General features: G+C 73.6%; 59 protein-coding genes and 3 pseudogenes. 28 read left to right on the top strand and 34 right to left on the bottom strand.

The window, feature by feature from the left end:
* Nucleotides 1-357: 357 nt before the first annotated feature.
* Both ABZ457_RS18690 and ABZ457_RS18685 read left to right on the top strand, forming a co-directional pair.
* A complete protein-coding gene (locus ABZ457_RS18690) occupies nt 358-1,020 on the top strand; it encodes a class I SAM-dependent methyltransferase (RefSeq protein WP_359158672.1) in 663 nt (220 codons plus the stop codon).
* An 11-nt stretch (nt 1,021-1,031) separates the two neighbouring features.
* A complete protein-coding gene (locus ABZ457_RS18685; RefSeq protein ID WP_359158671.1) occupies nt 1,032-1,604 on the top strand; it encodes a class IV adenylate cyclase in 573 nt (190 codons plus the stop codon).
* Nucleotides 1,605-1,840: 236 nt separating this feature from the next.
* Here the strand turns inward: ABZ457_RS18685 and ABZ457_RS18680 are convergent, their stop codons facing one another.
* The 6 genes from ABZ457_RS18680 to ABZ457_RS18655 all read right to left on the bottom strand — a co-directional run bounded on the left by ABZ457_RS18680 (nt 1,841) and on the right by ABZ457_RS18655 (nt 9,888).
* Nucleotides 1,841-3,631 (bottom strand): acyltransferase domain-containing protein, encoded by a 1,791-nt coding sequence (locus ABZ457_RS18680; RefSeq protein ID WP_359158670.1) that lies wholly within the window; start codon nt 3,629-3,631, stop codon nt 1,841-1,843.
* A 142-nt stretch (nt 3,632-3,773) separates the two neighbouring features.
* A complete protein-coding gene (locus ABZ457_RS18675) occupies nt 3,774-4,055 on the bottom strand; it encodes an acyl carrier protein (protein ID WP_359158669.1) in 282 nt (93 codons plus the stop codon).
* A gap of 107 nt (nt 4,056-4,162) precedes the next feature.
* Nucleotides 4,163-5,431 (bottom strand): ketosynthase chain-length factor, encoded by a 1,269-nt coding sequence (locus tag ABZ457_RS18670; RefSeq protein WP_359158668.1) that lies wholly within the window; start codon nt 5,429-5,431, stop codon nt 4,163-4,165.
* Nucleotides 5,428-6,696, bottom strand: coding sequence for a beta-ketoacyl-[acyl-carrier-protein] synthase family protein (locus tag ABZ457_RS18665; protein ID WP_359158667.1), 1,269 nt, complete (start codon nt 6,694-6,696; stop codon nt 5,428-5,430). Before ABZ457_RS18665 ends, ABZ457_RS18670 begins: the two co-directional genes overlap by 4 nt.
* A gap of 263 nt (nt 6,697-6,959) precedes the next feature.
* Complete coding sequence (locus ABZ457_RS18660) at nt 6,960-8,612, bottom strand: acyl-CoA carboxylase subunit beta (RefSeq protein ID WP_359158666.1); 1,653 nt, start codon at nt 8,610-8,612, stop codon at nt 6,960-6,962.
* A gap of 472 nt (nt 8,613-9,084) precedes the next feature.
* Entirely contained in the window at nt 9,085-9,888 is an 804-nt protein-coding gene (locus ABZ457_RS18655) for an AfsR/SARP family transcriptional regulator (protein ID WP_359158665.1), read from the bottom strand.
* A 241-nt stretch (nt 9,889-10,129) separates the two neighbouring features.
* On the opposite strand from ABZ457_RS18655, the gene ABZ457_RS18650 reads away from it, so the two are divergent.
* The 5 genes from ABZ457_RS18650 (at nt 10,130) to ABZ457_RS18630 (ending at nt 15,084) form a co-directional block, all read left to right on the top strand.
* A complete protein-coding gene (locus ABZ457_RS18650) occupies nt 10,130-10,618 on the top strand; it encodes a hypothetical protein (RefSeq protein ID WP_359158664.1) in 489 nt (162 codons plus the stop codon).
* Entirely contained in the window at nt 10,615-12,876 is a 2,262-nt protein-coding gene (locus tag ABZ457_RS18645; protein WP_359158663.1) for a TOMM precursor leader peptide-binding protein, read from the top strand. Before ABZ457_RS18650 ends, ABZ457_RS18645 begins: the two co-directional genes overlap by 4 nt.
* An 89-nt stretch (nt 12,877-12,965) precedes the next feature.
* Entirely contained in the window at nt 12,966-14,285 is a 1,320-nt protein-coding gene (locus ABZ457_RS18640) for a histidine kinase (RefSeq protein ID WP_359158662.1), read from the top strand.
* Complete coding sequence (locus ABZ457_RS18635) at nt 14,282-14,482, top strand: hypothetical protein (protein ID WP_359158661.1); 201 nt, start codon at nt 14,282-14,284, stop codon at nt 14,480-14,482. The genes ABZ457_RS18640 and ABZ457_RS18635 overlap by 4 nt, the downstream gene beginning before the upstream one ends.
* The gene (locus ABZ457_RS18630) at nt 14,470-15,084 is read left to right on the top strand and encodes a response regulator transcription factor (RefSeq protein ID WP_359158660.1); all 615 of its coding nucleotides are present in this window, start codon (nt 14,470-14,472) and stop codon (nt 15,082-15,084) included. Before ABZ457_RS18635 ends, ABZ457_RS18630 begins: the two co-directional genes overlap by 13 nt.
* A 195-nt stretch (nt 15,085-15,279) precedes the next feature.
* On the opposite strand, the pseudogene ABZ457_RS18625 reads toward ABZ457_RS18630, so the two are convergent.
* From ABZ457_RS18625 to cimA, 9 genes and pseudogenes are all read right to left on the bottom strand, one after another.
* Nucleotides 15,280-15,573: pseudogene (locus tag ABZ457_RS18625) on the bottom strand (4'-phosphopantetheinyl transferase superfamily protein); the annotation flags it as partial.
* A gap of 366 nt (nt 15,574-15,939) precedes the next feature.
* Nucleotides 15,940-17,172: an acyltransferase domain-containing protein gene (locus ABZ457_RS18620; protein ID WP_359158659.1), complete on the bottom strand. Its 1,233-nt coding sequence runs from the start codon at nt 17,170-17,172 to the stop codon at nt 15,940-15,942.
* Nucleotides 17,173-17,289: 117 nt separating this feature from the next.
* The gene (locus ABZ457_RS18615; RefSeq protein WP_359158658.1) at nt 17,290-19,191 is read right to left on the bottom strand and encodes an acyl-CoA dehydrogenase; all 1,902 of its coding nucleotides are present in this window, start codon (nt 19,189-19,191) and stop codon (nt 17,290-17,292) included.
* Nucleotides 19,188-20,993 (bottom strand): fatty acyl-AMP ligase, encoded by a 1,806-nt coding sequence (locus ABZ457_RS18610; RefSeq protein WP_359158657.1) that lies wholly within the window; start codon nt 20,991-20,993, stop codon nt 19,188-19,190. Before ABZ457_RS18610 ends, ABZ457_RS18615 begins: the two co-directional genes overlap by 4 nt.
* Nucleotides 20,990-21,202, bottom strand: a complete 213-nt coding sequence (locus tag ABZ457_RS18605) for an acyl-CoA carboxylase epsilon subunit (protein WP_359158656.1) — start codon at nt 21,200-21,202, stop codon at nt 20,990-20,992. Before ABZ457_RS18605 ends, ABZ457_RS18610 begins: the two co-directional genes overlap by 4 nt.
* Nucleotides 21,203-21,644: 442 nt before the next feature.
* Nucleotides 21,645-22,280: a hypothetical protein gene (locus tag ABZ457_RS18600; RefSeq protein ID WP_359158655.1), complete on the bottom strand. Its 636-nt coding sequence runs from the start codon at nt 22,278-22,280 to the stop codon at nt 21,645-21,647.
* A complete protein-coding gene (locus ABZ457_RS18595) occupies nt 22,267-23,253 on the bottom strand; it encodes an aromatase/cyclase (protein ID WP_359158654.1) in 987 nt (328 codons plus the stop codon). Before ABZ457_RS18595 ends, ABZ457_RS18600 begins: the two co-directional genes overlap by 14 nt.
* A 127-nt stretch (nt 23,254-23,380) precedes the next feature.
* Nucleotides 23,381-24,451, bottom strand: a complete 1,071-nt coding sequence (locus ABZ457_RS18590; RefSeq protein WP_359158653.1) for a ketoacyl-ACP synthase III family protein — start codon at nt 24,449-24,451, stop codon at nt 23,381-23,383.
* Nucleotides 24,452-24,600: 149 nt separating this feature from the next.
* Entirely contained in the window at nt 24,601-26,244 is a 1,644-nt protein-coding gene (gene cimA / locus ABZ457_RS18585) for a citramalate synthase (protein ID WP_359158652.1), read from the bottom strand.
* 329 nt (nt 26,245-26,573) lie between these two features.
* On the opposite strand from cimA, the gene ABZ457_RS18580 reads away from it, so the two are divergent.
* The 6 genes and pseudogenes from ABZ457_RS18580 to ABZ457_RS18555 all read left to right on the top strand — a co-directional run.
* Complete coding sequence (locus tag ABZ457_RS18580; protein ID WP_359158651.1) at nt 26,574-27,596, top strand: NADP-dependent oxidoreductase; 1,023 nt, start codon at nt 26,574-26,576, stop codon at nt 27,594-27,596.
* Nucleotides 27,593-28,807: a macrolide family glycosyltransferase gene (locus tag ABZ457_RS18575; protein ID WP_359158650.1), complete on the top strand. Its 1,215-nt coding sequence runs from the start codon at nt 27,593-27,595 to the stop codon at nt 28,805-28,807. The genes ABZ457_RS18580 and ABZ457_RS18575 overlap by 4 nt, the downstream gene beginning before the upstream one ends.
* A 129-nt stretch (nt 28,808-28,936) precedes the next feature.
* Nucleotides 28,937-30,588 (top strand): annotated as a pseudogene (locus ABZ457_RS18570) (IS1182 family transposase).
* 590 nt (nt 30,589-31,178) lie between these two features.
* On the top strand, nt 31,179-31,565 hold the full coding sequence (locus ABZ457_RS18565; RefSeq protein WP_359158649.1) for a hypothetical protein: 387 nt from the start codon (nt 31,179-31,181) through the stop codon (nt 31,563-31,565).
* A gap of 79 nt (nt 31,566-31,644) precedes the next feature.
* On the top strand, nt 31,645-33,054 hold the full coding sequence (locus ABZ457_RS18560; protein ID WP_359158648.1) for a VanZ family protein: 1,410 nt from the start codon (nt 31,645-31,647) through the stop codon (nt 33,052-33,054).
* Between the two features lie 306 nt (nt 33,055-33,360).
* Nucleotides 33,361-33,651 (top strand): annotated as a pseudogene (locus tag ABZ457_RS18555) (low temperature requirement protein A); the annotation flags it as partial.
* 221 nt (nt 33,652-33,872) lie between these two features.
* Here ABZ457_RS18555 and ABZ457_RS18550 read toward each other — a convergent pair.
* Complete coding sequence (locus ABZ457_RS18550) at nt 33,873-34,586, bottom strand: class I SAM-dependent methyltransferase (protein ID WP_359158647.1); 714 nt, start codon at nt 34,584-34,586, stop codon at nt 33,873-33,875.
* Nucleotides 34,587-34,765: 179 nt separating this feature from the next.
* Between ABZ457_RS18550 and ABZ457_RS18545 the strand changes: the two genes are divergently transcribed.
* Nucleotides 34,766-35,956 carry a winged helix DNA-binding domain-containing protein gene (locus ABZ457_RS18545; protein WP_359158646.1) on the top strand — a complete coding sequence of 397 codons (1,191 nt, stop codon included), beginning with the start codon at nt 34,766-34,768 and terminating at the stop codon, nt 35,954-35,956.
* A 99-nt stretch (nt 35,957-36,055) separates the two neighbouring features.
* Nucleotides 36,056-37,168 carry a DegT/DnrJ/EryC1/StrS family aminotransferase gene (locus tag ABZ457_RS18540; RefSeq protein WP_359158645.1) on the top strand — a complete coding sequence of 371 codons (1,113 nt, stop codon included), beginning with the start codon at nt 36,056-36,058 and terminating at the stop codon, nt 37,166-37,168.
* A gap of 96 nt (nt 37,169-37,264) precedes the next feature.
* On the opposite strand, the gene ABZ457_RS18535 is transcribed toward ABZ457_RS18540, so the two are convergent.
* Entirely contained in the window at nt 37,265-38,296 is a 1,032-nt protein-coding gene (locus ABZ457_RS18535) for an NAD(P)-dependent oxidoreductase (RefSeq protein ID WP_359158644.1), read from the bottom strand.
* Nucleotides 38,293-39,351, bottom strand: a complete 1,059-nt coding sequence (locus tag ABZ457_RS18530; RefSeq protein ID WP_359158643.1) for a glucose-1-phosphate thymidylyltransferase — start codon at nt 39,349-39,351, stop codon at nt 38,293-38,295. Before ABZ457_RS18530 ends, ABZ457_RS18535 begins: the two co-directional genes overlap by 4 nt.
* Before the next feature lie 178 nt (nt 39,352-39,529).
* Between ABZ457_RS18530 and ABZ457_RS18525 the strand changes: the two genes are divergently transcribed.
* From ABZ457_RS18525 to ABZ457_RS18515, 3 genes are all read left to right on the top strand, one after another.
* Entirely contained in the window at nt 39,530-41,113 is a 1,584-nt protein-coding gene (locus ABZ457_RS18525) for an alpha/beta fold hydrolase (protein ID WP_359158642.1), read from the top strand.
* Nucleotides 41,114-41,307: 194 nt separating this feature from the next.
* Nucleotides 41,308-42,345 (top strand): ketoacyl-ACP synthase III family protein, encoded by a 1,038-nt coding sequence (locus ABZ457_RS18520; RefSeq protein ID WP_359158641.1) that lies wholly within the window; start codon nt 41,308-41,310, stop codon nt 42,343-42,345.
* A 38-nt stretch (nt 42,346-42,383) separates the two neighbouring features.
* Nucleotides 42,384-43,241 (top strand): alpha/beta hydrolase, encoded by an 858-nt coding sequence (locus tag ABZ457_RS18515; RefSeq protein WP_359158640.1) that lies wholly within the window; start codon nt 42,384-42,386, stop codon nt 43,239-43,241.
* 108 nt (nt 43,242-43,349) lie between these two features.
* On the opposite strand, the gene ABZ457_RS18510 is transcribed toward ABZ457_RS18515, so the two are convergent.
* The 3 genes from ABZ457_RS18510 to ABZ457_RS18500 all read right to left on the bottom strand — a co-directional run bounded on the left by ABZ457_RS18510 (nt 43,350) and on the right by ABZ457_RS18500 (nt 47,562).
* Entirely contained in the window at nt 43,350-45,473 is a 2,124-nt protein-coding gene (locus tag ABZ457_RS18510) for an amino acid adenylation domain-containing protein (RefSeq protein WP_359158639.1), read from the bottom strand.
* 311 nt (nt 45,474-45,784) lie between these two features.
* On the bottom strand, nt 45,785-46,288 hold the full coding sequence (locus tag ABZ457_RS18505) for a hypothetical protein (protein ID WP_359158638.1): 504 nt from the start codon (nt 46,286-46,288) through the stop codon (nt 45,785-45,787).
* Between the two features lie 128 nt (nt 46,289-46,416).
* A complete protein-coding gene (locus ABZ457_RS18500) occupies nt 46,417-47,562 on the bottom strand; it encodes an epoxide hydrolase family protein (protein ID WP_359158637.1) in 1,146 nt (381 codons plus the stop codon).
* 136 nt (nt 47,563-47,698) lie between these two features.
* Here ABZ457_RS18500 and ABZ457_RS18495 point away from each other — a divergent pair, with 136 nt between their 5' ends.
* Nucleotides 47,699-48,247 (top strand): hypothetical protein, encoded by a 549-nt coding sequence (locus tag ABZ457_RS18495; protein WP_359158636.1) that lies wholly within the window; start codon nt 47,699-47,701, stop codon nt 48,245-48,247.
* Nucleotides 48,248-48,421: 174 nt separating this feature from the next.
* Here ABZ457_RS18495 and ABZ457_RS18490 read toward each other — a convergent pair whose 3' ends face one another.
* The 3 genes from ABZ457_RS18490 to ABZ457_RS18480 form a co-directional block, all read right to left on the bottom strand.
* Nucleotides 48,422-54,490 (bottom strand): toxin TcdB middle/N-terminal domain-containing protein, encoded by a 6,069-nt coding sequence (locus ABZ457_RS18490; RefSeq protein WP_359158635.1) that lies wholly within the window; start codon nt 54,488-54,490, stop codon nt 48,422-48,424.
* A 33-nt stretch (nt 54,491-54,523) separates the two neighbouring features.
* Nucleotides 54,524-58,471: a hypothetical protein gene (locus ABZ457_RS18485; RefSeq protein WP_359158634.1), complete on the bottom strand. Its 3,948-nt coding sequence runs from the start codon at nt 58,469-58,471 to the stop codon at nt 54,524-54,526.
* 189 nt (nt 58,472-58,660) lie between these two features.
* On the bottom strand, nt 58,661-59,854 hold the full coding sequence (locus ABZ457_RS18480) for a CaiB/BaiF CoA-transferase family protein (RefSeq protein ID WP_359158633.1): 1,194 nt from the start codon (nt 59,852-59,854) through the stop codon (nt 58,661-58,663).
* A 122-nt stretch (nt 59,855-59,976) separates the two neighbouring features.
* On the opposite strand from ABZ457_RS18480, the gene ABZ457_RS18475 reads away from it, so the two are divergent.
* The 4 genes from ABZ457_RS18475 (at nt 59,977) to ABZ457_RS18460 (ending at nt 63,532) form a co-directional block, all read left to right on the top strand.
* The gene (locus ABZ457_RS18475) at nt 59,977-61,206 is read left to right on the top strand and encodes a cytochrome P450 (protein ID WP_359158632.1); all 1,230 of its coding nucleotides are present in this window, start codon (nt 59,977-59,979) and stop codon (nt 61,204-61,206) included.
* Nucleotides 61,207-61,341: 135 nt separating this feature from the next.
* Nucleotides 61,342-61,665: a 2Fe-2S iron-sulfur cluster-binding protein gene (locus ABZ457_RS18470; RefSeq protein ID WP_359158631.1), complete on the top strand. Its 324-nt coding sequence runs from the start codon at nt 61,342-61,344 to the stop codon at nt 61,663-61,665.
* Nucleotides 61,665-62,927, top strand: a complete 1,263-nt coding sequence (locus ABZ457_RS18465) for an FAD-dependent oxidoreductase (RefSeq protein WP_359158630.1) — start codon at nt 61,665-61,667, stop codon at nt 62,925-62,927. Before ABZ457_RS18470 ends, ABZ457_RS18465 begins: the two co-directional genes overlap by 1 nt.
* Nucleotides 62,928-63,109: 182 nt before the next feature.
* Nucleotides 63,110-63,532 carry a hypothetical protein gene (locus tag ABZ457_RS18460; protein ID WP_359158629.1) on the top strand — a complete coding sequence of 141 codons (423 nt, stop codon included), beginning with the start codon at nt 63,110-63,112 and terminating at the stop codon, nt 63,530-63,532.
* A 391-nt stretch (nt 63,533-63,923) separates the two neighbouring features.
* On the opposite strand, the gene ABZ457_RS18455 is transcribed toward ABZ457_RS18460, so the two are convergent.
* The 4 genes from ABZ457_RS18455 to ABZ457_RS18440 form a co-directional block, all read right to left on the bottom strand.
* Nucleotides 63,924-65,609 carry an MFS transporter gene (locus tag ABZ457_RS18455; protein WP_359158628.1) on the bottom strand — a complete coding sequence of 562 codons (1,686 nt, stop codon included), beginning with the start codon at nt 65,607-65,609 and terminating at the stop codon, nt 63,924-63,926.
* Nucleotides 65,606-67,129, bottom strand: coding sequence for an NDP-hexose 2,3-dehydratase family protein (locus ABZ457_RS18450; RefSeq protein ID WP_359158627.1), 1,524 nt, complete (start codon nt 67,127-67,129; stop codon nt 65,606-65,608). The genes ABZ457_RS18455 and ABZ457_RS18450 overlap by 4 nt, the downstream gene beginning before the upstream one ends.
* A gap of 244 nt (nt 67,130-67,373) precedes the next feature.
* On the bottom strand, nt 67,374-68,507 hold the full coding sequence (locus ABZ457_RS18445; protein ID WP_359158626.1) for an acyl-CoA dehydrogenase family protein: 1,134 nt from the start codon (nt 68,505-68,507) through the stop codon (nt 67,374-67,376).
* A 281-nt stretch (nt 68,508-68,788) separates the two neighbouring features.
* Nucleotides 68,789-69,259 carry an SRPBCC family protein gene (locus ABZ457_RS18440; RefSeq protein WP_026277424.1) on the bottom strand — a complete coding sequence of 157 codons (471 nt, stop codon included), beginning with the start codon at nt 69,257-69,259 and terminating at the stop codon, nt 68,789-68,791.
* Between the two features lie 222 nt (nt 69,260-69,481).
* Here ABZ457_RS18440 and ABZ457_RS18435 point away from each other — a divergent pair, with 222 nt between their 5' ends.
* The 4 genes from ABZ457_RS18435 (at nt 69,482) to ABZ457_RS18420 (ending at nt 72,235) form a co-directional block, all read left to right on the top strand.
* Entirely contained in the window at nt 69,482-70,315 is an 834-nt protein-coding gene (locus ABZ457_RS18435; protein ID WP_359158625.1) for an SDR family NAD(P)-dependent oxidoreductase, read from the top strand.
* 55 nt (nt 70,316-70,370) lie between these two features.
* The gene (locus ABZ457_RS18430) at nt 70,371-71,045 is read left to right on the top strand and encodes a flavin reductase family protein (RefSeq protein WP_359158624.1); all 675 of its coding nucleotides are present in this window, start codon (nt 70,371-70,373) and stop codon (nt 71,043-71,045) included.
* Complete coding sequence (locus tag ABZ457_RS18425) at nt 71,042-71,992, top strand: MBL fold metallo-hydrolase (RefSeq protein WP_359158623.1); 951 nt, start codon at nt 71,042-71,044, stop codon at nt 71,990-71,992. Before ABZ457_RS18430 ends, ABZ457_RS18425 begins: the two co-directional genes overlap by 4 nt.
* An 81-nt stretch (nt 71,993-72,073) precedes the next feature.
* Nucleotides 72,074-72,235 (top strand): hypothetical protein, encoded by a 162-nt coding sequence (locus tag ABZ457_RS18420; protein WP_359158622.1) that lies wholly within the window; start codon nt 72,074-72,076, stop codon nt 72,233-72,235.
* A 136-nt stretch (nt 72,236-72,371) separates the two neighbouring features.
* Here ABZ457_RS18420 and ABZ457_RS18415 read toward each other — a convergent pair whose 3' ends face one another.
* From ABZ457_RS18415 to ABZ457_RS18395, 5 genes are all read right to left on the bottom strand, one after another.
* Nucleotides 72,372-72,881 (bottom strand): nuclear transport factor 2 family protein, encoded by a 510-nt coding sequence (locus ABZ457_RS18415; protein WP_359158621.1) that lies wholly within the window; start codon nt 72,879-72,881, stop codon nt 72,372-72,374.
* Nucleotides 72,882-72,996: 115 nt separating this feature from the next.
* Nucleotides 72,997-73,470 (bottom strand): DUF1772 domain-containing protein, encoded by a 474-nt coding sequence (locus ABZ457_RS18410; RefSeq protein WP_359158620.1) that lies wholly within the window; start codon nt 73,468-73,470, stop codon nt 72,997-72,999.
* A gap of 94 nt (nt 73,471-73,564) precedes the next feature.
* The gene (locus ABZ457_RS18405; protein WP_359158619.1) at nt 73,565-75,160 is read right to left on the bottom strand and encodes a von Willebrand factor type A domain-containing protein; all 1,596 of its coding nucleotides are present in this window, start codon (nt 75,158-75,160) and stop codon (nt 73,565-73,567) included.
* Nucleotides 75,161-75,767: 607 nt separating this feature from the next.
* Entirely contained in the window at nt 75,768-76,682 is a 915-nt protein-coding gene (locus ABZ457_RS18400) for an ABC transporter permease (protein ID WP_359158618.1), read from the bottom strand.
* Nucleotides 76,679-79,711 (bottom strand): alpha/beta fold hydrolase, encoded by a 3,033-nt coding sequence (locus ABZ457_RS18395; RefSeq protein WP_359158617.1) that lies wholly within the window; start codon nt 79,709-79,711, stop codon nt 76,679-76,681. The genes ABZ457_RS18400 and ABZ457_RS18395 overlap by 4 nt, the downstream gene beginning before the upstream one ends.
* Nucleotides 79,712-80,059: 348 nt before the next feature.
* Between ABZ457_RS18395 and ABZ457_RS18390 the strand changes: the two genes are divergently transcribed.
* Nucleotides 80,060-81,250: a S8 family peptidase gene (locus ABZ457_RS18390; RefSeq protein WP_359158616.1), complete on the top strand. Its 1,191-nt coding sequence runs from the start codon at nt 80,060-80,062 to the stop codon at nt 81,248-81,250.
* A gap of 7 nt (nt 81,251-81,257) precedes the next feature.
* Here the strand turns inward: ABZ457_RS18390 and ABZ457_RS18385 are convergent, their stop codons facing one another.
* Entirely contained in the window at nt 81,258-81,857 is a 600-nt protein-coding gene (locus tag ABZ457_RS18385) for a DUF4291 domain-containing protein (RefSeq protein WP_359158615.1), read from the bottom strand.
* Nucleotides 81,858-81,996: the final 139 nt, after the last annotated feature.

The raw sequence follows: 81,996 nt of genomic DNA, 5'->3' as shown, positions 1-81,996 counted from the left end.
CCACGATCTGGCACAACCGCAACACAGGCCGAACCATCACACGGTCACTCATCGCCTACGACCACTGACCCAGCCTTCGGACTTACTCATCTAGGGGCGCAACTCGGTATCACCCTGCCGAGCCGACTGCCGACACCCGTCACGTACCACCTCGTCTGCGACGACGACGAACGACAGCGCCGCCTCGCTGGACGGAACAAGCCGGCATCGCGATGGGACGCACTGATCGAGACCGTTACAGACCGAGTGACGGACGCCTACGCCTCGTTCCCGATGCACCGCGTCGACACCACGGGGCTCAGCCCGACGAGGTCCTCCGAGTGATCACAGACACCGATAGGCAAGGAGCGCACTCCCATGCAGACACAGAGCCTGTGGGAGCACACCCTCACCTTCTTCCCCCAGTTTCTCGCCACGCTGCGGGAACGTGTCGCCCCTGACGCCACCATCGCGGTCGTCGGTGCGAGCGATGGCAAGTTCGTCCTGCCCCTCGCCGCCGCCGGCTACCACGTCGTCGCCGTCGAACGCGACGCGGTTGCCCTCCACGGGGGCGACGTCCACCTCCCGGGTGACAGCCAGGCACACGCGCTGGGCCTGATCGACCGGCTGAAGCTCGAGGAACTCCACTACCGCGTAGAGGTCGTGGAGGACGACTTCCTCGACGGCCAACCCCTGGACCTGCGGTGCGAGGCGGTCTGGACGAGCTGCTCGTGGCACTACAGTGCCAATCACCATCGCCCGCTCGCCGAGTTCGTCGAGCGCATGCAGCGTCTGGTCGGTCCGGGCGGGTTGTTCGGCGCGGAGTTCATGATGCCCGTCGAAAGACGCCACCACATGACCGAGCACTACACCTCCCCCGAGCGTCTGCTCCCTCACTTCCTCGGCGGCTGGGAAGTCCTGCTCACCCTGCGCACGAACGAGTTCACCGAGCGGCCCCACGTCGGCCAGCCGCACGACCACACCCACCGCATGGGCCTGCTCATTGCGGCCCGGACGTCCACCCTCACCGACCACTTCTGAGAGAAGGCCCCATGAAGCACGAGTACGAGGCGAAGTTCCTGGCCGTTGACGCTCCCGGTCTCCAGGCCAGGCTGACCGCCCTCGGTGCCGTCCAGGCGTTCCCCCGCACGCTCCTCACCCGCAAGATCTTCGAGAACGACTCCCTGGACGGCGGGGCTTGGCTCCGACTGCGCGACGAGGGAACGCGCTCGACGCTCACGCTCAAGCAGGTCACCGACGCCACGACGATCGACGGCACCAAGGAGATCGAGACAGAGGTCGCCGACCTGCACGCCATGGCCGACATCCTGCGCCGGGTCGGCCTCAGCGAGGTCCGCTACCAGGAGAACTACCGCGAGGAGTGGCGGCTGGGCGAGGTCGCCTTCGACTTCGACACCTGGCCCGGCCTGCCCACCTTCCTGGAGATCGAGGGGCCCGACGAGGCGTCGGTCCGTCAGGCCGCCGCGTTGCTGGAACTCGACTACTCCGAGGCCCGGTTCGGCAGCGTGGACGAGATCTACAAGAACGAGTCCGGCCGGGACATCCTCACCGAACCCGCCCTCCTGTTCTCGGACGCCGAGAAGGCTCCCATGTGCAGCAACTGAGTCGGCCCGTGAGCCGGCCGGCGTCGGCTGCTGCAGGGTGCGGGTGACGTCCGCGAGGGTGGCCGTCGTCAGGACCCACCCGCAGGCGATCAGCAGATACGCCAGCCACTGGAGGGCGTCGTCCGGGGAGCGGGCAGGGTGGGGCGGCGGTGGCGCGGACCGTGCGTTCGGGTCCCCGCTCCGGCGCCCCGGCGCCGGAGCGGAGGCGTCCCGGCGCCGGAGCGGGCCCCGGGTGGTCAGGACGCCGTTGTCGCGAGGGCCCGGGCCGGGGCGGGGGACGGCGTCGGGGACGGGTCCGCGGACCAGGTCCAGAGGCGGGAGAGGGCTTCCGGGTTCGGGGCGTGGCCCTCGGTCCAGAGGCGGGCGGCCGCGTTGAGGACGGACTGGCGGTCGGCCTCGCGGGTGCCCGGGCGGGCCGGGAGGAGGGCGAGGGCCGCGCTCGCGCCCAGGCGGACCGCGCGGTGGCGGCGGGCGAAGGCCGTCAGGGTCTGGCGGGGGCCCGCCTCGACCAGGAGGACGTCGTCGGCCGCGAGGAGTTCGTCCAGGGCGGGCAGGAAGTGGACGGTGTCCGTGACCTGCCGGGCCCAGAAGCGGGGGCTGCGGGCGTCCTCCGCGCGCATCAGGCCGCCCGTGTAGCCCGAGTACAGCGGCAGGGACGGCTCGCGGAACGGGATGCCCGCGTACTCCGCCTCCAGCGCGTCGGAGGCGGGCGCCATCGCCGGGGAGTGGAAGGGGCTGGTCGCCGGGACGGTGACCACGGTGAAGCCGTCCGCCCGCAGGGCCGCCTCCACGCCGGTCAGCGGTTCGGCCGAACCGGCCAGCATCACCTGCTGGTTGGCGTTGACGGCGGCCACGGCCACGTCTGCGGTCAGATACGGCCGCACGGCCTCCGCGCTCGCCGCGACCGCGAGCATCCCGCCCGGCGGGATCTTCACGGCCTCGCGGACACGGGCCATGACCATCCGGACCGCGTCCGGCAGGGGCATCACCCCGGCGAGGGCGGCGGCGACGAGTTCGCCGGCGCTGTGGCCGAGCAGGGCGACCGGGCGGACGCCCCAGCTCAGGACCATCCGGCCGAGGGCGTAGTCCACGGCGAACAGCAGCGGCTGGGCGCGGCGGACGTCGTCGATGTCGATCGCGGGAGCCGCGTCGGTCAGCCAGTCGGCGGTGATCGCGGGACCCTCGGGGCCCATGTGGGAGACCACCGCGTCGACGGCCGCGGTGAAGACCGGCTCGCGGCCGTACAGTCCGGCCGCCATCGCGTGGTGCTGGGAGCCCTGGCCCGGGAAGAGGAGGGCGACCGGGCGGGGCCGGGGGGAGGTGACCGCCTTGGCCTTGTGGACGGTGCCCTCGGCGAGGCGGGCGACGGCGACGGCCGCCCCCCGGACCGGCCCGGGGGCCGTGCCGCACGGGACGGCCGTCGGCAGGGAGGGGAACGCCTCGCAGTGCAGGCTGCCGAGGAGCGGGAGGAGTTCGCCGCGCACCCGGGTCTCGTCCGCCGCGTCCCGGCCCGACCACAGCAGGAGCCGGTGGCGGTCGGGGTCGGTGTCCCGCCGGCCGTGGCGCAGGGGCCGCAGCGGGGGCGTGGCGTCCTGGTCGCCGGAGTCGGCGAGGTCGACGACGCCGAGGACCGGGTCGCCGTCCGCGACGGCCTCGGCGGCGCGCTTGACCGCGTACACGGTGATGGTGTCCGGGGCGGGCTCGCCGAACCCGGCGACCAGGGCGAAGTCGGCTGTGCCGTCGAGGAGTTCGCGGTGGGCCAGGCGCAGGGCGCGGCCCGGTGTGGCGGCGGAGCGGACCGGGAAGGACTCGTGCTCGGCGGGGAGCGGCGGGTCCTGGCGGGTCGCGCCGATGTAGACGACGGTGCGGACGGGGAGTTCGCGGGGCGGGCGGCCGAAGGCGCGCAGCACCGCCGAGACCGCGGCGGGTGAGGCGGCGGTGTGCGGGCCCTGCGGTCGGTCCGGGGACGCGGGGCCGGGGCTGACGACCAGCCTGCGGACCACCGCGCTGTGTTCCGTGAGCGGCATGGTTCCCTCCTCGGCGGTACGGAAGAAGACGAGCTGTGGAGCGGTGGGTGTGGGGGGTGGGCAAGGCTGCGGGGATGTGGGGGGGGCGGACGCCCCGGCTGACGGGGGGACGGCAGACGGGGCGCCCGCGTCGGGGACCGGCTCAGGCGGCGGCCGGGGCGTCGCCCGCGTTGATCAGGGCGAGCAGCGCGCCGGGCGTCTCGGCGTCGACCACCGCGTCGTCCGGGATCTCGATGCCGTACTCGCGCTGTATCTGGCCGATGACCTGGAGCAGGGCGAGGGAGTCGTAACCCAGCTCGATGAACGGCGTGTCGATGACGTCGCCGTCCAGGTCGACGCCCTCCTCCTCGCCGGCGCTCTCGCGGAGCATCCGGGTGAGGTCGGCGAGGGTGACGGTGGTGGTGGTCTCGGTGGTGGTGCTCATGATGGGCGTCCTCTCGGTCGGAACGTCGGAAGGGTCGGAAGGGTCAGCAGGGTCGGGACGTGCACTCGGTTCATGGGGGGTGGGCTGCGGGGGGGGGTGACGCGTGGTCAGGACGGGCGGCGCACGACCAGGGCCGCGTTGAAGCCGCCGTGCCCCCGCGCCACGACCAGCGCGTTGCGCAGCCGCGCCTCCCGCGCCTCGGTGACCAGGTCGATCGCGTGGCCCGGGTCGGCCGCGCCGACGTTGACCGTCGGCGGGACGACGCCGTCCCGCAGCGACAGCAGGGCGGTGGCCACGTCCAGGGCCGCGCCCCCGGCGAGCAGCCGGCCGGTCATGGTCTTCGGCGCGGTCACCGGCACCGCGCGGGGGCCGAAGATCGCGGCCAGGGCCTGGGCCTCGGCCCGGTCCGCCTCGGGCACACCGGCCGCGTCCGCGAAGACCACGTCGATGTCGCCCGGGGTGAGGCCCGCGTCCGCGAGGGCGTTGTCGACGGCCCGGCGCAGGGCCGTGGGGCGTCCGCCGCCGGGGGCCGGGTCCAGGGTCGCCGCGTAGCCCGCGATCTCGCCGTAGACCTGGGCGACGCCCCGCTTCCGGGCGGAGTCCGCGTCCTCGGTGACCAGGATCGCGCCCCCCTCGCCGGGCACGTACCCGTTCGCCTCGGCCGAGAACGGCAGATAGGCGCGGGCCGGGTCGTCGACCGTGCTCATCAGGCCGGACGCGAGCTGCGGGACCCAGCCCCAGGGGCAGATCGCCGCGTCCACGCCGCCGGTGATGACGACCGGGAAGCCCTTGCGGATGTGCCGGCGGGCCTGGCCGACGGAGTCGATGCCGCCCGCCTGCTCGGTGAGCAGCACCCCGCTGGGGCCGCGCAGCTTGTGCCGGATGGAGATCTGGCCGGTGTTGACGGCGTAGAACCAGGCGAAGGACTGGTACGCGCTGACGTACTCCTTGCCCTTGCTCCACAGGTTCTGCAGCTCGCGCTGGCCGAACTCGACGGCGCCGCCGGAGGCGGAGGTGACCACCCCGATCCCGTACTCGGGAAGTTCCTCGGTGTCGATCCCGGCGTCCTTCAGGGCCCAGTCTGCCGCGGTGAGGGCGAGACGGGTCATATGGTCGGTCTGGGGCATCAGCCGGCTGGGGATGTGCTCCTCGGCCACGTAGTCGCGCACCTCCCCCGCGAGCCGGGAGGGGTACTGCGTGGCGTCGAAGCGGGTGACCGGGCCGATCGCGGACTCGCCGGCCAGGGTGGCCTTCCAGTACGCCTCGGTGCCCAGGCCGTTGGGCGCGGTGACGCCCAGGCCGGTCACGACGGTCGTCGCGGTGCGCGACCCGGCGGCCGGGCCGGCGGACGCGGCGGGGGCTGCGGTGCTGCTCATGCGGCGGTGCTCCTCTCCGGTCGGGCGAGCACCATGGCGCTCTGGAAGCCGCCGAAGCCGCTGCCGACGCTCAGCACCACGTCGGTCTGCTTCTCGCGGGCGGTCAACGGGATGTAGTCCAGGTCGAGTTCGGGGTCCGGCTCGTGGAGGTTGGCGGTCGGCGGCAGGACGCCGTGCTCCATGGCGAGGGCGCAGGCCGCGATCTCCAGGGAGCCGATCGCGCCGAGCGAGTGCCCGATCATCGACTTGATGGAGCTGACCGGCGTCCGGTACGCGTGGTCGCCGAGGCTCCGCTTGAACGCGCCGGTCTCGTGGCGGTCGTTCATCTTGGTGCCGGAGCCGTGGGCGTTGATGTAGCCGACGGTGTCCGGGGCGAGGCGGGCCTCGTCCAGGGCGGCGTCGATCGCCTCGGCCATCTCCCGGCCGTCCGGCTTGAGGCCGGTCATGTGGAAGGCGTTGCAGCGGGAGGCGAAACCGGCGATCTCGGCGTAGATGTGCGCGCCGCGCCGGCGGGCGCTCTCCAGCTCCTCCAGGACCAGGATCGCCGCGCCCTCCCCGAGGACCAGTCCGCTGCGGGTCCGGTCGAAGGGGCGGCAGGCGCTCTCCGGGGTGTCGTTGCGCGGGGTGGTGGCGTGGATGGCGTCGAAGCAGGCCGAGGTGATCGGCGAGATCGGGGCCTCGGTGGCGCCGGCGATCATCACGTCGGCGGTGCCCTCGCGGATCAGGTCCACGGCGTGGCCGAGGGAGTCCAGGCCGGAGGTGCAGCCGGTGGAGACGACCGCGGCCGGTCCCTCGGCGCCCGCCGCCTGCCCGACCTCGGCGGCCATGGAGCTGGGCACGAAGTGCCGGTACAGCTCGGGGACCGCGTAGGCGTGGTCGACGTTCCAGAGGCGGCCGCCGTCGCTGACGACCGCGTACTCGCGCTCCAGGCTGGTGGTGCAGCCGACCGCGCTGCCCAGCGAGGTGCCGACGCGGCCCGGGTCGAGGGCGGAGACGTCGAGGCCGCTGTCGGCGAGGGCCTCGCGGGTGGAGACCACGGCGAACTGGGCGGCCCGGTCGAGCCGGCGGATCTCCTGCTGGCTCAGTCCCGCGGCGGCCGGGTCGAAGTCGCACTCGGCGGCGACCCGGGAACGGAACGGCGAGGGGTCGTAGAAGCTGATCGTGCGGGTGGCGGTCCGGCCCGCGGTGAGCAGGTCCCAGTACTCCTTGACCCCGACCCCGCCGGGGGCCACGACTCCCAGTCCGGTGATGGCGACTCTGCGCATGACCTACCTGACCTTCGACGGGGCCGGGTGCCGCGAGGTGCACCAGCCGGATGGAACTGTGGGGGTCACTGTCGATCCCTTCGTCCGTGTCACTCCTGAATCGGTACGGCGGCCGGGGCGGTTCAGGGTCGCGTCCTCCGCGCCCCGGCCGGCCGGACCGGTCGGCCGCCCGCTCGTGACGGGCCGCCGTTTCCGGTTCCGCCATGGAACGTGTGCGCCCTCGATCTGCGCTCGCGCGGCCGTGGACCTGCCCCGACGCCGTCTCACGTGGGCAGGTTGCCGTGCTTGCGGGCGGGCACCTCGGCCCGCTTGGTGCGCAGGACGGCGAGGGACTCGCACAGCACGCGGCGGGTGTCGGCGGGGTCGATGACGTCGTCCACGAGGCCGCGTTCGGCCGCGTAGTACGGGTGCATCAGCTCGGTCCGGTACTCCTTGATCCGCTGCTCGCGCAGGGCCTCGGGGTCGTCGGCGGCGGCGATCTCGCGGCGGAAGATGACGTTCGCCGCGCCCTCCGCGCCCATCACGGCGATCTCGTTGGTGGGCCAGGCGAAGGAGAGGTCGGCGCCGATGGAACGGGAGTCCATGACGATGTACGCGCCGCCGTACGCCTTCCTGAGGACCAGGGAGATGCGGGGGACGGTGGCGTTGCAGTACGCGTAGAGCAGCTTGGCGCCGTGCCGGATGATGCCGTCGTGCTCCTGGTCGACGCCGGGCAGGAAGCCGGGCACGTCGACCAGGGTGATCAGCGGGATGTTGAAGGCGTCGCAGGTGGAGACGTGGCGGGCGGCCTTCTCGGACGCCTGGATGTCGAGCACCCCGGCGAGGGCGGCCGGCTGGTTGGCGACGATGCCGACGGTGTGGCCGTCGAGCCGGGCGAAGGCGCAGACCACGTTGGGCGCCCAGCCCTCGTGGATCTCGAACAGCTCGCCGTCGTCGACGATCTCCTCGATCACGGCGCGGATGTCGTAGGAGCGGCCCGGTTCGGCGGGGACCAGCTCCAGCAGGGCGTCGGTGCGGCGGTCCGGCGGGTCGGCGGTGGGGGCGGCCGGGGGCAGCTCCCGGTTGTTGGACGGCAGCAGGGAGATCAGGTACCGGACGTCCTCCAGGCAGGTCTCCTCGTCGTCGTAGGCGAAGTGGCAGACGCCGGAGGTGGTGGCGTGGACGTCGGCGCCGCCGAGGCCGTTGTGGGTGATGCGCTCGCCGGTGACGGCCTGGACGACGTCGGGGCCGGTGATGAACATCTGCGCGGTGTCGCGGACCATGAAGACGTAGTCGGTGAGGGCGGGCGAGTAGGCCGCTCCGCCCGCGCAGGGGCCGAGCATCACGCTGATCTGCGGGATGACGCCGGAGGCGGCGACGTTGCGGCGGAAGATGCCGCCGTAGCCGGCGAGGGCGGTGACGCCCTCCTGGATGCGGGCGCCCGCGCCGTCGTTGAGGCTGACGAGGGGGGCGCCGGCGGACTCGGCGAGGTCCATCACCTTGTGCACCTTGGCGGCGTGGGCCTCGCCGAGGGCGCCCGCGAAGACCCGGAAGTCGTGCGCGTAGGCGAAGACGGTCCGGCCGTGGACCAGGCCCCAGCCGATGACGACGCCGTCGCCGTGCGGCTTGCGGTCCTCCAGGCCGAAGCCGGTGGCGCGGTGCCGGCGCAGGGGCTCGATCTCGGTGAACGTGCCCTCGTCGAAGAGGAGGTGCAGGCGCTCGTGGGCGGTCAGCTTGTTCTTCTCGTGCTGCCGCCGGGTGGCGGCGGGGTCGGGACCCCGGCCCACCTCCTCCTTGAGTCGGCGCAACTCCTCGGTGGCGCGCCGCAGATCGGGCGGGACGGGGGCGACGGGCGGGGCGGGAACCGGCGGGGCCGGGGCGACCGGCGGGGCGGGCAGGGGCTGGGTGGTGACCGTGCGGTCGTCGAGGATCGTCATCGGCCGAACGTAGGAACGCGGGCTAGAGACCCACTGGACCGGGCCCGGCGAGTGAGGCGCGGGTCCGGCGCCGCCCGCCCCGCCTGGGGCCGGCGCCCGCCCCGTGAACGGCTGGCACCCGAGCGCTCGCGCTGGGGGCGCTTCCGCCCCGGCCCCGGCCCGGCGTCCGCCCGGGGGAGGGCCTTGGTCGGGTGCTCGCGCATGGGAGCGGGCCTTGTGGGGCCGGCTTCGGCGCCCGCCCCGTCCCGGGACCGGCGTCCGCCCGGGGGCCGTGACCGGGTGCTCGCGCATGGGAGCGGGCCTTGTGGGGCCGGGCCCGGCGTTCGCCCCGTTCCGGGTCGGCGAGTGAGCCGAAGGGCGCGCGGGTGTCGAAAGGGAGGCCGCGCGCAGGACCCGAGGAACGAGGGTCCGAGCACGACCGACCGTCGGCACCCGCTGAAAGCGCCCGGAGGCGAACCGAGCCCCAAAAAATTCAGCCCGCGCGGACGCCGCGTTCCGCGGCCAGGTCCAGTTCCGGGTCCGCGTTGAGGACGGCCTGGTGGAGGCGCTGGAGGCGGGGGGAGGGCTCCAGGCCCAGTTCCTCGATGAGGGTGGTGCGCAGGCGCTGGTACGCCTCCAGGGCGCGCCAGGCGCTGCCCGAGCGGTGCAGCGCGGTCATCAGCTGGGCGCAGAAGTTCTCGTGCATGGGGTGCTTGGCGACCAGGACCCGCAGTTCGGGCACGATCTCCGCGTGCCGGCCGAGTTGCAGGTCCGCGCCGATGCGCCGCTCCAGCGCGGCCATCCGGTCCTCCTCCAGCCGCAGGACCTCCAGCTCCAGCACCCCGCCGACGCGTACGTCCACCAGGGCGGGCCCGCGCCACATGTTCAGGGCGCGGCCGAGGAGTTCGGAGGCCGCGCGGTGGTCGCCGGCCTCGTGGGCGGCGCGTCCGGCGGCGGCGAGGCGGTCGAACTCCTGCACGTCGACCTGGCCCGGCCGGACCTGGAGGAGGTAGCCGCCGTGCTGGGTGACCAACACGTCCTTGGCCTGCTGGAGCGGGTCCCCGTCGAGGGCCGCCGCGATCTTGCGCCGGAGCTGGAGGATGTACGTCTGGAGGGTGGTCGCCGCGCTGCGCGGGATGTCCTCGCCCCAGATCTCCTCCATCAGCGCGGGCACCGTCACGACCCGGTCGGCCTGCAGGGCGAGCAGAGCGAGGATCTGGCGCGGCTTCGCCGCCGTGGGCACGACGGAGACGCCGTGCTTCCGGGCGGTGAGCGGGCCTAGCACTTGGATGTCCATGGTGTTCGCTCTCCCTTTCCCACGTTCCCCGTCTCAGGCCCGCCGGGCGGCCGGCCTGCGCGTGGTCCGAGCCTGGCACCGGGAGGCTCCGCGCCCCAGTGAACGGGTCATGAAGGCGGACGTGAAAATGTCATGGTGCGTTGATGATGCCGGCACTGTGCGTCATCACGCGGGCCACGCAGAATCCTCACCACAGGACGTCGGACGCCACCTCGTGCGACCGCCTCAGGAGGGGAACACCATGATCGTCTCGACCGTGATGAGAACCGGCACGACCCCCAACGTCTCCGCGCAGGACCACCGCTTCGCCCTGCTGACCGCCCGTGCGGGGCTCGAACCCGACCTGGCCCAGCGCTACCTGAACGATCCCGTGTCCGTACTGGCCGAGTTCGGCCTGCCCGCCGCCGAGCCGGTGTACCTGTTCGGGGAGCAGGCGCCCGCCGGGGAGAAGGGCGGCGCGTACGGGATGGTCCGGGAGGACCTGGACTCCGTGGAAGCCTCGGTGACCCGCGGCTGCTACTCGAACTTCACCCACTCCCCGGCGGTCGTCCGCGAGGACCTGGACGCCGTCGACGCCTCGGTCACCCGCGGCTGCTACTCCAACTTCACGCACTCCCCGGGGATCGTCCGCGAGGACCTGGACTCCGTGGAAGCCTCGGTGACCCGGGGCTGCTACTCCAACTTCACCCACTCCCCCGCCGCTTCGGCCGCAACGGCCGACGTGCGGTGACGGTCGCGGAGCCGGCTCCGACCGGTCTTCCCGTGGGGTTCAAGCGGCATCTGAGGGTGGAGACGGTGGCCGGTGAGGCCGTCTACCTCCTCTCCGAGCGCGGTACGACCGTGCTCCAGGGCGAGCACGTCCAGGCCCTGGCCCCGCTGCTGGACGGCACCCGCACCCTGGACGCCCTGCTGGCGGAGGCCCCGCCGGCGCTGCCCGCCGCGGAGGCGGGCCGGGTGATCGCCGAGCTGGCGCGGGCCGATCTGATCGGGTACTGCGACCCGGAGGCGGACGCGGCGGCCGAGGCGTACTGGGAGCTGGCCGGTGTGGGCGGCCCCGGGGTGCAGTCCGCGCTGCGGGCCGGGCCGGTGGACGTGGTCCCGCTCGGCCGGACGGACGGCGAGGCGGCCCGGGCGGAGTGCCGGGCCGCCGGCCTCACCCTGGCGGGGCCGGACGCGCCCGCCGCCTTCTCGCTGGTGCTCTGCGACGACTACCTCGACCCGGAGCTGGGCGGGGTGGACGCGGCGCACCGGGCGGCCCGGCGGCCGTGGCTGCTGGCCCGGCCCGGGGGCTCGGCGGTGTGGGTGGGGCCGGTGTTCGGGCCGGACGGGGCCTGCTGGTCGTGTCTGGCGCACCGGCTGCGCGGGCACCGCTCCTCGCAGTCGCCGGTGCGCCACGCCCTGGGGCTGGCGGGGCCGGTGCCGCTGCCGGAGGCGTCGCTGGCGGCCGGGCGGATGCTGGGGCTGCACACGACGGTGCTGGAGGCCCTCAAGTGGCTGGCCGGGATGCGGTATCCGGGCCAGGACGCGGTGTGCGCCCTGGACACCCGGACGCTCTCCACCCGGCACCATCCGGTGGCCCGCCGGCCGCAGTGCCCCGCCTGCGGGGACCCGGGGCTGGTCGGCTCGCTGGTGCGGGCGCCGTACACGCCGGTGTCCCGGCCGAAGGCCGAGGGGGCGGGGAGCAACCACCGGGCGATGACCCCGGGCGCGGTGCTGGCCCGCTACCGGCATCTGATCGACCCGGTGACCGGCATCGTGGCGGAGGTGCGCCGGGCCGAGGGGACACCGGACGGGCTCAACCGCTATGTCTCCGGCCGCAATCTGGCGCTGCGGAGCAGTTCGCTGAACGGACTGCGCAACCACAGCGGTGGCAAGGGGGTCACCGCGGAGGAGGCGGAGGCCGGGGCGCTCTGTGAGGCGGTGGAACGTTACTGCGGAACGCGTCAGGGGGACGAGCCGGTCGTCCGGGAGTCCCTCAACGGGCTCGGCGCGGCGGCCCTGCACCCCAACGACTGCCAGCTCTTCGCGGAGCGGCAGTTCGAGGAGCGCCGGGCGTGGAACGCCGCCCACCAGCCGATGCAGTGGGTGCCCCCGCGCTTCGACGCGGACGCGCCCACCGAGTGGACCCCGGTCTGGTCGCTGACGGCGGGCGAGCACCGCCTGCTGCCCACCTCCCTGCTGTACTTCGGGCCCGGCCCGGACGGGGTGGAGCGGGCGCCGTGGGCGGACTCCAACGGGAACGCGGCGGGCAGCAGCACCGAGGACGCGGTCGTCCAGGGCTTCCTGGAGGTCGTGGAGCGGGACGCGGTGGCCCTGTGGTGGTACAACCGGCTGCGCCGGCCCGCCGTGGACCTGGACGCCTTCGACGAGCCCTGGCTCGCCCGCGCCCGCGCCGCGTACGCGAAGGCCGGGCGCCGGGTCTGGGTCCTGGACCTCACCTCGGACTTCGGCGTCCCGGTCATGGCGGCGGTCTCCCGCCGGGCCCAAGGGGCCGGGCAGGGCATCTCGTTCGGCTTCGGGGCGCACTTCGACCCGCGGCTCGCCCTGCGCCGGGCGCTCACCGAGATGTGCCAGCTCCTGCCCCCGGAGGGGTACTTCGACCGTCCGACGGCGCAGACCGCGCTCGGCTGCCCCGATCTGAACGCCTGGTGGTCCTCCGCGACCACGGAGGAACTGGCCTATCTGACACCGGATTCCGGCCAAACGGCATATACGCCGGGCATGTACAGCTACGTGCCGCGGGAGGATCTGCGGGCCGATGTCGAGGCCGCGGAGTCCCTGGTGCGTGCACGCGGCATGGAGTTGCTGGTGCTCCGGCAGACCCGCCCCGACGTGGGACTACCCGTGGTGAAGGTGATCGTCCCGGGGATGCGGCACTTCTGGGCGCGCTACGCCCCGGGCCGACTCTTCGACGTCCCGGTGGAGTTGGGCTGGCAGGACCGGGCGACGGAGTACGGCGCAATCAACCCCGTTCCACTGTTCGTCTGATGCACGCCTATTGATCGGCTTGAGTAGCCTTTACCAATTGCTGGTCATTAGCATGCGGTTCTGCCACAGTCCCTGCCGAGGAGGCTGCGATGCCGAACCGTTTCCGTCACGTCCCCGCCGAGGGCCCGGAGAGACCACCGGGCGCGGGTCGTGACGAGGACGCCGGTCAGGACGGTTCGACACCGGAATCCGGCCATCCGCTCACCGGGATGGCCGGCCGGCTGCGACCGTCCCCGGAGCTGCCCGCGCCCCGGATCGCCCGCGCCATCACCGTCGTCGCCCTGTGCTGCTACGCGAGCGTCACGATCCTCAACGTGCTGCGTGCCGGGGACTCGAACACGGTGCGGCTGGTGGTGTGCCTGGCGCTCGTCGTGCTGGTGTTCGGCGTACAGTTCGTGGTCTCCGCGCCCTGGGCGCGGACCTGGAGCATGCGGCGCAAGCTGTCGGTGCTCGGCTTCCAGACCGTGCTCACCTATCTGCCGATCACCTGGTTCGGCCTCTCCTGGGGCAGCATGGAGGGCCCGCTCGCCGCGACCGTGCTGCTGAGCCTGCCGGCCCGGTTCGCCTGGCCGCTGTACGCGGTGGTGGTCAGCAGCATCCCGGTGTACGCGGCGAGCATCGGGGTGCCGCTGGTGGAGGTCGGGTACTTCCTGATCGCGGGGATGCTCGCCGGTCTGGTCATCTACGGGCTCAGCCGGCTCACCGACCTGGTCCACGAGGTGCACGCCACCCGCGAGGAGCTGGCCCGGATGGCCGTCAACCAGGAGCGGCTGCGCTTCGCCCGGGACCTGCACGACCTGCTCGGCTACAGCCTCTCCGCGGTCACCCTCAAGGGCGAGCTGATCCACCGGCTGATCGCCGCCCGCCCCGAGCAGGCCCGCGAGGAGACCACCGAGCTGCTGAAGGTCGCGCGCCAGGCGCTGGCCGACGTCCGCCTCGTCTCCAGCGGCTACCGGGACATGTCCCTGCGGGACGAGGCCGCCTCCGCCGCCTCGATCCTGGCCGCCGCCGACATACGGGCCGTGGTCGACATCGACTGCGGGCGGCTGCACCCGGTCGCGGACACGGTCCTGGCGACGGCGCTGCGGGAGGGGGTCACCAACATCCTGCGGCACAGCAAGGTGCAGAGCTGCACCATCAAGGCCGTGCGCAAGGAGGGGACGGTGCTGCTGACCCTGGTCAACGACGGGGCGCACACCTCGGGCAAGGGGTCCGGGGGGCCGTCCGGCAGCGGTCTGGGCAATCTGCGCGACCGCTTCTCGGCGATCGGCGGGCAGCTCACCGCGGGGCTGCAGGACGACGGGCGCTTCCATCTGGAGGCCCTGGCGCCGGCCGTGCCCCAGGCTCCCGACGGGCCGGCGGAGGGAGGCGGTGTGCGGCACACCGGCAGTGCCGCCGTACCCGCATGACCCGTGGTCGCCGCCGCGACGACCACGACGGCCGCGACCGCAACCGTGACCGCGGCCACCGCCGTCCTCACGTCCACGACCGGCTCCACGACCACGACGGCGTCCACGGCCATCTCCACGACCGGCTCCATGACCACCACGACCACCTCCACCACCACGACGACATCGACCGACGGGGGAACCGATGCTGTCCTTGAAGATCCTGCTCGCCGAGGACATGCACATGATCCGCGGAGCACTGGTCGCCCTGCTCGAACTCGAACCGGACCTGGAGGTCGTCGCCTCCGTCGACCGGGGCGACACCATAGTGAAGGCCGCCCTGGAGACCCGTCCGGACGTCGCGATCATCGACATCGACCTGCCGGGGACGGACGGACTGACGGCGGCGGCCGAACTCCATGAGCAACTGCCGGGCTGCCGCACGCTGATCCTGACCAACCTCGGCAGACCCGGCACCCTGCGCCGGGCGCTCAGCGCGCACGTCGCCGGGTTCCTGCTGAAGGACTCCCCGCCGGACCAACTGGCCCAGGCGGTAAGGGCGGTGGCGGCGGGCCGGCGGGTGGTGGACCCGCAACTCGCCCTCACCGCCTGGGACTCGGTGGACAACCCCCTCTCGCCCCGCGAGCTGGAGGTCCTACGGCTCGCCGCCCAGGGCGCGGACACCGCCGAGATCGCCGGCTGTCTCTACCTGTCCAAGGGGACGGTCCGCAACTACCTCACGGCGATCGTCAGCAAACTCGGCGCCCGCAACCGCATCGACGCGGTGCGGATCGCCGAGGAGGCGGGCTGGATTCCCTGACGGCGCACGGGCCGGTTCCCCGGGCGGGCCGGGGTCGTGCCCGGGCAGGGCGCCGAAGAGCGCGTCGAGCAGCCCCTCGTCCAGCGCCGTGCCCACCGACAGGTCGGCCGCCTCGCCGAAGCCCTCGTCGTGGACGGCCGCGCTCACCACGTACCCCCGCCCCGCCGGAAAGGTCGCGAACGCCCACTCCGGGCCGCCCGCCGGGGAGCCGTCCGGGCGGACCAGCCGGGCGTCCGGGGTGCGCAGGTCGAAGCCGAACTCGGTGAAACGGAACCGCAGTCCCTGCCCGAGGGCCTTGCTGTACGCCTCCTTGAGCGTCCACAGCCGGACCATGGTGTCGTTGCGCGCCGCCGCCCCGCCCGCGTCGAGCTGCGCCGTCTCGTACGGGGTGCACGCCTGGAGCTCCGAGCCGGTGCCCGCGAGGCGGCGGTCGGCCCGCTCGACGTCGACCCCGATCCGGCCGCGCCGGGTGATGCCGACGACGAGCATGTCCTCGGTGTGGCTGAGGCTGACGTCGATCTGGTCGCAGCCGCGCACATACGGCCGCCCGCCCGGCTGGTAGGCCAGGTCCACCAGTTGGGGCGCGGTCTGGAGGGCGGCCGCGGCGGCGCAGCGCAGCAGCAGCCGGGAGGCGACGAACCGCTCCCGCATACGCGGCTGCACCAGGCTCTCGTAGCGCCGCCAGTCGCGGCCGAGGATCCGGCGGGCGCCGTCCATGGCCTCGGGTCCGGGCCGCCAGTCGGCGGCGTCGCCGTGCACCACGACACTGCCGGTGTCCGCCAGCACCTCCCGCAGCGGCTCCCAGGGACCGTCCGCCCCGTGGACGGTCAGCGGGTGCGGGATGCGCGCGGCCACTCAGGCACCCGCCAGTTCGGCCGCGAGGGGACCGGCGTCCAGGGCGGAGATCACCCCTGCCAGGTCGACCGCGTCGCTCTCCGGGCCCTGGCAGACGGGGATGCAGGCGGGGCCGCCCATGCGCCGCAGATAGGGGCTGAGGACGACCCGGGGGCCGATCTCGACGACATGGGTGGGCGCCTGCTGGGCCAGCATGCTGCGGGCCGCGTCGGCGAACCGGACGGGGGCGGTGAGCTGTTCGGCCCAGTACGGGGCGTACAGGGGCTCGGTGGCCATCCGGCCGTACACGGTCGAGTAGAACGGCAGCCGGGCGATCCCGCCGGGCAGCCGCCGGGCGGCCGCGGTGAACTTGGCGACCATGGGCTCCATCAGCGGCGAGTGGAAGGCGTGCGAGACGGCGAGCCGCCGGCAGCGGACGCCTCGGGAGGCGAGGCGGGCCTCGATGCGCTCCAGGGCGGCGATCTCCCCGGACAGGACCGTGGACTTGACCGCGTTCATGGCCCCGATGCCCGCGCGGGGCTCGTGCGCGACGAGTTCGGCGGCCTCGTAGGGGGTGATGCAGGCGGCGGTCATCCCGCCGCCCGGGGGCAGCTGCTGCATGAACGCGCCGCGCAGGGCGACCAGTTGGGCCGCGTCCGCGAGGCCGATGGCCCCGGCGACGGTGGCCGCGGCGAACTCCCCGATGCCGTGGCCGAGGACGGCGGCGGGCACCACCCCGGCGTCCTGGAGGGTGCGGGCGAGGGCGTACTCGACGGCGAACAGGGCCGGCTGGGCGCAGGAGGCGAGCCGGATGCGCGGGTCCTTGTCGAGGATCAGGTCGACCACGGACAGGCCGGTGTAGGGCAGCAGGGCCTCGGCGGCGGCGTCGAGGTGGTGGCGGTAGCCGGTGGAGTTCAGATAGAGGCCGGAGGTCATCCCGGGGTGCTGGCAGCCCTGGCCGGTGAAGACGAAGACGGACCGGATGCGGTGCCCGCCGCCGGGCCGGGTGTCGCGGGAGGCCATGTACTGGGCGAGTTCGCGCACGGTGGGGTGGGCCCAGATGTCACCGGGCTCGACCAGCGGGCCGAACTCCGCCTCGATGTCGCCGTAGAGGCTGAGGGCGAGGACCGAGTCCAGCCCGTACTCGCTCAGCGGGACCGTCTCCTCGACGGGCCGGCCCAGGTAGTGGGCGAGCCGCTCCAGCAGCCACTCGCGGTGGGCCGCTCGGTGGTGATCGGGCTCCGAGACGGGCATGGGATGCTCCTTCAGAACATTGGTGAATGGTTTCTGCACCACGCGGGGGCGGCGGGACGGCGCACGGCTCGCTGCTCGCGGCTCGCGCGGCACGGGCCGGGACGGGACGGGACGGGCTCAGGCCAGCGGGGACCCGTACAGGTCGTAGCTGCGCCGGCCGCGCAGCCGGGCCAGCGCCTCGTCGAGCACCCGCCGCTCCGCCGCCAGCGGCCGGTCCGGCAGCGGCAGGCCGAGCCGCCGGCAGAGCCGGTACAGCGCGGCCGAGGGCCACGCCGGGTCCGCCAGGAACGGGTCGCCGTCCTGGGCGGACCGCTGCTCCCGCCACACCCCCAGACAGGCCGCGGCCGCGAGCACCAGCGTGTACCGGTCCGCGAGGCCCAGGCTGTGCGGACTCGACAGCGCCTTGCGGTCGTTCTGCGGTACGTCCGCGAACGCCTGCCGCAGATCGTCCAGTTCGGCGGTGAAGGTCCGGGCGAGGAAGCGCAGCACCCCGCCGTCGCCGTCCGGGGGCGTCTCCTCGAACAGGTCGCTGCTGGCCACCAGGGTCGCGGCCAGCCGGTCCCCGTCGCCGAGCAGCGCGGGCGCGGACAGGTCCAGCGGCGGCAGGTCCTCGTACAGCCGGAACAGGCCCGGCGGCGCCTCGGGGTCCATGAACCAGGTGTGCCGGGCGAAGAACGGCAGCTGCGGCAGGATGCTGACCTGGCGGCCGGCGCTGCCCGCGTGCCCGAGGGAGGTCACCGGCAGGTCCCGCAGCTGCTTCTGGAACATCCCGTAGGCGCCCTCCTTCGCGAAGGTCAGCTCCCCCAGCACCGCGGACATCTCGTCCATGGTCTCGGCGACCAGCTTCGGCGCGAGGTACGCGGCGGCGGCCGCGTAGGCGCTGAGCTGTTTGGGCAGCAGATGCAGCGCCCGGGTGCCCACCAGGGCCAGGCAGTCGATGAGCAGCAGGTCCAGAAAGGCGCCGGTGAGGACGTCCCGGACGTGCTGGACGTCGAGGGAGGAGCGGCCGTCCGCGCGGCGCCGGTCGGCGAAGGCGGCGACCGTGCGCAGCGCGGTGTCGGCCCCGGCCAGCACGATGGACGGGATCACCCCGCGGATCACCAGCGAGGAGCGCAGGGAGAGTTCGTAGCCGTCGCCGATCTTCCCGAGGACCGCGCCGGCCGGGACCGGGCAGTCGGTGATCCGCAGCCCGCCGAACTCGGCGCTGCGCATCCCGGTGGTGGCCCGGCGGCCGAGGTCCTCGACGCTGCCCGGGGGCAGTTCCGCCCGGTCGAGCAGGAGGACGGTGTGGCTGCGTCCGCCGCCCTCCGCGCCGGTCCGGGCGAAGACGACCAGGCCGCGGGCGCGGGAGGCGTTGGCGATCCCGGTCTTGCTGCCGTTGACCACGAGGGAGCCGTCGGGGCGGACGGTGGCGGTGAACTCGTCGCGGACGAAGTCGTTCCCGTGCGCGACGCCGTGCCGGGCGACGGCGATGCGGTGGCCGTCCAGCAGCAGCCGGGCGGCCTTGGCGCGCTGCTCGTCGTTGCCCGCGGTCCACACCGGGGTGGCGGCGAAGAAGCAGTTCAGGCCGTAGGCGAAGCCGAGGGAGGCGTCCCGGCGGAAGACCGGCCGCAGCAGCCGGCCGAGGACGTCCATCCGGCGCAGCCGGCCGCCGAGGGAGGCTGGGACGAACTCGGCGTTCAGCCCGTGGGCGTCCAGGACCTGTTCGGCCTCGGCGAGGACCTCGCCCGCCGCGTCGGCGGCGAGCAGGGCCGCGCCGCCGAGCGGGTTGGCGTCGTCGTCCAGGGGGCCGAAGGAACGCTCCAGGGCGTCGATCCGGTCCTGGGCGGCGCCGTCGCGGACGGCGCCGTCGCCTCCGCCGCTTCCGCCGTGTGCGTCGTGTCCGTCGTTTCCGCCGTGTGCGTCGTGTGTGTCGTGTCCGCCGCTTCCGTCGTGTGCGTCGCTTCCGTCGTGTCCGTCGTGTCCGCCGTGTGCCGTGCCGTCCCGCTCGTCGCGGGCCGGGTCGCTGACCGTGCTCATGCCGGGGCTCCCGCCGTGAGCAGCCGCTCCACGCCCGGGTCGAGCCGGGCGTGCAGGGGGGTGATCTCGCCGCGCAGGAACAGCAGGCGCATCGCGGCGCGTTCGACCTTGCCGCTCGCGGTCCGGCGGACGGTGCCCGAGCGGACCAGCAGGATGCCTCCGGTGCGGATCTCGTACTCCTCGCCGATCCGGGTCTCGACCTCGCCCGCGAGGGCGTCCAGGTCGATGTCGTAGTGGCCCCGGTCGCGCAGCTCCTGCACGATCACGACCCGTTCGCGGCCCTCGTCCGCGTCCGGGACGGCGAACACGGTCGCCGCGCCGAACAGCGGGCTGAGCTGCTGGACCGTGCGCTCCAGGTCCTGCGGGTAGAGGTTGCGGCCGGCCACCACGATCATGTCCTTGATCCGGCCGGTGACATGGAGCAGTCCGCCCTCGACGGCGCCCAGGTCGCCGGTGCGCAGATGTCCGCCCAGGCCGCCGGTGCGGGCGTCGAAGGTCTCGGCCGTCTCGGCGGGCCGGCGCCAGTAGCCGGGGGCGACGCTCTCGCCGCGCACCCAGATCTCCCCTATCCGGCCCTCGGGCAGTTGGGCGCCGGACTCCGGGTCCACGATCCGGATCTCGGCGGCGGGGGCGGCGGGGCCGCAGGGCACCACGGTGCGCTGCGGGGCCGTGCCGTCCGCGTCCGTGAGGCGGTGCTCCTCCAGGGCCGCGGCGTCGGCGGTACGCGGCGGGGCGGGCGCGCCGGCCACGGCGCCGGAGACCAGGAGGGTGGCCTCGGCGAGCCCGTAGCAGGGGGTGAGCGCCTCGGGGCGCAGCCCGGCGGGGGCGAAGCGCTCGGCGAAGGCGCGCAGGGTCTCGGCGCGCACGGGTTCGCCGCCGTTGACGGCGGCCCGCCAGCCGGACAGGTCGAGCCCGGCGATCTGGAGGTCGTTGATCCGGCGGACGCACAGGTCGTAGGCGAAGTCCGGGCCGCCGCTGACGGTGAGCCGGTAGCGGGAGACGGTCTCCAGCCAGTGCGCCGGCTTCTTCACGAAGGTCGCCGGGGAGAGCAGCACGGCGGTGGTGCCGAGCCACAGGGGGTGCAGCAACTGGCCGACCAGGCCCATGTCGTGGTGGAACGGCAGCCAGCCGCCGATCCGGGACTCCGGGCCGGTGCCCAGGGCCCGGCGGATGGCCTCCTGGTTGGCGAGCAGGTTCCGGTGGGTGATCATCACCCCGCGCGGCTCGCGGGTGGAGCCGGAGGTGTACTGGAGGTAGGCGACGTCCTCCGGGGCGGCCCGGTGCGGCTCGGCGTCACCGGTGCCGGTGGGGGCGTCCTCGCCGTCCGGCGCCTCGTACGGGAGGTCGGCCGGGGCGCAGACCACGTCGCCGAAGCCGGTGCGGGCGAGGAGCTGGGACACCTCGGCCGCGTCGCGCGCCTCGGTGAGGACGCAGCTCGCGGCGGCGTCCTTGACGATCCCCGCCACCCGCTCGTCGTGGTGGCCCCGGCCCCCGGGCGGGGCGACGGGCACGGCGACGGCCCCGGCGTACAGGCATGCGAGGAAGCTGGCGGCGAAGAGCCGCCGGGAGGTCTGGAGGATCAGCACCCGGTCACCGGGGACGGTGTGCCGGCGCAGCCGGGCCGCGAGGGCGCGGGCGTGCCGGTCGAGGGCGCCGTAGCCGATCTCCTCGGGGACCAGCCGCCCGTCCCGCTCGGTCAGCAGGACCAGGGCGGTCCGCTCGGGCGAGGCGGCGGCGGTGGCGCGGAAGGCGTCGGTGAAGGTCCGGGGGGCCGTCCCGGGGGCCGTCCGGGGGGCGCTCATCGCCGCCCCCTCGGGGCGGGAGCGGTCCAGGTCCGGCCCTCGCCCCGGACGGACCATTCGGCGCGCGGCGCGACCCCGGAAGCGGGCGCGGCCGCGTCCTCGGCGCACGCCCGCATCCGCAGCCGCGCCAGCAGCACGGCCGTCACGGCAGCGAGTTCCGCCGCGTCCGGCTTCCCGTGGAGCACGGTGATTCCTGTCTCTTCTGCCATGCGGCCATCGTCCGCCCACCCGCTTGAGCTGGGCTCGCGCCCCGAACGCGACGGAGCCGAGGACGTATCGTCCTCGGCTCCCACCGCCCTGGAACCGGGCCCACCGGGCCGTCAGCCGCAAGCGCCCGCGCAGCGCGGCGGCTGCGCGACGCACGGCCCCGGCGGCCCGGCAACCGCCGGATCGGTGGCCCGGGCGGGCGCGGCGCAGGTGCCTCCGGCGAGGCCGGGGCGGACCCAAGCCCGCCCGGCCCGGACCCTCGCGGCTCTCCGGGCCGTGCCCGCCGCGGCCGGTCACGTGCGCCGCACGGCGGACCGGCGGACCGGGCACAGGCCGGGCCGCGGCGGATGCGGTGACGCACCCGCCGCCCTCCGGGGCGACCCGGGACAGCCGGCCCGGGCCGCTGGGGCCCGGACAGCCCGGACCTCGCGGCCCTCCGGGCCGTCAGGCGCAGGCGCCCGCGCGCTCGTAGGCGACGTGGCGGCTGTGCTCCACCGTGACGTCCGCGACCTCGCGCAGCGCGTCCAGGGCGGTGCGGAACGGCTCGCTCGCGCGGGCGCGTTCGCAGTGGGTGGCGTCGCGCCACCACAGCAGGCCCGTGTAGGAGAGCGGGCGGACGGTCGAGCGCAGCAGGTCGCTGCCGCCGAAGCCGCCCGCGTCCTGGCAGCGGTCGCCGAGGACGGCGAAGCGCTTCTCCAGTTCGGCGCACTCGCCGTGCACGCGCGCGCCGATCAGGACGACGCCTGCCGAGCCGATCTCGGCCGCCTCGTGCAGCGTCCGCCGGACGCTGACCGCCTGGTCCGCCTCCGTGTGGACCTTCGGGCCGAGCCGGCGGACCTGCTCCGTGAACATGGCGTCGTGCACGGTGTCCAGGAAGCCGCGCAGGCTCCGCCAGTGCCCCAGGTGGACATACACCCGGGGGTCGTCCACCAGGCCGACCGTCACCAGGAAGTCGAAGTCGGCGCGCCTGCGCAGGAACTGGGAGTGCTCGCGGAACTCGCGCTCGAACTCCTCCACGTCGTCCTTGACCTCGAACCGGTTGATGACGGTCACCGGCCTGTTGGGATCACGTTCGTGCACGGGCTTCCTCCGCGTATCGCCTGGCATGGCGCAGGGTGGTGGAACTGTTGCCGCCCAGTGCCTTGCGCACCAGGTCGCGCGCCTCCCCGACGGTGGCGTCGGGGCCGAGGGCGGTCCGGATGCCCTCCGGGTCGAGGGTGACCGTGTGCCAGGAGGTGGCCTTCACGGTCCCGTCGCCGAGGGTCTCGATCTCCCAGCGCCCGGTGTGGCCGCTCATCGCGACCGGCACCCGGAGCTGCTTGTAGACGATCTCCCGGCGGTCCGCGAAGCAGACGCGGATCGAGGTGGTGTTGTGCAGGGAGCCGTCCGGGCTGCGGGTGTCCATGTCCATGCGCTGGACGCCGCCCTCCTCCTCGGCGAGGTCGAGGCGGGCGACGTGCGGCAGGCGCTCGGGCCACAGGTCGGCGCGCTCCAGGAAGGCGTAGACGTCGGCCGCGTCGCCGTGCACGGTCTCCGAGTCGGAGAAGGTCATGTGCAGGTCGTCGGCGCTCGCGCCGAGTTCGGCCGCGTTCTTCAGGGCGCCCAGTTCGGCGGTGCTGTTGCGGTCCACGGCGCGGGCGATCAGCGCCTCGGCCTCCGGGTCGTCGCCGACCGCGCGGTAGTCGTGCAGCAGGACGACCCGGCTGGTGCCGTCGTCCTGCTCCTCGACGCGCCACTCGCCGCCCATGGAGGCGACCGGCGCGGCGGAGACGACCTGGCGGAAGACGACGGTGCGCGCGGCCGGGTCCAGGACGCGGCGCGAGGTCCACGACTTCACCCGGTCCTCGGCCGTCGCCCAGATCCGCAGCGTCTGCTCGCCGCCGCGCTCCGGATCGGCCTCCTCCAGGACCTCGACGTGCACGGTCGGTCCGAAGACCTGCGGCCACGCGGAGACGTCCGCGATCAGCCGGTAGACGGCCGGCGGCGGCGCCGCGACGCTGATGGAGTGTTCCGTGACCTTGGTCGCCGATGTGTCGGACAGTGCGGTCGCCACGGCGTACCTTCCCTTCGGTGCGGCCGTGTGAACGGCGGAATCAACAGTGGCAGAGGTGTGCTGGAGGGCCGCTTGAGCCTGACTGGAACGGACGGGTCGCCCGGTCCGGTCCGGCCCGGCGGCCGGTTCAGTGCCCGGTGGCCGGTTCAGTGCCCGGCCCGGTGTCCGCGGAGTGCTCCGGGACGCCGGTGATCTCGACGACGGCGCAGCCCCAGCTGTAGCCCGCGCCGACGCTCACCAGCACCACCCGGTCGCCCGGCCGGGCGCGCCCGGTGGCGGTGAGGTGGTCCAGGCCGGCGAACTGGTCGCCCGCGCCCAGGTGTCCGACGGTGCGGCTCCACTCCCAGGTGGTGCGCTCCGGGTCGATCCCGAACGGCGTGTAGTAGATGGACTGGAGGCGGCGCCGGCCGAAGTGCGGCAGCAGCACCCAGCGCGCGTCGGCCAGTTCGAGCCCGGCGTCGGCGAGGGCCTGCTTCACCACCGTCTGCTGGCCGTGGTGGGCCCGGCTGATGGCGCACGACATCCCGGTCCGGCCGATGAAGGCGCGCTTGGCCTCCTCGAAGTCGACCGGCATCCGGTGGGTGAACGGCGCCCTGGTGAACGGGTCGTCGCCCCGGTGCATGGGCTCCAGCTCGGGGTCGGCGAAGAGGGCCAGGGAGCGCAGGCGGGCGTACCCGCCGCGGCGGGAGAGGACCAGGGCGGTGGCGCCGTCCGCGTACGGGGTGCCGGGGTCGGTGCTCCAGCGGTCGATTCCGGGCTCGCAGAAACGGTCGGCCGTGGTCAGCAGGGCGTCGGGCGCGCCGGAATGGCCCGCGGTCAGATAGGCGGCGGCGAGGTCCATGGCGGCGAGCCCGCCGTTGGACATCTGCCGGATCTCCAGGGCGGGGCAGCTGTTCCCGGCGGCCTCGCGCTGGATGTAGGAGGCGACGGGCCACAGGTCCTGGCCCTGGTGGTAGGTGTCGGCGTGCAGGATCAGCCCGACGTCCCCTGGCCCGGACCCGGCCCGGGCCAGGGCGTGACGGGCGGCGACGGCGGCCATCTCGGCGGCCGACTCGTCCGGTGAGTACGCCACGGACTCCATCCCGGTGGCGGCGGCGACCCGGGGCGGGCACGCGCCGGAGGCGACCGCGTCGGCGACGGAGAGCGAGGACGGCAGGCGGACCGCGGTCCCGCGTATCCAGATGTCTTCCACACGCACTGCTGGGGCCTTTCGTCGGTTGCGTGGCGGGGTCCGGGCACGCGCCAAGGTGCGCGCGCCGGGCCCGGACGGGCGGGTTCCGGGGCCTGCCCGGAGTCGGTTGGGGTGCCGGACCGGATTCGGCGGGGCCGGGCCGGGCGGTCTCCGGGTCAGCCGGCCCAGGCGGTGGCCAGCGGTACGGCGCCGCGCCCCGGCCGCACATAGTCGAGGAGGACGTAGTGGACGGCGTCCAGCAGCGCCCGCCAGCTCGCGGTCACGGTGTTCTCGTCCACGCCGACGGTCCCCCAGCGGCGCTCCCCGTCCCGGAACTGCACCAGCACCCGGGCGGCCGCGCCGCTGCCGGTCTCACCGCTGAGGACCCGGACCCGGTAGTCGACCAGCTCCAGCCGGGCGAGCTGCGGGAAGAACGGGTCCAGCGCCCGGTGCAGGGCGGTGTCCAGGGCGTTGACGGGCCCGTTGCCCTGCCCGGTCGCCGCCAGCGGGACGCCGTCCACGCGCAGCCGCACCGAGGCGTCCGTGCGGACCTCCCCGTTGGTCTGGCGGGCGACCGACACCTGCCAGGAGTCCACCTCGAAGGGCGGCTCCGGCGGGCTGCCGGCCAGCTCCTCGCGGAGCAGCAGCTCGAAGGAGGCGTCGGCGCTCTCGAAGCTGTAGCCCCGGCTCTCCAGTTCCTTGACCCGGGCGGCGGCCCGCGCGCTCTCCTCGGACCCGGCGTCCACCGTGTAGCCCAGCTCGCGCGCCTTCAGCTCGATGGAGGAGCGGCCGCCCACGTCGGAGACGAGGGTGCGCATGGTGTTGCCGACCCGCTCCGGGTCGATGTGCTGGTACAGGTCCGGGTCGATCCGCAGGGCGGAGGCGTGCAGTCCGGCCTTGTGGGTGAAGGCGGAGGCGCCGACGTAGGGCGCGGACGGGTCGGCGGGCACCCCGGTCAGCTCGGTGATCGCCCGGCCGGTCGCGGCGAGGGAGCCGAGCAGGGCGGGGTCGGCGACCTCCCGTCCCCGCTTCAGGGCGAGGTTGCCGAGCACGGTGAACAGGTTGGCGTTGCCGCAGCGTTCGCCGTAGCCGTGCGCCGTGCCCTGGACGTGGATCGCGCCCGCGTCCACCGCCGCCATGGTGTTGGCGACCGCGCAGCCGGTGTCGTCGTGGCAGTGGATGCCGACGGACGCGCCGGTCACCGCGATGGTGTCGGCGACGACCGCGCCGATCTCGTCGGGCAGGCAGCCGCCGTTGGTGTCGCACAGCACCACCGTCTCGGCCCCGGCCTCGGCCGCGATCAGCACCACTTCGAGGGCGTACTCGCGGTTGAGGCGGTAGCCGTCGAAGTAGTGCTCCGCGTCGAGGAAGACCCGGCGGCCGGCGTGCACCAGATGGCGCACGGTGCTGCCGATCATCGCCAGGTTCTCGGCGAGGGTGGTGCGCAGCGCGCTGTTGACGTGCCCGGTGTGGCTCTTGGCGACGAGGGTCACCACCGGGGTCTCGGCGACCAGCAGCGCCCGGACCTGGGGGTCCCGGGAGACGGCCGCGCCGGGGCGGCGGGTGGCGCCGAAGGCGGCCAGTTCGGCGTGCTTGAGGTCGAGTTCGGTGCGGGCGCGGCGGAAGAACTCCGTGTCCCGGGGTACGGCGCCGGGCCAGCCGCCCTCGATGAAGCCCACGCCGACCGCGTCCAGGTGGCGGGCGACGGCGAGCTTGTCGTCGACCGTCAGGACCATGCCCTCCTGCTGGCTGCCGTCGCGCAGGGTCGTGTCGTAGAGCTGGAAGCCCCGCTCGCGGATCTGCGTACCGCGCTCGCTCATCTGCCGCCCTCCTCCGTGTCAGCGGTGGCCGGCGGGCCCCCGCCGCCGCGGCTCGAACGGTCCAGCGACCACCCGGAGCACGGCTGGAGACGCGGTCGAGCGCGGCGGCGGGGCGGTCCCGGGGCGAGCGGCCCGCCGGGAGGACCCGGTCGGGTGCGGGACCGGGCCCGCGCGGCGCGGGCTGGGCGCCCGCCGGGACGAGCCTCCGCCACACGCCCGGGCCCCCGCGGGTCGACCGGGATTCGAGCGGCGCCCGCGATGCTGGGGCCCGTTGGGGACTGTCCTGCCTGAAGGGGACGGGCCCCGGACCACACGACCAGGAGGGCCCCATGACCACCGAAGAGATTCCCGCGAAGGCCAAGGAAGTGCGGCTGGCCGCACACCTGGAGGGCGCGCTGACTCTCTCGCACTTCGAGCTGGCCGAGGCCGAGGTCCCCGAGCCCGGCGACGGCGAGGTGCTGGTGCGCTACCAGTACCTGCAGCTCGCCGCCGTGATGCAGGACCTGATGAAGCCCGACCCGAGCCTGCCGATGCCCGGCTACCAGCCGGGCGCCCCGATGTGGGGCGCCGCGGTCGGTGTGGTGGTCAAGTCCAACAGCCCCGACCTGGCCGCGGGCGACCTCGTCGAGGGCATGGACGGCTTCAAGGAGTACTCGGCCGGCCCGGCGGGCGACTACTTCAAGCTGGACGCGGACGCCTTCCCGAGCCCCGTCCACTACCTCACCCAGGGCCCGACGGCCTACCACGGCATGGTGGACATCGCCGAGGTCGGCGAGGGCGACACCGTCTTCGTCTCCGGCGCGGCCGGCGGCGTCGGCTCCCTCGCGGGCCAGATCGCCAAGGCGCGCGGCGCCAAGCGGGTCATCGGCGCTGCGGGCAGCAAGGCGAAGGTCGACTACCTGGTGAAGGAGCTCGGCTACGACGCCGCCTTCGACTACCACGACGGCCCGGTCCTGGACCGGCTGCGCGAGCTGGCCCCCGACGGCATCGACGTCTTCTTCGACACCGTCGGCGGCGAGCAGTTCGAGGCGGCCGTGCAGGCGGCGGCGCCCGGCGCCCGCTTCGCGCTCTGCGGCGCGCTGTCCGGCCAGGTCGGCGACGCGGAGGGCGCGTTCCCGCGCCTGGACGTGATGACCTCCATCGTCAAGCAGCTCGTCATCCGCCCGTTCGCGACCTACCACACGCCCGAGCAGATCTGGGCGTGGAACTCGCACTTCGCCCAGTGGCTGGGCGAGGGCAGGTTCGTGCTGCCGCAGACCGTGGTGGAGGGCGGCCTGGAGGTCGCGCCGCAGGCCCTGATCGACCTGCTGAAGGGCAAGTACACCGGAAACCTCGTGGTGAAGCTGTCGTGACCGGGTCCGGCAGGCACTTCGCGTTCTTCAACATCCCGGCGACCGGGCACCTCGTCCCCACCCTCGGTGTGGTCGAGGAACTGGTCCGCCGGGGCCACCGGGTGACGTACGCGGCGACGGAGGCGTACGCGGACCTGGTCGCCTCCACGGGGGCGACGGTCCTGCCGTACACCTCCTCCATCGACCCGCAGACGATCGTGCCCGCCGGGGCGGAGGACTGGCTGGCCCGGGTGCTGCTCGGCAACGTCCGCGAGGGGGCGGCGACGGCCCCGGTCTTCGAGGAGCACTTCCGGGGCGACCTGCCGGACCTGCTGGCGTACGACATCTCGGTGCAGTTCCTCGGCGGGGTCCTCACCCGCCGGTGGGACCGGCCGGGGGTCAAGTTCTACTCGGTCTCGCCGACCAACCGGAGCATCCCCCGGGAGGCGGTCGGCGCGGAGGCGTACGACCGGATCGAGTCCGAACTGGGGGAGTTCGCCGCCGCGCACGGCGTCACCGGCGTGTCCTTCGACGAACTGGTCGACGACCCGCGGGCGCTGAACCTGGTGTCCGTGCCGCGCGCCTTCCAGTACGCGCAGGAGACCTTCGAGGAGGACCGGTTCGCCTTCGTCGGCCCGTGCCTGCGCGAGGGCGACCTGTCGGGCGGCTGGGAGCCGCCGGCGAGCGGCCGCCCGGTGGTGCTGATCTCGCTGGGGACCAGCTTCAACGCGCAGCCGGAGTTCTTCCGGATGTGTGTGGAGGCGTTCGCCGGCCTGCCCTGGCACACGGTCCTGGTCACCGGCCCGGGCGTCGACCGCTCGGCCCTCGGCCCGCTCCCGGAGCACGTCGAGGTCCACGAGTGGCTCCCGCTCCAGGCGGTCCTGGCGCACACGAGCGTGTTCGTGTGCCACGGCGGCTGGGGCACGGTGATGCAGTCCCTGTACGCGGGCACCCCGATGGTGGTCGTCCCCCAGGTCGGCGAGACCGACCAACTCGCCCACCAGCTCACCGAGCTGGACCTCGGCCGGGTCCTCTCCCGCGACGAGGTCACCGCGGCCCTGCTGCGCGAGACGGTCCTCACGGTCGCCGCCGACGCGGGCGTCCGCGAGAGCGTCGCGGCGATGCGCAAGCACGTCCACGACGCGGGGGGCGCGTCCCGCGCGGCGGACGAGATCCTGGCGCACCTGGCCCGCCACGAGGCGGGGGGCGGGGCGGCCGCCCCGGCGGCCTGAGCCTCGGGTGCGTGAAGGGCCGGACCCCGGCAGGGACGCTGTTGGTCAATCCGGCTCTGCGCGTGACGTCGGCTCCTAAGACCTGGTTGTGGTCTTGGGAGCCGACGTTGTTGTACGGGGAGGGTGTCGATGTCGATGCAGCCGCGGGATCCGGGGGAGATTCCGGTGGAGACGGTGCGGGTGGCGCGGGGGGCCTTCCCGAAGGGAAGTCTGGCGATTCGGGTCCGGGATGAGCTGGGGGGCTGTTCACTGATGAGCAGTTCGCGGGCCTGTTCCCGGTGCGGGGCAGGCCGGCCTGGTCGCCGGGGTGTCTGGCGATGGTGCTGGTGCTGCAGTTCGTCGAGGGGCTGACAGATCGGCAGGCTGCTGAGGCGGTGCGGGCCCGGATCGACTGGAAGTTCGCGCTGGGGCTGGAGCTGGTTGATCCCGGCTTCGACTTCTCGGTGCTCTCGGAGTTCAGAGACCGTCTGGCGGACGGGGACGCCGGACGCGGTGTGCTGGACGCGATCCTGGCCGCGGCCCGGGAGAAGGGGCTGGTCACCGCCGGCGGGAAGATGCGGACCGATTCCACTCATGTGCTTTCGTCGGCGCGTGAGCTGAACTGGCTGGAGCAGGTCGGCGAGACCTTGCGGGCGGCGCTGAACGCAGTGGCCCGCAGCGAGCCGGACTGGCTCAGTGCCCGTGCTCTGCCGGACTGGTTCAGGCATTACGCGACCCGGATCGAGGACTCCCGCTTCCCTAAAGCCCAGGCCAAGCGTGTTGAGGTGGGCCGACGGGTCGGGGCGGACGGCATGTGTCTGCTGGATATGGTCTGGGCGGACGACGCGCCTGCGGCGCTGCGGGCGCTGCCGCAAGTGGAACTCCTGCGGCAAGTGTGGGTCCAGCACTTCCACGTGGTGGAGGGCGAGGTGGAGCGACGGGACCCAGAAGACCGCCCGTCAGGCGCAAAACGCCTGGTGAACCCGTATGACTCTGAGGCGCGCAACAGCGTCGAACGCGACACGATGTGGCTCGGCTACAAGGTCCACCTCACCGAGACGTGCGAGCCGGGCACGGTGCATCTGATCACGAACGCGGCCACCACCCTCGCCACCGTCTCCGACGATCGGATGGCCGCCGCCGTCCATACCGGCCTCGCCGCACGAGGCCTGCTGCCCGACGAACACTGGGTCGACACCGGCTATGCCAACTCCAGTTCGCTGGCCGCCGCGCACTCCGAACACGGCGTTGCCCTGCACGGGCCGCTGCGGCCGGTGACCGTTGCCCAGGCCCGCGGCGAGGGCGCCTACGGACAGGACGCCTTCACCATCGACTGGGACAACCAGCATGTGACCTGCCCGAGCGGGACGACCAGCACCCAGTGGCACCAACGCCGCTCGGAGGAACAGTTACCCGTGATCCGGGTCCGGTTCTCGCCCGCCGACTGTCGCGCCTGTCCCAGGCTCCGCGACTGTGTCAGCTCGCCGAAAGCCCAGCGCCGGGAGATCACCCTGCGCCCCCGCCACGAATACGAAGCCCTCCAGCAGGCCCGGCAGCTCCAGACAACTGATGAGTGGAAAGACCGCTACAAGATCCGCGCCGGTGTCGAAGGGACCATCTCCCAAGGTGTCCAAGCCTGTGGCCTGCGCAGATCCCGCTACTGCGGCCTGGCCAAGACCAGCCTCCAACACCAGCTCACTGGCGCTGCGGTCAACCTCATCCGCATCAACGCCTGGTTCACCGGTGCACCCAACGCCCGCACCCGAACCAGCCACCTGGCAGCACTTCGCCCCGCCGCATAACGACGGGGCGAAGTCACCAGGGCCCGGATTGACCAACAGCGTCCCGGAAGGGGTCCGGCCCTTCACGGCTGGGCGCGGGGATCAGGTCCGGCAGACGAGGATGCCGCCCCGGCAGGTGACGCGGCACAACAGCCTAGCCGGATGCACCTTCACAGTGTTCACGAGACCGTCGATGGCGACGTCATCAACGGCTTCCGTGGTCGGCTCACCTGCCACTTCGACCACAAGGGCTCCCAGGTGCTGCTCGGTTCGGTTCACACCTCCGAGCTGCCCAGAAGCCTTGCCTGCGAGCGCTGCCACAGACGCCCCCGCTCGGCCGCGGCGGCCAGCCGATGCGGACGGCAAAGTTCATGATCACTTTCCAGACGACATACGGTGCCCATCCGGCAGGTTTCGGCCATAGCAGCAGCTCACGATTGCACAACCCATACGTCAAGTGTTCGATTCCCTGGGAGCCCTCACAGAGGGACCCGTCAATTCAGATCCTCGCGATCCGACCTCCACGGACCCGATGGAGGTACTTGACATGCTTGTAAAACGAGGGAATCAGAGTGAGATCCAAGACGAGCGCCGCTCTCATCATCACAGCCGTGACCGCTGGCACCGTGCTGGTCGGCGCACCGGCCGCCTCGGCCAACACGCACTGCAGCTCCTCGGGCTACACCGAAGGAGGTTTCCCCAACCTGCGCTGCACCAAGCTGTCCAACGGCGTCCTGAGCCACAACAAGCGTGACCTGTACCCGACACACAAGACCGGCGTCACCACCACCTACTACAAGTCCGGTGGCTCCTCCGTCAGTGTCCGCCTCGGCTACAGCATGAGCGGTTCCACCAAGTACTCGTCGTCCTTCACCATCAACTCCGGTAAGAAGGTCACGAAGTCGTGGACTGCGAGCGTCAGCTCGCTATGCCTGAACAGCGTCGGCATCCTGAACTACTCGGGCGGCATGTTCCAGACGCCCGCCGCCCACTGCTGAACCGGCAGCCGCGGGGCTCCGTCCTCTCTGGGCGGGGCCCCCGCCGCTACGTTGATCTGACTTCAGCAAGGAACCGACCGTGTTTACCGCCATCTTCCAAGACCACTACGGCTACCTCGCCGTAAGCACTGTGGCCGCATTGGTCCTCGGGGCCGCAGCCTGGCTGCTGGCCCGCCGCCTCCACAATCACCATGGCGTGTGGTACGCCGGACTCGCAGCCACGATCGCCGGTGTGCTCAGCGTCACCTTCATGGGCAGCGGGCCCGCCAGCGGCCAGTGCGTCATCAACCATGACGTGGTCGAGCCTTTCCGGGCCATCCAAGGGTTGTGGAACCTCGCTATGACGATTCCACTCGGCTTCTTCGCGCTGATGGCGGCGAGGCGCCCGTTGCCGGCCATTGTGGGAGTGGTCGCGTTTCCCCTGGCCATTGAGGTTGTTCAGGCAGAAGTCGATGGCCTGGGGCGTGTGTGCGACAGCGCCGACGCACAGATGAACATCCTCGGCGGCCTCGTCGGACTCACCGCTGCGACCCTCGTACTCCGAAAGCTCGGCACGATCGAGTGGAAAGGTGCCGCCAGGGGATCCCTGCTCGCCGCGCTCGGCATCGTGCTGCTGGGAGCAGGCGTCGCCTACCCGGCCTTGGCCTTCACTCACGTTGACGGCACGGGCCTGTCGGAGGCGGATGGCGAGCAGCGTCAGGCCGTGGAGCAGGTCGTGAAGGAAGCGTTCGGCGACCGCTACAAACTAGGTCACGTGCATGACCAGCCCTGCATTGGAGCACCGTGCCGAAACGTGGCCTTCACGCTGCTGAGCCGGGACAAGTCGCATCCGGAGCAGTCCGCAAACGGCACACTTTCGTGGCCGGACAAGGACCGCTTCAACGTGCTGCTTCAGGACAGCGATCAGCCCAGCGTGATGGGCTATCCGGTTCCCGGCACGAAAGCGCCGACCACTGACGAGATGGCCTACGAGGTCGCTCAGGCGTACATGCGCGAGCGCTACAGGTGGGGTGCCAACGCCTCCGTCCATAAGACCTACCCGGTGGGCGAGAAGGCGGAGCTCGGATGGATCACCAGTTGGCGGTGGGTCCACGACGGCGTTCTCATGCCCAGGATGCTGGACGTGCAGGTGAGCCGTGCCGGCACCGTCTCCCAGGTGGATGTGGCTCTCGGACCGGATCAACTGGACCTCGAAAAGCCGGCGCTGGACGCGAAGAGGGCGGAGTCGCTGGTGCGGGAAGCACTGGGTAGTCAGCTCGCCGATCGCGGTGGCATTCCAGGCGACATGACGATCAAGGCATTCACACTCAAGGCCGTGCAGAGGGACGGCGCCTGGCGACCCACCTGGCTCGTGAGCGTGTCGCAAGGCGACCCTGAAGCTGCGGCCCCCGACTCCCGGGCAAGTGACGCGGCTGACCTCTGGCGTGTCGACGCGGTCAGCGGTCAGGTGTACGACGGCGCTGACCAGCCGTTCAAGGGAGACCGCTGAGGGGAGCGGTACGCCCGCCCCTGCATCGAGGCGGGCACGGGCTCGTCGGCTCGCCGAGGTCCGCAGGGATGGATCCGCGAGCCGGCACCGGGTAGGCGGGGCCGGACGTTCGTTGGGCCGGAGGGCCGTCCGCTGACGACCCTCCGGCGTATGCGCCCGCCGACACGCTGGCGTTCCGATCCCCCGCGCCCCCGCCATCTCCGGCCATGCCGGCAGAAGAGCCCGGACGTCACGGTGCGCGCCGTCGCGGCGGACCGGGCACGAGTCCACGCCGCCGCCGTACCGCGTCCCAAGGGCGAAGAACTGATGAGCGACACCTCTCCCCGAACCGGCCACAGCCGGCCCACCACGGCGCTGGCCCGTATGGTCGCCCGGCGCCGGGACGAGGAGCACCGGGCGGCGACACCGCTGGAGCTCCTCTTCAACCTGTGTTTCGTCGTCGCCGTCGCCACGGCGGGCGCCCGGCTCGTCCACGCGGTGGCCGAGGGGCACCCCGCCGAGGGGGTCGTCGGCTACCTGTTCGTCTTCTTCGCGATCTGGTGGGCCTGGGTGAACTTCACCTGGTTCGCCTCCGCCTACGACTGCGACGACGTCCCTGGGTGCCCTCTTCGTGCTGGCGGCCACCTTCGCCGGCCACTGGGCCGTCCCGCTGGCGGCGGTCGCCGCCGCGTGCACCGTCGCGGCGGGGATCGCCGTCCACAACCGGCATGCGGCGGGCGGAGCGAGAGGAGGGGCAGGGTAGCCGGGGGCGGGACCGGTCCGGGGCAGCGGCACCTCCTGGACGGAGGCCGCCCACGCCAGCAAGCCGCCAGGCCCCCTCAGGCCAGCCCCGCCACGAACAACCCCCGGCCGTTCTGGACGCCCGGGACGTACTCCGTGTCGAAGCCCGCCGCGTGGAAGGCGGACTCGTACTGCTCGCGGGTGAAGAGGGTCGCGCGGTGGGTCTCGGTGAAGTGGCGGATGCCCCGCTCGCTGTCGGCGACCGTGTAGTGGACCTCCATACGGGAGGCGTCGCCGTCGCGGACGGTGTGGGAGACGCGGGCGATGCGGCGGCCGCCGGACTCGACCACGTCGGCGGCGACATGGCCCGGCAGGAAGGTCTCCGGGAACCACCACGGCTCGACGGCGACCGCGCCGCCCGGGGCGAGGTGGCGGGCGAAGCAGCGCAGGGCGGAGGTCAGTTCGGCCTCGGTGGCGAGATAGCCGACGGAGGCGAAGAGGCAGGTGACCACGGAGTACGTGCGGCCGAGGTCGAAGTCGCGCATGTCGGCCGCGGAGACCGGCACGTCCGGGAGCCGGCGGCGGGCCGCTTCGAGCATCGACTCGGAGAGGTCGACGCCCTCCACCCGGTCGAAGTGGTGCCCGAACACCTCCAGATGGGCGCCGGTGCCGCAGGCGACGTCGAGGAGGGAGGCGCTGTCCTTGGTGCGGGTGCGGATCAGGTCGAGGACGGTCTGCGCCTCGTTGGGGAAGTCCTTCCCGCGCGCGCTGTGGGTCAGGTCGTAGATCTCCGCCGCTTCGGCGCCGTACATGGGATCACCTCGAATGGCCGTCGGGGCACGGCGACTTGCCGCGTCCGCCAGCGTCCGGCGGCGTGGTCGACCGCGACTCGATCCGCGCTCGGCCCCGGCGTGGCAGGCTGACCACCGGGCCCCGCCGTCACCGACGGCCCCGCCCGCAGCGACCCGCTCCCCGAGGAGGCACCCCGCAGATGGCCGGCAGCAAGCAGTCCGCAGCCCCGAACGCGACCTGGGCGGACGTGTGCGCCCGGCGGCTGGCCCGGCACAGCCTGGACACGCCGGCGCCCGCCGACCGCATGGCCGAGGTGGTGGCCGCGATGGGCGGCGCGCACGCCCAGGTGATGTCGGCGGCCGAGCTGTCCATCGGCCTGCGCACCGAGGGCACCACCCGCGCGGACGTACGGCGTGCCCTGTGGGAGGACCGCACCCTGGTCAAGACCTTCGGCCCGCGCGGCACCGTGCATCTGCTGCCCGCCGCCGAACTCCCGCTGTGGACCGGCGCCCTGGCGGCCGTCCCGGCGGCGGGCGGCGGTCTGTCGCAGTCCGCCCGGCTGGACGCGGCGCAGACCGAGGCCGTCGTCGAGGCGGTCGCGGAGGTGCTGCGCGCCGAGGAGCCGCCGACCGTGGACGAGCTGAGCGACGCGGTGATCGCCCGCCTCGGCGACTGGGCCGCCGACCCGGTGGTCCCCGCGTTCACCGGCATGTGGCCGCGCTGGCGCCAGGCCCTGCACACCGCCGGCCACCGCGGGGCGCTCTGCTTCGGCCCCAACCGCGGCCGGAAGGTCACCTACACCAGCCCGGACCGCTGGCTGCCCGGCTTCACGCCGATGGACCCGGACAAGGCCCTCGCCGAGATCGTCCGCCGCTATCTGCGCTCCTACGGCCCCGCCCACTCCCAGCACTTCGCGCAGTGGCTGAGCGCGCCGCGCCGCTGGGCCGCCGACCTGTTCGACTCCCTCGGCGAGGAACTGCGGCCGGTGGCCGGCCCCTCGGGCGACGGGAGCACGGTCTACGAGCTGGCCGACGAGCCCCCGTACGAGCCGGCCGCCGCCGGGGACGCCGTGCGGCTGCTGCCGTACTTCGACCCGTACGCGGTGGGCAGCCACCCCCGCGAGCTGGTCTACCCGGGCGTCGCCGCCGAACGGGCCCTGTCCAACGGGCAGGCCGGGACGGTGCAGGTGCTCACCGTGGGCGGGGTGGTCGCCGGGGTGTGGCACCAGAAGCGGTCCGGGCGGAAGGTCGCGCTCACCGTGGAGGCGTTCGGCACCCTCACCAAGGCGCAGCTCGCCCAGGTGGAGGCGCAGGCCGCCCGCGTCGGGGAGATCCTGGAGGCGGTCCCGGCGCTGACGCTGGGACCGGTGGAGGGCGGCAAGCACCTCTGAGCGCCCCCGGATACCGGATACCGGATACCGGACCGGGCCCCGGGGCCCGGTCCAGCGGCGGTCGAGCGGCGTTCCAACACCGCCGGGGAGAGTGGTCCCATGACCACCTATGTATGGGACTACCTGCCCGAGTACGAGAGCGAGCGCGCCGACCTCCTGGACGCCGTCGAGACCGTCTTCAGCTCCGGGCAGCTCATGCTCGGCAAGAGTGTGCGCGGCTTCGAGGAGGAGTTCGCCGCCTACCACGGTCTCGCCCACTGCGTCGGCGTCGACAACGGCACCAACGCCGTGAAGCTGGGCCTCCAGGCCCTCGGCGTCGGCCCCGGCGACGAGGTGATCACGGTGTCCAACACCGCGGCGCCCACCGTCCTCGCCATCGACGGCACGGGCGCCACGCCCGTCTTCGTCGACGTCCGCGAAGACGACTTCCTCATGGACACCGCCCAGTTGGAGGCCGCGGTCACACCGCGCACCAAGGCGATCCTGCCCGTGCACCTGTACGGCCAGTGCGTGGACATGGCCGCCGTGCAGACCGTCGCCGACCGCCATGGACTGCGGGTCCTGGAGGACTGCGCCCAGGCCCACGGCGCCCGCCACCACGGCCGGCTCGCGGGCGCGATGTCGGACGCGGGCGCGTTCTCCTTCTACCCGACGAAGGTCCTCGGCGCGTACGGCGACGGCGGCGCGGTCGTCACCGCCGACGACGGGACCGAGCGCAGGCTGCGGCGGCTGCGCTACTACGGCATGGAGGAGCGCTACTACGTCGTCGAGACCCCCGGGCACAACAGCCGGCTCGACGAGGTCCAGGCGGAGATCCTGCGCCGCAAGCTGACCCGCCTCGAAGCCTACGTGGCCGGCCGCCGCGCGGTCGCCGCCCGCTACGAGGAGGCGCTCGGCGACCAGGCGGAGCTGGTCCTGCCGCGCACCAACGAGGGCAACGAGCACGTCTACTACGTGTACGTGGTGCGCCACCCGCGCCGGGACGCCGTGATCGAGGCGCTGAAGCCGCACGGCATCCACCTGAACATCAGCTACCCGTGGCCGGTGCACACGATGACCGGCTTCCGCCACCTCGGGGTGCCGGCGGGCGCCCTGCCGGTGACGGAGCAGCTGGCCGGGGAGATCTTCTCGCTGCCGATGTACCCCTCGCTCTCCCGCGAGACGCAGGACCGCACGATCGAGGCGCTGCGCGAGGTCCTGGCGACGGTGTGACGGCCGTCGGCGGCGGGTCCTGTACAGCGCGCGTACGCGGAAGGGGGCACCGGTTCCGAACCGGTGCCCCCTCCGACGTGCGCACGCCGTCGCGCCTCAGGCCGGGACGGCGCCCGCCCGGCGCGCCTCGTCCCGGTACGCCTCCCAGTACGCGCGGACCGCGTCCGCGAGCGTGTGCCGGGGCCGCCAGCCGAGCAGGTCCCGCGCGGGCCCCGGGTCGACGCGCATCCAGTCGTCCGGGCCGGGCGCGCCGCGTTCCACGATCCGTGCCGGGACGCCGCTGACGGCGACGAGCAGGTCCACCAACTCCCTTACGGGCACGGCCTCGCCGAGTCCGATGTCCACGACCGCGCCGGTCGCGGGCACGTCCGGATCGGTGGCGCGGACGACGGCGTCGGCGACGTCCCGGACGTCCACGTAGTCCCGGTGGGCGCGCAGGGGGGACAGCTCGACGGTGACGGGGCCGTTGTCTCCCGGGGCGGCGTCCGCCCCGGCGGCGAGGCGCGCGGCGACCTGGCCGAGGAGGCTCACCGCGGGCGTCCCGGGCCCGGCGACATTGGCGACGCGCAGCACCAGGGCGTCGACCGCGCCCGCCTCCCGCGCGGCCAGGACCGCCTCGGTGGCGGCGAGTTTGGCCCGCCCGTACGCGGTGTCCGGCCGGGCCGGGCCCCGGGCCGTCCCGCCGTGCGGCACCGGCCCGTACTCCAGGACGGACCCCAGGTGCACCAGGCGCGGCCGGACGGCGGCCCGGCCCAGCGCGGCGAGCAGCCGCTCGGTGGGGGCGACGATCGCGGGGGCCATCTCGGCGTCGGTGCGGCCCCAGATGCTGCCCACGCAGTTGACGACGGTGTGCGGGCGCTCCGCGTCCAGCAGCCGGGCGAGGGCGAGGCCCGCGCCGTCCGAGCCGAGGTCGAGCCGCAGGGCCGGCACCCCGTCCGGGAGTCCGTCCTGCGCGCCCCGCGCCACGGAGAGCACCCGCTCGCCGCGCGCGGCGAGCAGCGCGCACACCTCCCGGCCGACGAAGCCGCTCCCGCCGAGCACCAGCACCCCGGCGCGGGTGTCGCGGGGTGTCCCGGGGTGTCCCGCGCGGCCGGAAGCGCCCCGACCCGCGCCCGGACCGCCGTTCACGCCGCCGCCCCCACCCACGCGGGCCGGTCCGCCGCGAGGCGCAGCCGGGGAGCGGCCGGGCCGGCGGCGGACTCCCGGGCCAGGACCGAGGCGTGCACACCGCCGACACGGCGGACCCCGGCCCCCGGCAGCAGGATCGAGTCCGTGATCCCGGCCGCCTCCACCGCGCACCCCGCGCCGATCGCCGTGTGCGGGCCGATGTGGCTGTCCCGGACGACCGCGCCCGCGCCGATGAACACCGGGCCGGTGATCCGGGAACGCACCACCACGGCGCCCTCCTCGACGACCACCTCGCCGGTGATCTCGCTGGCGCCGTCGACCCGTCCGCCGATCCGCCGCCGGACGCCGTTCAGCAGTTCCCGGTTGCACTCCAGCAGGTCCCCGATCCGGCCGGTGTCCCGCCAGAAGCCGGAGTGGACGGTGGCGCGGACCTCGTGGCCCGCGTCCACCAGCCACTGGATCGCGTCGGTGATCTCGCGCTCCCCGCGCGCGCTCGGCGGCACCGCGGCGACCGCCTCGTGGATCGCCGCCGTGAAGAAGTACACGCCGACCACCGCGAGATCGGTCGCCGGCTCGCTCGGCTTCTCGACGAGCCGGGTGACCCGGCCGTCCGCGTCCGTCTCCGCGACCCCGAAGGCCCGCGGGTCGGCGACCTTCTGCACCACCAGCCGGGCGGCGGACGGCACCGCGGCGAACTCCTCCGCGACGGCGGTGATCCCCTCGGTGAGGACCGTGTCGCCGAGGTAGAGCACGAAGTCGTCCTCCCCCAGGAACTCCCGGGCGATCAGCACGCAGTGCGCGAGCCCCAGCGGGGCCTCCTGCGGGATGTAGGTGACGCGGGCGCCGTACGCGGAGCCGTCGCCGAGCACCTCCTCGATCGCCTCCCGCCAGTCGCCGACGATCACACCGATCTCCTCGACGCCCAGCTCGCGCAGGTTCTCCACGACGTGGACGAGGACGGGGCGGCCCGCCACCGGGATCAGCTGCTTGGGCATGGAGTGGCTCAGCGGACGCAGGCGCGTGCCCGAACCCCCGCACAGAACCAGGGCTTTCATGACTGTCTCCTGTCGACTTCGGTCGCCTTCGGTGGCGTTCGGCCGGATTCAGGGGACGCCAAGGTGACCGGGCGGCCTTGAGCGCACCTCCAGCCCACCTGGACAGCGCGCCGGTCGGCGGGTTACGCGCGCGCACGGCTCCAGCCCGTCTCAAGGCCCGGTCGGCACAGTGGGCACCATGACCAGTGGGATGGACACCGTGCAGGCACCGCAGGTACCCGAGGCGCAGCGGGCGGCGCAGGCGGCACCGCACTCACCGCCCGCCGCCGCGGGGGACGCCCCCGCGGTGGCCTCCGCGGCCACCGCCGCGACCCCCCGCCCCCCGGCGCCCGCGCTCCTCGCGCAGCGGCCCCGGTGGACGCCGGTGGACGCGCCCGGCCTGCCGCACGGCGTGCTCGAACACGCCGAGATCGAGGCGCCCCTCGACTACGCGCGCCCCGACGGCCCGCGGATCACCCTGGCCCTGAGCCGCATCCGGGCCACCGGCGCGCCCGGGCGGCGGCGCGGCATCCTGCTCTCCCTGAACGGCGGCCCCGGCGGCGACAACGGCATCGGCCGGGGTCTGCCCGTCCGGCTGGCCGCGTCGACCCCGCTGGCCGAGGGGTACGACCTCATCGGCTTCGACCCGCGCGGCACGGGCGACTCCACCCGGCTGGAGGGCGAGGACAGCCCGGTGACCGTCCCCTTCGACTCCCGACCGCCGGACGAGGTCTTCGACGCCCTCGCCGCCGACATGCGCGAACGCGAGGAGGGCTGCCGACGGGCCGGCGGGGAACTGCGTCCGCATGTCTCCACCCGCAACAACGCCCGCGACATGGACCTGATCCGCGCGGTGCTGGGCGAGGAGAAGCTCAACTTCGTGGGCTGGGCGTACGGCACCCTGCTGGGCGCGGTGTACGGGACGATGTTCCCCGAGCGGCTGGACCGCAGCGTGCTGGACTCCTCCGTGCACCCCGACTGGGACTGGCGGGCGCAGTTCCGCTCCCAGGCGGAGGCCACCCGGGAGAACGTGGACGCCTGGGCGGAGTGGACGGGCGAGCGTCCGTCCGCGTTCGGGCTGGGCAGCGGACCGGAGGCGGTGATCGCCTCCGTCGAGCGGACCGCCGCCGCCCTCGCCGCCCTGGACGGCGGGCGGGCGCTGCGCACCTCCTTCGACATGATCATCGGGACGCTGGCGGCGGACCGGTCCCGCTGGGACCGCCTCGGCGAGCTGGTCGGCGCGCTGCTGGCCGCCGCGGAGGGCGCGGACGCGGCCCGGGCGGGCGAACTGCTGGCCGGGCAGGCGGAGTGGCGTCCGGGCAAGCCGGCCGGGACCCGGCGGGACGCCGTCCTGGAGGCGGTCACCTCCGAGACCGACTGGCCCTCGGACCCGGCCCTCCACCACGCGACCATGCGCGAGTTCCGGGAGCGCTGCCCGTACGGGCTGGGCGTGATGCGGGCGCAGCCGTGGGTGGGCACCTTCCGTACCTTCACCCCGCCCGAGGCGCCGACCGTCCTGCGGGGCGGGGGCTACCCGGTGGGGCTGGTGGTGCAGGCGGACGGCGATCCGCTGGACCACCACGAGGGCGGCCGGGTGATGGCCGAGCGGCTGGGCCACCGGCTCATCAGGATCACCGACTCGGGCGCGCACGAGGTGTACGCGCTCGGCGGCAACGCGGCGGTGGACGCGCTCGTCGACCGCTATCTGCTGGACGGCGAGCTGCCGTCCGGTGCCGAGACGTGCGTGCCGGGCGTGCCACGGCCGGCCGTCCCGGCGGGCTGAACCGGCATCCGCCCCGGCCGCACCCCCCTCGCGGGCGGGCCGCGGACCGGGGCGGCGCCGACTCCGGGTCCCGCCCTGCGCGACGGGCCCCCGGCACGACGGGGCCGCCCGGCACAACGGGCCCGCCCGGCACGACGGGGCCCGGACGACCACCGACGACCCCGAAGACCACCGACGAACCACAGGGGAATGACATGCGCTGGGACAACATCTATCTCGCGGGCACCGGTTCCTACCTGCCCGAGCAGGTGCAGACCGCCGAGGCGGCCGTCGCCGAGGGCCTGGCCGACGCGGAGGAGGTCGCGGCCCACGGCATACGCGCCGTCCGCGTCGCCTCGCCCGAGGAGACCGGTCCGGTGATGGCCGCGCACGCCGGGCGGCGCGCGGTCGAGAACTCCGGCCTGTCCACCGAGGACTTCGGGCTGCTGATCCACTCCTATGTGCTCCACCAGGGCCAGGAGCTGTGGACCCCGGCGAGCTACGTCCAGCACGAGACCATCGGCGGCACCGCGCCCGCGGTGGAGGTCCTCCAGAACTCCAGCGGCGGCCTGTTCTCGCTGGAGATGGCCGCCTCCCACCTCGCGGCGCGCCCGCAGCCGGGCGCGGTGCTGGTCACCACCGGCGACCAGCACCGGCTGCCGTACTTCGACCGCTGGAACTCCGACGACGCGCTGGCGCACGGCGACGGCGCGGGCGCGGTGGTCCTCAGCAACCAGGGCGGTTTCGCCAAGCTGCTGGCCACCGTCTCCTACGGCGACCCCTCGCTGGAGCCCTTCCTGCGGGGCACTCAGGGATGGACGCCGGCGCCGTTCCACGAGGGCAAGCCGATCGACCTGCGAAGCCGCATCCGGGACTTCATGACCCAGAGCGAGGCCAATCTTGACATCATGGGCGAAAAGATCGGATCGATGAGCGTCCGGGTGCTGGAGGACGCGCTCAAGGAGGCCGGCACGGACCTGGAGAGCGCCCGCTTCTTCGTCCACCCGAACATCAACCAGTCGACGGTGGAGTTCGCGTACCACGACGCGCTCGGGGTGAACCCGGCCACGACCACCTACGAGTGGGCCCGGGACCTCGGCCACATGGGCGCGGGCGACCACCTGATCAGCCTGGACCACGTCGTCGCCGAACGCGGCCCGCGCAAGGGCGACGTGCTGATCGCGATGGGCGCGACGGCCGGGTTCGTCTGGACGGTCGCGGTGCTGGAGTTCCTCGTCGACCTGCCCGCCTGAGCAACTGAACACCCCCTGGTGAGGAGAGGACACGACCGATGGCTGACACAGCCGCGCAGCAAGCAGCGCCGAAGAAGGAGAAGAAGGACAAGTTCGCGCATCTGAACGTGGAGGAGGGGACGCTGAAGCACGGCCTCCCCTACCGCGCGCTCGGCACCGGCACGGAACCGCTGGTGGTGCTGCGCTGGTTCACCGACAACCACACCAACCCCGAGGGGTGGGAGCGGAACGTCGAGCTGAAGCAGCTCGCCCCGCTGGCCGAGCGCTACCGCGTCTACGCGGTCAACCGCGCGCCCGGCATGGCCCCCGGCACCACGATGGAGCAGATCGCCGAGCAGCACGCGGAGGCGCTGACCGAGAAGTTCGGAGGCCCGGTCCACGTCCTCGGCACCTCCTCGGGCGGCTCGGTCGCCATGCAGCTCGCCGCCGACCACCCGCAGGTCTTCAAGCGGATGGTGCTGGCGATGGCCGGCCACACCATGGGCGACGAGGCGCGGGACGCGCAGCTCAAGTACGCGGAGGCGTCGGAGGCGGGGCGGCGCGCGCTGCACCACACGGCGCGGATCTCCTTCAAGAGCGCGGCCCTGGCCAAGGTGGTCGCGCCGCTGATGTGGCTGGCGGACCCGTTCGTGCGGCCCAAGGAGCCCGCGGACATGGTGGCGTTCGTGCGCGCCGAGGCGGCGTTCGACGTGCAGGACCGGCTCGGGGAGATCCGGGTGCCGACCCTGGTGATCGCGGGCGGCCAGGACCGGGCCTGCCCGGTCGAGGTGTGCCGGCGCACGGTGGACGGCCTGCCGGAGGCGGAGCTGGTGGTGTACGAGAAGGCGGGCCACATCGGCACGTTCAACAACCCGCAGTTCCCGAAGGACGTGCTGGCGTTCCTGGACCGCGGCTGACACGACGGCCGCGGTTCCGCGGACGGCGCCCCGTACGGCCGAGGCCCCCTGCGTGTGCAGGGGGCCTCGGCCGTACGGCGTTCCGGGGGCGGGGTGGCCGGGTGCGGGTCAGGCGCCGACCGGCTCGGCGGGGGCGGTGAGGGGCTGTGTGGGCGCGACCTGTGTGGCCGGGGCCTGTGTGGCGACCGGCTGTGTGGGGATCGCCGGTGCGGCCACGACAGGCTGTGTGGTGACCGCCTGTGTGGTCACGGCCTGTGTGGCGACACCCTGTGTGGTCAGCGCCGCCAGCGCCGCCGGGGTGGGCGCGTCGTACACCCGGCGGGACGGCACCGAGGTGCCCGTGCGCCGGCGGATCAGGGCGGTGAGCCGGGTCGCGAGCAGCGAGTGGCCGCCCAGCCGGAAGAAGTCGTCCTCCGGGCCGACCTCCGGCACCTTCAGCACCTCGGCGAAGATCGCGCAGTACAGCGCCTCGGTCTCGTTGCGCGGGGCGGTCACCGCGGCGGGCTCCCGGACGGGCTCGGGCAGGTTCTTCCGGTCCACCTTGCCGTTCGGGGAGAGCGGGAAGCTCTCCAGCCGCACGAACGCGGACGGCACCAGGTAGTCCGGCAGATGCGCCAGGTGCGCCCGCAGCGCGGCCTCGTCCGCCTCGCCCACCGTGTACGCGACGAGCCGGGGCCCGGTCGCCTCGTCCCTGCGCGCGACCACGGCGCACTGGGCGACCTCGGGGTGCCCCAGCAGGACCGCCTCGACCTCGCCGGGCTCCACCCGGAAGCCGCGGATCTTCACCTGGTCGTCGGCCCGGCCGAGGAACTCGAAGACGCCGTCCGCGCCCCGGCGCACCAGGTCCCCGGAGCGGTACATGACCGCGCCCGGGCCGCCGTACGGGTCGGGCACGAAGCGCTGCGCGGTCAGGTCGGGCCGCTGCCAGTAGCCGCGCGCGACCTGGGCGCCCGCGAGGTACAGCTCGCCGGAGGCGCCCTCGGGGACCGGGTTCAGCTTCTCGTCGAGGACATAGGAGCGGGTGGCGGTGACCTCGGTGCCGATGGGCACGGAGGAGGGCCAGCCGACGGCGTCCGCGGAGAGGGTGTGTGCGAGGACCACATGGGTCTCGGCGGGCCCGTACTCGTTGTGCAGCCGGAAGGGCGTGCGCCGGCCGAAGTCCCGCAGGCCGCCGTCCACATGGAGGGCCTCACCGGCCTGGATGACGTCGGTCAGGTGCGGCAGCTCGCTGCCGTTCTCCGCGGCCGCGCCGACCAGGGCGTCCAGGACGGCCGTCGGCGCGAACAGCTCGTTGACCCGGTGGCGCTCCAGCCAGGCGACGACGGCCTCGGGGTCACGGCGGATACCGTCCGGCGGGACGACCAGGGTCCGGCCGGAGACCAGGGTGGACAGGATCTCCTGCACCGAGACGTCGAAGCCGATCGCGGCGAACTGCGCGGTGCGCACGCCCGGTCCGCCGGGGATCGCACCGCGCTGCCAGCGCAGCAGATTGGTCAGTCCGGCGTCGTGCATGACGATCCCCTTGGGGACGCCGGTGGACCCGGAAGTGAAGATCAGATACGCGGCACCGGCGGGCGACAGCGGGCGGACGCGGTCGGAGTCGACCGGGTCCCCCACCGCAGACAGGGCCTCCCCCTCGGCCTCCAGGGCGGCGAACAGCTCGGCGTCCACCACGCACGCGGGCCGCGCCAGGTCGAACATCAACTGGCGGCGCTGCTCCGGGTACTCGGTGTCCACGGGCATGTACGCGGCACCGGTCTTGAGGATCGCCAGCAGGCCGACGACCAGCTCGGCGGAGCGCGGGAGCAGCAGCGCGACGACGTCCTCCGGGCCGGCACCCCGGGCTATCAGGCGGTGGGCGACACGGTTGGCGCGGGCGTTGAGCTGTGCGTAGGTCAGCTCGGTGTCCTCGAAGACGACGGCGGTCTCTTCGGGGGACCGGGCCGCCTGCTGCTCGAACAGCTCGGCCGCGGAGGCGGGGCGGCCCGGGCCGGTGGTGGTGTCGCCCGTGCCCTCCCTGCCCTCCGTGGCGTCCGTGTGGGCCGCGACCACACTCAACGGCCGCATATCGCTCCAGAGTTCCGTCACGCGGGCCAGGCAGTCGGCGTGCCCGCCGCGGTGGACGGTCCGCCAGCCCGCCGGCACGTCCAGCGGTGCGGGCCAGAGCGCGTGCCGCCCTTCGTCGTCGGCCACCAGCAGGAACTGCCCGTCCCGGTTGTCGAATGGATTCACCGCATGTACTCCTCGGAGAGACGGATTCCGGTTCGAATACCGGTATGTCCGGACCAAGGGTGAGGCAGAGGGCTCGACCGGCACTTGAATCGACCGGGTGCGCGAAAGGGGGTGTGTGCGGCCTACATGGACGCGCCGCGCACACGGGCGCGGCGCACACGTGTGCGCGGCGCACACGTGGCCGGGCCCCCTGTGTGCAGGCCCCATGTCCCCTGGCCCCATGTGCCCGGCGCACACAGGTGCGGGCGGACGGCCGCACCCGTCCGCCGGAACCCTCCCCTACCGCTCTCGTTCGCGTCCCCCTGGCGGGGTCAGCAGGCGGCGGGCGTCGCGCTCACGCGCGTGACCCTGACCTTGGCCTCCGCGGCCAGCAGGAAGTTGTTGTTCGCGTCGTAGATCTTCGATATGCCGGAGCTCTTGAAGGTCCCCCCGCTCTGGAAGGCCTTCTGGTTGACGTCCACATAGCCGACGGTGGTGCCGTCGCCCTGGAACAGGCGCTCGCGGACCTTGTAGCTGAAGGCGTTCACCCCGGTGCGCTTCCAGGCGCCCTTGCCCGAGCCGCCGCCCTCGGGGCCGCCGCCGGAGGACAGGCACATCACGCCGTTCGCGTGGAAGGAGAGGGTCACATTGCCCGCGCCCTCCGCGTGCTCCACGGTGCCCTCCCACTTGCCCACGGGGGTGGAGGCGCGGATGTGCCAGCCGTTCGTGGTGGCGGCTGCCCCCGCGCCGGCCGGGGCGACCAGGACGGCCGCCGCCGCGAGCCCCACCGCCGGGGCGAGGATGCGGATGCCGTACTTCTTCGTGCGCTGAGTCATGTGCGCTGAGTCCTCTCTGTTCTGCGGTCATCGGTCGTGCGAGTCGTGCGAGTCGTGCGGTGTGGCGGGATGTGCGGTGTGGCGGGATGTGCGTGCGGATCAGGGGTGGGCGGGGCCCGGTGCACTGCTCAGTGCGCCGCCGGCCGGCCCAGCTCGCGGTTGAACGCGCGGAGTTCGGCGGCCAGGACCTCCGGCCGCTCCAGGGCCGGGAAGTGGCCGCCGTCCGGCAGGTCGCGCCAGTAGCGCAGCTCGGTGAAGCGCTCCCGCGCCCAGGCGCGCGGCAGCCAGGCGTCCTTGGGGAAGACCGAGCAGCCGGTGGGCACGGCGGTCGGGGCCATCGGCTCCGACTCGAAGCTCTCCCAGAACAGCCGGGCCGAGGCGGCGCCCGTGTTGCCGAACCAGTACATCGACACGATGTCGAGCAGCCGGTCGGCCGGGATCGCCTTCTCCAGATCGCCGTCGTGGTCGGCCCACTCCCAGAACCGGTCGACGATCCAGGCGAGTTGGGCGGCAGGCGAGTCGGCGAGGCCGTAGCCGAGGGCCTGCGGCCGGGTCGACTGGATGGCCGCGTATCCGGAGCGGTTCTTCCCGAAGCTCTGCATCCGGCCCATGGCGGCCCGGTCGCGCTCGTCCAGCTCCTCGAACGGGATCTGCCGCTCCGGCGGCCGGGCGAGCGGCATCGTCAGATGGATGCCCCGCAGGCGCGCGGCGTCGGTGCTGCCGAGGGCGGCGGAGACCCAGGAGCCCCAGTCGCCGCCGTGCGCGATGTACTGCTCGTGGCCGAGACGCGCCATCAGCCCGGCCCAGGCCGAGGCGATCCGGCCGACCGTCCAGCCGGTCGTGGTGGGCGCGGGCCCGAAGCCGTGGCCGGGCAGGGACGGGACGACCACGTGGAAGGCGTCGGCCGGGTTCTCGGGGTCGGTGAGCCGCGGGATCAGGTCCAGGAACTCGACGACGGAGCTGGGCCAGCCGTGCGTCAGCAGCAGCGGCACGGCGTCCGGGTGCGGCGAGCGGACGTGCAGGAAGTGGACGCGCAGGCCGTCGATCTCGGTGGTGTACTGCGGGAAGGCGTTGAGCCGGCGTTCGGTCGCCCGCCAGTCGTACTCGTCCGCCCAGCGCCGGCACAGCCCCCGCACCTGGTCCAGGGGGGCGCCCTGGGACCAGTCGTCCACCGTCTCCCGGTCCGGCCAGCGTGTGGCGCGCAGCCGGTCGCGGAGCTCGTCGAGCGCGGTCTGCGGGATGTCCGCCCGGTAGGGCTCGATGACTGAGCTCACCCCGTGGCCTCCTCCGTGGCTTGTTCCGTCCGCGGGGCGTACGCCGTCGCGGTGGCGCAGACGCTAGGGCGGGCCCCTACAGCAGCGGTCGAGTGCGGTGAGAGGCCGCCGGGTGAGACTCCGCGCCATGAATCGCATGAGGCAGACGCAACGGAAGTGGCCGAAGTCGTACCCCGCGCAGGGCGGCGGACGGACCGGCCGGAGCACACGGCGCGGGCCCCGGGCCCTCGCGGCGGCGGTGCTCGCGGGGGCCGCGGTGTTCACCCTCCCGGCAACGGCCGGCCCGGCGGCGGCCGCCGCCGCACCGCACGGGCCCCGCCTCGCCGTCCCGGTGGGCAGCTGGACGGCGACGGTGGTCCGCGAGGGCGCCCGGTACGACGTGACCCTGTCCTTCGGCGCGGACCGCTCGGTGTGCCTGGTCTCCCCCGCCGGCGCGAGCAAGGGCCGCTGGCACCGCACCGGGCCGGCCGCCTTCGACTACGGCATACGCGAGTACTGGCGCGACGCGAACGGCACGGTCGAGGGCTGGGTCGACATCGCCCAGTCGGCGAAGCAGACGGGCGCCTCCTTCGCGGGCTCGGGCGTCTCCACCGTCCACGCGGCCGACGGCACGGTGGAGGCCACGGTCCCGGTCTCCATCACCGCCGTCCGCACGGGCCCGCCGAACGGCGCACCGTGCGCGTGACACCGACGACCTGACCGCGCACCGCGCACACCGGAACACCGGAGGAACGCCGACGGGCCACGGGCACCCGGCCCGTGGCCCGTCGGCGTGCGCGGCGCGGTCGGGCCCGGGCCCCGGTCGGCCCCGGTCGGCCCCGGTCGAGCCCGCCGGTCCGCGGTCGCCCCCGGGCCCCGGTCAGCGCCGGCTCCGGTCGAGGTCACGCCAGAAGTCCTCGCCGCTCTTGCGGTTCTCATAGGAGGTCGGGACCGAAATCGCGAGCACGCTCGGCGCCACGACGAGTGTGTAGGTCTGGTACGGGTAGGGCGAGAAGTTCATCAGCCGGCGCCCCCGGTCGTCCGCGTCCATCTGGAACGGGTTGTTCGCCCCCGTTCCCCAGGGGTGGTTCGGGCCGACGGAGTCGGCCCACGCCGCGTCGAAGTCGGGGAACGGGCCCTGGTACGTCTTCTCCTGGAGCGCATGGCCCAGCTCGTGCGCGTGGGTGTGGAGGTATTCGAGATAGTCGTCGCCGATCTGGCCGTAACTCGCCTTCTCCCTGAAGGTGACGACACCGTGGTACTCGAATGCCGGGGCGCCGGTACCGACCCGGTCGAGCACGTAGCCGGTCCGGCTGATGTCCGCCGTGCCTCTGGCGCGTTCGGAGAACATCTGGTGTGCCTGCCTGATCTGGCGGGGGTTGTCGCCGCTCGTCCAGAACCCGGTCATCATGACCCGGTTGGCGATCATCGTGCCGAGCCACGACCCGACGGCGCCGGCCGCGGCCGCCGCCACCATGTCCCAGTTGCCGAGGGCGAGGCCGTCCGTGACGCCGGCGATCAGAGGGAGTGAGGACAGTCCCGTCAGCACCGACATCACGGCCTGCTGCATGACATGGCCGCCGATCATCACGCTCGCCGCTGAAATGCCCCAGACCGCGAGGCCGCCGATCGCGCCGCTGAACCCGCCGAGCAGACCGCCGATCACGGCGCCCTTGGCGCCACCGTCGATGCCGCCGGCCACCGCGCCGCCCGCGAGTCCGCCCACGAGCCCCGCGAGGAACGGATTCCCGGCCGACACGACGAAGGTGACGGCTCCTGCCAGCCCCCCGATCAGCCCGCCGAGGACCGAGCCGAGTAGCGACAGGCCCGACGGATCGGCGTACACGACCGGGTTGTTCGCCCCGTACGCGTAGAGGTTGAAGCACTGCGGGCTGCTCACGGCCAGCGACGGCGCGCCGAGATAGAGCGGGTCGGGGCTGGTGAAGCGGCCGATCTCCGGCGCGTAGTGGCGCGCGCCGAAGTGGTAGAGGCCGCTGATGTCGTCGAGTGTCCGGCCGCCGAACTGCGGCGGAACCCCCGGGCCGGTCGCGGGGCCCGCCTCGCCGAAGGGGTGGAAGAAGCGCGTCGCGGCGAGGGCGCCGGCCGCGTCGGTCGTCACGACGACATGGCCGAGCTCATTGCCGTGGAGATACGTTCGTCCGGCGGCCCGGTCGACCGCGAGGGGTGTGCCGCCGGCCGACAGGTAGCGCCGGACCGTGCCGTCGTCGTCCTCTTCGTAGAGGCCGGCGAGGAAGAGGGTCCGGCGGGTGGTCCCCGCGAGCGTCCCGGTCCGCCAGACGCGTTCCCCCGCCGCGTTGCAGCGGTACTCCACCCGCGCGCCGTCGGACCGTCGCACGTGTGCGAGCCTGCCGAACGCGTCGTAGCCAAGGTCGCGCCCGGGCAGGTGCACGATGTTGCCGTTGGCGTCGTGACGGTAGAGCGGTACCGGCGCGCCGTCCACCCTGATCCCGGCGATCCGGTTCGAGCCCGGCGGGTCGTACTCGATCGGGGCCGCGCCGTGGGTCGGGTAGCGCCGGATGTTGCCCGCCGCGTCGTAGGCGTACTCGCGGACGTACGCGGGAACGGACGGCGAGCCACCGCCGGCTGCCTCCAGCAGCCGGTAGCGGGCGTCCAGCACGAAGCGGCGCGAGTGCGGTGCGCCGGGGCCGGGCGGGAGCCCGTCGATCTGGGCGAGCACGTTGCCGGCCCTGTCCCTCCGGTACGTCGTGTCGTGCAGCGGCTCGCCCCCGGGGCCGACGACACGCAGACGGTCGAGGAAGTGGGTCGAGGGACTGTAGGTGAGGTGCGTCGACACGCCGTTCGCGAACCGCAGCGAGGTACGGCGTCCGAGGGCGTCGAAGGTGGCCTCGTCGAGGGCCCCGGGTATCGCGACGAGCTGCCCGGCGCGGTTGTACCGGTAGGCGGCCTCGAAGCCGTCCGGGTACCGGATGCCGGCCACCCGGCCGTTCGCGTCATACCGGTGTTCGAGGGTCCAGCTCCTGCCGGAGGCGTTCAGGGTGCGCCGTGTCGTGCGGCCGCGCGCGTCGTACTCGAAGGTCCAGTCGCCCGACTCGTCGTGGACCGCGCAGAGCCGGCCGACGCCGTGCGGCAGGTCCGTCGCGTCGTAGACGTACCGGTGTACGAGGACGCCGTCGGCGCTCGTCGCGGTCGGCCGGTCGAGGGCGTCGTAGGAGGTGTCGACCCGCGCCCCGGCGGCGTCGACCGACCGGACCGTCCGGCCGGCGGCGTCGAAGTAGAAGCGGCGGAGCCCGGCGTCGCGGTGGTCGAGGACGAGCCGGTTGCCGACCTGGTCGAAGCTCTGGGCGACGATGCGCTCGCCGTCGGGGCCCACCGCCTCGACGAGACGGCCCCCTTCGTCGTAGCGGTACCCGTGGTGTGTGGTCGTGCCGTGGTGTGCCGTCGTGCCGTCGTGCGTGGTCGTGCCGTGCTGTTCGTCGACGCCGACGAGCCGGCCCCAGCCGTCCAGGTGGTAGGTGGTCGGCGTGTCGAAGAAGCCGCGTGCGATGTTCTCGGGCGAGTCGTCGGTGTCGTTGGCGTCGTAGCCGACGGTCCGGAAGCCGTCGTGGACGACGCGGGTGCTCCGTCCTCCCGGGAGATCGGTCGCCACGACACGGCCGATCGCGTCGTAGCGCAGTACGGTCGTCGCGGTGCCGGGCGCGGGGCCGAAGTCGAGGGAGTCCGCGAACGTCGGATCGCCCCGGAGCCGGTTCCAGCCGCGGGCGTTCCGCTCCTCGCGGGCCGAGACGAGCACGGTGGACCCGTCCACCGCCGAACGGACCTGCTGTGCCTCGCCGCTGCCGTTGTAGTAGGTGCGGCGGCAGGCGGGAGGCGTCCCGGTGCCGAGCTTCTGCCGCAGTTCCGTGTACGGCGGGGATCCGGGCGCAAGGTCGCCGAGGTGGTACACGACCCTTTCGCTCGGATCGTCGAGTGAGTCACCCGGCAGCGCGAGGCGGGTGACGCGGCCGAGCGCGTCGAAGGCGCACCGGGTGACCGAGCCGTTGGGGTCGACGACGTGTTCGGGTTGCAGGGCGGCGTCGTCCCAGGAGAGCCGCGTCACATGGCCGGCCGGGTTCTCGACACGGGTCGGGAAGACCCCGTCGGGATCGTAGGAGATCGTCGTCTCGTGGCCCAGCGGATCACGCGAGGCGGAGAGGTTGGCCCGCGCGTCGTAGGCGTAGCGGCAGGCGTCGGCCCATACGGCGCCGTCCTCGATCCGGTAGCCGAGCGAGGCGGCGGTCAGTCCCTGCGGACCGTAGTGCGCGTCGAACTCACCGGTCCCGAGGACGCGAACGCTGTGGCGTGTCACGCGACCGGACGTGGCACGGCCGAGTGGCAGCCCGGCGAAGGCGGGCCCGTCGTAGTAGGTGCGTGTCTCGCGGACGACGGTGCCGTCGTCCCTCGTCTCCACGAGCCGTGCGGGAAGCGAGGTCGGGGAGCCGTCCGGGCGGCGGGCGAACTCCGTCTCGCCGGTCAGGGCCAGTGGCCGGTCGCCGTTCGCCGTCGACCGGTCTCGCACCACGTTGCCGCGCTCGTCGACGTCGTAGGCGTGTTCGACGACGACCGGCTCGCCGCTCGTGGCCGGTGCCTCGCTCCGGGTGGCGGCCCGGTGGACGGTGACCACCGGCGTGCCGTCGAGGCCGTGGTCGGCGACGGTCGCCGTCCAGACGGTCGCCGAGCTGCGCAGCACCGGACCGTCGAGGGCCTGCTGCCGCATGTCCAGCAGCTTTCCCCACCGTGCCACGGCGAGCGCCCGGTCGTCCCGGTCCAGACCGGCGGTCGGCGTGGTGTCGAAGCGCATGGTCGTGAGGAGGCCCGGGGCCGAGGAGTCGCCGTGCTCGATGAGGTCGACACCGCCGAAGCCGGCGAAGCGACGCTCGTCTCCGTCGTAGAGGCCGTCGTGGTAGCGGATCTCCAGCCTGCTGCCCGGCCCGGCGAGGGGGTCCTCCTGGCGTATCTCCGCGACCACCTGGACCGGGAAGGGCAGGAAGGTCTCCCAGGGCCGGCCGCTGCGGCGGTCCTGCGCGGCGAACCGGCTGGAACTCCGGTAGCCGACCGTCGTCTTCTTCCCGAGTCCGTTGTCGACGGTGGTGAGGAGATACGGCTTCCGCTCACCGGCCAGATCGAGATAGAGGTAGCGCGTGTCGGGGCGGATGTGCTCGCGATGGCCCCACAGCACACCGGCCGTGCCCGAGCCGAGCATGTCGGCGACGCCGAGTTCGGCCCCGCCGGGGGGCGGTGTGTTGCGGAGCCGGACGGGATCGGCGAATGCCGCGCCGAAGCGGTTGATCCAGATCGTCACGGTGCCGGCGTCGACGACGACGAGGTCCGCCACTCCGTCCCCGTTGACGTCCGTCATGAAGACATGGCGCGGCCGGGTCGGGCGGACGAAGGCCGGCGAGTGCGCGAGCACCCGCCGGCGGCCCCACCGGCCGAGGCCCTCGTACGGCCAGTAGCTGACCTCGCCGGACTTCACCAGGACGATGTCGGCGAGGCCGTCGCCCGTCATGTCGGCGAGGTGGACACGCGGATCGGCCAGTGACACATCGGGAAACACGTCGAGGTCGCGCACCCGGGGAATCGGCGGCAGCGCCTCCCATCCGTCGGTCCCGCGGTTCAGGTGCAGGACGAACGCCGCCGGGGTCGTGCGCAGCAGGTCGACGCGGCCGTCGGCGTCGAGGTCCACCAGGCGGTTGTGCGGATCGTTGAGGCTGTAGGCCGGCGCGCGGCGGTAGCGCCGGAACCGCCCCCAGGTCGCCTGCCCGGTCCGGGGAAAGAAGCCGGGAGCCGGCCCGTCGGCGACGAGCACGTCGACGGCGCCGTCCCCGTCGAGGTCGCCCAGGCCGGTGCCGGGTGCGCCGAGGTGGACACCGCCGGGGAGGCTGCGAATCCTTCTCGGCGCGTCGAAGGTGCCGTCCCCGTGGTTCGCCCAGTAGCGGTGCTGGGTGCCGTCGATCTGGACCAGGTCCGGGAGCCCGTCTCCGGTGCAGTCGACCAGGTCGACGCCGGGCGCCCCGAGCGGCACCGGATCGGCGCCGGGCCTGCCCTTGAGCGCCCGGCACCTGCCGTCCGGCGGCCGGAACGAGGTGTATCCGAACGTCAGCGGCGGCAGCGACTCGACCTCGTCGTCACGGTGACCGGTCAGGCGGACCTGATGAAGCAGCGACACGGGGGTCTCGTCCGGCTCGGTGTAGCTCAGCGCGTAGCGCCGGATCAGGCTCGCGCCGGCCGGGCGGACCCGGTGGATCTCGATCGCCGAGCAGCGCAGCACGGTCTCGATCGGGAAGCCGTGGCGGGCGGTGCCGAACACATCGGGGCGGGGCTCGTAGGTGAGCACCAGCCGGTACGGCCCGTACCGGATCTCCTTGAGGAAGAGGTTGTTGTGGTCGGCCAGATACCGGTAGCGGATGAGCTGGCCGTTGCGGTCCTCGGCTTCCTGCAACGCCCAGGCGAGGACCCGGTCCGGGTGCTCGGGGTGGGCGATCACCGCGTCGGCGTCGATGCCGAACCGCTGCGCGCCGCCTTCCTTCGGGAGGATCTCCCAGTGGTCGCCCCGCTCGATCCGCGCGAAGATCTCGTCGCGTTTCGGGCGGTAGCTGCCGTCGGCCAGCCGGACGAGTTCCCCGTGCAGGTCGTGCCGGTAGCCGTCGGTGTCGTCGTACCGGACGAAGCGCCGCTCCCCGTCGCGGTGGATCGACGGCACCCCGAGGGACCAGCCGAGGCCGAAGGCGCCGTTCGAGGCGCCCGAGTTGTAGGCGAGTGCCAGGGCCGGGCGCAGACCGGCGGGGCCGTTCGGCAGGCGCAGATCGAGCGTGTAGCTGCCGGTACCGCAGTTGTAGTCGGCCACGAAGGCGCCGCCGAGCCCGCGGAGGTCGCCGCCGCCTTTCGGAAGGCTGACGGCCTGCGGTGACACGCCGGACAGGTGCGGCATCGTCGCTCCCTCGTGTCGTGGTGGGGCGGATGGCTACACGTCACGCACCCGTAGGTCGTGGAAGAGCGCGGTCGGGTTCTTCCACGCGAGGAACCCGAAGCGGCCGGCCGAAGCGATGGAGCCGTCCGTTCCGGAGAGGACGGGTACCCCGTCCAGCGCCACGACCAGCGTGTCGTCGACGGCGGCGAAGGCGAGTTCACAGGTACGCCCCGGGGTATGGCCCGTGGTGCGGTCGACTGCCGGTGTGCCGAGTTCGGCGAAGACTCCGGCGACCTTCCTGCCGATACGCCGGTAGCCGAGGTCCGCGTCCATGAGGAAGTAGTAGTAGTTGTCCGGGTCCAGGTAGCGCAGAACGACACCGATCCCGTTGCCGTCGGAGGCGAGGCGTGTCCGCAGCACCAGGTTCCGGCGTACGGGCCAGGTGTCCGGCTTGCCGAGCAGCAGTGTTCCCGGCTTGGCGGGGCCCGTGTTCTGGAGAGCCGGGTCGTACACGGTCCCCTGCTGGCGAACCACCCCGCGGCCCGCGTCCCAGTTCCAGACACCCGGCCCGTGCACCGCGCCGGGGTCGTCGACGGCGTCGAAGCCCGCCGGCGGATCCGTCGTGAAGTCGCTCCCGGCGGCCGAGCGTCCGCGTGGTGTGTAGGTGTAGTCGGCGAAGTACGCGAGGTTCTGGACCTTGTCCCATCCGAAGCCGGCGGCGAAGGCCGGGCCGTTGAGCTCCGGGTCGATGCGCAGGGTCCAGGATCCGGTGAGCGGGCGGCCCCGCAGCGGCGCCAGTGCCGCGCTGCCGGTTCCGACGAGCCCGTGCGCGTCCGTCGTCGCGCTCACGCTGACTCCGCCGGCCTCGGCGGTCACGGTGATACCGGCGGGCGAGACGCCTTCGACGGTTTCGAGCGCGAGCTGGAGGTCGCGCACCTCGGGCGCCGTGTGGTGGAACGGCAGGCTCGCCTCGTCGAGGTCGAAGGTGAGCCGGCCGGTCGACTGGAAGTTGAAGAACTCGTCCGGGTACTGGAAGCGCAGCGCGAGACCGATCATCCGCTCGTCCCGGGCGACCGCCGCGAGTTCCGCCTTGACCGTGCTCGCGACGCGATCGCTGTAGTACGCGTCGTAGTAGAGGACGAGGTGGACGTTGGTGACGGTGCGGAAGTTGACATCGTTCACGTCGAGCGGCAGGTCGAGGGTCCAGCCGCCCGCGACACCGCAGTTCTCGAACGCGGCGAGCACCTCCTCGTCGGTGGCGGCGAACACGAATCCGTCGCCACGGAGGTCGAAGCGCGACAGGATCATCGTCTCGGGCCGCTGCACCCGCGTCTGGACGGTGCCGTCGCGGTTGCGGTCGAGGGAGATACCGCTGCTGGTCAGGGTGCCGTGCAGGCCGTCGGCGCCGACGATCCCCTCGATCACGACCTCGACACGGCGGAGCTTGCGCCGGTAGGTACCCGGATTCCAGCGGTCGAAGTCGTCGAGCGAGGTCTGGAAGTCGATCCGCCCGGTGTCCTGGAAACGCCGGAACTGGAAGGGGTAGCGGTCGGCGAGGGCGATGCTCACCTTGACCGGCGCCTTCTTCCCCGTGTCGAGCAGCCGGTCGTAGCTGAACTGGTCGATGTCGGCGAGCAGCAGATCAGCCGCGAGCAGGCCGTCGAGTTCGCTGCGCCCGTAGTCGAAGCGGATCCGGTTGACGCTGGTGTCGTACTCGAACTCGTAGGCCCGTTCCATCAGGAACGCGGCGCCGATGGCCCAGTCGAGATAGCGCCGGCTGATCTCGCGCTGGGTTTCCGCGAGATCGTCCCAGAGCTCCGGTGTGAGTTCCTGGTCCCGGAAGGCGTCGAGCTGGGCCACCGCCTGACGGGCACGCAGTTCGGCGAGCCGGCGCTGCGCCTCGGCGGCCTGTACGCCCTTTCGCGCCACCCGGACCTGCCCGTCGGCGATGCCCTTCTCGCTCTCAAGCTGCTCGATCTTGCGATCCATGTTGCGCAGCTCCAGGTCACGGGTGACCTTGCTGCGGCTGCGGTTCATGGTGCGGAGGATGTCCGCCTTCTCCACGTTCTTGACGTACTCGAAGGTGGAGGAGCCGAGCAGTCCGGTGTAGGTCTCGCGGACGTGGGTGAGCTGGATGCCGAGCTGCTGCGCGTAGTCCGGGCCGATGTGCACGCTGCCGGCGGGCGCGCTGAACGCGGCGCTGATCTCGTCGTAGAAGGCGCTCTGCTCGGAGACCGCCGCGTAGTCGGCCTGCGCGTCATGGGCCTGGGCGACGCGCTGCCGCGCGAGTTCGGCGCTCGCCTGTGCGACTTCCTGCTGCGCCTGGGCGAGCGAGACCTTCTTCTCCTCGACCTTCACGGCCGACTTCTGCGCGCCCACCGCCTGCTCAAGGGTCAGGCGCGTGAAGGCGTCCTTCTCGGCGGTGGCCTTGAAGTTGAGGTAGGCCCGTTCGGCCTGTATCGCCTGGTTGGCGAAGTAGCGTGCCTGGTTCTGCAGATAGCGCCAGGGATGGATGGGCACGAATTCGTCGGGGATCCCCAGGTAGTTGATTCCGTCGTCGATCTGCCGGAGGTTCGCGATCGCCTGGAGGAGAAGGGTCGTCCGCCGGAGGTCGAGGCCGTCGAAGTGGATCGGATCCGGGTTGTCCAGGAAGGTCCGCGTCTCCTCTGCCAGCGGCGCGAAGGCCCCCTCGTAGAGTGGGCCGCTCACCTCGAAACCACCCGGAACGATCTTGACGATACGCTCGTACGCGGCCTTCGCGGCCGCGGTGTTCTGCTGGCGGTAGAAGCGGTCGCCCTCGGCGAGAAAGGTCCGCGCGAGTTTCGCCCAGAGGATCGGCAGCTCGATGGCGAGGTTCAGGTACCGGTACCTGCCGGCCGAGACGAAGTACTTCGCGGCGAGATCGAAACGGCCCAGTGCGTGGTAGGTGTCACCGAGCGCGAGGGGCAGGACGAAGCCGCGGACGTGTCCGAGGTACGTGGTGAAGACGTCGAGCCTGGCCAGGTCGACCGTCAGCGCCTCCACCGCCGTGGCGTCGATCCGCGGACGGAAGAGGGCGTCCTCCAGCTCGGCGGCCCCGGCGGCGAGAGCGAGGGTGATCGCGCCGTCCCTGGTCGTGACCGTGAGGTGGTCGAGCGGCGACACGCCTCCGGTCGCCAGGTGGTCCCAGGCGACTCCGGACTTCATCAGGAGCGGCAGGCCGGCGGCGCCGACCGGCCGCGTCACCTCGGCGCTGCCGGGGTTCAACGCCTGCGTCACGCTCATGGTGTCCATGGCGGGCAGGCGGTTCACGGCCGAGGCGAAGTACCGTGCGGCCTCGGCCGGTTCTCCGGCGAGGCTGCTCACCACGCCCAGGTTGTGGCGGGTCGCCGCCTGCGCCTCGGGCTGGTCCAGGTCCTGGTAGATCTCGCTCGCGTACGAGAACCCCTCCCGTGCGCCGTCGATGTCTCCCTCGGCGAGCGCGATGGCGGCGGTGAGCACCGTGCCGGCTGCCCGCTGCTCGTCGTTCGCGAGAGCGAGCAGCTCCTCGGCGTACCGGCGGGCGGGTTGAAGCTCGCCCTGACGGAGCAGGGACGCGCTTGTCTCCTGCATCCGCAGGACTTTGCCGGCGCTGCCCGCGTAGTGGTCCGTCAGCTCCACGAGCTCGGCCGGCGGGTCCAGCGGGGGAACGATGTGTGCCGTCGGGCCCAGGGACGGACGCAGCCGGTGGATCTGCACACTGGCTTCGAGCAGTGCGGGCACGAGGTCGAGGTCGAGGAGCCGGTCGGGGGCGTACTCCGCCATACCCTGCGGGAACGTGGGGAGGATCAGCTTCGGCAGCAGCTCCCACGCCGCGAGGTAGTGCGACCGGGCGCTTTCGTAGCGTTGCCTGAAGTACGCCCGGTTCCCGTCGAGTATGTGCGCCTGGATCTGCTTCTCGAGCGAGCCGGACGGTGCGGGGCCTTCGCGGGCGTCAGGGCGGAGAACCTTGATGCTGTACAGCTCGATGGGATGCGCTGCCATGCTGATTCGCCCTTGCCGCCGAAGCCGGCTCGCCCTTGGATCCTTGATCCTTGAACGGGAGGGACGCCGGTATGCGGTTCCCTCTCTCCTCCGGTGTACATCGCCGCACCTGAGCCCGCATCTTCGCGCCGGGTCGCACGGCTACCGGGCCGGGTCGCGCCCGGTCCTCCGCGGGCCCCGCCCCGCCCGTCACCGCCGCGCCGTCGCCGGCTCCGGGCGCCCCGCCCGGCTGCCGCCGCCCGCCAGGTCCGCCTCCGTGAGGCCGATCTCCGCGAGGATCTCGGCGGTGTGCGCCCCCACCGCCGGGGCCGGGGCCGGGACGGGCGGGGGCGGGGTGCGGTCGAAGCGGGGGGCGGGGGCCGGCTGGACGATGCCGTCCGCGCCGATGTGCACGCCCCGGGCCCGGTGGTGCGGGTGGCGTTCCGCCTCGTGGAGGGTGAGGACGGGCGTCACGCACGCCTCGGTGCCCGCGAAGGCGGCCGCCCAGGCGTCCCGTGTCCGGGTGCGGAAGCGGGCGGCGAACCGTTCCCGCAGGGCGGGCCAGGCGGCCGGGTCCGACCGGTCGGGGACGGTGGCCGGGTCCAGGCCGAGGCCGGTCAGGAGCGCCGCGTAGAAGCGGTCCTCCAGTGCGCCGACCGCGATGTGGCGCCCGTCGGCGCAGGCGTACACGTCGTAGAACGGGGCGCCGCCGTCCAGGGTGTTGGTGCCGCGCTCCGGCTGCCACTCCCCCGCCGCGGTCGTCGCCGCGAGCATGCCCAGCAGTGCGGCCGTCCCGTCGACGATCGCGCTGTCCACGACCTGGCCGCGCCCCGAGCGCCCGCGCTCCTGGAGGGCGGCGAGGATACCGAAGGCGAGCGGGAGTCCGCCGCCCGCGAAGTCGCCGAGGAGGTTGAGCGGCAGGACGGGCGGCCCGCCCGCCCGCCCGATCGCGTCCAAAGCCCCGCTGAGCGCCAGGTAGTTGATGTCGTGTCCGGGCTCCCGCGCCAGCGGCCCGTCCTGCCCCCAGCCGGTCATCCGCCCGTACACCAGGCGCGGGTTGCGGGCGAGGCAGAGTGCCGGGCCGACGCCCAGCCGCTCGGCGACGCCCGGCCGGTAGCCCTCCACCAGGACGTCCGCGCCGTCCACCAGCCGGAGCAGGGCGTCCACCGCGGCCGGGTCCTTGAGGTCGAGGGCCACCGAGCGGCGCCCCCGGTCCAGCACCCGGTGCCAGGAGCCGAAGGCCCGGGGCGCGCCGGGCCGGTCGACGCGGACGACGTCGGCCCCCAGGTCGGCGAGGAGCATGCAGGCGAACGGCGCGGGGCCGATCGCGGCGAGTTCCAGGACGCGCAGCCCGCTCAGCGGACCACCGGTCCCCTGTGTCTGTGTCTGTGTCTCCGTCTCCATGGCCGGAGGCTAGGAACGGGGCCTTCAGGTGCCCTTGAGCGTGACTCCATCAGGGGCTGAGGGTGCGGGGTGACACTGCTCGCCCTGCGGCCCTCCCATGCCGACCGAAGGGACTCACGACGATGACGACCAGCACCAGTCCGTCCGGCGCCGATTCCGAGACCGCGCCCAAGACCTTCCCGTACCAGCGCGGCTGCCCGTTCAGCACGCCGCCCGAGTACCCGGAGATGATCGAGAAGGACGTCTCCCAGGTCACCCTGACCGGTTCCGGACTGCGGATCTGGACGGTGACCGGTTACCACACGATCCGTCAGCTGCTCACCGACCCCCGGGTCAGCGCCTCGCGCAAGCACGACAACTTCCCCTTCTACTTCATCGCGCCGCCGGAGTTCCGCACGGAGACCTCCTTCATCGGCTACGACGGCGAGCAGCACACCAAGACCCGCCGGAAGGCGGCCCTCACCTTCACCAGCCGCCAGGTGAAGAAGCTGCGCCCGCGCATCGAGGAGATCGTCGACGAGCACATCGACCGGATGCTGGCCTCGCCGCCGCCGGTCGACCTGCACCACGCGTTCTCGCTGCCCGTGCCGATGACGGTGATCTGCGAACTCCTCGGCATACCCCACGACAAGCACGACTTCTTCATCAAGCACGGCACCGCCCTGCTCGGCGGGCACAGCTCGGCCGAGGAGCGCCAGGCCGCGATCGTCGAGGTCAACGCGTACGTCGACGACCTGATCCAGCTCAAGAAGCGGGAGCCGGGCGAGGACCTGCTCAGCCGGGCGATGGCGGACTACGAGGCGTCCGGCGAGGAGTACACCGACCGCGACCTGTTCAACATGGTCCGGCTGCTGATGAACGGCGGCCACGAGACCACCGCCAGCCAGATCTCCCTCGGCACGGCCTGCCTGCTGGAGAACCCGGAGCAGCTGGAGCAGTTGAAGGCGGACCCGTCCCTGGTGAAGCCGGCCGTGGAGGAGCTGATCCGGATCGCGACCATCGGCGACACGGCGGTGCCGCGCGTCGCGCTGGAGGACATCGAGATCGGCGGGGAGGTCATCCGCAAGGGCGACGGCATCCTCTGCCTCGGCCTCGCCGCCAACCGCGACCCGGAGGTCTTCCCGGAGCCGGAGAAGGTCATCCTCAGCCGCGGCAGCCGCAAGCACCTCGGCTTCGGCCACGGCGTGCACCACTGCATCGGGGCGGACCTGGCCCGGCTGGAGCTGGAGATCGTCTGGAGCAAGCTGTTCCAGCGCATCCCGACCCTGCGGCTGGCCAAGCCGTTCGCGGAGATCCCGCGCAAGGAGGGCGCCGTGATCTACGGGCTGTGGGAGCTGCCGATCACCTGGTGAGGCCGCGCGGCCGGCACGCGGTCGGGACGCGGCCAAGGCGCAGTCGGCACGCGGTCGGCGCGTGATCGCGCGCGCGATCAGGAACAGCACTCAGGCAGGCAGCACACGCACGGTCCGAGTCCGAGGAGGACACCCATGGCCAAGATCACCTACCGGAGCCCGGACGGCACCGACACCGTCGTCGACGTCGCCTCCCCCGGCACCGTGATGCGCGGCGCGAAGCTCAACAACATCGACGGCATCGAGGCGCAGTGCGGCGGTTCCGCCCAGTGCGGCACCTGCCACGTCTACATCGACGAGGCCAACACCCTGCCCCTGCCGCCCATGCACGAGGTGGAGGACGACGTGCTCTACGGCACGGCCAGCCCCCGCCGCGAGACCAGCCGGCTCAGCTGCCAGCTCCCCGTCAGCGACGACATGGACGGGCTGCTGGTGCATCTGCCGGAGGCGCAGTCCTGATGGGCGCGCCCTCGGTCGTCGTCATCGGCGCGGGGCAGGGCGGCGCGGAGACCGCCGCCGCCCTGCGCAGCCGGGGCTTCTCCGGCCGGATCACCCTGGTCGGCGCGGAGGACGCCCTCCCGTACCAGCGCCCGCCGCTCTCCAAGGGGTACCTCACGGGGAGCACCCCGGCGGACGAACTGGACCTGCGCCCGCGGTCGTTCTACGAGGCCCAGGACATCGAGCTGATCACCGGCACCCCGGTCACCGAACTCGACCCGGGCGGCCAGCGGGTGACCCTCGCGCGGGGCGGCGGGCGCGGGGTGCGGCTGCGCTACGACCATCTCGTCCTGGCGACCGGCGCGCGGCCGCGGGTGCTGCCGCTGCCCGGCGCCTCGCTCGCCGGGGTGCACACCCTGCGGGATCTGCGGGACGCCCTCGCGCTGCGCGCGGAACTGCGGCCGGGGGCGCATCTGCTGGTCGTCGGCGCGGGCTTCGTCGGGCTCGAACTCGCCTCCACGGCACGGCTGCTGGGCCTGGAGGTCACCGTCGTCGAGGCGGGGGCGCGGGTCATGGAGCGGTCCGCCAGCGCGGCCCTGGCCGAGCATCTGACCGCCGAGCACCGCGCCCGGGGCACCCGGATCCTGACCCGGCGCGAGGTCCTGGCCCTGCACGGGGACGGCACCGGCCGGGTGCGGGTCGCCGAGCTGGACGGCGGGGAGCGCGTCGCGGCGGACGTCGTCGTGATGGGCGTCGGCGTCCTGCCGCGGACCGAACTCGCCGCGGACGCGGGGCTTCCGGTGGGCGACGGCGTCCTCGTCGACGCGACGCTGCGGACCGCGGACCGGTCGGTGTACGCGATCGGGGACTGCGCCCGCTTCCCGAGCCCGCACGCGGGCCGCCCACTGCGGCTGGAGTCCGTCCAGAACGCCTCCGACCAGGCGCGCAGCGTGGCGGGCGCGATCTGCGGGGACGCGCCGGGGCCGTACGCGGCGGTGCCGTGGTTCTGGACCGAGCAGTGCGGGCTGCGCGTGCAGCTCGCGGGCATCACCGCCGGTCACGACCGCACGGTGGTCTCCGGGGACGTGGCGGGCAGGCGCTTCTCGGTGTTCTGCTTCGCCGGGGACCGGCTGCTCGGCACGGAGTCGGTCAACCGCCCCGCCGACCATATGATCACCCGCCGGCTGCTGGCGGAGGGCGGGGAGGCGCTGCCTGGGCCGGCGGAGGTGGCCCGGCCGGACTTCGACCTGAAGGCGTATCAGCGGGCGCGGCAGCCGCAGTAGCGGCGTACGTCGACGGCCCGTCCGCCGCCGGACCGGGAAGCCGGGCAGCCCCTCGGGGGCGGCCCGGCTTCCGGCTTACGGCGTAAGGCGCTTGACCCCGATGGCCGGAACATGACGATGCGGTGGCCGGAATTCGACGCGGGCTCGACAGGCGTTCGAGGCGGGTGCGCGACGCTGGGCCCATGGCAACCACCTCGCGTACGGAACCTCCGCGTACGGCACCCGGCGCCACCCTCCACGCCGACCTCCCCGCGCCCGCGCCCGTCGGGGCGTGGGCGGCCGAGGTGCGCCGGGGGACGGAGACCTCGGAGGTCGTCCTCCACCTCACCGCGGACGGCCGCGCCTTCCTCTCCACCGGCGGCGCCGGCCACTGGGACCCGGCCGGGCCGGGGAGCTTCGCCTTCCGCGTCGCCGAACCCCTCTACGACGAGCGCGGCCCCGCGGGGGGCGCGTGCGTCGCCTGGGTGGACATCGACCAACTGGCCGTCCTCGACGGGGACTCCTTCCACAGCACGGGCACCTCCGTGGTCCGCGACGCGACCACCGGCCGCGTCCTGCGCACCAAGCGCGTCGAACTGCGGGCCCGGGCTGCTGCTTCTTTCTGAGGGCTCGGTTCGCCTCCGGGCGCTTTCAGCGGATGCCGACGGTCGGCCGTGCCCGGACCCTCGTTCCTCGGGTCCTGCGCGCGGCCTCCCTTTCGACACCCGCGCGCCCTTCGGCTCACTCGCCGAACCGGAACGGGGCGGACGCCCGGCCCGGGCCGGGCTGCGCGGACTCCCAGGCGGGAGGGCTCGACCACGACCCTTCTCCGGGCGGACGCCGAAGCCGGCCCTCCAAGAGACCCACTCCGACACGCAAGCACCCGCCCAAAGGCCCTCTCCGGGCAGATGCCGCGCCCGGGCCCACCGAACCCGCTCCCACGCGCGAGCGCCCGCCCCCAACGCCCTTGGCCCCGCCCCCGGGAGCGCGGGGCGGGGCCTGTAACGAGGGGCGGGGTCAGACGGGGACGTCCGAGCGGTGCGCCGGGCCCGGGGACACCGGCGTCCCCGCGTCACCCGGCCCGGCGGACGCCTCCGCCGGGGCCCGGTCCGGGTCGACCGGGCGACCCCCGGACGCCGCCTCCGCGGCCGCCGCCTCCGCCGTCTCCGGGTCGACCGGCTCCACGTCCCGGAGCATCAGGACGACGAGGACGGCCGCCAGCACCACCAGCACCGCGCCGATGACCGCGTTCACATGCAGCCCGTCCACGAAGGCGGACCGCGCCGCCGCGACCAGGGCCGCGCCCGCGTCGCCCGGCAGGGAGCCCGCCGCGCCGAGGGCGCCGCCGAGGGTGTCCCGGGCGGTCTCCGCGACCGCCTCCGGCACCCCGGACGGCATGGTGTCCGTGAGCTGCGCCCGGTACACCGCCGTGCCGACGCTGCCGAGGACGGCGACGCCGATCGCCATGCCGAACTCCTGGTTGGTCTCCGAGATCGCGGAGGCGGCCCCCGCGCGCTCGGGCGGGGCCGCGCCCACGATCATGTCGACGCCCAGGATCGACATCGGGCTGATCCCCAGCGCGAAGACCACCGTGCCCGCGGCCATCAGCCCCAGGTCGTCGGAGCCGTCGAGCAGGGTGAACATCAGGAAGCCGATCGCCGCGACGACCAGGCCGCCGCCCATCACGAACGCCGGCCGGGACCGCTTGACCAGCGCCGGGGTCACCGCCGCGGCCGCGATCATCGCGGCCGTCTGCGGCAGCGTCCACAGACCCGCCTCGAACGGCGAGAGCCCCAGCACGAGTTGCATGTACTGGGAGAGGAAGAAGAACAGGCCGGACATCGCGAACAGCGACAGCGTCAGGGTGGTCAGCGAGGCGCTGAACGCGCGGTCCGCGAAGAGCCGCAGATCGAGCAGCGGATCGGTGAGGGCACGCTGCCGGCGGACGAAGACGTACCCGAGGAGCAGGCCCGCCGCCAGGACCAGCGCCGGCACCGGGGCGAGGCCGTCCTTGGCCAGTTCCTTGACGCCGTACACCAGGCCGATCATCGCGGCCACCGACAGCGCCACGCTGGGCAGGTCGAGGCGCCCGGGGGCCGGGTCGCGGTACTCGGGCAGCAGGATCGGGCCGACGACGAGCAGCAGGACCATCGGCGGGACGCCGAGCAGGAAGACCGAGCCCCACCAGAAGTGCTCCAGCAGGGCGCCGCCGACCAGCGGCCCCAGGGTCATACCGACGGTGAAGCTGGACATCCACACGGCGATGGCGCCCGTGCGCTGGCGCGGGTCCTGGAACATGTTGCGGATCAGGGCCAGCGTGGACGGCATCAGGGTGGCGCCCGCGATGCCCAGCAGCGCCCGGTTGGCGATGAGCATCTCCGCGCTCGTCGACCAGGCCGCGACCAGGGACGCGACGCCGAACGCGGCGGCGCCGATCAGCAGGAGCCGCCGCCGTCCGATCCGGTCGCCGATGACGCCCATGGCGATCAGGAAGCCCGCGACGAGGAAGCCGTAGACGTCCAGGATCCACAGCAGTTGGGAGCTGCTGGGGGCCAGGTCGGCGCTGAGCTGCGGAACGGCCAGGTACAGGACCGTGACGTCCATCGAGATCAGCAGGGTGGGCAGCGCCAGGACGGCGAGTCCGGTCCATTCCCGCCTGCCTGCCCGGGGGACGGGTGCGGTGGGCCGGGCTGCTTCGGTCATGAGGTTCCTCCGTACGGACTTCGGGGGTTCAGTGCCGGGCCCGCCGCGCCGCTGCCGATGACCGAGAGCAGCGTGCGGGCCTGGACGTTGAGGTAGTAGCCGTGCCGGGCGAGTGCGCCGAGCTGGGCGGGGGTGGCCCACTGGTAGCCGGGCGGCGGGACGTCCGGGACCTCGGGCCGGCCGTCGGCCGCCGCTTCGGGCGCCTCGACGATCAGATAGCGGCTCTCGGCGTCGAGGAAGCGTCCGCCCTCCTCGGAGAGGACGGCCTCGTAGTGGACGCGGTCGGGGCTCGCGCCGAGCACGGTGTCGAGGAAGAGCGGCCGGTCGTCGCCGGAGAGCTGGGTGTGGTTCTCGGGGACGCACTGCACGGTCGGCGCGAGTTCCACCCCGTGGTTGAGCCCGGCCTCGGTGCGGGCCTGCACCAGGACGTGCGGGACGCCGTGGAAGCGGCGGACGACGAAGGCGGCGACGCCCCGGCCGATCGGTTCGATCAGCGGCTGGGTCCAGCCGGTGACCTCGCGGCTGCCGGCCTGCACGGCGACCGCGACCACCCGGAAGAAGCGCTGGTCGTCGCGTTCCAGGTGCCAGTCGTCGCGCCGCCAGCCCTCCAGCCCGTCGAGCGGGACGCGCTCGGCGAGGACGTACGGGGAGCGTTCGGCGGCGAACCAGGACAGCAGCTCGGTGCCGGACCGGACCGCGCCGAGGTCGGCCGGGTCGGCGGGGTCGGTGATCGGCGCGCCGGCCAGGACCGAACGGGCGTCCATGTTGACGAAGTTCTCGCGGTGCAGGAGTTCGCCGATCTGGCCGAGGGTGAGCCAGCGGAAGTCGTCGTGCGGAGGGATGTCGTCGAAGATCTCGACGATCATGTTCCGGTTGCTCTTGCGGAAGAACCAGGCGCCGTGCTCGGACTGGAGGGCGTCGGCGAGGACGCGTCCGCCGGTGCGCTCGGGCTCCAGGAACCGGTCCAGATGGGGGACGGAGGCGCCCCGGTGGACCTTGAGGTAGTTGCTGCGGGTGGCCTGGACGGTCGGCGAGAGCTGGAGCAGGTTCGGGTTGCCGGGCTCCATCTTGGCCTGCATCAGGAAGTGCAGGACGCCGTCGAACTCCTTGGCCAGGATGCCGAGGACGCCCACCTCGGGCTGGTTGATGATGGGCTGCTGCCAGCTCCGGTACGGCCCGCCGTCGACGCCGACCCGCAGCCCCTCGACGGTGAAGAAGCGCCCGCTGTCGTGGCCGAGGTTCCCGGTGCCGGGCCGGAAGGACCAGCCGGTGAGGTCGGCGAAGGGGATGCGCCGGACGGCGAAGTGGTGGGCGCGTCTGCGTTCCTCGAACCAGTCGGCGATCTCCTCGGTCCGGATGAACGCGCCCGCGCCGGTGGCCGCGGCGGAGCGCGCGAGGCGGGGCGCCAGCGGCGGGCCGGTGTCGGGTGACGGTGGGAGGGCCCCGGGCGGCAGGCCCGTGGACGGCGGGCGCAGCAGGGTTCCCGCGCCGGCGGGCCCCGCGTGGACGGCGGTGGACATGGCAGGCTCCTATGGGTGGTCAAGCGGCTGGGGTGTGCCCGGCCCCGGGGTGTCCGGCGGCCGCCGGACGTCCCCCGGTCCCGTGGGGCCTCCCGGAACGGTGGTTCCGGAAGCCGCCGTACGGATCCGCCGGGCGCGCGTGCTCCCTGAGCGAGCGGGTCGGTGGGTGGGGTGGTCGGACGGGCAGGGCGCCGCCGCCCGGAGGGGGTGGGGCCGACGGGCCCCGGGCCGCGCGGCCGGCGCCTCACTCCGGGGCGGGTCCCAGGAGCGCGGTGGCGTGGCTCTTCGCCGCGGAGGTCTCGTACTGGAGCGCGACATGGCTGGTGGCGGAGGTGATGTCCCGCCAGTGGCGCTGGAGTTCATGGGCCTCGCCGAGTCCGCCGGTGCCCGCGAGGGCGACGAGCAGCCCGGCCGCGTCGCGGAGTATCTCGGCGGCGGTGGTGGCGTTGCGCTCGGCGCGGGCCAGCAGGCCGCGGTCGAGCTTGTGGGTGTCGGCGGTGGCGGCGTTCTCCTCGACGAGGAGCCGGGCCGCGGCGATCAGACCGGCCGCGCGGACGAGCTTCACCTCGTTGGCGGGGGTCCGGCGGCGGCCGGTGACGGTCGCGGCGGCCGCGTCCAGGGCGCCGAGGGCGGAGCCGACGACGGGGGCGACGAACGGCAGTCCGGCGACGGCCTGGAGGGGCACGTTGTGGACGGGCCGGTCGGAGGAGCTGTTGCGGCCGGTGAGGAGTTCCTGCCGGTCGAAGGAGAGGTGGTCGGCGACCAGGATGTCCTGGACGTTGACGGTGTGGCTGCCGGTGGCGCGCATGCCGACGCTGTCCCAGGTGTTGTCGACGGTCCAGGTGCCCCACGGGAGGGCGAAGAACCGCATGGCGGGCGGCCCTTCGCCGCCGGCGGCCGGGACGACGGCGCAGACCAGGGCCCAGTCGGCGAAGTCGATGCCGCTGACGTAGCCCCAGCGTCCGCTGAGCCGCCAGCCGCCGTCGGCCCGGACGGCGCGGCCGGCGGGCATCAGGGCGGTGGCGATCACGGTGTCCGGGCCGTCGGCCCACAGGGCCTTGCGCCCCTCCTGCGGGAGGTGGGAGGCGATCCGGCCGGAGTAGGCGGCCAGCGAGGCGTACCAGGCGGTGGACGCGCAGGACCGGGCGACGGTGGCGACCGCCTCGGTCAGCTCCGCGAACGTGCCCTCGGCGCCACCGTGTTCGCGGCCGACGAAGTGGCGGGCGAACCCGGCGTCGCGGACCGCGTCGGCGACCTCGCGGGCGAGCTTGCGGCTGCTGTCGGCGTCGGCGGCGTGGCGGGCCGCGAGGGCGCGCACGGCCTCGGCGGCGACGGTGACCGTGCCGGTGTCCGGCTGCTGTATGTCGTCGGCAGACATCCTCGTGACCTCCTGGCTGGGGAATGGATCGGGGTGGGGGTGGGTGCCGGGGTGGCGGGGTGGCGGGTGCGGGTGCGGTGGGCGCGCCGGGGCGGCTTACGGCGCGGGGGCGGGAACGGTGCTCGTGTCGCGCCGGGGCGGCTCGGGTGCCGGGCCCCGGGCGGCGGCCGGCCGCCGCCGGGCCGGAGCCCGGGACGGTCCGGGGCTCCGGCGCCGGGAGCGGGGCCCGGGCTGAGCGGACCCCCGGCCCCGGCCGCCGCGGCCCCGCGGGCCGCCCCCGCTCAGATCGCCTTGGCGAACAGCTCCAGCGTCTCGCCCGGGCTCGGCCCGTCCAGCGCCTTGAAGATGCGGTCGGCGCCCTCGCCGTGGCGCTCCAGGGCGACATGCGCCAGCTCGACCCGGGTGTGTGTGTCGTCCACACGTGTGAAGTCGACCTCGATACGGCTGGCCCGCTCGTCGTCCGGGATGGACTGCCAGTTGGCGTCGATCCGCCAGGTCATGACGAGCCGGCGGCCCGGCTCCCACTCCAGGACCCGGCCCCAGTCGATGCGGTTCCCCTCGACGTCCCACTCGTAGTAGTGGCCGCCCACACCCGGCTCGAAGGCCAGGCCGACCCGCTCCTTCTTCAGCAGGACATGGCTCGGCGGCCACCAGTCCTTGGGGCGCTCGGTGAACACCTTGAAGCAGTGCTCGGGCGTGGCCGCCACGGTCACCGACTTCCTCACATCAGGAATCGTCTGCTGCTCGGGCACACGCCCTCCTCGGTAGGTCCGACGCTGGACGCCTCGACGCTCACCGATCGCGCTGGACCGGGCGTGGACCCCGCGTGGAACCCCGGTCGAGGGGTCGGGCGCCGCGACGGACGCGGCGAGGGGCCCCAGCGGTACTCCGGCCCGGGCCGAGCGGCCCGCAAGGTTGCGGGTTCACGGTCGTCCCCACCACGGCGCCGAGCCGACGAACAGGGGAGAGACGCGATGACGACCGAGCAGCGGACCGAGCGGCCGACCGAGCAGGGCGCGGACCAGGAGCGCGCGGTGCGCCGCGTCGCCTTCGTGACCGGGGCCACCAGCGGGATCGGCCTCGCGGTGACCGAACTGCTGGCCCGCCAGGGCGCCGCCGTCTTCGGCGTGGCCCGTAGCGAGGAGAGCGTACGCGCCCTCGTCAAGCGGCTGCGCGGCGAAGGGCTGGAGGTGGCCGGCACGGTGTGCGACGTGACCTCCGTCGAGCAGATCGGCGCCGCGGTCCGGGCCGCCGTCGCCGAGTACGGCCGCATCGACATCCTGGTCAACAACGCGGGCCGGGGCGGTGGCGGGGTCACCGCCGAGATCGCCGACGGCCTGTGGGACGACGTGATCGAGACCAACCTGAACGCCACCTTCCGGGTCACCCGCGAGGTGTTGTCCACCGGCCTGATGCGGGACGGCGACTGGGGCCGGATCGTCAACATCGCCTCCACCGGCGGCAAGCAGGGTGTGGAGCTGGCGGCCCCCTACTCGGCCTCCAAGCACGGCGTCATCGGCTTCACCAAGGCGGTCGGCAAGGAGCTGGCGCAGTCCGGCATCACGGTCAACGCCGTCTGCCCCGGCTACGTGGAGACGCCGATGGCCCAGCGGGTGCGCCAGGGCTACGCGGGCCACTTCGGGGTGAGCGAGCAGGAGATCCAGGAGAAGTTCAACGCCAAGATCCCGCTGGGCCGTTACTCCACCCCGGAGGAGGTCGCCGGACTGGTCGGCTACCTGGTGTCCGACACGGCCGCCTCGATCACCGCGCAGGCGATGAACGTCTGCGGCGGCCTCGGCAACTACTGATGGGCGCCCGCGCCCGTACCCGGCCCGCCGCGCGAGCAGAAACGGAGCCGCCCCCATGAGCCCCCTCACCACCCCGCGCACCACCGCACGCCCCACTCCGCGCGCCGCACCCCTGGGCGCGCCGCACACAGCGCCGGGCACCACATCGGGCACCGCACCGGGCGCGGCGGCGGGTTCGTCGCCGGGCGCGGCGCCCACCGCGGGCGTCATGCCCGGTGACGCGCCCGACCCTGCCGCGTACCGCGCGGCGATCGGCCGCTTCCCCACCGGGGTCGCCCTGCTCACCCACGGCAGCGGCGACGACACCGCGGCCATGACCCTCAACAGCCTGACCTCCGTCTCGCTCGACCCGCTGCTGATCCTGGTCTCGGTGCGCTCCGAGGGGCGGCTGCGCCCGCTGATCGCCGCCGGCGGCGGCTTCGCCGTGAACGTGCTGGGCGAGGAACAGCGCGAGCTGGCACGGGAGTTCAGCAGCCCCGGGCGTCCGGAGGGCCGGGCCGCGATGCGGCGGCTCGGCGCGGTCCGGGGCGCCAGCGGCCACGCGGTGCTCCCGGCGGCCGAGGCGTCCATCGAATGCGTGCTGCACACCGCGCACGAGGCGGGCGACCATGTGCTGTTCCTCGGCCGGGTCGTGGCGCTGACCTGCGGACCGCGCGCGTCCGCCCCCCTCGTCTTCCACCAGGGCCGCTTCGAGAGGCTGCCCGCGTCCCGGCCGGAGGCCGCCGCATGAGCACGGACACCGACACCGCCCCGATCGCCCCCGCCGCCCCAGAGGCGGTGGCGCCGTCCCTGACGGAGGTGGCCGAGGGGGTGTACGCCTTCGTCCAGCCCGACGGCGGCTGGTGCCTCAACAACGCGGGCCTGGTCGCGGGCCGGGGCCGCAGCGTCCTGGTCGACACGGCGGCCACCGAGGCCCGGACCCGGCGGCTGCGCGAGGAGGTCGAGCGGATCGTGCCGGGCGGCCCCGACTTCGTGGTGAACACCCACTTCCACGGCGACCACACCTTCGGCAACGGCCAGTTCGCCCCCCGCGCGGTCATCGTCGCCCACGAGGGCACCCGTGCCGACACCGAGGAGGCGGGCCTCGGCCTGCGGCAGCTCTGGCCGGACGTGGCCTGGGGCGAGACCCCGCTGACCCTGCCCACCCTCACCTTCCGCGGCGCCCTGACCCTGCGGGCCGAAGACCTGCGTGTGGAACTCCTCCATGTGGGCCCCGCACATACCGCCAACGATGTGGTGGCCTGGGTCCCGGAGCGCTCGGTGCTGTTCACCGGCGACGTGGTGTGGTCGGGCGTCACCCCGTACGTCCTGATGGGCTCGATCTCGGGCTCCTTCCGGGCGCTCGACCGGCTGCGCTCGCTCCGCCCCGAGGTGGTGGTCCCGGGCCACGGGCCGGTCGGCGGGGTGGAGCTGATCGACGCCACGGAGGCGTATCTGCGCTGGATCCAGCGGCTGGCGGAGGACGGCCGGCGCGCGGGGCTCACCCCGCTGGAGGCCGCCGAGCGGGCCGACGCGGGCGCCTTCGCCTCACTGGCCGACCCGGAGCGGCTGGTGGGCAATCTGCACCGGGCCTACGCGGAACTGGGCGGCCTGCCGCCCGGCGCGCGGATCGACGTGGCCGCCTCCTTCAAGGAGATGGTGGCCTTCCACGGCGGGCTCCCCGCCTGCCACGCCTGAGCGGAACACGAACGCCGACACCCGCGGGGGAAGGAAGGAGCGCGCACCGAGCGGACCGAGCACGACCGGAAGGAGAGGGACATGGCAGCGACCAGCGTGCTGGAGCGCCGGGCAGAGGCACCGGTGACGGTCACCGGAAGCCGGACGGCGCCGGCGGAGGAGTTCCTGTGGGAGCCCCGGATTCTCGCGGGCGACCCGGACGACGACGGGAGCGAGCCGCACATCTGCCGGGGCATCGACTGACCGGCACGGTGCATGGGTGAGGGGCCCCGCGGGGCCCCTCACCCATATGCGTATGTCCCCTGTGCGCGCCCACCATGTGCGCAGGCGCTATGTGGTGGCGTCCCATGTGCGCGTGCGCCATGTGGTGGGAACGCGATCAGGCCGCCGACGCCTCCGCGGAGGCCGGGGGCTCGACGGGCGTGTCGCGGTGGATGACCCGGGACCGGGTCAGCAGCCGGCCGTCGACCCGCACCAGGACGTCGTCCACGGTGAACGTCGGCTGGAAGGACACCTTGCCCTCGCGGTCGGTCTGGGTGACCAGGGTGTAGTAGGAGACCCGGATGGTGTCCTCGTCCGCCGGGTCGGTCTCGATCAGCAGGTGGTCGAACCAGTGCCGGACCGCGATGTCCCGGTAGCGCGGCAGCGCGGCCCGCATCCCGGCGATCATCTCCGCACGCCCCTGCTGCCGCTGGCCGCCCGCGTGGACGACCTCGCCGTCCTCGGTGAAGGTGTCGGCGAACCCGGCGATGTCCAGGGCGTCCACCTTGCGCATCTGCCGTGCGTAGAACGTCTGCACCTCGGCGTAGAGGTCCCCGGACACGGGCCGGTGCAGGGTGCCGATCCCTCCGGCCGCCGCGGCGCTGTCCGTACCGACCGACTCCGACATGGCAACTCCCTTCGCGAGGACCGCTCCTGTGGGCCCTGTCGGCGGCCCACACTGCCGGGCGCCGGTGCAGCACCGCTGGGGGACCGCTCGACAGAAGGCCACGTGCTCTGGCCGGTCAGCGCACCGCGACGGCGGCCAGCAGCCCGAAGGAGGCCAGGATCAGCAGCGTGCGGACGAGGTGGAAGCGGTTCCACCGGGCCTCGAACGCGGCCCGCACCTCCCGGTCCGGGACCGGCGGGGACGCGTTCTCCGAGTTGGCCAGCGCGTTGTTGAGCGGGATGTTGCCGGTGATGGTGACGACATGGTTCAGCACCGCGCACACCAGGGCGGCGGCGACCAGCCAGCGGTCCGCCCCGCCCCGCCCGTCCTCGGGCACGAAGAGCGCGGCGGCCGGGAAGACGACGACCGCCCCGAAGACGAGGAGGAACACCCCGCGCGGGACGGTCTCGTTGAGGCGCCGCATCGCGGGCACGAACTGCTCGTCGGTCAGCCGGGCGAGGCCGGGCATCACACCGGTCAGGAAGATCAGCATGAAGCCGGCGTAGAGGCCGGTGGAGACGACGGCGAGGGCGAGCAGCAGGGTCGGCATGCGCCACATCATGACGCGCCGGAGCCCCGGCCGCAGCCGGCTCGACCGGGCGGGTCCCGGACGGAACCCGCCACCCGCCTCGGCCGGTCCGCCGTCAGTCCGTCGTCCGGCGCGACGCCTGCCCGATCGCGTCGGCCAGGTCCGCCACCGCCTCGTCCTCCGTCGCCGCGGCCAGCGACCGGGCCCGCCGCTCCAGGGTCTCCAGCGCGGGCGCGCCCGGGAGCGTCCCGCCCCGCAGGGACTCGGCGAAGTACGCGGCCACCGCGGTCACCTGGAAGCGCTCCGACGCCCCGCCCCACAGCTTCCCGTCCACCTCACCGGTCTCCACCGAGCCCGACTCCTCGTGCGGCGCGCGGGTCTTCGGGTCCAGCCAGCGGACCGTGGCCGTGGCGACGTGCCCGCGCGCGCCCTCCCGCAGCCGCACCGCGTACAGCGCGGTCACCGTGTGCCCGGGTCCGACCTCGCCGCCGTCCACCCGGTCGTTCCGGAAGTCCTCGTCGGCGACGGCCCGGTTCTCGTACCCGATGAGCTTGAACTGCCTGACGGTCGCCGGGTCGAAGGCGACCTGCGCCTTGGCGTCCCGGGCCTTCAGCTCGATGTGCGCGGGGAGCTGGTCGACGAAGACCTTCCGGGCGTCCTCGGGGGTGGAGACATAGGTGGTGTGCCCGTCGCCCTTGTCCGCGAGGCGTTCCATCAGCGCGTCGCCGTAGTCGCTGCCCACACCGACGCCGAAGAGGGTGATGCCGTGCTCCCGGCGGGCGTCCTCGATCCGCTCCAGGATGGTGTCCGCCTCGGTGGAGCCGGTGTTGGCGAGCGCGTCGGAGAGCAGCACCACCCGGTTGGTGGCGCCCTTGCGGTGACCCTCGACGGCGGTGTCGTAGCCGGTGGTGACCCCGTCCTCCACATTGGTGGACGATCCGGGGGCCAGGTCCTCGACGATGCCGTGGACGCGGTCGCGGTTGCCCTTGAGCCGGGTCATCGGCAGCACGGTCTCGGCCTCGCCGCTGAAGGTGACCACCGCGATCGAGTCGTCGTCGCGGAGCTGGTCGGTGAGGGTGCCGAGGGACTTCTGCACCAGGTCGAGCCGGCCCGGTTCGCCCATCGAGCCGGAGACGTCGACCACGAAGGTGAGCGCGGCGGGCGGGCGTTCGCGCGGGTCGGGGGCGGGGGCCGTGGCCAGTCCGACCCGGACCAGGGACCAGGAGTCGTCACCGGGCGCGGCGATCCCGCCGTACGGTTCACCGCCGCTCCCGCCGTCCTTGATCTCGCCCTCGGCCCCGGCGTCCGTGCCACCGCCCGGCCGCGCCCCGTCGACGGTGACGGAGAAACCGTTGTTCTTGGGCCGCGGGTAGTCCTGCCGGAAGCTGTTGACGAACTCCTCGGGCCGCACCTGGTCCCGCCGGGGCATCCCGCCGTCCTTCAGCAGCCGCCGGGTGTAGTGGTACGAGGCGGTGTCCACGTCGAGCGCGAAGGTGGACAGATAGTCGGCGGGCGGCACCTTCTCGCGCTCCTTCTCCGGCGCGTCGTCCTCCCGGACCGCCCCGTCCGGCGCCCTGGTGGCGGGCGCGCCGTTCCCGCCGTCGGGAACCACGGGGGCCGCCTCCCGGTTCCTCGCGGCGTCCGAACTGCTGGACCCGGCCCCGGAGCAGGCGGCCGTCAGCACCGTCCCCGCCGCCAGCACCACCGCCACCGCGGCCCGGCCACTCCTGCTCCCCCGCCCGCTGCGTGTCTCCCTACGGAACGTCATCCCGCATCCCCCTCGCGTAGTCGGCACTTGTGAATGTGACGCGCGAGAGCGCCGGGCGGAGCCGTCGAGGGGGTTGCGGAAGCGTCTCGATGCGGCAACGGGGCGGGGATTTCGTTCCGTTGACGCCCTTTCACCCCACCCGGGCACACATGGTGCCGACTGGAAAACACGGCGTCACCTCTGCACCGGCCCCAAGGCCGACGACCCCATGATCACCACCCGGGACGCGGTCGCAGTACGCGGCCGGGCCGGGCGGAGGTATTCGGGGACGGCTTGCCACAGGGGGTCGCCGTTCAGTGGGCGGACCTGGGGAGTGTCGGTGGGGCCTGCGTACCGGATCAGGACCCCGACGGCGAGTGAGTCGGCGTCTGGGGCGCGGACGATCGTACCGATGGGCGCGCGCGACCCGCATCTGTACTCCTCGCCGTACCGGCGGGCGCTGGACACTGCGGAGCCGGCCCTGCCGGGGCAGCCCGCCGCCGAGAGCTGCCTCGCCAACCTCGCCCGCTGAATCCCACGAGCGCGCCACGGGTCGGATACGACTGCCGCCCTACGACACGATGTCCTTGCGGGAGAAGTTCCGGAACGCCAGCGCGAACAGCACCAGCGCATACGTCACCGACACCGACGCGCCCTTGACCATCCCGGTCCATTCCAGTTGCGGCTGGAGGGCGTCGATCCAGGCGAACTGCCAGTGGGCGGGGAGGACTTCGCGCCAGTCGCCGAGGGCGGTCACCGCGTCGAGCACATTGCCCACGATCGTCAGGCCGACCGCGCCGCCGACCGCGCCGAGTGGGGCGTCGGTCTTGGTGGACAGCCAGAACGCGAGGCCCGCGGTGACCAGTTGGGAGACGAAGACGAAGGCGACGACCACCGCGAGCCGCCCCAGCGAGTCCGCGGCCGCGAGCGAGCCGCCCGTGGGCAGCTTCAGCGGGCCCCAGCCGTAGGCGACGGTGCCCGCCGCCAGGCCCACCAGCGGGAGCAGGACCATGGCCGCCGCGCTGAAGGAGAGGGCCACCGCGAGCTTGGACCAGAGGAGCCGGGTGCGGGGGACGGGCGCGGCCAGCAGATAGCGCAGTGAGGACCAGCTCGCCTCCGAGGCGACGGTGTCGCCGTGGAACAGCGCCACCGGGATCACCAGCAGGAAGCCGGCCGAGACGAACAGGCAGGTGGCGGCGAAGTTCGCGCCGGACGCCGTCGCCGTGTCCATCAGGTTGATCCGGCTGCCGCCGCCGTCCTCGTCGGGGCTGCCGCCGATGGCGAACGCGGCGATCAGGATGAACGGCAGGGCGGTCAGGATGCCCGCCATCACCTGGGTGCGGCGCCGCTTGAGCTGCCGGACGGCCTCCACCCGCAGCGGCAGGGTGTGTCCGGGCCGGTAGCCGGCGGCGGTCGCCGCGCCAACGCCGGGGGCGGTCCCGGCGCCGGTGTCCGCATCCGCGGACCGGACTGCGGGCGTGCTCATGCGGAGCCTCCGATCAGGGTGAGGAACGCGTCCTCCAGACGGCGGTGCGGGCCGACGCCCGTGACCGGGACGTCGAGCCGGACCAGTTCGGCGATCATCGCGGGGGCGCTCGCGCCGTCCAGCCGCACCAGCAGCCCCTCGTCCACCCGCCCGACCGAGCCGATGCCCGGCAGCGCGGCGAACTTCTCGACCACCGGGTCGGGCAGTTCGCCGTCGACGGTGACCAACAGGGTGTCGCCCGCGCCGGTGATCTCGGCGACCGGCCCGGCCTGGACCAGCCGCCCGCGGTCCATGACGACCAGATGGGTGCAGGACTGCTCGACCTCCGAGAGGAGGTGGCTGGAGACGATGACGGTCCGGCCCCCGGCCGCGTACCGGATCATCACGTCCCGCATCTCGCGGATCTGCGGCGGGTCGAGTCCGTTCGTCGGCTCGTCGAGGATCAGCAGGTCCGGCAGGCCGAGCATGGCCTGCGCGATGGCGAGCCGCTGCCGCATGCCCTGGGAGTAGGTGCGCACGGCGCGGGCGAGGGCGTCGCCGAGGCCGGCGATCTCCAGTGCCTCCTCCATGTGCGCGTCCTCGGCCGGGCGGCCGGTGGCCCGCCAGTAGAGCTCCAGGTTCTCCCGCCCGGACAGGTGCGGCAGGAAGCCCGCGCCCTCGACGAACGCGCCGACCCGGGAGAGCACCGGCGCGCCCGGCCGGATGGCGTGGCCGAAGACGCGGATCTCGCCCTCGTCGGGCCGGATGAGGCCCATCAGCATCCGCAGGGTGGTGGTCTTGCCCGCGCCGTTCGGTCCGAGGAGGCCGAGGACCTGGCCCTTCTCGACCCGGAAGGAGAGGTCGCGCACCGCGTACCGGTCCGAGGACCGGGCGTAGCGCTTGGTCAGGCCGGTGATCTCCAGCGGGACGTCCGCACGCTCCGGGTCGGGCGCGGGGGCGACGGCCCGGCGGCGGGCGGTGACCAGCAGGACGGCGGCGAGGAGCGCGCCGCCCAGCGGCAGGGCCCACACCCAGGCGGCGAAGCCGGTGGCCTGGGTGGTCACGCCGGGCGCGGTGGGCACGGCCAGTGGGCCGTCGAGCGAGACGGTGTACGCGGCGGGCTCGGCGGGCGAGGCGTAGCCGAGGTCGGTCGCGGAGAGGACGAGCCGCAGCCGGTGCCCGGCGTCGATCTCGTGGTCGACGGCCGGGAGGGTCAGGGTGACCTTCCGGCCCCCGCCGGCGTCCTCGACGCGGACGGGGGCGACGAGCTGGGAGGGCAGCACCTGCTGCCGCCCGTCCGGGCCGACGTCGTAGACCTTGGCGAAGAGCACGGCGTCGCCGGTGTCGGAGCCGACGGTGGCGGTGACGCGCGGGGAGCCGGTGACACGGACGGCCCGGTCGACAGGGGCGGAGGTGAACGCCGCGTACTGGCCGGGGAAGTCGAGGGAGAGGCCGACGCCGAGCGAGGAGAGCGCGCCCGCGCCGCCGCTGAGGCCCGGAACGGCGGAGATGGCGGGCGGGGTGGCGCCGGCCGGGTTGCTGAAGGTCTGCTCGCGGCCCACGAGGGGGAACTCGCGCAGACCGGCGGCGAGCCCGGGGTAGCGGTCGGCGCTCGCGCCGCGCAGGGTGGCCTGCCCGTCGGTGGAGTCGACGCCGCCGGTGCGGCTGACCCGGAAGGCGGGGCCGGTGTCCGCGCCCTCGTCGCCCTTGAGGTGGCGGTCGAACCAGGCGCCGATCCGGCCCTCGACGCGGGCGGTCTCCCGGTCGCCGCCGTCGTGCCCGCCGGCGATCCAGTCGACGGCGACGGGGCCGCCGTTGCGGGCGACGGCCGTGGCGATGGCGTCGGCGTGGGAGAGCGGGAAGAGGGAGTCGGACTGGCCCTGGACGACGAGGGTCGGGACGTCGATCCGGTCGCCGACGGCGGAGGGGCTGCGCGCCTCCAGCAGCTTCCGGGTCGCCTCGTCGGGCTGCCCGGCGACGGCGACGCGCTCGTACATGGCGCACAGCTCGGGCGCGAAGCGTCCGCAGCCGGCGGGGTTGGCGGGGACGTCGCCGCGCGCGGGGGCGTCGTCGTTCGCGGGGGTGTTGCTGCGTGCGGGGGTGTCCCCCGGCGCCGGGGCGTCGTCACTCGCGGCGGCGGCCCGGTCCGGGCGGGCGGTGTCCGTGCCGGCGGCCCGGTCGGCGCGGCCGCCACCGGCCGCACCGGCTTCGCCCTCCGCCGCCGGGCGGGAGGCGGCTTCGGAGTCGGCCGCGTCCGTGCCGGCGGCCCGGTCCGGGGCGGACGCCTGCGCGCCCCCACCGTCCCGGCCGCCCGAACGCCCGGCGCCATCGGCGCCGTCCGCGCGCTCCCCCGCCGGCGGGTCGCCGCCCGGGTCCTCGCCGGAGGGCCGCTCGCCCCCGGGCGGGTTGACGCCCGCCAGGCCGCCGCCCGCCGCCGAGCCCGTGGAGAAGAAGATCCCCGCCCAGAGCTTCTTGAAGACCCCGTCCGGGAACAGCGCGTCCGCGAGGTTCCAGTACGTGATCTGCGGTGCGATCGCGTCCACCCGCTTGTCGTACCCGGCCCCGAGGAGCGAGATCGCGCCGCCGTAGGAGGAGCCGGTGATGCCGACCCGGGGGTCGCCGTCGGCGTCGAGGCGGACCTCGGGCCGCTTCGCGAGCCAGTCGATCAGCCGGGAGACGTCCTTGACCTCGTGGTCGGGGTCGTTCAGCCCGATCCGCCCGGTGGACTTCCCGAAGCCGCGCGCGGACCAGGTCAGCACCGCGTACCCGTCGCGGGCGAGCTGCTCCGCCTGCGCGCGCACATCGTCCTTGCTGCCGCCGAAGCCGTGCCCGATGAGGACGGCGGGGCGGCGGGCGTCGCCCCCGGCGGTGAAGTACGCGGTGTCGATCTTCGCGCCGGGCATGTCGTGGACCCGGTCCTCGCGCTGCACCGCGGGCCCGGAGTCGTCGGCGACGGCGGTCCAGGTGCCCGCGCCCGCGAGGACGGCGAAGGCCGCGACGCCCGCGAGCCAGCGGCCCCGGGCGGCGGGCCGGGGAAGTCGGATCTGCATGCCTGAACCCTAAGCGGAATCCCTGTGGGCCCTCGGCTGCCGACGGGGGGAGCCGAACGGCCTCCTCAGGTAGTACACACCGGCCGCCGCCTACACCAACCGCGGTACGCGGGACGGGGCGACCGGATCTTCACGGCGCGGGCATCGGAGCTGCACAGCACCCCGGACCAGGCCCCTCACCTCCAACTCCCCTCACTCACAGACGAGTTGACGAGCCCCACGCACGCCAGTTTTTGTCATGAACCCATCTTGTGGCGCAGGTCACAGCACGAGACCCTGGTCGACGCAACCGCTCCACCTGGCACGATGCACGCCGTCCTTGTCCGTGAACGGTCAAAGAAAGGTCAGGTGCACGAGATGAGAGCAGCAGTCCGCCGCATCGGGACACTGGTTCCCGCCGTCGTCCTCGCGGCCGGTCTCCAGTTCGCCGCATCCCCCACCGCGCACAGCGCGAGTGCCGGCGACCTTCGTCTCGCCCCCACTGCCACCGCCGTCGAGAACAGCTGGATCGTCGTCCTGAAGGACGGCACCACCCGGGCCGCCGACCTCGGGGTCACCGCCCGCCACACCTACCGCACCGTCCTCCAGGGCTTCTCCGCCACCATGTCCCCGGCCCGGGCCAAGGCGCTGGCCGCCGATCCGCGCGTGGCGTACGTGGAGCAGAACGCGGTCGTCCGTATCAACGACACCCAGCCGAACGCCACCTGGGGCCTGGACCGGATCGACCAGCGCGATCTGCCGCTGTCGACCACCTACACCTACGACACCCCCGCTGCCGGGGTGAACGCGTACATCATCGACACCGGAATCCGCACCTCCCACAGCGAGTTCGGCGGGCGCGCCAGCGTCGGCACGGACACCGTGGGCGACGGGCGGAACGGGCAGGACTGCCAGGGCCACGGCACCCATGTCGCCGGCACGGTCGGCGGCAAGACCTACGGCGTCGCCAAGGGCGTGAACCTGATCGCGGTCCGCGTCCTCGACTGCAACGGCTCCGGCACCAACGCGGCCGTCATCGCGGGCGTCGACTGGGTGACCGCCAACGCGAAGAAGCCGGCCGTCGCCAATATGAGCCTCGGCGGCGGGGCCAACACCTCGCTGGACAACGCGGTCAAGCGGTCCATCGCCTCCGGGGTCAGCTACTCCGTCGCGGCCGGCAACGGCATACCGATCCTGGGCTGGCCGGCGAACGCGTGCAACTACTCGCCCGCCCGCGTCCCCGAGGCGATCACGGTCGGCGCCACGGACAGCGCGGACCGCCGCGCCTCCTTCTCCAACTTCGGCACCTGCCTGGACGTCTTCGCCCCCGGCGTGAACGTCACCTCCGCCTGGAAGGACAACGACACGGCCACCAGCACCATCTCGGGCACCTCCATGGCCGCTCCGCACACCGCGGGCGTGGCCGCCCTCTACCTGGCCGGCAACCCGACCGCCACCCCGGCCCAGGTCCGCGACGCCCTCGTCGCCAACGCGACGAACGGCAAGGTCACGGACCCGCGCACCGGCTCCCCGAACAAGCTGCTGCACTCGCGCTTCTGACGTACCGTCACGCCGCGACAAGATGCCCGAGCAGCTCCGACCCACCCGGGTACGGCCGCTCCTCGGGCATCCGCCGCGCCGCCTCCGCCCGCTCCCCCGCGCGCACCAGCCCGTGGATCTCGTGCGCCAGCGGGGTGACGTCCCTGATCGAGACGATCCACTCGTCCGCGTACCGCCGGGTGGCCTCCCCCGCCAGCCCCAGCTGGAGCGAGCGGTACGGCAGCGCCGCGAGGTCCAGGTCCCGCTCCGGGTCCCACTGCACCCGCGCGGGCGCCCGCCGCAACTCCCGCTGCCACTCCGCCCGGTCGGCGTGCAGATCGCGCACATGGTGCGACAGGCACGCGTTCCGCAGCGCCCACTCGAACCCGTCCCGCCGGATCTCCACGGCGAGCACGGTCTCCTGGTCCGGCTTGGTCCCCCAGCCGCAGCGGTACATCATCCACAGGAACGACGGCTTCACCCATGTCATCCGGTCCCGCTTCCACCCCGCCGGAAACCGCCCGTCCCGCGCGGCCGGCCCCCCGATCGACGGGTGGTACGCCTGGTAGACGGTGACGGTCTCCTCGGTGTGGCACGCGCGGATCCGGTACTTGGGCTCATCGGACATCCCCGCATCCTGCCGGGCGGCCGGGGCCCGCGACCACCGGATTTCCCGCGGTGGCGCGGGGAGCCCGGTTTCCTGGTGGCGCGGCCCGCCCACCCGGCCGCCGCCCCGGCCGCGGCGCGCCACCCCCCCCGGGGGGGGC

It is taken from the genome of Streptomyces sp. NPDC005805 (assembly GCF_040630445.1).
Classification (GTDB): Bacteria; Actinomycetota; Actinomycetes; order Streptomycetales; family Streptomycetaceae; genus Streptomyces.
This window is presented reverse-complemented; position numbering and strand designations above follow the sequence as displayed.

Bases quoted from the DNA above. Each gene is read 5' to 3' on its own strand.
- ABZ457_RS18690 (WP_359158672.1), top strand. From the start codon at position 358: ATGCAGACACAGAGCCTGTGGGAGCACACCCTCACCTTCTTCCCCCAG.
- ABZ457_RS18685 (WP_359158671.1), top strand. From the start codon at position 1,032: ATGAAGCACGAGTACGAGGCGAAGTTCCTGGCCGTTGACGCTCCCGGT.
- ABZ457_RS18680 (WP_359158670.1), bottom strand. From the start codon at position 3,631: ATGCCGCTCACGGAACACAGCGCGGTGGTCCGCAGGCTGGTCGTCAGC.
- ABZ457_RS18675 (WP_359158669.1), bottom strand. From the start codon at position 4,055: ATGAGCACCACCACCGAGACCACCACCACCGTCACCCTCGCCGACCTC.
- ABZ457_RS18670 (WP_359158668.1), bottom strand. From the start codon at position 5,431: ATGAGCAGCACCGCAGCCCCCGCCGCGTCCGCCGGCCCGGCCGCCGGG.
- ABZ457_RS18665 (WP_359158667.1), bottom strand. From the start codon at position 6,696: ATGCGCAGAGTCGCCATCACCGGACTGGGAGTCGTGGCCCCCGGCGGG.
- ABZ457_RS18660 (WP_359158666.1), bottom strand. From the start codon at position 8,612: ATGACGATCCTCGACGACCGCACGGTCACCACCCAGCCCCTGCCCGCC.
- ABZ457_RS18655 (WP_359158665.1), bottom strand. From the start codon at position 9,888: ATGGACATCCAAGTGCTAGGCCCGCTCACCGCCCGGAAGCACGGCGTC.
- ABZ457_RS18650 (WP_359158664.1), top strand. From the start codon at position 10,130: ATGATCGTCTCGACCGTGATGAGAACCGGCACGACCCCCAACGTCTCC.
- ABZ457_RS18640 (WP_359158662.1), top strand. From the start codon at position 12,966: ATGCCGAACCGTTTCCGTCACGTCCCCGCCGAGGGCCCGGAGAGACCA.
- ABZ457_RS18635 (WP_359158661.1), top strand. From the start codon at position 14,282: ATGACCCGTGGTCGCCGCCGCGACGACCACGACGGCCGCGACCGCAAC.
- ABZ457_RS18630 (WP_359158660.1), top strand. From the start codon at position 14,470: ATGCTGTCCTTGAAGATCCTGCTCGCCGAGGACATGCACATGATCCGC.
- ABZ457_RS18620 (WP_359158659.1), bottom strand. From the start codon at position 17,172: ATGCCCGTCTCGGAGCCCGATCACCACCGAGCGGCCCACCGCGAGTGG.
- ABZ457_RS18615 (WP_359158658.1), bottom strand. From the start codon at position 19,191: ATGAGCACGGTCAGCGACCCGGCCCGCGACGAGCGGGACGGCACGGCA.
- ABZ457_RS18610 (WP_359158657.1), bottom strand. From the start codon at position 20,993: ATGAGCGCCCCCCGGACGGCCCCCGGGACGGCCCCCCGGACCTTCACC.
- ABZ457_RS18605 (WP_359158656.1), bottom strand. From the start codon at position 21,202: ATGGCAGAAGAGACAGGAATCACCGTGCTCCACGGGAAGCCGGACGCG.
- cimA (WP_359158652.1), bottom strand. From the start codon at position 26,244: ATGAGCGAGCGCGGTACGCAGATCCGCGAGCGGGGCTTCCAGCTCTAC.
- ABZ457_RS18580 (WP_359158651.1), top strand. From the start codon at position 26,574: ATGACCACCGAAGAGATTCCCGCGAAGGCCAAGGAAGTGCGGCTGGCC.
- ABZ457_RS18550 (WP_359158647.1), bottom strand. From the start codon at position 34,586: ATGTACGGCGCCGAAGCGGCGGAGATCTACGACCTGACCCACAGCGCG.
- ABZ457_RS18545 (WP_359158646.1), top strand. From the start codon at position 34,766: ATGGCCGGCAGCAAGCAGTCCGCAGCCCCGAACGCGACCTGGGCGGAC.
- ABZ457_RS18540 (WP_359158645.1), top strand. From the start codon at position 36,056: ATGACCACCTATGTATGGGACTACCTGCCCGAGTACGAGAGCGAGCGC.
- ABZ457_RS18530 (WP_359158643.1), bottom strand. From the start codon at position 39,351: ATGAAAGCCCTGGTTCTGTGCGGGGGTTCGGGCACGCGCCTGCGTCCG.
- ABZ457_RS18525 (WP_359158642.1), top strand. From the start codon at position 39,530: ATGACCAGTGGGATGGACACCGTGCAGGCACCGCAGGTACCCGAGGCG.
- ABZ457_RS18520 (WP_359158641.1), top strand. From the start codon at position 41,308: ATGCGCTGGGACAACATCTATCTCGCGGGCACCGGTTCCTACCTGCCC.
- ABZ457_RS18515 (WP_359158640.1), top strand. From the start codon at position 42,384: ATGGCTGACACAGCCGCGCAGCAAGCAGCGCCGAAGAAGGAGAAGAAG.
- ABZ457_RS18505 (WP_359158638.1), bottom strand. From the start codon at position 46,288: ATGACTCAGCGCACGAAGAAGTACGGCATCCGCATCCTCGCCCCGGCG.
- ABZ457_RS18495 (WP_359158636.1), top strand. From the start codon at position 47,699: ATGAGGCAGACGCAACGGAAGTGGCCGAAGTCGTACCCCGCGCAGGGC.
- ABZ457_RS18490 (WP_359158635.1), bottom strand. From the start codon at position 54,490: ATGCCGCACCTGTCCGGCGTGTCACCGCAGGCCGTCAGCCTTCCGAAA.
- ABZ457_RS18485 (WP_359158634.1), bottom strand. From the start codon at position 58,471: ATGGCAGCGCATCCCATCGAGCTGTACAGCATCAAGGTTCTCCGCCCT.
- ABZ457_RS18480 (WP_359158633.1), bottom strand. From the start codon at position 59,854: ATGGAGACGGAGACACAGACACAGACACAGGGGACCGGTGGTCCGCTG.
- ABZ457_RS18475 (WP_359158632.1), top strand. From the start codon at position 59,977: ATGACGACCAGCACCAGTCCGTCCGGCGCCGATTCCGAGACCGCGCCC.
- ABZ457_RS18470 (WP_359158631.1), top strand. From the start codon at position 61,342: ATGGCCAAGATCACCTACCGGAGCCCGGACGGCACCGACACCGTCGTC.
- ABZ457_RS18465 (WP_359158630.1), top strand. From the start codon at position 61,665: ATGGGCGCGCCCTCGGTCGTCGTCATCGGCGCGGGGCAGGGCGGCGCG.
- ABZ457_RS18460 (WP_359158629.1), top strand. From the start codon at position 63,110: ATGGCAACCACCTCGCGTACGGAACCTCCGCGTACGGCACCCGGCGCC.
- ABZ457_RS18455 (WP_359158628.1), bottom strand. From the start codon at position 65,609: ATGACCGAAGCAGCCCGGCCCACCGCACCCGTCCCCCGGGCAGGCAGG.
- ABZ457_RS18450 (WP_359158627.1), bottom strand. From the start codon at position 67,129: ATGTCCACCGCCGTCCACGCGGGGCCCGCCGGCGCGGGAACCCTGCTG.
- ABZ457_RS18445 (WP_359158626.1), bottom strand. From the start codon at position 68,507: ATGTCTGCCGACGACATACAGCAGCCGGACACCGGCACGGTCACCGTC.
- ABZ457_RS18435 (WP_359158625.1), top strand. From the start codon at position 69,482: ATGACGACCGAGCAGCGGACCGAGCGGCCGACCGAGCAGGGCGCGGAC.
- ABZ457_RS18430 (WP_359158624.1), top strand. From the start codon at position 70,371: ATGAGCCCCCTCACCACCCCGCGCACCACCGCACGCCCCACTCCGCGC.
- ABZ457_RS18425 (WP_359158623.1), top strand. From the start codon at position 71,042: ATGAGCACGGACACCGACACCGCCCCGATCGCCCCCGCCGCCCCAGAG.
- ABZ457_RS18420 (WP_359158622.1), top strand. From the start codon at position 72,074: ATGGCAGCGACCAGCGTGCTGGAGCGCCGGGCAGAGGCACCGGTGACG.
- ABZ457_RS18415 (WP_359158621.1), bottom strand. From the start codon at position 72,881: ATGTCGGAGTCGGTCGGTACGGACAGCGCCGCGGCGGCCGGAGGGATC.
- ABZ457_RS18410 (WP_359158620.1), bottom strand. From the start codon at position 73,470: ATGCCGACCCTGCTGCTCGCCCTCGCCGTCGTCTCCACCGGCCTCTAC.
- ABZ457_RS18400 (WP_359158618.1), bottom strand. From the start codon at position 76,682: ATGAGCACGCCCGCAGTCCGGTCCGCGGATGCGGACACCGGCGCCGGG.
- ABZ457_RS18395 (WP_359158617.1), bottom strand. From the start codon at position 79,711: ATGCAGATCCGACTTCCCCGGCCCGCCGCCCGGGGCCGCTGGCTCGCG.
- ABZ457_RS18385 (WP_359158615.1), bottom strand. From the start codon at position 81,857: ATGTCCGATGAGCCCAAGTACCGGATCCGCGCGTGCCACACCGAGGAG.